Origin of the sequence: Cellulomonas edaphi, from assembly GCF_030362815.1 — a bacterium.
Taxonomy (GTDB): Bacteria; Actinomycetota; Actinomycetes; order Actinomycetales; family Cellulomonadaceae; genus Cellulomonas; species Cellulomonas edaphi.
The window spans coordinates 279651-394993 of sequence record NZ_JAUCGR010000004.1 but is presented as its reverse complement, the minus strand read 5'-3'; the positions used below and the strand labels follow the sequence as shown (position 1 = coordinate 394993).

Below are 115343 nucleotides of genomic sequence, written 5' to 3'. Positions count from 1 at the left end.
GCCGGTCTCCTCCTGGATCTGGTTGATCATCTTGCCCTTGGGCCCGATGACCTCGCCGATCTTGTCGACCGGCACCTTCACCGTGATGACGCGCGGAGCGAAGGGGCTCATCTCGTCCGGGACGTCGATCGCCTCGGCGATGACGTCGAGGATCGCGAGGCGCGCCTCCTTGGCCTGCGTCAGCGCGCCGCCCAGCACCGAGGCGGGGATGCCCTCGAGCTTGGTGTCGAGCTGGATCGCCGTGACGAACTCCCGGGTACCGGCGACCTTGAAGTCCATGTCGCCGAACGCGTCCTCGGCGCCCAGGATGTCGGTGAGCGCGGCGTACCGCGTCTCGCCGTCGACCGTGTCGGACACGAGGCCCATCGCGATGCCCGCGACCGGCGCGCGCAGCGGCACACCGGCGTTGAGCAGCGACAGCGTCGACGCGCAGACCGAGCCCATCGAGGTCGAGCCGTTGGAGCTCAGCGCCTCGGAGACCTGGCGGATGGCGTACGGGAACTCCTCGCGGCTCGGCAGCACGGGCATGAGCGCCCGCTCGGCCAGCGCGCCGTGACCGATCTCGCGGCGCTTGGGCGAGCCCACGCGGCCCGTCTCACCGGTCGAGTACGGCGGGAAGTTGTAGTTGTGCATGTAGCGCTTGCGCGTCTCCGGGGAGAGCGTGTCGAGCTGCTGCTCCATGCGCAGCATGTTCAGCGTGGTGACACCCAGGATCTGGGTCTCGCCGCGCTCGAAGATCGCCGAGCCGTGCACGCGGGGCAGGACCTCGACCTCGGCCGAGAGCGTGCGGATGTCGCGCAGGCCACGGCCGTCGATGCGGAAGCCGTCCGTGAGGATGCGCTGGCGGATGAGCTTCTTCTGCACCGAGCGGTACGCGGCGGAGAGCTCCTTCTCGCGACCCTCGAACTGCGCGGAGAGCTGCTCGACGACCTCGGCCTTGATCTCGTCGAGGCGGTTCTCGCGGGTCTGCTTGTCCGCGATGCTGAGCGCCTCGCCGAGCGGGCCGGTCGAGGCGGCCTCGACGGCGGCGTAGGTGTCGTCCTGGTAGTCCGGGAACGTCGGGAACGCCTGCGTCTCCTTGGCGGCCTTCGACGCCAGCTCCTGCTGGGCCTCGACGAGCACCTTGATGAACGGCTTGGCGGCCTCGAGGCCCTGCGCGACGATCTCCTCGGTGGGCGCGGTGGCGCCCTCCTGGATCAGGTTCCACGACTTCTCGGGAGCCTCGGCCTCGATCATCGCGATCGCCACGTCGTCACCGACCACGCGACCGGCGACGACCATGTCGAACGTCGCGCGCTCACGCTCGGAGTAGCGCGGGAAGGCGACCCACTGGCCGTCGATCAGCGCGATGCGGACACCGGCGACCGGGCCGGAGAACGGCAGGCCGGACAGCTGCGTCGAGATCGACGCGGCGTTGATGGCGAGCACGTCGTACGCGTCGTCCGGGTGGATGGCCAGCACCGTGACGACGACCTGCACCTCGTTGCGCAGACCCTTGACGAACAGGGGGCGCAGCGGGCGGTCGACGAGCCGGCAGGCGAGGATCGCCTCGGTCGAGGGGCGACCCTCACGGCGGAAGAACGAGCCGGGGATCTTGCCCGCGGCGTACTGCCGCTCCTCGACGTCGATCGTCAGCGGGAAGAAGTCGAAGTGGTCCTTCGGGTGCTTGCCGGCCGTGGTGGCCGACAGCAGCATGGTGTCGCCGTCCAGGTAGGCGGCGGCGGAGCCGGCGGCCTGCTTGGCGAGGCGGCCCGTCTCGAAGCGGATGGTGCGGGTGCCGAAGCGACCGTTGTCGATGACGGCCTCGGCGAACTGGATCTCGGGACCCTCCACGGGTGCCCTCCTTGTTCTCGAAGGCGCCGGCCGGCCTCGACGGTCTTCGACCGTGGTCTCCGGAACCACGGTTCCGGAAGCCACTACCGAGGACCAGACGAGCGGGCCGACGCGGTGGATCGTGCTGGTACTGCTGTACTGCGGGAACTACGGGAACATCAGACCAGCCCGGACCCTCCGACGGGTCCGGGCTGGTCCGGTGGTTCAGCGGCGCAGGCCGAGGCGCTCGATCAGCGCCCGGTAGCGGTTGATGTCGACCTTCTGCAGGTAGCCCAGGAGGCGACGACGACGACCGACGAGCAGCAGCAGACCGCGGCGGCTGTGGTGGTCGTGCTTGTGCTCCTTGAGGTGCTCGGTCAGGTCCTTGATGCGCTGCGTGAGCACCGCGATCTGGACCTCGGGGGAACCGGTGTCGCCCTCGTGCGTGGCGTACTCGGTCATGATGGTCGCCTTGATGGCGTTGTCGAGGGGCACGGCTCTCCTGTGTGACTCGTTGCGCGGTGCTCCGGGGCTTGTCCACCCGGGCTCTCTCTGTCCGCGGCCGTTCAGACGGCAGCGTCAAGGGTACCAGGGATCGCCCTGGGCCCGGACATCGGCCGCCGGGTCGGCGCCCCGCGGCGACCGCCACCCAGTCTCCCATCGCGGCGAGCGCGACGCGGCGTGAGGGCATGAACGCGTGGAAGAACGCCCACCGCGTCAGCCAGGCCACCCACCCGGTCAGCTGCATGCCCCACAGCTCCGCCGCGCCCCGGCCGATCCCGAGGCTCGCCGCCTGGCCCAGACCGGGGAAGCGGAAGGGGCGCGGGCGCCGCCCCGCGACCGCGCGCGCGACGTTGCGCCCCGCACGCGTGCCCGCCTTGATGGCCCACAGCGCGTTGGGCGGGCACGTTCCCGAGCCGTTCGGGTGCGGCACGGCCGCGACGTCGCCGCCGGCCCACACGCCCGGCGCGGTGGTCCGCAGGTACCGGTCCGTGCGCACCCGGCCGTCCGGCTCGCGTTCCGCGTCGAGCCCCGGGAGCGGGACCACCACCTGGCCGACCGCCGAGACCACGGTGGCCGCATCGACCGACGTGCCGTCGTCGAGCACCACGCCCGTGGCGTCGACGTGCGAGACCCGGCGCCCGCAGACGACCCGGACCCCCGCGCTCCTGGCCTGGTCGAGCGCGTAGTCCGCGACACGGTCGAACCGCGGTCGCAGCACCTCGAGCACCGCGGGGCCCGCGTGCACCAGCGTCACGGTCGCACCGGGAGCGGTGGCGCCCGCGTCGCGACGGAGCCTGTGCGCCATCGCGGCGGCGGCCTCGATGCCGGCCAGTCCCCCGCCGACCACCACGGCCGGCCCGCACCCGGCACCCAGCCGCTCTGTCAGGGCGTCGAGGCCCCCGTCGTCCTTGAGCGACCAGCCGTGCTCGGCCAGGCCGGGCACTCGCTCCCGTGCGTCGCGCGAACCGGTGGCGACCAGGAGGTGGTCGAACGGCAGCAGGCGCACCCCCTCGTCGGTGAGGACCGTCACGGTCCGCTCGGTCAGGTCGACGTGCGACGCGCTGCCGTGCACCAGCCAGCTGGGCGGTACCAGCTCCGTGAGCGCGGTCCTGGCCCGCTCACCGCGGACCTGTCCCGCGAGCACCTCCCCCGTCCAGCCGTGGAACGCGTGGGCCGTGCTCGCGGAGACCACGGTGACGCGCACCGAACCCCGTCGCAGCCGCCCGCGCAGCGAGCCCGCGAGCGCACGGGCGGCCCACACCGCGGTGTAGCCGCCCCCCAGGACGACGACCTCGACCGGACGCCCAGCACCCGGGCGCTGTCCACGCTCGACGATCACGTCAGCCCAGCCAGGTCCAGCTCGGGCGACGGCCGTCCGAACGACAGCGGCGCGGCGAGCCCGAAGCCGAGGTGGCCGAAGCGGTCCGCGGCCCGCTGCATGCGGCGCGCGTGCTCGAGCGTGGCGTCGCCGACCGCGGGCGTCGTGCACCCGTCGAAGGCCATGAGCATCGTCTCGCACAGGCACGCGTAGGCGTACCCGGGCGGGAGCCCGATGTCGGCTCGCACGTCCAGGCCGCTCACGTCGGCCAGACCACCGTCCACGACCGTGACGTCCGGCCGCTGGGTCACGAGCGCGGGGTCGGTGTTCCGCGGCTGCGTGTCGTCGAGCACCACCGCTCCCGGCTTGAGGTGCTCGGCCCGCAGCAACGCGTCCGTGGAGGAGGTCAGGACGACGACGAGGTCCGCGTCGCGCACGGCCTCGATCTCGCAGGCCTCGTGCACGACCACGTCCGGGCGTGCGGAGCGGGCTCCGGCGGCGAGCTCCGCGAGGCGGTGCCGGCGGCGGGCGACGAGCGTCAGGGCGCCGAGGTCGAGGTCCGGGTCGCCGGCGAGCATGCGCACCACGCACGAGCCCACGCTCCCGGTCGCACCCAGCACCGCGACGTGCGGGCGGTCCATGCCCGCGACGAGCCTCCGGACCGCACGCGCGGTGAGCTGGGCGGTGAACGCGTTGCCGTTGGTGACCGTCATCCCCGGGCGCCCGCGCAGCAGCCGTCCTCCCCCGGTCACCGGCGCGGTGAGGGCACCCAGCCCGACCACCTCGGCGCCGAGGTTCTGGGCGAAGTCGACCGTCTTCTCGATCCGACCGAGCACCCAGCGGCGGTCCTCGGTCAGCATCTGCCGCGCGCCCACCGGCACGACGACGATCCAGCCGGCGACGTCCGGTTCGTCGGGCCGCGTCACCGTGCCCAGCGCCAGCGGCGGGACGGGCAGGTGCCGCATGCCCCACTCGAGCGCGCGGGAGGGCACGGCGGCGAGCGGCGACCAGACCCGGGCGAGGTCCTGCGAGACGTCGGCCCGCGGGTGGACGAGGAACGCGAACTTCGGCACGGCGGGTCTCCTGGTGGCTCACTGCTGCGGCGGGACGATGCCGCTCAGGAGAGGGCCGACCAGGTGGGTGATACGCGGGAGGCCGACTTCACCCGCCGGTGGGCGCGGCTCCCGTCGCCGGCGCGAGCACCTCGCGCACGCGCTCGACGTCGGCGTGCATCTGCGTGACCAGCGCCTCGATGCCGTCGAAGCGCAGCGTCGGCCGCAGCCGCTCGACCAGCTCGAGCAGCACCTCCTCGCCGTACAGGTCGAGGTCCGTGCGGTCCAGCACGTACGCCTCGACGCGCCGCTGGACGCCGTCGAACGTCGGGTTGGTGCCGATCGAGACGGCAGCCGGCAGCACCGTCCCGTCGGCCCGGCGCAGCCAGCCGGCGTAGACGCCGTCAGCCGGCACCATGCCCGCGGCGTCCTGGCCGAGGTTCGCGGTGGGGAAGCCGAGCTCGCGGCCCCGGGCGTCGCCGTGCACCACCTCGCCGCGCAGCCGGTGCGGGCGGCCGAGCACGCGGGCGGCCTGGACGACGTCTCCGGCCTCGAGCAGCTCGCGCACCCAGGTGGACGACCAGCGGCGCCGCAGCGGGTCGGCGGCGTGGTCCTCCGCGCTGCCCGGGTCGGCCGTCTGCGTCGGCGTGACGTCCTCGATCACCTCGACCGAGAAGCCGTACCGCTCGCCCAGCTCGACCATCGTGCCGAGGTCGCCGGAGTTCTCCCAGCCGAACCGCACGTCGCGCCCCACGACGACCACGCGCGCCCCGAGCCCGTCGACGAGGTAGCGGCGGACGAACTCCTCCGGCGACTGCCGCGCGAAGTCGAGCGAGTACGGCAGCAGCAGGATCGCGTCGAGTCCCGTCGCCTCGAGCAGCTCGAGCCGGTCGACGTCGCCCGTCAGCAAGGGCGGAGCCGTCTCGGGCTGGTGCACGAGCAGCGGGTGCGGCGTGAACGTCACGGCGACCGCACTGGCCCCTGCCGACCGCGCGTCGGCGCACATGCGCTGCAGCACGCCCACGTGGCCACGGTGCACGCCGTCGAAGTTGCCGATCGTGACCACCGAGGGGCCGAAGCCGTCGGGAACGTCGGCGAGATCACGCCACAGGTGCACGCCTGCTCCTTGTTCGCTGCTGGCCGGCCGGTCCGGTCCACGGGCCCGCCGAGGACGGGCCCGACGCGCAAGCCTGCCACCTGAGGACCCATGGGACGCAACCGGCAGCCCGCGGGCGCCGTCGCGTGCCGACCAGCAGCGCGCGGCGACGGCTCCCGACCGTGCGGCCGGGCGCCGTCGCCGCGCCCGCTCGTCAGCGACGCACCGTGACCCGCGCCACCCGTGAAGCGGCAGATCCCTCGGTGTTGGCCACCACGGCCCGGTACTCCCCCGCGGTGTGGTCCGTGACCCGCACGGGCAGCACGCGCCCGTGCGCGCCGGCCACCTTCGTCCAACCACCGTCGGCGCGCCACCACCACTGCACGGCGGCCGCCGGGTGGGCGTGGAAGCCGACCTTCAGCACGGCCACCGTCCCGCGGCGCGCCGTGACGTCGGACGGCTGCCAGGTGATCACCGGCGGCCCGGTGCGCACGCTCACCGTCGCGGTCTGCGAGGTCGTGCTGCCCGAGGTGTTGGTGAAGACCGCGCGGTATCCCGCCCCGTCCTCGTGACCGGTCACCCGCACCGTGAGGGTGCCCGAGGTCGCACCCCGCACGGCCTTCCAGGTCGACGTCCCCGCCGCGCGGCGCTGCCACTGGACCCGCGGGGCCGGCAGGCCGGAGGCCGCGGCGGTCAGCCGCACCGTGTGCCCCGGCTTCCCCGCCACCGACTGCGGCTGCCTGGTCACCACGGGAGCGACCGCCCGCGCACCGGCGCCCTGGTCGGCGACGAACGACGCCACCCAGGAGAGCGCCGAGTTCCAGTTCACGGTGATCTCGTTGACCGACCACGCCTCGATGCTGTCGACGTAGCACATCTGCGGCGTGCAGGGGTTCGACTCGGGGAAGAGCCCGAGCATCACCGGGTCCCACGTCCCGCGCAGGGAGTTGGGTCCGCCGGCCAGCGAGCCGGGAGGCGGCGGGACGAGCCAGCGGCTGTGCTGGTGGCTCGAGAACTGCGTGCCGTAGCCCGTCACGTAGGAGTTGTTCAGCGCGTTGCGGCCCAGCAGGTAGTCCATCGACTCCAGCACGGCCTGGCTGAACCGCGGGTCCCTGGTCTGGTCGTACGCGGTGGCGAGCACCACCTGGTTGTTCACCACCATGGAGTTCGATCCCCACTCGTACCCGCCCTTGCTGCCGGGATAGGCGGTGCCGAACGGCTGGGCGGACTGCCACGCCAGGTACTTCTCGGCGCCCGCGCGGACGCTCGCCCGAGCCTGCGACCGGAACGCGTTCGGCAGCGTGGACAGGTCGAGGCGGCCGAGCGCCGCGGTGCTGCCCCAGCTGAACCCTCCCTCGGTCCAGATGTCGTCGTCGCGGTGCGGGCTGCGTGCCACGTCGCGCTTGTACGTGGGGGCACCGGTGGTCAGGTACAGCTCGGCGGCCGCCCAGTACTTCTCGTCGGACACGTCGGTGTCGTCGTACGGACCGCCACCGTTGTTCCCCGCGCTCGCCGGCGCGTAGAGGTCCGGCACGCGCTGCGCCGCGGCGTAGGCACGCTTCGCGGCGACGAGCAGGGTGTGCGCGAACGCGGGGTCGTACCTGGCGAACAGGCGCGCGCCCTGGGCGGCCGTCGCGGCGAGGTTCAACGTCGCGGCCGTCGACGGGCGGTGCAGACGGCGCTCCTGCGGGTCGGCCGAGGGCAGCAGCCCGAGCCCGGTCCAGCCGACGTCGTGGATCTTGTGGTGCACCAGACCGTCGAGCGAGCGGTGGTCCGTCGCCGAGACCGTCATGCCCGAGCCCTCCGGCACCTGCATGGCGAGGAAGAACTCGAGCTCCCAGCGCGCCTCGTCGAGCACGTCGGGCACCCCGTTGTGGCTCTCGTCGGCCGGCACGTCCATCGTGCCGTCCTTGAGCGCGCCCTTGGTCGCTCCCCGCACGTGCAGCGAGCGCTCGTAGGTGCTCATGAGCTGCTGCACGGCGATGCCGCCGTTGACCACGTACTTGCCGTGGTCGCCCGCGTCGTACCAGCCACCCACCACGTCGCGCGCGTACCCGGCGGGGCACGTCCACGTGTCGTACGACCAGCTCGCGCCGTCGTCCGCCGCCGTCAGGCAGGCCACGTCGAGGTCGCCCTTGTTCACGGCCCCGTCGGGCCCGCTCACGTGCCCTGCCGGCCGGTCGTAGGTGTCGTCGGGGGTGTCGATCGCGATGCCCGAGCGCACCGGGTAGAAGTAGTTGAGGGCGTCGTAGCGCAGCTGCTGGTAGATGCCCGCGTCGATGGCGAACGGGTCGCTCGTCTCGCCGTCGGCCACGAGGGTGTAGCCCTCGCCCGTCGTGCTCACGTCGCCGAAGTCGATGACCTGGACCGGGAGACCGGACGTCGGGTCGGTGCCCCGGGGGGTCGCCGTGCCGGTGGCGACGACGGTCCCCGCGCCGCTGCGCAGCTCCCAAGCCACCGGATCGGTCGCGTCGGTCACCACGGTGGCCTGCTTCGGGCCGTGCGGCAGGTATCCCACCTGGTTCACCCGCACCCGGCTGCGCGTGTCGGGCGCGTAGGGCGGTGGCGGCGTCGCGGTCTTCTTGAGCGACACGGACGTCACGCAGAACGTGTAGTCGCCCCGCGCGCCCAGCTGGATCGCCACCTGGCCGACGTCGCCCGTGTCCGCGGGGAACGTGAGCGACGACGTGAACCCGAACTCGTACGGCGCGAGCTCGGCCGTCAGCTCGGGGTTCGCGACGTACGCCGTGCGATACGCGCCGCCGTTCTCGCCGACGACGGCCCGGACGGTCGCGCCGTTGCTCGCGCTGGCCGTGAAGGACAGGGCGTAGTTGCCGCCCTCCTCGATCGGCAGGCCGTTGTAGACCAGCCCGTCGTACTGACCTGCCGAGGCGGGCACGGCGACGCAGAACCGGTCGTCGCCGGGCGCCGACGTGACGGCCCACGACGCGGGCAGGGACCAGCCGGCGGGGAGGGTGTCACCGGCGAACGTCGTCTCGCCGATCAGCTCCTGCGAGCCGCTGATGCTGAAGTCGTCGAGGCAGAACGTGTAGTCGCTCGCCTGCGCCCCGAGCTGGAACGAGGTGTTGCCGGTGCCGGCGAACCCCGGCGTCCAGGTGAAGGAGTACGCGGTCGGAGCCGACGTGAGCGCGACGGACGACGAGACGTCGTCGGGGTAGCCGATGCCCGCGCGCAGCGGCACCGAGACGTCGGCCGTCGCATGCGCCGTGAACGAGGCGGTCAGGGGCTGCCCTGCTGCGAAGACGACCCCGTCGTGCTGGGCGGCGACGTCCCAGGGGTTGGTGGTGCCGGCGGGGACGACAACGCAGAACTCGCCGTCCTCGACCGACGACGACGAGTCGCCGCCGTAGCTGTACCAGCCCTGGGGACCGTCCGCGAAGTCGTGGACGGTGTCGATGGGGTTCGCGGTGGCGACCGGCGCCACGAGGAGTGCGAGGGCCGTCAGGCCGGCGGTCGTGACGCCGGCCCAGGTCGCGCGACGGCGACCGGGGAGAAAGGAAACCACGTTGTCTCCTAGGTGGATCTGTGGAAGCGCTCCCACGTCCCGGGACGGTGCAGCGAGAGCGCTCGGTTGTCAGCGAAACGTAACAGCGGACCGGGGCGAAGGGAATGGTTCCGACGAAACTGGCAATACCGGTCAAGTCGGAAGCCGACCGAGCCGCCTTCCCGCGCGCCACGCGACGGGCGGCCGGCGGACCGCCGTGGCTAGGGTGAGCCCATGCGGCACATCGAGTCGTCCGACGGCACGCTGATCGCGGTCGAGGAGGTCGGCGACGGCCCTGTCGTGCTGCTGCTGCCGGGCGCCATGAACGACCGCGGCCGACTTCTCCCCCTCGCGTCCGCCCTGGCCGCACGCGGCCTGCGGGGCGTCGCGGTGGACCGTCGCGCGCGGGGCGAGAGCACGGACGCGACGCCGGGCCTCGCCGGTGCCGTGGAGCGCGAGGTGGCCGACGTGCGCGCGCTCGTGTCGGACCTGGGGCCGGGAGTGACCCTCCTCGGGTACTCCTCGGGCGGCATACTCGCACTCGCCGCCGCGCTGGACGGGGTGCCGGTCGCGCGGCTGGTGGTCCTGGAGGCGCCGGTGGTCGTGCCCGGTGCGCCCGCGCGCGACGCGACCATCGGCACGACCCTCGACGAGCTCGTCTCGTCCGGCGAGCACGGCGCGGCCGTCGAGCTCTACCAGTCGCGCGTGGTCGGTCTCCCGCCGCAGGCGCTGTCGGGGCAGCGCGAGCAGCCGTGGTGGCCCGCGCTCGAGGCGATCGCTCCCAGCCTCGTCTACGACTGGGCGGTCACCGACCGCCACCCCGATCCGACGGCCCTCTCCTCGCTCGACGTGCCGACGCTCGTGCTGCGGGCCGACGAGACGTGGCCCGTGCTGGCGGCGTCCGCCGACGCCCTCGCCGCCGCGATCCCCCGTGCCTCCCTGACGCTGGTGGCCGGGCGCGACCACGCTCCGGACCCCGAGGCCGTGGCCGCCGCGGTCGCCGCGTTCGTCGGATCCGCCGACGGGGACGCCGGGTAGCTGCGCACGAGTCGTGTCGGTGGCCGTGGCTAGCGTGCGAGGCATGCACCTCGAAGCGACCTTCACCGTCACGCAGTTCACGCCCGTGGAGCTCACCGTGGCGGACCCGGTCGCCACGGGGGTGAGCACCGGCGCGGCCACCTTCGGCAAGGCCTTCGCGGGCGACGTGGTGGGCCGCTCGTCCACGCTGTTCACGTCGGCCTTCGACCCAGGGCGAGGCGAGGGCACCTATCTGGCGATCGAGTCCTTCGAGGGAACCGTGGGCGGCCACGCGGGCACGTTCGCCTTCGTGCACGCGGCGTCCACCCGGGGCACCGACCGGTTCGACGACTACTTCGCGCTCGTGCCGGGCAGCGGGACCGCGGGCCTGGCGGGCATCTCCGGGTCCGGTGCGCTCTGGGTCGACGACGACGGCACGCACCGCCTGCGGCTGGACTGCACGCTCGGCGCGGCGTAGCTCAGGCGGGAGCGAACACCAGCGCCGGCTTCGCGTGCGGGCCGTGCGCCTCAACGAGAGCCACCAGTGTGCCGTCCGGCCCGATCGCGGCCGTCGTGCCCCGGACACCGTCCGCGACGATCGCCTGGCCGTACGACAGCGCGCGCGCCTCGGGCTCGGTCAGCTCGCGCACGGGGAACGTGGCCCTCGCGGCGTCCGCCAGCGACAGCACCGCCAGCGGCACGTCGTCCGGCGTGGCGGCGAGCTCGTCGAGCGTGCTCGCGGCCGTCAGGGAGTAGCCACCCACGCGCGTGCGGCGCAGGACCGTGAGGTGCCCGCCGACGCCCAGCGCCTCGCCGAGGTCGCGCGCGATGGCGCGCACGTAGGTGCCCGACGAGCAGACGACCCGCACGTCGACGTCGAGCACCGCCGTGCCGTCGACGGCCGCCGAGCGCACGTCCAGCACGTCGAGCGCCGCGATCGTCACCTCCCGCGCCGCGAGCTCCACCTGCTCGCCGGCTCGCACACGGGCGTACGCGCGCTGCCCGTCCACCTTGATCGCCGAGACCGCCGACGGCACCTGCCGGATGACGCCGGTGAGCGGCAGCGTCGCGACCACGACCGCGTCCCGGGTCACGCGCGACGCGTCGCGCACCGCGACGAGCTCACCCTCGGCGTCCTCGGTGGTCGTCGTGACGCCGAGCCGGATGGTCGCCAGGTACTCCTTGTCCGCACCGACCACGTAGGTGAGCAGGCGCGTGGCGCGGCCGATGCCGATCACCAGGACGCCCGTCGCCATGGGGTCCAGCGTCCCCGCGTGACCCACCTTCTTGGTGCCCGCCAGGCGCCGCATGCGCGCGACGACGTCGTGGCTGGTCCAGCCGTGGGGCTTGTCGACCACCACGAGGCCGTCGGGTGCCGTGGGCCGGCGCGGGTGCTGCGCCGTCTTGCTCGTCGCCGTCATTCGGTGCGACGCTCCTGCACGGACTCGACGACGCAGCGGACCAGCGACTCGATGCCGGGCCCCTCGTCGGTGTGAGCCATGGCGTCGGTGGCCATGAGCACGTTGATGAGCATGCCGAACGCGACGAACCGGCGCCCCTCGTCGGGGTCCGCCCCGCTGCGCTCGGTGAACAGCCGGAACGCCTCCCCCAGGCAGTGCCGCGCCTCCCGGCCCACCTCGGGGTCGGTGCCCGCGATGAAGCCGTGCATCACCAGGCGCAGCAGGTCGCGGTCGGCGAGAAGCTCGACGTACGCGTCCCCCATGAGTGCGCCGGCGTCCGGGCCGGGCGGCACCGAGGACAGCGCCGCGAGGATCTCCGCGGTCGCCTGCCGGTACGCCGCGAGGAACAGGTCGCGCTTCGAGCCGAACAGCCGCACGACGTAGGGCTGCGAGACGCCCGCCGCGCGGGCGACCTCGTCGGTGCTGGCGGCGTAGCCCCCCTCGGCGAACACCCGGCGGGCGGCGGCCAGGATCTGGTCGCGGCGCGCGGCGCCCGTCATGCGGGTGGCGCCGGCGGGCGACGCGGGCGACACGGCCGACGGGCCGGCGGAGGCGCTGAGGCTGGCGATGGCTCCTTCGCCGGGACCGGCCGCACGTGTTTCGGCTGACATGTTGACAAGGTTATCAGCCGATGCCTACGGTCGCACTTGTTAGTAATCACTCAATGCCAACAAGCCGCAGGGAGCACTCTCGTGACCGTCACCTCGCCCGCCCCGCAGGCCTCGAGCCTCGCCCCCGAGCGGCGGACGGCCAGGCCGCGCACGGTCGGCACAGCCGTCGCCCTCGTCGCCGCCTCGGTCCCCATGTTCATGGCCACGCTCGACAACCTCGTGATGACCACCGCCCTGCCGGTGCTCCGGACGGAGCTCAGCGCCTCGCTCGAGCAGCTGCAGTGGATGGTGAACGCCTACACCCTGAGCTTCGCGTCGCTCATGATCGCCGCCTCCACGCTGGGCGACCGGTGGGGACGGCGTCGCGTGTTCGTCGGCGGCATCACGCTCTTCGCGCTCGCCTCGATCGCGTCCGCGCTGGCCACCAGCGCCGAGGCCTTGATCGCCGCGCGCGCGCTCCAGGGCGCGGGCGCCGCCGCGATCATGCCGCTCTCCCTCACGCTGCTGGCCGCGGCGGTTCCGCCCGCGCGCAGGGCGATGGCGATCGGCGTCTGGGGGGCCGTCTCCGGACTGGGTGTCGCGCTCGGCCCCGTGATCGGTGGGGCCGTGGTGCAGGGGATCTCGTGGGAGGCGATCTTCTGGCTCAACGTCCCCGTCGCTGTCGTCGCCGTCCCGCTCGTGCGGTACGCGCTGCCCGAGTCGTACGGGCGCCGCCAGCCCATCGATCTGACCGGGCTCGCGCTGGCCGGGCTCGGCGTGCTGGCCATCGTCTGGTCCGTCATCCGCGGGAACGACGACGGCTGGACCTCCACGCGGGTGCTCGGCGGTCTGGCGCTCGGCGCGGCGCTCGTCGCAGCGTTCCTGGTTCGGGAGTCGCGCACCGACCACCCGCTGGTGCCGCTGCGCCTGTTCCGGGTGCGGTCCTTCTCCGTGGCCAACGCGAGCGCGTTCGCCTTCTCGGTGGGTGTCTTCGGCACGGTCTTCGTGCTCTCGCAGTACCTGCAGGTCGCGCTGGGCTACTCGCCCCTGCAGGCCGGCATCCGCACCCTGCCGTGGACCGCTGCCCCCATGCTCGTCGCACCCGTCGCCGGGATGCTCGCGCCGCGGCTCGGCGTCCGCCCGCTCCTGAGCACCGGCCTGGCGCTGCAAGCGGCCGGCCTGGCGTGGCAGGGACTGGCCGTCGGCTCGGGAGCGAGCTCGTACGGCGAGCTCGTGCCCGGGCTGGCCCTGGCGGGCATCGGCATGGGCCTGACCTTCGCGCCGTCGGCCACTGCGGTCCTGGCGGACATGATGCCCGACGACCAGGGCACGGCCAGCTCGGTCAACGCCACGATCCGCGAGATCGGCGGGGCGGTGGGCGTCGCGGTCCTCGTCGCGGTGTTCACGGCGTCGGGCGGCACGCTGACGCCGACGGGCTACGCGGACGGGCTGGCCCCGGCGGCACTCGTGGGCGCGGCGATCGTGGCCCTCGGCGCGCTGGTCACGCTCGCCATGCCCCGGAGCACGGGCCGCCTCACGGCCTGATCCCGGCGGACCCCCCGCGCCCTGGACACGACGAAGGGACCGGCGCTGCGCCCCTGCTCAGCAGGACGGCGCTGCTCGGTCCCTTCGTCGTGGCCGCGGCGGCGCGGCTCGGTGCCCGGCAGCGGTCAGGCGATGATCACGCGGTGCTCAGGCCTCGTCGGGCTCGTCGGCCTCGTCGGGGTGCCGGTACGGGTCCGCCTCGCCCGCGAACGTCGCCTCGGCGGCCAGCGCGGCCACCTCGCGGTCGCGACGCGCCGCCTCGAGCAGTGCGGCGTCGAGGTGCGCGGCCGTGTCCGGCAGAGCGTCCGGGAAGAACGCCAGCGTGGGCGTCAGCCGGATGCCCGTCTGCTTGCCCACCTCGGAGCGGATCACGCCCTTGGCCGACTCGAGAGCCGCTGCCGTGCCGGCCCGCGCCTCGTCGTCGCCGAGGACGGTGTAGAAGATGTCGGCGTGCTGGAGGTCACCCGTGACCCGCACGTCGGTGACGGTGACGAACCCCAGGCGGGGGTCCTTGATGCGGGTGTCGAGCATCTGCGCGACGACCTGCTGGATGCGCTCGGAGAGCTTGCGGGCGCGGCCCGTGTCAGCCATGGAGAGACCTTTCTTGGTCGGGCACCGCGTGGTCTCGGCACCGGAGGCGTCGGGGTGGACGCCGCAGGGCGGGCGAGGGCGATCCCTCGCCCGCCCTGCGGTCGATCACGCGGAGATCAGGAGCGAGGCTTCTCGCGCAGCTCCCAGGTCTCGATGATGTCCTCAGGCTGCAGGTCGTTGAACGACCCGAGGCCGATACCGCACTCGTAGCCCTCGCGGACCTCGGTCGCGTCGTCCTTGAAGCGCTTGAGCGACTCGATCGTGAGGTTGTCCCCGATGATCTTGCCGCCGCGCAGGACGCGGGCCTTGGTATTGCGACGGATCTCGCCCGAACGGACGATCGAGCCGGCGATGTTGCCGAACTTCGAGGAACGGAAGATCTCGCGGATCTCCGCCGTGCCCAGCTGGGCCTCCTCGTACTCCGGCTTGAGCATGCCCTTGAGAGCCGCCTCGACGTCGTCGATCGCCTGGTAGATGACCGAGTAGAAGCGCACGTCGACGCCCTCGCGGTCCGCCAGTGCCTCGACCCGCTCGGCGTACTTGACGTTGAAGCCGATGATGATGGCCGAGTCGACCGTCGCCAGGTTGACGTCGTTCTGCGTGATGGCACCCACACCGCGGTGGATGACGCGCAGGTCGACCTCCTCGCCCACGTCGATCTTGAGCAGCGCGTCCTCGAGCGCCTCGACGGCACCGGACACGTCGCCCTTGAGGACGAGGTTGAGCGTCTCGACCTTGCCCTGCGCGAGCGCCTGGGTGAAGTCCTCGAGGCTGACACGCTTGCGGCGCTTGGCCAGGAGGGCAGCACGCTCGGCCGCCTCGCGCTTCTCGGCGATCTGCCGCGCGGTGCGCTCCTCGGAGGCCACCAGCAGCGTGTCACCGGCGCTCGGCACCGACGCGAGACCCAGCACCTGGACGGGACGCGACGGACCCGCCTCGGTGAGCGGCTCGCCGTGCTCGTCGAACATGGCGCGCACGCGGCCGTAGGCCGTGCCCGCCACGATCGCGTCACCGACGTGCAGCGTGCCGGACTGGACCAGCACGGTCGCGACGGCACCGCGGCCCTTGTCGAGGTTCGCCTCGATGGCGACACCGCGAGCACCCTTGTCCGGGTTGGCCCGCAGGTCGAGCGCCGCGTCCGCGGTCAGCAGGACGGCCTCGAGCAGCTGGTCGATGCCCATGTTCTGCTTCGCGGAGACGTTGACGAACATGGTGTCGCCGCCGTACTCCTCGGCCACGAGGTTGTACTCGGTGAGCTGCTGGCGGATCTTGTCGGGGTTGGCCCCCTCCTTGTCCACCTTGTTCACCGCGACCACGATCGGCACACCGGCCGCCTGGGCGTGGTTCAGCGCCTCGATGGTCTGGGGCATCACGCCGTCGTCGGCCGCGACCACGAGGATCGCGATGTCCGTGACCTGCGCACCACGCGCACGCATGGCGGTGAACGCCTCGTGACCCGGGGTGTCGATGAAGGTGATCGCGCGCTCGTTGCCCTCGTGCACCTTGGTGACCTGGTAGGCACCGATGTGCTGCGTGATCCCACCGGCCTCGCCGGCGACGACGTCCGTGGACCGGATGGCGTCGAGCAGCTTGGTCTTTCCGTGGTCGACGTGGCCCATGACGGTCACGACCGGCGGACGGGCCTGCAGCTCGTCGTCGCCCTCGGCCTCCAGCTCGGCGTCCAGGTCGATGTCGAAGGCCCCGAGCAGCTCGCGGTCCTCCTCCTCGGCCGAGACCATCTCGATGACGTAGCCCAGCTCCTGGGCGAGCGTGCCGAACGTGTCCTCGTCGAGCGACTGCGTCGCCGTCGCCATCTCACCGAGGTGGAACAGCACCGTGACGAGCGAGGCGGGGTTCGCGTCGATCTTGTCGGCGAAGTCGTTCAGCGACGAGCCCTGGCGCAGCCGGACCACGGTCGAGCCGTTGCCACGGGGCACCTGCACGCCGCCGAGCGACGGCGCCTGCATCTGCTCGAACTCCTGGCGCTTCGCACGCTTCGACTTCCGTCCGCGCACAGGACGACCACCGGCGCGACCGAACGCGCCCTGCGTCGAGCCGCGACCGGCACCGCCGGGACGACCACCGCCGCCACCGGGACGACCGGCGAAGCCGCCGCCACCGGGAGCGCCGCCGGGCGCACCGCCACCGCCACCGGGACGACCGGCGAAGCCGCCACGCGCGCCGCCGGCACCGCCGCCGCGGCCACCGGCCGCGGGACGCTCACCGGGACGCCCGACACCACTGGTGGTGCGGCCCGGCATCATGCCGGGGCTGGGGCGCGGGCCGCCGGGGCGGGGGCCACCGGGACGGGGACCGCCGGGGCGCTCGCCCGCCTGCGCGGCGGGGGCAGCCGTCTCGGGCGCGTTGCGACGCTCGCCCGGGCGGGGCATGCCCTGCGACGGGGCGAACGGGTTGTTGCCCGGACGCGGACCGCCACCGGTGCGGCCGGCGCCGGGGCGCTCGCCCTGGCGGGGCATGCCCTGCGACGGGGCGAACGGGTTGTTGCCCGGACGCGCAGCGGCGGGGCGGGGAGCTCCGGGGCGCGCAGCGGTCGGCGCCGCGGCGGCTGCGGGAGCCGGAGCGGCGGCCGGGGCGGGCGCCGGGGCTGCGGGCCGGGCGGCCGGGGCGGGCGCCGCGGGGGCGGCCGCCGGGGCCGGAGCCGCCGGAGCGGGCGCTGCCGCCGCGGGGGCGGCCGGTGCCGGGGCGGCAGGAGCAGGAGCAGCCGGCGCGGGACGCGCGGCAGCCTTGGGGGCCGGAGCGGGTGCTCCGCTGCCGGCCGGGAACGTGTCGCGCAGCTTGCGCACGACGGGGGGCTCGATCGTCGAGGACGCCGAGCGGACGAACTCACCCATCTCGGTGAGCGTCGTCATGATCTTCTTGCTGTCAACCCCGAGCTCTTTGGCGAGCTCGTAGACGCGGACCTTAGCCACATCTCTCCCTGTCTCGGTCCGCCCGGACAGGGCCGGACCGTCGTTAGTGCGAGGTACTCATCGCTGGTAGCTCATCGGTGCGTGCTCATCGGGTAGCCATCGGCTTCCAGACCCGCTTCCCTTGTCGACGGTCGACGTCGGGCTTCACCCGGCGTCGTTGTGTCCCTGGAGATCGCTCTCGAGCTCTGCGCTGATCGGTGCGGTGTCGAGCGGACCCGCATGACGCAGGGCACGCCCGAACGCACGCCGACGCGTCGCGAGCTCGAGACATCCAGGGTCGGGGTGCAGCCACGCACCCCTGCCCGGCATCGAGCGGGCGACGTCCACGACCAGCTGGTCCTGCACGACGACCACCCTCAGCAGGGCGGATCGGGAACCAGGAGCGCGGCACCCCACGCACGTGCGAACGGGACCGCTGCGCGGTCGTTGCTCGCTCGAGGGGAGCCGGGCCTGGTGCCCAGCCTCGGAGAGTCTACCGCGTGGAGTCACTCAGCGTGACCTTCACGCTCCGACCCAGCCCCCGGGACCTCAGCGTCCGAGCGGATGTCGATGCGCCAGCCCGTGAGCTTGGCGGCCAGCCGCGCGTTCTGGCCCTCCTTGCCGATGGCGAGGGAGAGCTGGTAGTCGGGCACGACCACGCGGGCGGCGCGCGCCTCGGGGTCGACCACCGTCACCGACACCACGCGCGCCGGTGACAGCGCGTGCGCGATCATCTCGGCGGGGTCGTCGGAGTGGTCGACGATGTCGATCTTCTCGCCGTGCAGCTCGGCCATGACGGCGCGCACGCGGCCACCCATGGGGCCGATGCACGCGCCCTTCGCGTTCACGCCGGCGACGGTCGACCGCACGGACATCTTGGTGCGGTGACCCGCCTCGCGGGCCATGGCGGTGATCTCGACGGTGCCGTCGGCGACCTCGGGGACCTCCAGGGCGAACAGCTTGCGCACCAGGCCGGGGTGCGAGCGGGACATCGTCACCTGGGGGCCCCGCTGACCGCGCGCCACGTCGAGGACGTAGCCGCGGATGCGCTCGCCGTGCACGTACTCCTCGCCCGGCACCTGCTCGTGCGCCGGCAGCACGGCCTCGACCCCGCCGACGTCGATGAGCACGGTGCGCGGGTCGCGGCCCTGCTGGATGACGCCACCCAGGACCTCGCCCTCCTTGCCGCGGAAGCTGCCGAGCACCTGGTCGTCCTCGGCGTCGCGCAGCCGCTGGACGATGACCTGCCGTGCGGTGGCGGTGGCGATGCGGCCGAAGCCGTCGGGGGTGTCGTCGAACTCGGGCTCCTCGACGCCGGTGGCGACGCCGTCCTCGTCGAACGTCATGGGCTCGCGAGCCCACACCGTGACGTGGCCGGACTTGCGGTCCACCTCCACCCGGGCGCGCTGGTGGGCGTAAGGCGTGCGGTGGTACGCGGACAGCAGCGCCTGCTCGATCGCGGATACCAGCACGTCCAGGCTGATCTCGCGTTCGTGCTCGAGCGACCGCAGTGCCTGCATGTCGATGTCCATGTCAGCTCTCCTGTCCGGCGTCGACGCCGGCCTCGTCGTCCACGGGACCCAGCCCCGTGAGGTCTACCTCGACGCGCGCATCGCGCACGTCGGCCAGTGCGACCGTCCGCGGCTCGCCGACCGTGGGGCGCCGCCCCTTGAGCCCGGGGGTGACCGGCACGACGACGACGACGGCGTCCTCGACGTCGGTCAGCCGGCCCGCGACGACCGACCCGTCGGCCAGGGCGAGGCGCACCGACCTGCCCACGGCGCGCGCGAAGTGGCGGCGCTGCGTGAGCGGGCGTGCGACCCCGCGGCTGCCGACCTCGAGCGTGTAGTGCCCCGCGACGACGTCGGCGGCGTCGAGCGCGTCGGAGACGGCGCGCGTCGCATCGGACACGCGGTCGAGGTCGAGGTCGGCGTCGTCGTCCTCAGGGACGTCGAGCGAGACGACCACCGTCGAGCGGGCTCCCGCCCGGTGGATCTCGACGTCGTCGAGCACCAGACCCTGGGCGGCGACGACGGGTTCGAGAACCTCGCGGATCCGCTCTGCGCCAGCGGCTGCGGCCATGACCGGCCTCCGTTCTGGTCCCGCGGGTCGCTCGACCCTGTGATGTTGTCGGTCCAGCCTAACGAGTCCGCGCGCGCCCGCGGCTGCCTCCCGTCGGCGCGTGGCAGGATCTGCGGCGATGAGCCTGCTCCGGACGAGCCCGTTCCCGCACGACGACCGCCTGCGGCCGCCCGCACGCGCCGTCCGGCACGTGGCGAGGATCACGGCCGCCGCGCTCGCCGTCGCGCTGCTGGGCGCGTGCTCCGTCCGCCTCGAAGGTCCCCCGCAGGTGGAGCCGTCGCCCGGAGCCGTCGAGCAGGTGCGCGCGCGCACCCTGGCCGACGCGGCAGCCCTCGAGGACGCGGCCCGTGCCGCGCTCGCCACCGCGCCCCCTGCCACGGTGGCGGCCGTGCTCGACGACGTCGCGGACTTCTCCGAGCAGCACGCCCTCCAGCTGGGCCCGGCATACGACTCGGGCCTGTCGCCCTCCCCCACGGCCACGCCGGCGCCCGTCGTCGCCGAGCCCGCCGACGTGCTGGCCGAGCTCGCTGACGCCACGCGGACGGCGCTGATCGACGCCGACAGCACCGACGACGCCGACCTCGCGCGGCTCGTCGCCTCGATCGGCACGGCCCGCGAGCAGCTCACCCGCCGGTTGGCACGCGCCACGGGCGTGAGGTCCCCGGCCGTCCAGCCGGTGCGCGCGAGCGAGCCGGTACCCAGCCCTGCCGCGAGCGACCCCGCGCCCGGGCCGGCAGCCGAGGACCTGGCCGCGCTGGTCGTCGCGCACGACCAGGCGGGCTACGCGTACGAGGTGATCGCCGCGAAGCAGCCGGGCGCTGTCCGGGACAAGGCGCGCGCCGCTGCCGCCGCGCACCGGGACCAGGCCCAGCGGTGGGCAGTCGTCGCGGGGACCGCGCAGAGCGCCGACGACCCGCGCCGCGTGGCGTACGACGTGCCGGACGGCCTCGGGTCGACGGCGACGGCGCGCAGGCTCGCGGTCTCGCTCGAGTCCGCGGTCGCCGAGGCCAACGCGACGCTGGTGGGCCGCACCCCCGCGGGCGAGCGCGCGACGTTCGTCGACGGCCTGCGCGCGGCGACGAGCGCCGCCCGGCCCTGGGGCGCGGCACCGGTCGCGTTCCCCGGACTACCCGAGCGGGCCGAGGGCTAGCGAGCGGACCCGCTCAGCGCAGCGAGCCGACCCGCTCAGCGCAGCGAGTCGACCAGCTCGGCGACCCGGTCGGCCGCCTCGGCGACGGCCACCTGCTCGGGGGTGCCGCCCACGCGCGGGCGGACCTCGACGACGCCCTCGGCCAGACCGCGCCCGACGACGACCACGAGCGGCACGCCCAGCAGCTCGGCGTCGGCGAACTTCACTCCGGGCGAGACCTTCGGGCGGTCGTCGTAGAGGACCTCGATGCCCCGCGAGTGGAGCGTCTGGGCGATCGACTCGGCAGCCTCGAACACCGCCTCGTCCTTGCCGGTCGCCACGACGTGCACCTGCGCGGGCGCCACGTGCGCGGGCCAGGCCAGCCCGCGCTCGTCGTGGTTGGCCTCGGCCAGGGCCGCGAGCACACGCGTCACGCCGATGCCGTACGAGCCCATCGTGACGACCTGCGCCTTGCCGTTCTGGTCCAGCACCGTGAGCCCGAGCGCGGCGGCGTACTTGCGTCCCAGGGCGAAGATGTGGCCGATCTCGATGCCGCGCGCGAGCTCGAGCGGTCCCGAGCCGTCCGGGGCCGGGTCACCGGCCCGCACCTCGGCGGCCTCGACCGTGCCGTCGGCCGTGAAGTCGCGGCCCGCCACGAGGTCGAACACGTGCCGGCCGGGCTCGTTGGCGCCGGTGATCCACCGGGTGCCCGGGACCACGCGGGGGTCGAGGAGGTAGCGCACGGAGCCCTCGGGCCCGTTGGGTCCGAGCACCGACGGGCCGATGTACCCGCGCACGAGCTCGGGCCGCGCGGCGAAGTCGGCCTCGCCCGCGGTCTCCACCTCCGCGGGAGCGACGGCGGCCTCGAGCCGCTTCAGGTCGACCTCACGGTCGCCCGGCAGCCCGATCACAAGCAGCTCGCGCTCCCCCGCGGGCGAGACGAGCGTGACCACGACGTTCTTGAGCGTGTCCGCTGCGGTCCACGCGCGGTCCGGACGCGGGAAGCGCTCGTTCGCCAAGGCGACGAGCGAGTCGATCGTGGGCGTGTCGGGCGTGTCCTCGACGTGGGCCTGGGGGGCGTCGTCGTACGGCACGGGGTCGGGGACCACGGTGGTGACGGCCTCGACGTTGGCCGCGTACCCGCCGGCCGAGCGCACGAACGTGTCCTCGCCGATCGCCGTCGGGGTGAGGAACTCCTCCGAGCGCGAGCCGCCCATCGCGCCCGACGTCGCGGCGACGATGACGTACTCGAGCCCGAGGCGGTCGAAGATCCGGCGGTACGCGTCGCGCTGGACCTGGTAGCTCGCGTCGAGACCTGCGTCGTCGACGTCGAACGAGTACGCGTCCTTCATGACGAACTCGCGCCCACGGATGAGGCCCGCGCGCGGGCGTGCCTCGTCGCGGTACTTCGTCTGGATCTGGAACAGCGTCAGCGGCAGGTCCTTGTACGACGAGTACAGGTCCTTGACCAGGAGCGTGAACAGCTCCTCGTGCGTGGGCGCGAGCAGGTAGTCGCCACCCTTGCGGTCCTTGAGCCTGAAGATGTTGGGGCCGTACTCCGTCCACCGCCCCGTCGCCTCGTAGGGCTCCTTGGGCAGCAGCGCCGGGAAGTGGACCTCCTGGGCGCCGGCGGCCTCCATCTCCTCGCGGACCACGGCCTCGACCTTGGCGAGCACCTTGAGTCCCAGCGGGAGCCAGGTGTAGATGCCGGGGGCCGCGCGCCGGATGTACCCCGCACGCACGAGCAGCCGATGGCTGGCGACCTCGGCGTCGACGGGATCCTCGCGCAGCGTACGGACGAACAGCGTGGACAGGCGCAGGAGCATGGGCGAGAGCCTAGTTGTTGCGCGGGCGCCGCCCGAACTGGATGCACCTGTCGGTCCTGTGCGCCACGATGGGGCGGTGCCCGAGCTTCCCGAGGTCGAGGCGCTCGCTGGGTTCCTGCGCGAGCGTGCCGCGGACCACACCGTGACCGCCGTCAGCATCGGCGCGATCAGCGCGCTCAAGACCTTCCGCCCCTCCCCCGACGACCTGGTCGGCGGGACGGTGGTCGACGTGACCCGGCACGGCAAGTGGCTCGACCTCATGGTCGCGACGCCCACCGGGGAGCCGCTGCACCTGATCTGGCACCTGTCGCGCGCCGGCTGGGTCCGCTGGTCGGAGAAGCTCACCACGACGCCGGTCCGGCCCGGCAAGTCCCCGATCGCGCTGCGCCTGCGCCTCGACGACGACTCGGGCTTCGACCTCACCGAGGCGGGCACGCGCAAGAGGCTCGCGGTGCACGTCGTCTTCGAGCCCGAGGAGGTGCCGCAGATCGCCACGCTGGGCGTCGAGCCGCTGTCCGAGGAGTTCACCCAGCAGCGCCTCGCGGAGCTGCTCGCGGCCAAGAACCAGCAGATCAAGGGGCTGCTGCGCGACCAGGGCACCATCGCGGGCATCGGCAACGCCTACTCCGACGAGATCCTGCACGCCGCGCGCATGTCGCCGTTCGCCATGACCAGGTCCTTCGACGAGGCCAAGACGGCGACGTTGTACGCGGCGGTCCGCGACGTGCTCACGGGTGCCGTCGAGGCCGCGGCGGGACGCCCGGCCGCAGAGCTCAAGGACACCAAGCGGCGCAGCATGCGCGTGCACGGCCGCGCGGGCGAGCCGTGCCCCGGCTGGGACGGCACGCCGTGCGGCGACACGGTCCACGAGGTGTCGTTCGCGGACTCTTCGCTCCAGTACTGCCCCACCTGCCAGACCGGCGGCAAGCCGCTGGCCGACCGCCGCATGTCCCGCCTGCTGCGCTGAGCTCGCGGGCGTCGGCAGAAGGCCGTCAGAACAGCACGGTGGCGTACGAGCCGACCTGGCGGAACCCGACGCGGCGGTACGCGGCGATGGCCCGCGCGTTGTAGGAGTTCACGTACAGCGAGATCAGGGGCGCGACGTCGGCGCGCGCCGCCTCGACCACGGCCGCCATGCCCCGCTCCGAGAGCCCGCGCCCGCGGTGCTCGGGCGCCACCCAGACGCCCTGGACCTGCGCGACCCCGCCGGCCACGGCACCGAGCTCTGCCTTGAACATCACGCGCGCACGCGGGTCGTCGGACATCCGCACGAACGAGCGGCCCTGGGTGACCAGGCCGCGCACGCGGGTCTCGTACGGACCTCCCGGACCGCTCGCCGGGGAGTAGCCGACCTCCTCGGTGAACATCCGTACGCACGCGGGCAGCACGTCGACGAGCTCGTCGAGCCGCGAGCGGCGCACGTCGGGGTCGGCGGCGACCAGAGGAGGACCGTCGATCACCATGGACGGCTGGTCGTCGCGCACCTCGCGCGCGCCCGGCCAGGAGGGGCGCAGCCGCCCCCACAGGCCGAGCACCGCGTACGCAGGACCCACCAGCGACGAGCAGCGGCGACCCTGCCGCCGCGCCATCGCAGCGAAGGCCTCGATCGCCCGGTCGGGATCGGCGTCGCTCACCGCGGGAGCCACCGGCACCATGTTGGCGCCCGCCCAGCAGATGCCCTCGAGCCGCCCGTCCTTCTCGTACCCCCACAGCTCGCCGCCCGCGCGGCGGATGCCCACGTCGACGGCGTGCTCGAGCCGCGCGGTCGCCAGCACCGAGCCGACCGGGTCCAGGGCACACACCGCGAGGGCGGATGCGAGGTCCGCGTCGTCGAGAACGCGCCCCCCGGTCCGCTCGTCGAGCGCCGTCGCGCGACGTAGTGCCATGGCCCGATTGTGCACCAGGTCACATCCCTACGTGCGCCGACGCGGCACGATGTCAGCCGACGGTCACGACCGGGGCGCCCTCGCCGGACTCGACGGGGTCCATCTCGTCGGCGAGGCGCATCGCCTCCTCGATCAGCGTCTCGACGATCATCGCCTCGGGGACGGTCTTGATGACCTCGCCGCGGACGAAGATCTGACCCTTGCCGTTGCCCGACGCCACGCCCAGATCCGCCTCGCGCGCCTCTCCGGGGCCGTTGACGACGCAGCCCATGACGGCGACGCGCAGCGGCACCTCCATGCCCTCGAGGCCGGCCGTGACCTTCTCGGCCAGCGTGTAGACGTCCACCTGGGCGCGGCCGCAGGACGGGCACGAGACGATCTCGAGCTTGCGCGGGCGCAGGTTGAGCGACTGGAGGATCTGGATGCCGACCTTGACCTCCTCGACCGGCGGAGCCGAGAGGGAGACGCGGATGGTGTCGCCGATGCCCTTGCTGAGCAGCGCGCCGAAGGCCGTCGCCGACTTGATGGTGCCCTGGAACGCGGGACCGGCCTCGGTGACGCCCAGGTGCAGCGGCCAGTCGCCGCGCTCGGAGAGCAGCTCGTAGGCGCGGACCATGACCACCGGGTCGTTGTGCTTCACGGAGATCTTGAAGTCGTGAAAGTCGTGCTCCTCGAACAGCGAGGCCTCCCACACCGCCGACTCGACGAGCGCCTCGGGCGTCGCCTTGCCGTACTTCGCGAGCAGACGCGGGTCGAGCGACCCCGCGTTGACGCCGATGCGCAGGCTGACGCCGGCGTCCCTGGCGGCCTGGGCGATCGCGCCCACCTGGTCGTCGAACTTGCGGATGTTGCCGGGGTTCACCCGGACGGCCGCGCACCCGGCGTCGATCGCCTTGAACACGTACTTGGGCTGGAAGTGGATGTCCGCGATCACCGGGATCTGCGACTTGCGCGCGATCGCCGGCAGGGCGTCCGCGTCGTCCTCGGTGGGGACGGCCACGCGCACGATGTCGCACCCGGCCGCGGTCAGCGCGGCGATCTGCTGCAGCGTCGCGTTGATGTCGGTCGTCTTCGTCGTGCACATCGACTGCACGCTCACCGGGGCGTCGCCGCCCACCTCGACCTTGCCGACGCGGATCTTGCGGGTGCGGCGACGCGGGGCCAGCACGGGTGCGGGGGCCTCCGGCATGCCGAGGCTGATCGGGATGCTCACGCGCCCATCATCGCACCGCGACGGGCGGTTACCCGCCGGTCGTGGCCGTGCTCACGACATCCCCACGCAACCTCACCCGTGGGCGCGCCCGCTAGCGTGCGTCGATCTCGTCCCGGCGTGCCAGGACCAGCCGGTCGAGCACGTCGTCGGGCACGGGACGGTCCTCTGAGAACCGCACGGTGCCCTTGGCCAGCGAGAACTCGGCGAGCTCGTCGCGGACGGTGTCGAGCGCCGGAGGGCTGAACGGGTAGAGGCCGATGTGACCCTTGGCCGACATCACCGACAGGAGCGGCGAGCCCCGGTAGCGCACCGCCGGCATGCCGTACCCGACGCCGTCCTCGGCCTCCGGCACCAGCGCCCGCGCTCGCGCGTAGACCCGCTCGATCGCCTCGCGCCGGCCCGCGGGCAGGCCCTCCAGGTAGTCGCTGAGCTCCGACATGCCCCGAGCCTAGCGACGCGGGGTGCCAGCGGGTCGCGATCAGATGACGATCGGGTTGAACAGGTCGGCGTAGACGAGCAGGAGGCCGACGGCCCCGAGCACCACGAACACGGCGTAGGCGATGGGCACCAGCTTGGCCGAGTCGGACGGCCCCGGCCGCGCCCGGCCCCGCACGCGAGCGACCTGCCGGTGTGCCCCCTCCCACAGCGCGGCGGCGACGTGACCGCCGTCCAGCGGCGGGAGCGGGATGAGGTTGAAGACGAACAAGGAGATGTTGAGCACCGCGAGGATCGTGAGCAGCGACGACGCCTTGATGCCCTCGGTCACGTCGTCGGCCGAGGCGATCTCGCCCGCAAACCGGCCGATCCCCACCACGCCGACGAGGCTGTTCGCGTCCCGCTCCTCGTTGCTGAAGGTGGTCTGCGCGAGGTCCACCACGCGTCCGGGCAGCGTGCCGACCACCGAGATCGTCTGCCAGGTGGTGTCCGCGACGATGCCCGGCACGGCGAGCGGCGAGCGGCGCTCCATGACCTCGGTGGGCGAGATGCCGAGGAAGCCGACCGCCGCGGTCTTCGGGTTCCCGGCGGCGTCCTTCACCGGCAGGCCGTTCTTGTCGACCACGGGACGCTGGGCGACCACGGGCGTGACCGTGAGCGCCACCCGCGTGCCGTCGCGCTCCACCACGATGGGCGTGGGGTCGTCGCCGGTCGCCCGGATCGCCGTCGTCAGCTGGTTCCACGACGTGATCGCGACGCCGTCGTAGCTGACGACCGTGTCGCCCGGCAGCAGCCCGGCCGCGGCACCCGGCGCGGCGGGGTCGGTCGGGAGGCACTCGCGGTCCGGCGCTGCGTCGGCGGGGATCACGCACTGCGACACGGTCGAGACGGTCGGCGTGTTCGTCGGGGTGCCGAAGCCGACGGCCACGATGCCCAGCAGGACGAACGCGATGACCAGGTTCATCACCGGGCCGCCGAGCATCACCGTCACCTTCTTGGGCGTCGAGAGGTGGTAGAAGGCGCGCGCGTCCTCGCCCGGGTGGATCTCCTCGGCGCTGGCGCGCCGGGCATCACGTGCGAGGCGGCGGTACCACGTGTCGGCGGGCGGGCTGCCGACGGCCTCGTCGGGCGCGTACATCCCCACGAGGCGGACGTACCCACCGAGCGGGATGGCCTTGAGGCCGTACTCGGTCTCGCCCTTGGTCCGCGACCAGAGCGTCGGCCCGAAGCCCACCATGTACTGGCTCACCCGCACGCCGAAGCGCTTGGCGGGGACCATGTGCCCGATCTCGTGCAGCCCGATCGACAGCAGCAGGACCACGACGAAGACGAGCACGCCGGCCAGGTAGGTCATCACTTCTCCATACGACTCGGGGCGCGTCGGCGGTACGCGCCGGGCCATCCTGCCGCCATTGTCTGGGAATCCGCTGGCAGTCGCCCGTGCGGCGCGCCCGGCGCGGTGCGTGCGGGCCGGGCCGCGCCCCACGGACTAGCGTCCCAGGCATGACGTCTGTGTGGTCCGCGCAGCTCGCCGACCGTCGCCCGTGCGATCCGCTCGACGGGGACACCACCGCCGACGTCGTGATCGTGGGGGGCGGCCTCACGGGGCTGTGGACCGCCTACTACCTGCTCGACGCGGACGCCGCGCTCGACGTCCTGGTGGTCGAGGCCGGCGAGGTCGGTGACGGCGTGAGCAGCCGGGGCATCGGCGCGTGCTCCGCCGAGCTGCCCGTGAGCCCGGAGCGGGTCGCGCTCGCCTACGGCCGTGCCGCGGCGCTCGAGCTGCGGGCCGCGATGCGTGACGCGGTGGTCGAGGTGGGCGGCGCCCTCGCGCTCGAGCAGGTGGAGTGCGGTTTCACGTTCGGCGGCGAGCTCCGCGTGGCGCGCGGCGCTGCGCAGGTGGAGCGGATCGGCGAGCTCGTGGCGACGGCACCCGCGTGGGGCGACGAGTGGCAGGCGCTGGACCCGGCCGGCGTCGCGGAGCGCGCCCTGGTGCCCGGGGTCACGGCGGGTGCGTGGACGCCCGACTGCGCCGTCGTCGATCCGGCCCGGCTGGTGCGCGGGCTGCTCGACGTGCTGCTGGCCCGCGGCGCTCGGGTCGCCGAGCGCACCACGGCGCTGCGCGCGTCGCCCCGCGCCGTCGTGACCGACCGCGGCACGGTCCGTGCAGCCCACGTGCTGACCGCCGTGGAGGCGACGGCGCCCGGGCTCGAGACCGGCCGGACGCTCGCGGCGGTCCCGACGCACGGCCTCGCGACCCCGCCCCTGGACGCGGCCACGTGGGCCGAGATCGGGCTCGAGCCCGGTGTGGTGTTGCGCGACGCCGCCCGCCTGCCGGTCTCCGCCCGCCGGACCACCGACGGCAGGCTGGTGCTCACGGGCACGGGCAGCGCCGCGCGGCTCGACCGGGCGCTCGCCTCGCTGTTCCCGGCGGTGACCGGGCCGGTGACCGCGCCGGTGGCCGTGCGGTGGTCGGGCCACCTCGGCGTCGCGCGGGACGGCCTGCCGTCGGTCACGCTCGACGCCGCGACCGGGCGGGGAGACGCGAGCGGCTTCGCGTCCTCAGGCGTCGCGGCGTCGAACCTCGCCGGGCGGACGCTGGCCGACCTGGTGACCGGCGTCGAGTCGCCCCTGACCGACCTGCCCTGGGTGGGTCACCGATCCCCCGACTGGCCCGTGTGGGGCGGGGCGGCGATGAGCGTCGCCCTGCGGGCCGCGGAGCGCGCGGACGACGCCGAGGCGGCCGGGCGCACCAGTCGCGCCGCGCTCGCCGTTCTCGACCGCTTCCCGTTGGACTGAGGAAGTCCCTGCGCCGTCCCGTGCGGCTCAGCGGCGCGCGAGCACCTCGTGGGCGCGGCTCCGGGCCCACACCTCCGCGGCCAGGACGGCCTCGAGCGTAAGGTGCCCGGCGGCGGTGCCGGCGTGCTCGTCGAGCACGCGCTCGACCGTCGACACGATGTCGAGGAAGCCGATGCGTCCGTCGAGGAAGGCGGCCACGCACTCCTCGTTGGCCGCGTTGTAGACGGCCGGGTGGGTGGCGGAGGCGGCGACGGCCGCGCGGGCGAGCCGCACCGCGCCGAAGACCTCCTCGTCGAGCGGTTCGAACGTCCACGAGATGGCCGTGCTCCAGTCGCACCCCGGGGCGGCACCTGCCACCCGGTCGGGCCAGGAGAGCCCGAGCGCGATGGGCAGCCGCATGTCCGGCGGGGACGCCTGCGCGATCGTCGAGCCGTCGACGAACTCGACCATCGAGTGCACCACCGACTGCGGGTGCACCACCACGGTGATGTCGTCGGTGGGCACGTCGAACAGCAGGTGTGCCTCGATCAGCTCGAGGCCCTTGTTCATCAGCGTCGCCGAGTTGATGGTGACCACGGGTCCCATGGACCAGGTGGGGTGCGCCAGCGCCTGCTCCGGGCTGACGGCCTTGACCTCGTCGAGCGTGCGCCCGCGAAAGGGTCCGCCCGAGGCCGTGAGGACGAGCCGGCGCACCTCGGACCGGCTCCCGCCCCGGAGCGACTGCGCGATCGCTGAGTGCTCCGAGTCCACGGGGACGATCTGCTCCGGACGTCGGCGCGCGGCCTGGACCAGCGCGCCGCCCACCACGAGCGACTCCTTGTTGGCCAGGGCGAGCGTGCTGCCCGCGCCGAGCGCCGCGAGCGTGGGCCCCAGCCCCACCGAGCCCGTGACGCCGTTGAGCACGACGTCGGCGCCGCGCCCGGCGAGCTCGGTCGACGCCTGCGGCCCGACGAGCACCTCGACGTCCCGCCCGGCCAGCAGCTCCCGCAGTGGCGCCTCCGCGCGCGGGTCCGCGACAGCGACGACCCCGACGCCCAGGTCGGTCACCTGGCGGGCGAGCAGTGCGACGTCGCCGCCGCCCGCGCTCAGCCCGACCACGTCGAACCGGTCCGGGTTGCGCACGATGACGTCGACGGCCTGCGTGCCGATCGACCCGGTGGACCCGAGGAGAGTGACGGTGCGCCGGTTCATCGGCCCTACTCGACGCCGAGCAGCACCTCGACGGCACGCGCGAAGAACGCGTCGACCGCGGGCTCGCCGTACGCGTGGTGCCCCTTGCGCGCGCGGAACGTCGCGGCCCTGACCTCGCTCGCGGACAGCGGGGCGCCCTTGTCGAAGTACGCCACGAGGCGGTGGCACAGCGCGTCGACGTCGGCCGGCTCGTAGCCCTGCTCACGGCCCTCGGGGGGCGCGAACCGGTCGCCGTCGGGCCGCCCGAGCCGCCCGTACAGGGTGCGGGCCTGCTCACCGAGCTTGGTCAGCCACGCCTGCTGGCCGTGCTGTGCGACGTACTCGGCCCGGGCCCGCGCGACGAAGGCCGCCTCGAGCCGGTCGAGGGCAGCGTCGACGGCCGCCGTGACGTACCCGCCGCGCACCACGTCGAAGGCGACCGCCCGCACGTCCTTGGCGGAGAGGGCGCCCGCGGGGCCCTGCTCGTACATGGCCCGGGCGTGCTCGAAGAAGTCGTCGACCTCGTCGGGGTCGTAGCCGCTGCGCAGCCCCGACGCGGTGCGGAACATCCCGTCGCTCACTCGTCCTCCTCCGCCGCGAGCTGGCCGCAGGCTCCGTCGATCTCGCTACCGCGCGTGTCCCGGATGGTGGTCGGGATGCCGTGCGCCCGCAAGCGTGCCACGAACTCCGCCTCGACACGGGGATCGCTCGCCGTCCACTTCGAGCCCGGCGTCGGGTTGAGCGGGATGGGGTTGCAGTGCACCCAGCCCTTGCCGCGGGCGTTGAGCTTCTCGCCCAGGAGGTCCGCACGCCACGCGTGGTCGTTGATGTCCCGGATCAGGGCGTACTCGATGGACACACGCCGGCCGGTCACCTCGAAGTAGTGGTGCGCGGCGTCGAGCGCCTCGTCCACGTCCCAGCGCGTGTTCACCGGCACGAGCTCGCTGCGCAGCTCGTCGTCCGGTGCGTGCAGCGACAGGGCGAGGGTCACCGGGATGCCCTCGTCGGCGAGCTTGCGCATGGCCGGGACCATGCCGACGGTGGAGACCGTGACGTTGCGTGCCGACATGCCCAGGCCGTCCGGCGCGGGGGCCACCAGGGTGCGCACCGTGGCCATGATCGACTTGTAGTTGGCGAGCGGCTCGCCCATGCCCATGAACACGACGTTCGACAGCCGGGCGGGGCCGCCCGGGATCTCGCCGGCGGCCAGCTCGCGCGCGGCCTCGCGGACCTGCTCGACGATCTCGGCGGTCGACAGGTTGCGCGTCAGGCCCATCTGGCCGGTCGCGCAGAACGAGCACGCGAGCCCGCAGCCGGCCTGGCTCGAGATGCACAGGGTGGTGCGGCTGGCGTAGCGCATCAGCACCGACTCGACCTTGGCGCCGTCGAACAGGTGCCACAGGTACTTCACGGTGGTCCCGCCGTCGGCCGTCATCGTGCGGGCCTTGGTCAGCAGCGGCGGGAACAGCTTCTCGGTCAGCACGTCGCGCGACGCCTTGGGCAGGTCCGTCATGGTCGACGGGTCCGACGAGAGGTGCGTGAAGTAGTGCGTCGCGAGCTGCTTGGCCCGGAAGGCCTTCTCCCCCAGGCCGGTGACGGCGGCCACGCGCTCCTCGGGCGTGAGGTCGACGAAGTGCTGCGGCGGCTTGCCGCGGGGGCCTCGGGACGGGGAGGACAGGTCGAGGCGGACGGGTGTCCCGGTCATGGGCACCCCCTTCTGAGACGTTGTGCGGTGTGAAGCGCGCTCACGCGGGCTGGAGCAGCGCGAAGATGAGGTAGACGGCCGGTGCGGTCAGCACGAGGGAGTCGAGCCGGTCGAGGATGCCCCCGTGCCCCGGCACGAGCGAGCCCATGTCCTTGAGCTCGAGGTCGCGCTTGAGCATGGACTCGCAGAGGTCGCCCAGGGTGGCGGTCACGACGGTGGCGAGCCCGAGGAACACACCCACGAGGGCGTTGCCGTCGAACGCGATCTGCATGCCCACCACGCCGACCACGCACGCCAGCACGACCGAGCCGACCAGGCCCTCCCAGGACTTCTTGGGGCTCACCGAGGGCGCGAGCGGGTGCCGGCCGAACAGCACGCCGACCGTGTACCCGCCGGTGTCGTTCGCGACGCACAGCAGGATGAAGACCAGCACGCGCGCCGGACCGTCGGTCTCGGCGAGCATGAGCATGACGAAGCCGCCGAGGAACGGCAGGTAGGCCGCGGCGAACGTGCCCGCGGTCGCGTCCCGCAGTGCGGGCTCGCCGCTGCCGTCCAGCACGCGCCAGATGACCACGCCGCCGACCGTGAGCATGAACGCGACGAAGAGCGCCTCGGGTCCCGCCGTGTAGGCCGAGACCATGATGCCGACGGCGCCCACCAGCAGGGGCAGCAGCGGCAGGTGGATCCCCCGGCGCGTGAAGGCCTGGGCCAGCTCCCACAGCGCCGCGCACACGACGAGCACGGCGAAGCCGGCGAAGACCTCCTTGTAGATGAACAGGGAGGCGACGACGACGGCGAGGATGCCGAGCCCGACCGCGATCGCGACCGGCAGGTCACGACCCGTGCGGGACGTCCGGGGGGCAGCGAGCTCCGTCATCAGACCTCGAGCAGCTCGCTCTCCTTGGACGCCAGCAGGTGGTCGATGAGCTCCACGTGCTTCTTGGTGAGCGCCTCGAGCTCCTTCTCCGCCCGGCCCACCTCGTCCTCCCCTGCTTCGCCGTCCTTGACGATGCGGTCGAGCTCCTCCTTGGCACGGCGTCGCACGCTGCGCACCGAGATGCGCGCGTCCTCCGCCTTGTTCTTGGCGAGCTTGACGAAGTCCTTGCGGCGGTCCTGGGTCAGGGCCGGGAGCACCACGCGGATCACGTTGCCGTCGTTGGTGGGGTTCACGCCCAGGTCCGACTCGCGCAGCGCCTTCTCGATGCCGGCGCTGGCCGACTTGTCGAAGGGCGAGATGAGGATGGTGCGCGCCTCGGTCACGTTGAAGGACGCGAGCTGCTGCAGCGGCGTCGGGCTGCCGTAGTAGTCGACGAAGATCTTCGAGAACATCGCGGCGTTGGCACGGCCCGTGCGGATGGTCGCGAAGTCGTCCTTGGCGACCTCGACGGCCTTGTCCATCTTCTCCTCGGCCTCGAGGAGGGTGTCGTCGATCACCAGGTGCTCCGTCTCGTTCGTGTCGGTGGTGGTGCGCGTGGGTCCCGCGTTCTCGCGGGTGCGCGGTTCGCGGGCTGCGTCAGCCCGCGGTGACCAGCGTCCCGATCTTCTCACCCTGCAGGGCCCGCGTGACATTGCCCTCGTCCTCGAGTCCGAAGACCCGCATCACGACGTCGTTGTCCCGGCAGAGGGACAGCGCGGTGGCGTCCATCACGGCCAGGTCGCCGACCAGGGCGTCGGTGTAGGTGAGGTGGTCGAGCTTGACCGCGCCCGGGTCCTTGCGCGGGTCCGCGGTGTAGACGCCGTCGACGCCGTTCTTGCCCATGAGCACCTCGTCGCAGTGCGTCTCGAGGGCGCGCTGCACGCTCACGGTGTCGGTCGAGAAGTACGGCATGCCGGCGCCCGCGCCGAAGATCACGACGCGACCCTTCTCGAGGTGCCGGATGGCACGCAGCGGGATGTACGGCTCGGCGACCTGGCCCATGGCGATCGCGGTCTGGACGCGCGTGCTCACCCCGGCCTGCTCCAGGAAGTCCTGCAGCGCGAGGCAGTTCATCACGGTGCCGAGCATGCCCATGTAGTCCGCACGGGCCCGGTCCAGGCCGCTCTGGGACAGCTGGGCGCCGCGGAAGAAGTTGCCCCCGCCGACGACGATCGCGACCTGGACACCGTCGCGGACGGCGACGGCGATCTCCGCGGCCACGCGCCGGACGACGTCGACCGCGAGGCCCACGTCACCGCCGCCGAAGGTCTCGCCGGAGAGCTTGAGCAGCACCCGCCGCGGGGACGTCTCGGTCGTCTGGCCGGTGGGCTGCTCGCTCACGCGTTCCTCCTGGGGTCGTCCTGCGATCGGCTGGGTGGCTGCGCGTCGGACGGCAACCTGCGCCGGTGGCCCCGACCCGTGCGGGCCGGGGCCACCGGATGGTGCTGGGTGTCAGGCTCCCACGCGGAAGCGCACGAAGCCCGTCAGCGAGCCACCCGCCTCGGTGAGCACCTGGCCGACCGTCTTCTTCGGGTCCTTGGCGAACGCCTGGTCGAGCAGCACGTTCTCCTTGAAGAAGCCGTTGAGGCGACCCTCGACGATCTTCGGGAGCGCGGCCTCGGGCTTGCCCTCGTTACGCGCGGTCTCCTCGGCGATCTTGCGCTCGTTCTCGACCGTCTCGGCGGAGACCTCGTCGCGCGTCAGGTACGACGGCGAGTACGCGGCGATGTGGGTCGCGATGTCGCGAGCCACGCCGGCACCGGCCGCGTCGGTCGCCACGAGGACGCCGACCTGCGGGGGCAGGTCCTTGTTGACCTTGTGCAGGTAGACCTCGACGTGCTCGCCGGCCACGCGGGCCAGGCGGCGGACGACGACGCGCTCACCCAGGGTGGCGGCCGTCTCGTCGACGAAGCCCTGCACGGTCGAGCCCTCGTACTCCGCGCTGACGAGCGCGTCCGCGTCGCGGGCGCCCGTCTCGACGGCGGCAGCCAGGACGCGATCGGCGAGAGCGATGAAGTTCGGGCTCTTGGCGACGAAGTCCGTCTCCGAGTTGACCTCGACGAGCACGCCGGACTGGCCCTCGCCGTCCGCGGTCGGGGCGACGTGGGCGGCGACGAGGCCGTCCGAGGCCGCACGGCCCTCGCGCTTGCCCACGCCCTTGAGGCCCTTGACGCGGATGATCTCGAGCGCCTTGTCGGCGTCGCCCTCCGCCTCCTCGAGCGCCTTCTTGACGTCGAGCATGCCTGCGCCGGTCTTCTCGCGCAGCGCCTTGATGTCTGCGAGCGAGTAGTTCGCCATCAGTGGTGTCCGTCCTTCTGAGTCGTGACGTGGGTGGGACCCCTGCGGGTCGGGTGAGTCCGCGGTCGGCGGCGGCCGGTGCTGGCCGCCGCCGACCCGTGGATCACTTGGAGGCGGCGTCGCCCTCGGCGGCAGCCTCGGCCGCGGGGGCCTCGTCGGCGGCGGGCGCCTCGGCGGCCGGAGCCTCCTCGACGACCTCGGCCGGGGCGGCCTCGGTCTCGGCGGGCGCGGCGTCGGCGGCGGCGGCGGGCGCAGCCTCGGCGGCCGGAGCAGCCTCGGTCGCGGCAGCCTCGGTCGCGGCCAGGTCGGCCTCGGCACCGGCCAGGAGCTCGCGCTCCCACTCGGCGAGCGGCTCCGCCTCGGTGGCGGTGCCCTCGGCGGCGGCCGTGCGGCCCGAGTGACGCTTGAGCAGGCCGTCGGCGGCGGCGTCCGCGATCACGCGGGTGAGCAGCTGGACCGCGCGGATCGCGTCGTCGTTGCCCGGGATCGGGTAGTCGACAACGTCGGGGTCGCAGTTGGTGTCGAGGATCGCGACGACGGGGATGCCGAGCTTGCGCGCCTCGTTGACGGCGAGGTGCTCCTTGTTGGTGTCGACGATCCACACGGCCGAGGGGACCTTGGCCATGTCACGGATGCCGCCGAGCGTCTTCGAGAGCTTGTCCTTCTCGCGGCGCAGGACCAGCAGCTCCTTCTTCGTCAGCGGCGAGCTCGCCACGTCGTCGAAGTCGATCTGCTCGAGCTCCTTGAGGCGCTGCAGGCGCTTGTGCACGGTGCCGAAGTTGGTCAGCATGCCGCCGAGCCAGCGCTGGTTCACGTAGGGCATGCCCACGCGGGCGGCCTGCTCGGCCACGGGCTCCTGCGCCTGCTTCTTGGTGCCGACGAACAGGATCGTCCCACCGTGCGCGACGGTCTGGCTGACGAACTCGTAGGCGTTGTCGATGTACGACAGCGACTGCTGCAGGTCGACGATGTAGATGCCGTTGCGCTCGGTGAAGATGAAGCGCTTCATCTTGGGGTTCCAGCGGCGGGTCTGGTGCCCGAAGTGGACACCGCTCTCGAGCAGCTGGCGCATGGTCACGACGGCCATGGCACGTCCTTCCGGCGCGCGCCTTGCGGCACGCGCGACATGGCGACCCCCGCGGGGGGAACGCATTCTCGGTTGTCGGCCCCGACGTGAGTCGGTGCCCCTGGCGTCATGTCGACGGACCGCGCCGGACCCGAGGGCCCGGACCGTTGCGGTGTCGACCCCGGCCCAGGGCCCGACGAGCGGGATGGGACGGGAGGATGACGCGCGAAGTCGACCGGCACGGACCGGTCGCATGCGGAAGTCTAGCCGATCCGCGTGGGTGCCCGGTGCGCCGACCCGCGCGGGTGCCCCGGTGCGCCGACCCGCGCGGGTGCCCGGTGCGCCGACCCGCGCTGGCGCCCGGTGCGCCGACCCGCATGGGTGCCCGGTGCCGATCCGTGTGGGCCACGTTGCGCTCCGCGTGGGTGCACGGTTCGCCGGTCCGCGCGGGTGCCCGGTGCGCCGTGTCCGGGCCCCCACCTCCCGCCGACGCGTCCACAGCCCCCGCACGTCGCCACTCACCGCACCGGTGCGTGCTGTCCGCGACCCGACGCGCCGGCCGCCGCGCACGCTGGCGCCATGGCCCACACCCGCGCACCCTTTCCCCGACGCCGCCTGGCACAGCTCGTCGCCGTCCTCGCCCTGTGCTCCGTCTTCGCCGCACTGCTCGCCCCTGCCGTCGCACGCGCCTCGGCAGATGGCTTCCGGCCGGGGGTGGCGTCGCCGTCGGCCGCGGCCGCCTCGCACGGGTTCACGCTCCCCCTGCCGGGGCGGGCCCACGTGGTGCGGGCGTTCGAGCCGCCTCCCGCGCCCTGGGTGGCGGGCCACCGCGGCGTCGACCTCGCGGCGGTCGTCGGCGCGGACGTGCTCGCTCCGGGCGATGGGGTCGTCACGTTCGCGGGTCGGGTCGCCGGTCGGCCCCTCGTCTCGATCGCGCACCCGGGCGGGCTGCGCTCGAGCGTCGAGCCGGTGGCCCCGGACGTGGCTGCGGGCGACCGGGTCAGGGTCGGCGAGGCCATCGGCTCGCTGGCGCCTCGGGCATGGCACTGCGTAGCAGCGTGCCTGCACTGGGGCGTGCGGTCCGGGCGCGGCTCTCCGCCCCGCTACGTCGACCCGATGGCACTCCTGGGACGCGCCGGACCGATCGTGCTGCTCCCCGGGCCCGTGCCGAGGGGATGACCCCGGCACCCGGCGACACGGGGCGCCGGGCGCTGCGGTCAGACGCCGGCTGCGGTCAGACGCCCGCGCAGCCGCAGCATCGCGGCCGTGTGCATCTGGGAGACGCGGGACTCGGTCACACCGAGCACGCGCCCGATCTCGGCGAGCGTCATGCCCTCGTAGTAGTACATGACCACGACGATCCGCTCGCGCTCACCGAGCTGCTCGATGGCGCGACCCAGCAAGAACGAGGTCTCGGCTGCCTCGACAGTCCCGGCCGGGTCCTGCATGCGGTCGTCGCCGAGCGTGTCGCCGAGGGAGACGCCGCCCACGCGGTCCTCGCCGCCGTTGAGGAGCTCGTCGAGTGCCGCGACGTTGACCGAGGAGAGCTGGGAGTACACGGAGCGCAGCTCGGCCACGGGCACCTGCATGTGCCGGGCGATCTCCAGCTCGGTGGGCGCGCGGTGCAGGGTGCACTCGAGCTCGGTGTAGGCACGGTCGACGGCGCGCGCCTTGGTGCGCACGGAGCGCGGCACCCAGTCCATGGCGCGCAGCTCGTCGATGATGGCGCCGCGGATCCGCGAGCTCGCGTACGACTCGAACTTCACGGCACGGTCGGTCTCGTACTTCTCGATCGCGTCGATGAGGCCGAACATCCCGTACGAGACGAGGTCGCCGTGCTCCACGGTGCTCGGCAGACGCATCCCGACGCGACCGGCCACGGCGGCCACGAGCGGCGCATAGTGCAGGATCAGCCGCTGCCGGGCGTCGGGGCAGCCCTCGCCCTTGAAGGTGCTCCAGAGCAGTGCGACGGCCGCGGCGACCTCGTCGAGGGCGGGCTGGCGCTGGGTCGGGATCTCGGGGGCGACGACGGCCGGCTCCGCGACGACATCGACGACGGCGTCGATGTCGGCGAGCGCTTCCCGCGGCTGGGGCAGCACGCCGGCCGGAGCGGCGTCGGTGCCGACGTGTGCCGACCAGGCAGCGGCGACGTCAGTCAGGGTCGTGGTCATCATTGCTCCGTCGAGGGGGCTCAAGCGCGGGGGTGGGCGAGTGCGTAGGCCGAGCGGAGCCGCTCGGCCGAGATGTGGGTGTAGCGCTGGGTCGTCGCGAGGCTGGCGTGGCCGAGCATCTCCTGCACGCTGCGCAGGTCGGAGCCGCCTTCGAGGAGGTGCGTGGCCGCCGTGTGGCGGAGCCCGTGCGGGGCGAGGTCGTCCACGTCCGCTGCCGCGGACGCGCGGTGGACGACGTCGCGCACCTGGCGGGGGTCCACCCGACCGCCGCGCGCACCGAGGAACAGCGCGTCGGGCGAGTCGGGGCGGGCCAGCGCGGGGCGGCCGGTGTCGAGCCAGCGGAGCAGCGCGTCCCGGGCGGGCACACCGAAGGGCACCACCCGCTCCTTGGCGCCCTTGCCGAGCACGCGCACGGTGCGCTCCGCGAGGTCCAGGTCGCGCAGGTCGGTCGCGCACAGCTCGCCGACGCGGACGCCGGTCGCGTAGAGCAGCTCGAGCAGGGCCCAGTCGCGCAGCTGCAGGGGCTCGGCCCCGGCGGCGCGGTCGCGGGCGGCGTCCAGCATCTGCGAGGCGGCCGTCGAGCGCAGGACGGTGGGCAGCGGCGCCGGCACACGGGCGGTCGCGAGGCGCACCGATGGGTCCGACGCGATGCGGCCGGTCCGCGCCGCCCAGGCAAGGAACGTGCGAGCAGCGGCACCGCGGCGCGCGATCGTGGCCCGACTCCGCTTGGCGGCTGCCTGAGACGCGAGCCATGCACGCAGCATCCCCAGGTCGACCTCGTCCAGGGTCGTCGCACCGTGCCGGACCGAGAAGGCGAGGAGCGCCTCGATGTCGCCGCGATAGGCGCGGTCCGTGTGCGCAGACAGCCCGCGCTGAGCGGACACATACCCGGAGAAGTCGTCGAGAAGCGACACCCGGGAGGGCGTGTTCTCGATGATCTCCGTCACTCGCATGTCCCTACGGTGACCTGAGTGCACGCTTTGAACAAGGACCAGATTCACCTGGCCGGGCTAATCCCGGGTGAATGCCACCGGAATGTCCGATTGTCGGCCCCCAAATGCGCGTGTCGGTGAGTTTTTTCACCCGCTCGGCGGCTCAGTCCGAGGGCTCGATCTGCCCCTCCCCCCCGATCGAGCGCGCCGTTCGCCCGTTCGTGTGGCGCGCGGAGCTTCACACAGGGCCCACCTCGTTGCCCAGAACATCACGGGCCGGCGTGGACGGCCACCGGAAAGGCGAATGTCCGATTCTCCCGATTTTTGAGCCGAGAGGTCGGATGCCCATTGCCGGACACCCGACGCACAGAGCACCCACGCATCCAGAACGCACCCCCCTCGCTCGCCTCAGCTGCCGAGCAGGCGCCACCCCCACACGTCGCGCTCGACCAGCCCACCGAGCTCGAGCAGCCCGAGGGCCGACCGAGCCTCGCCCAGAGTCACCCCCGCGCGGGCAGCGAGTGCTTCGGTTCCGGCGCCTCTCCGGCGCGGGAGTGCCTCGAGCACCCGGGACGCGACCGGATCGAGTCCGTCGCCACGGCGGCGTTCTGCCGCCGGCTCGTCCGCCAGGTCGGTGCCGACCAGTCCGGCAAGGTCCATCACCTCGGCCGCGTCGGTCACGCACACGGCCGAGCCCTCGCGCAGCAGGCGGTGGCATCCCGCCGACGCCATCGAGGTCACGGGGCCCGGGACCGCGCCCACAGGCCGCAGCAGGCGCGCCGCGTGGTGCGCCGTGCTCATGGCCCCCGATCTCCACGCCGCCTCGACGACGACCGTCGCTCCGGCTGCGGCAGCGATGAGCCGGTTGCGCTGCAGGAACCGGCTCTTGGTGGGCAGCCGTCCCGGCGGGACCTCGGCGACCAGCGCGCCTCCCGAACTCACGACGGTCTCGAAGAGCCGCGCGTTCCCCGCCGGGTACGACCGGTCCACTCCCCCCGCAAGCAGCACCACGGTCCCCCCGCCCCGGGCCAGCGCGCCACGGTGCGCCGCGGCGTCGATCCCGTAGGCGCCGCCGGAAACCACGCACGCCCCGGCGTCGACCAGCCCCGCTGCCAGATCCACCGCCACGCGCTCGCCGTACGTCGTCGCCGCACGCGAGCCGACCAGTGCCACGGACCTCCGCAGCAACTCCCCGAGCCCCGCACCCGCGTCCGCGCATCCGCCTTCGCTTCGGTCCGTGCGCCCGCCTGCGTCCCTGCCCCAGCCGCTGCTCGTGCTCTCGCCTGCGCCCCCGGCCCGGCCGCTGGTCGTGCTCCCCCCTGCGCCTCCGCCCGCGCCCCCGCGCACCCACAGCCCGAACGGCGCGGCAGGACCAAGATCGTCCAGACCGCTCGGCCATCCCGGCTCACCCGGCACCAGGAACCGAGCGCCCGCGCTCTCCGCCGCAGCGAGATCCGCCCACGGATCCACCTGGGCCAAGCGGAGAGCCCAGCGCTCGACTGCCCGCTCCACACGCACACCGCCCGGCGGCGGAAGGTCCCCCGGCTGCGCTCCCACCACCGCCGCCCAGGCGGCGCGGAGCCCGTCGCGGACGGCCAACGGGACCAGGCGCAGCGACGCACCGGCTCCCAGCGCCGCGACGAGCGCACCTGCGACGGGGTCACCGGGCTCGGCGAGCGCCGACCACGCGGCGCGCGCGAGGCGCTCGTCGTGCTCGTCGTCGGCCGCCCACCGGGGTGCCGGACCCGATCCGGGTGAGCCGCTCATGCGCCGTGCCCCCGCGTCCGCAGCAGCAGCGCACGACCGAGGTCGGCACGCGTGGGCGCGGCCCGGCCGTCCAGGTCGGCCAAGGTCCACGCCACCCGGATCACGCGATCGGCTCCGCGCAGGCTGAGCGTCCCGCGGTCCAGCGCGCGGTCGAGCTCCCCCAGCAGGGCGGCGTCGGCACCGAGGCGCTCGCGCAGCCAGCCGCCGGGGGCTTCGGCGCTCGTGCGCCACGGCGTGCCGGCGAGCCGCTCGGCCGCCGACGAGCGAGCGGCAGCGACGCGGCGCGCGACCACGGCGGTGGGCTCACCCGCCGCACCTCCCGAACGGGCCGGCCGGAGCTCGACCTGGAGGTCGACCCGGTCCAGCAGCGGGCCGGAGAGCTTGCCGAAGTAGCGTCGGCGCTGCTCGCTGCGGCACGTGCAGTCCAACCCCTTGCCCACCGCCCGCCCGCACGGGCACGGGTTGGCCGCGAGCACCAGCTGGAACCGCGCGGGGTACCGCGCCGTGCCGAGCGCCCGGTGGAGCACGAGCTCGCCGTGCTCGAGGGGCTGTCGCAGGGTCTGCAGCACGGCGGTCGAGAACTCGGGCGCCTCGTCGAGGAACAGGACGCCGCGGTGCGCACGCGAGGCGGCGCCGGGACGCGGCATGCCCGATCCTCCGCCCACCACGCTCGCCGGCGTCGCGGTGTGGTGCGGGTCCTCGAAGGGCGGTCGGCGCAGCAGCCCGCCACCCGGTTCGAACGTGCCGGCCACCGAGTGCACCGCCGTGACCTCGACGGCATCGACCTCCGCGAGGTCCGGCAGCAGCCCCGGCAGACGTGCCGCCAGCATCGTCTTGCCTGTGCCGGGCGGGCCGACCATGAGCACGTGGTGGCCGCCTGCCGCCGCGACCTCCAGGCACTCGCGCGCCTCCTCCTGCCCCACCACGTCAGCGAGGTCAAGGACGTGCTGCGCGGCCGCGGGCTGCGCCCGGTCCAGGGGCACGGGCTCAGGCACCGGCACGTCGAGGTCCGCGCCGTACCGAGCGGCGACCTCGCCCAGCGACGCCGCACCGGCCACGAGGGCACCGGGGACCAGCGCGGCCTCCGCCGCGTTGCCGTGCGGGACCACGACCCGGGGATGACCGGCCGCGACCGCGGCGGCGACCGCGGGCAGCACGCCGCGGACCGGCCGCAGCCGCCCGTCGAGCCCGAGCTCACCGATGTGCACGACGCCTGCCGCCCGGGCCCCGTCCAGCAGCTCGGCACCGGCGAGCGTCGCGACGGCGACAGCCAGGTCGAAGGACGACCCGGTCTTGGGCAGCGTCGCCGGCGAGAGGTTGACGGTGATCCGGCGGTTGGGCCACGCCAGACCGGTCGAGGTCACCGCGGCCCGCACGCGGTCACGGGCCTCGCTGAGCGAGGCGTCGGGGAGGCCCACGAGCGTGAACGCCGGCAGGGAGGCCGCCAGGTGCGCCTCCACCTCGACCACGTGCCCGGTCAGGCCGACCAGCGCGACCGCGAGGGTCCGCCCCAGCGCCACTCAGACCACCCCCACGAGGTGGTCGACCACGGCAGCGCCCCGCGCCGGCAGCAGCACCGCGATGACGTCCACGCGCACCGACGCCACCCGCACGTCGTGGGCCGCGAGCCACTGTGCGGCGAGCCGCCGCACGCGGGCCAGCTTGTGCCGGGTCACCGCCTCCGCTGGCGGACCGTACGCGACCGACCGGCGCGTCTTGACCTCGACCACGACGAGCTCGTCGCCGTCGAGGCCGACCAGGTCCAGCTCGCCGTCCCGGCACCGCCAGTTCCGGTCCAGGACGGTCCAGCCCGCCTCGACGACGTGCCTCGCCGCCACGTCCTCGCCGTACCGCCCCACGGCGTCCTGTGCTCGCATGGCAGCCACCCTGGTGGCCGAGCATGCCTGGGAAGCCGGTTCGGCGGCATGGCTGTGGACGACTCAGCCCACGAGATGGCCTGTGGTCACCTCACGGAGAGCCCGGGCCCCGGCCCCAGCAGATCAGCGCGGGAAGGCCGCACCGCCGCCGAGGTCGAGCTCGGCCTTCGCCAGCTCCTCGACGTTGACGTCCTTGAACGTCACCACCCGCACCGACTTCACGAAGCGGGCCGAGCGGTACACGTCCCAGACCCAGGCGTCGCCGAGCGTGAGCTCGAAGTACACCTCGCCGGCCGCCGACCGCACCTGCAGGTCCACCTGGTTGGCCAGGTAGAAGCGGCGCTCGGTCTCCACCACGTACGAGAAGAGGCCGACGACGTCGCGGTACTCGCGGTACAGCGCGAGCTCCATGTCGGTCTCGTAGTTCTCCAGGTCCTCGGCACTCACGCGCTCATCATCCCCCACCAGCGCCGTCGTCGGGCACACCCGGCAACCGCCACGAGCGGCGGTGCAGCACGCTGGGACCGTGCTCGCCGAGCGCCGCCAGGTGGTCGGGCGAGGCGTACCCCTTGTTCTCGTCCCAGCGGTAGGGCGCGTGCTCGGGCGCGAGGGTGACCATCATCGCGTCGCGCTCGCACTTGGCGAGCACGCTCGCGGCGGCCACGCTCGCGCACGTCCGATCAGCCTTGACCCGCAGGTGCACTCGCGGACGCGCGGGGCCATCGACGACGGGCTCGTCGAACAGGGACGGTTGCGCGGGCGCGCTCAGCCAGTCGTGCGAGCCGTCGAGCAGCACGGCGTCGACCGGCCCGACGAGTGCCGCGACGACCGACAGCGCACGGGTGCCGGCCAGGCGCAGCGCCGCGATGATGCCGATCTCGTCGATCTCCGCGGCGCTCGCGTGCCCGACGGCGCGCGCCACGCCCCAGCGCCCGAGCGCGGGGAGCAGCGCGGTGCGGGCCAGGGGCGTCAACAGCTTGGAGTCCGCGACGCCGCGCGGCGCCGAGCGCGTCGTCGCGTCGATGACGACCACCCCCACGCTGACCGGGCCGGCCAGCGCGCCGCGCCCCACCTCGTCCATCCCAGCCACCAGCCGCGCGCCGTCGCGCAGGAGCAGGCGCTCGTGCCGCAGGTGCGGCCCGGGACGCGTCGTCGGCCGCCTGGCCACGACCACCGGGGTGGTGCCGACGCTCACGACGGGTCCGGCACGTCCGCGAAGGTCGCGCCAGGGTTGCGCAGCAGCTGCCAGTGGTCCGCGGGCCAGACGATGACGAAGGCCTTGCCGACCACGTTCTTCAGCGGCACCGACCCACCGCCCGGCTCGCCCTGGTGGAAGCGCGAGTCCGCGGAGTGCTGCCGGTTGTCGCCCATGACCCACATGCTCTCGGGCGGCACCACGGTGTCGAACGCGGTCTCGCACGGCTGCGCGCCGGGCGCGAGGTAGGGCTCGTCGAGCGGCGCACCGTTGACCGTGAGCTTCTTGCCCGCGCCCGCGCACGTGACGTGGTCGCCCGGTAGGCCGATCAGGCGCTTGACCAGGTGCTCCCCGGCGTCGTCCGGGTAGAGGCCGACGTACGTGAGCGTGTCGCGCACCGCGGTCCCGATGGGCCCGCGCTCGGTCTCCACCGGCGCCGGGAGCCATCCGCCCGGGTCCTTGAACACCACGATGTCGCCGCGGTGCAGGTCGAACGGCCCCGGGCTCAGCTTGCTCACCAGGATCCGGTCGTTCTCGATCAGGGTGTCGTGCATCGAGGCGCTCGGGATGAAGAAGGCCTGGACCAGGAACGTCTTCACGATGAGCGACAGCACGAGGGCGCTGACGAGGATGATCACCGTCTCGCGCAGGAACGAGACGGACGCGCTGCGCTGCTTGCCGCGGCGTCCGGCGGCCGCTGCGTGCCGCGGGACGACGGGCTCGGCGGTGGGGTGCGCGTCGGCGGCGGGGCTGGGCTGCGCGACGTCGTCGGCGGGCTCGATCACCACGCAACTCTCGCATGCCCGGACGGGTCCTGTGCACACCGCCGCGGGCCGAGACGCACGTTCCCCGGTACGCCGACGGGCGGCCACCCGGAGGTGACCGCCCGTCGAGGACGCTGCGTGATCGTCAGGCCTTCTTGGCCGGGATCGAGTCGCGCTTCTCCTTGATCTTGGCCTTCTTGCCGCGGAGCTTGCGCAGGTAGTACAGCTTCGCGCGACGGACGTCACCGCGCGTCACGACCTCGATCGAGTCCAGGCTCGGGGAGTGCACGGGGAACGTGCGCTCGACGCCGACCTGGAAGCTGACCTTGCGGACCGTGAAGGTCTCGCGGACGCCGTCGCCCTGGCGGGCGATGACGACACCCTGGAACGCCTGGATGCGCGAGCGGTTGCCCTCGACGACCTTGACGTTGACCTTGAGCGTGTCGCCGGCGCGGAAGTCCGGGATGTCGGAGCGCAGCGACGCTGCGTCGACCTGGTCGAGCGTGTGCATGGTGTTCACTTCCCCGCCCTGCCACAGGTCAGGAGCGTCATCGTGGGCCGCCGGGCACCCGCGCAGGCGGGCAAGGACCGACGTCCCCATGGTCTGGTTCGGGTGCGTCCGTGAACCGAGTCCCGGGTGGCCGTGATCGTCTCCCCTGTGGCAGAGACGCGGCCGTACGCGCACCAACAGGCGATTCTGCCACAGCGGGCCACGCCGGCGGAAATCAGGACCGCGCCAGGCTCCCGCCCTCGGGCCGCCATCCGAGCTCGGCGAGCGTCGCGAGATCGTGCTTGTCGAGACCCGCGAGATCCAGCGCGGCGATCATGTCCGGGCGCCGCGCCGCGGTGCGCGCCAGCGCCTGGTCCCGCCGCCACCGCTCGATGCGGGCGTGATGGCCCGACAGCAGGACGTCGGGGATCTCGAGGTCCGCCCACGCGGGCGGCTTGGTGTACACCGGGTACTCGAGCAGCCCGGCCGCGCCGTGCGACTCCTCGACGAGCGAGTGCGGGTTGCCCACCACACCAGGCAGCAGCCGGCCCACCGCCTCGACGACGACGAGCGCGGCCACCTCTCCCCCGTTGAGCACGTAGTCGCCGATGGAGAACTCGCTGACGCGGACGCCCGGGCGCGCGCGGTAGTGCTCCGCGACCCGTGCGTCGATCCCCTCGTAGCGGCCGCACGCGATGACCAGGTGCTGCTCGGTGGCCAGCGCCTCTGCGGTGCGCTGCGTGAGCGGCTCGCCGGAGGGCGTCGGGATCAGCAGGTGCGCGCCGTCGTCGAGCACGTCGTCGAGCGCGCGCCCCCACACGTCCGGCCGCATGACCATGCCCGCACCGCCGCCGAACGGGGTGTCGTCCACCGTGCGGTGCCGGTCCGTGGTCCAGTCGCGCAGGTCGTGCACGCGCAGGTCCAGCAGGCCCGACTCGCGCGCCTTGCCGACGAGCGACAGCCCGAGCGGTGCGAGGTAGTCCGGGAAGATCGAGACGACGTCGATGCGCACGTCAGTCCTCGGCCGGGCCGCGCGTCTCGTCCGAGACGACGAGGTTGGCGACGTCCGAGGCGAGCAGGCCGCCCGGGGGGTCGAGCACCACGCGGCCACCGGCGACGTCCACGACCGGGACGATCGCGCGGACGAACGGGACCAGCGTGCGTGCGCCGTCGGTCTCGCGCAGCACCAGCACGTCGTGGGCCGGCAGGTGCTCGAGGCCCACGATCTCGCCCAGGACGCGCCCGTCGACGTGCTCGGCCCGTAGGCCCGCGAGCTCGTGCGGGTACCAGGCGTCCTCGTCGTCGGAGTCGTCGGACTCCTCCGAGTCCGTGACGATGGTGGTGCCCCGCAGCGCCTCGGCCGCGGTGCGGTCCTGCACCTCCGCGAACTGCACGTACCAGCGACCCTGCTGGATCCGCGTGCCGACGATCGTGAGCGGGCCGGCCGACGCGGGCTGCGTGGTCAGCACCGAGCCGACGGCGAGACGCTCGTCGGGCGCGTCGGTGCGCAGGTCGAGCCCGACCTCACCGCGCAGCCCGTGGGCACGGCCGACGACCGCGACGACGAGTTCCATGTTTCCTCCGTGACGTGGGCGAAGGCCCGGCCCCCAGGGTAGGGGACCGGGCCTTCGTGGAGCTGTGCGATGCGTTGCCGAGGCTGGACGCGCCCGGCTCAGCGCCGGTCGACGTCGACCACGTCGACGCGCACGGAGCCGTCGGAGGACAGCGCCCCCACCACCGTGCGCAGCGCCTTGGCGGTCCGGCCGGCGCGCCCGATGACGCGACCGAGGTCGTCCGGGTGGACCCGGACCTCCAGCAGCTCGCCGCGTCGCAGCGACGAGGAGCTCACGCGGACGTCGTCAGGGTGGTCGACGATGCCGCGCACCAGGTGCTCGAGCGCCTCGGCGAGCATCAGGCCTGCTCGTCCTCGGTGGCCTCGGCGGCCGGGGCCTCGGCCGCGGGGGCCTCGGCCTTCTTCTCCGACGCCTTCGCCTTGACCTTCTCGGCGTCGGCGGCGGCGGCCTCGATGGCGGCCTTCGGGTCGGCCTTGTCGGCCTTGGTGCGGAGGGTGCCCTCCTGGCCGGGCAGGTTCTTGAACTTCTGCCAGTCACCGGTGATCTTGAGAAGGACGGCGACCTGCTCGGTCGGCTGCGCGCCGACGCCGAGCCAGTACTGCGCACGCTCGGAGTCGACCTCGATGAACGAGGGCTCCTCGGTGGGGTGGTACTTGCCGATCTCCTCGATCACGCGACCGTCGCGCTTGGTGCGCGAGTCGGCGACGACGATGCGGTAGTACGGCGCGCGGATCTTGCCCAGGCGCTTGAGACGAATCTTGGTGGCCACGGTGTGGTCTTCTCCTGAGGTCTGCTGTGGTTGCGCTGCCGCACGGCCCGTGGGGTTGGGCCAGCCGGTGGCACGAAGGACGCGACGAGGGCAGGTAGAGGGGCTGCCTCCATCGGGTACAGCCGACCATTGTGCCAGACGAGTCGGGCGCCCCCCAACACCGTGACCCGCGCCACGACGGGGCCCGTGGGCCGCTCAGCGCTCAGGGCCGGGCGACGCCTCGCAGGATCACGGACCTCGGCGCTGCCAGCGCCTGGATCTCGACCCGCGGGTCGTCGGCGTAGACCACGACGTCCGCGCTCGCGCCCTCCTCGATGGACGGCACGCCCAGCCACCGCCGCGTGCGCCAGCTGGCCGCGGCGACGACCTCGCGGGCCGGGATGCCCGCGCGGGTCATCTCGAGCGCCTCGGCGGCGATCAGGCCGTGCCGGAGCGTGCCGCCCGCGTCGGTGCCGACGAGCACCGGCACGCCGGCGTCGTGGAGGTCCCGGACGTGCTCGTAGCGCCGCTCCCCCATCGCCCTCATCCGCGCCGCGAACCGCGGGAAGCGAGCGCCCTGGTCGGCGATGGTCGGGAACTGCGCGATCTGCAGGAGGGTCGCGGTCACGGGGATGCCTGCCGCGGCGATCCTGTCGATGTGGTGCGGCGAGGCACCGGTGGCGTGCTCGAGGCAGTCGATGCCGGCGTCGAGCAGGTCGTCGAGCGACTCCGCGGCGAACGTGTGCGCCGTGGCGCGGGCACCCGCCGCGTGCGCCGCGTCGACGGCCTCGCGCAGCACCTCGGCCGGCCACAGGGGCGTCAGGTCGGCGTCCTCGCCGAGCGACCGGTCGATCCAGTCCGCGACGAGCTTGACCCACCCGTCGCCCCGCGCCGCCTCCTCGCGGACCGCCGCGGGCAGCTCCGACGGAGAGGACAGCTCGCGTCCGTAGTGGCGCAGGTACCGCTTGGGCAGCGCCAGGTGGCGGCCGCTGCGGATCAGCCGGGGCAGGTCCTCGCGCGCATGGACCCAGGCCGTGTCCGCCGGCGACCCGGCGTCGCGGACCAGCAGGACCCCCGAGTCCCGGTCCGCCCGGGCCTGAGCCTCCGCGACCTCGTCCGCGACGGGTCCGTCCGCGGCGAGCCCGACGTGGCAGTGCACGTCCACGAGCCCGGGCAGCACGACGCCCTCGAGCGTCGTCGTCGGCAGCGACGGACGCGTGAAGGTCAGCCGCCCGCCGACCACCCACACCTCGCCGACCTCGCGGTCGTCGTCGAGGACCACCGTGCCGCGCAGGTGCAGCGCGGTCATCGGATCAGCGACCCCCGAGGAACTTGTCGAGCCCCGCCGGGAGCTCGAGCGTCGAGGGGTCGACGTCCTTCGGCGCGGCGGCGCCCAGCCCGAAGGCCGAGCCGGCGGGCGCCGCGGGCTTGGTCGCGATGCCGCGCTCCTGCTGAGCCCGCAGCGCCGGGTTGCCCGACTTGCCCTTGATCTTGCGTGCGGGCGCCTGCTTGCCCCGCGACTTCTTCCCGCCCATGCCCGGCAGGTTGCCCATGCCCGGAGGCATGCCCGGCATGCCTCCGCCCTTGGCCATCTGCTTCATCATCTTCTGCGCGCCCTCGAAGCGCTGCAGCAGCTGGTTGATGTCCGTGGGGGTGGTGCCCGAGCCGGCCGCGATGCGCGAGCGACGCGAGCCGTTGATGATCTTGGGGTTCCGGCGCTCGGCGGGCGTCATCGAGCGGATGATCGCCTCGATCCTGTCGACGTCACGCTCGTCGAAGTTGTCCAGCGCCTCGCGCATCTGACCCATGCCCGGGAGCATCCCGAACATCTTCTTCATCGAGCCCATCTTCTTGAGCTGGTTCATCTGCTCGAGGAAGTCCTCGAGCGTGAAGTCCTCGCCCGCGGCGAGCTTGCCCGCCATCTTCTCGGTCTGCTCGGCGTCGAAGTTCTTCTCGGCCTGCTCGATGAGGGTGAGCACGTCGCCCATGTCGAGGATGCGCGACGCCATGCGGTCCGGGTGGAACACCTCGAAGTCGGTGAGCTTCTCACCGGTGCTCGCGTACATGATCGGCCGGCCGGTCACCGAGGCGACCGAGAGGGCCGCGCCACCGCGGGCGTCGCCGTCCAGCTTGGACAGCACGACACCCGTGAAGCCCACGCCGTCGGCGAAGGCCTGCGCGGTCGTCACGGCGTCCTGGCCGATCATCGCGTCGATGACGAACAGGATCTCGTCGGGGCTCACCGCGTCGCGGATGTCCGACGCCTGCTGCATGAGGTCGGCGTCGACGCCCAGGCGTCCCGCGGTGTCGACGATGAGGACGTCGTGCTGGCGCTGGTGTGCGGTCTCAAGGCCGGCGCGCGCCACGCCCACCGGGTCCGCGCCGAACGGCAGCACGTCGTCGGAGCCCTGGTTGCCGGGGTGCGGCGCGAACACGGGCACGCCGGCACGCTCGCCGACCACCTGGAGCTGGGTCACCGCGTTGGGACGCTGCAGGTCGGCGGCCACGAGCAGCGGCGTGTGCCCCTGCGACTTCAGGTGCAGCGCGAGCTTGCCCGCGAGGGTCGTCTTGCCGGCACCCTGGAGACCCGCCAGGAGGATGACCGTCGGCGGGTTCTTCGCCATGTTCAGCGTGCGCGTGTCGCCGCCGAGGATCGCGACGAGCTCCTCGTTGACGATCTTGACGATCTGCTGCGCCGGGTTCAGCGCGGCCGAGACCTCGGCCGACAGCGCGCGCTCGCGCACGGCCCCCGTGAACGAGCGGACCACGGGGACGGCGACGTCCGCGTCCAGCAGGGCGCGGCGGATCTCGCGCACGGTGGCGTCGATGTCCGCCTCGGACAGCCGCCCCTTGGTGCGCAGGTTCTTGAAGGTCGACGTCAGTCGGTCGGACAGGGTGGCGAACACCTGGCGGTCCTCACGGATCGATGGGTCAGGGACGGTCCAGGGTACCCGCCAGGACGCGCTGGGCTCGTGCCACGAGGTCGTCGAGGAGCGTGGCACGCCACGCGCTCCATGCCGCCGGGCCGGCCGCGACGGCGTCCGCCTCGCTGAGCACGCGCAGCGCGGCGAGCAGGTCGGCGCGGTGGTCCACGGCCGCGAGCAGCCGCTCCACGGTCTGCGGGTCGTCGGGGTCGGCCGTGGTGGCCAGGTCGACGAGCGTGAGGTGCTCGCGCACCAACCGCGTGACGTCGGCCGCCACCTGCGCGCCGAACCCCATCCGCGTCACGATCGGGCCGGCCAGGCGCGCGCCCTCGACGCTGTGGTCCCCCGCGCCGGCCCGCTTGCCGATGTCGTGCAGCAGCGCGGCGAGCAGCAGGGTGTCCCCCAGCTCGAGCTCGCGCCGCTGCGACGCGGCGTTGGCCACGGTCTCCACGAGGTGGCGGTCCACCGTGTGCCGGTGCACGGGCGAGCGCTGCGGGCGGTTGCGCACGCCCGCCCACTCGGGGATCCAGGTGGTGACCACGCCCGCGAGGTCGAGCGCCTCCCAGATGGGCGTCTGCGCGTGCCCCGAAGCGAGCAGCTGCAACAGGTAGGCGCGCGCCGCCTTGGGCCACGGCTCGGGCAGCGGGGGCGTCGCGGTCAGGTTCGCGACCGAGACGGGCGACAGCACCAGCCCGGTGCGGGCCGCGGTCGCCGCGGCTCGCAGGGCGAGCAGCGGGTCGTCGGCCGGCTTCGCGTCGACCGCCAGCACGATCTCGCCGTCGTGCTCGACCAGACCCTCCGCGATGGCCCGCAGCCTCGGCGGCGTCCGCCGGCCCCGGACGAACACGGGGCCGCGTGCGGGACGCTGCAGCGCCTGGCGCGCGTTGCGCGCCGTGGTGTCGAGCGCGTAGGAGATGACGCGCCCCGCCTCGGCGATGGATGCCAGCAGGTCGTCGCGGTCGTCGAAGCCGACGAGCGCCGCGACCTCGTCCTGGTCGGCGAGCAGCAGGCGGTTGGTGTGCCGCCGGGTGATGACCTGCACCGTGTCGCGGACGTCGAGCAGGTGCGCGTAGGCGCGGTCGACCGCGCCGTGCGGCCGGTCCGTGAGCCAGGACGCCGTGAGCGCCGAGAGCACCACGGCGTCGCGGATCCCGCCGCGCGCCTCCTTGAGCTCCGGCTCGATGAGGTACGCGAGCTCGCCGTGGCGCTCCGCCCGCTCGCGCGTGGAGGCGATCAGCTCGGGCAGCCGGCGGCGGGCCGCGGCCCGCCAGTCCTCCAGCAGCGCCGACTTGGCCCGGGAGACCACCACGGCGTCGCCCGCGACCGGCTGCAGGTCGAGCAGCCCCACCGCGGCCGGCAGGTCCTTGGAGGCGACCTGCCGGCACTGGGCGAGCGAGCGGACGGAGTGGTCGAGATCGAGGCCGGCGTCCCAGATGGGGTACCAGAGCCGCTGCGCCAGTGCCGCGAGCTCCTCGGCGCTGCGCGAGCGGCCCTCGTGCACCAGCAGCAGGTCCAGGTCGCTCACCGGGCTCGCGTCGCCGCGCCCGATGCTCCCGACGGCGCCGAGCGCGACGCCGCCGACGTCGTGCCCGTCCGTCGCCTCCTCCCAGAGCTCGGCGAGCCTCTGGTTGACGAGCGCGACCACCGCCGCGCGGCGGGCGACGCCGTCCGTGTCTGGGCCGGTGAGTCCGGCGGCCAGGTCGAGCCTCTCGACGCGCAGGTCCCGCACCCCACGTGCGGGGTGCGGGACCTGCGTCGGCTCGTTCCCGGCCGCGCCCCCCACGGGCGGCCGTTCGAAGGTCATCCGATCAGAGCGCGTCGTCGCCGTGCTCGCCGGTGCGGACGCGGACCACGTCCTCGACCGGCACGACCCAGACCTTGCCGTCACCGATCTTGCCGGTCTGCGCGGCCTTGACCAGCACCTCGGTCACGCTCGCCACGTCCTCGTCGCCGACGAGCACGTCGATCTTGACCTTGGGCACCAGGTCGACCGTGTACTCGGCGCCGCGGTAGACCTCGGTGTGGCCGCGCTGCCGGCCGTAGCCGCTCGCCTCGCTCACCGTCAGGCCACGCACACCGGCCGCCTCGAGCGCCGACTTCACATCGTCCAGCCGGTGCGGCTGGATGACCGCGGTCACGAGCTTCGTCATCACTTCACCTCCGTCACGACGCGGGAGCCAGCGCCCAGCGTCTCGTACGCGGACTCGGCGTGCACGGCAAGGTCGATGCCGCCGACCTCCACCTCCTCCGTCACCCGGATGCCGATGGTCTTCTTCAGGATGTAGCCGATCACGAACGTGGCCGTGAAGCTGAACAGGATGGCGCACGCGGCGACGATGGCCTGCGTCAGCAGCTGGTCGATGCCGCCGCCGTAGAACAGGCCCTCCTTGGCCCCGTCCGGGAACCAGGCGCTGTTGCTGTCCGTCGCGAAGAAGCCGATCAGCAGCGTGCCGACCAGACCACCGACGAGGTGGACGCCGACCACGTCGAGCGAGTCGTCGTAGCCGAACCGGTACTTCAGGCCCACCGCCAGGGCGCACACGGCACCGGCGACCAGGCCGATCGCGATGGCGCCGTACGAGTCCACCGCGGCGGCCGCGGGGGTGATGGCGACGAGACCGGCGACGACGCCCGAGGCCGCCCCCAGCGACGTGGCGTGCCCGTCGCGGAGCTTCTCCGTGCCGAGCCAGGCGAGCATCGCGACACAGGTCGCCACCGTGGTGTTGAGCCACGCACGACCCGCCACGCCGTCGGCGGCGAACTCGGAGCCCGCGTTGAAGCCGAACCAGCCGAACCACAGGAGCGCGGCGCCCAGCATGACGAACGGAAGGTTGTGGGGACGCATGGGCTCCTTGCCGAAGCCCTTGCGGATGCCGAGCAGCAGCGCCAGCACCAGGCCGGCCGTACCGGCGTTGATGTGCACGACCGTGCCGCCGGCGAAGTCGATCGGCGTCGAGATGGACTCCGTGATCCCGGAGCCACCCAGGTTGCCGCCACCCCAGACCATGTGGGCCATGGGCACGTAGACGACCGTGACCCAGATGCCGCCGAAGACCAGCCACGCGCTGAACTTCATGCGGTCGGCGACCGCACCCGAGATGAGGGCGACCGTGATCACCGCGAACGTGAGCTGGAAGCCCGCGCCGACGAGGAAGGGAACACCCGCCGCGGCCATCAGGCTCTCGCCGTCCGTGGCGCCCTGCAGCCCGAAGAACTGCGTCGGGTCGGCGAAGAACCCGCCGATGTCGTCGGTCCCGAACGCGGCCGAGTAGCCGTAGAGCACCCAGATGAGACCCACGAGGCCCATCGCCCCGAAGCTCATCATCATCATGTTCAGCACGCTCTTGCCGCGCACCATGCCGCCGTAGAAGAACGCCAGCCCAGGCGTCATCAGGAGCACGAGCGACGCGGCGAGCAGCATGAACGCCGTGTTCCCGCTGTCTAGTGTGAAGTCCATCGAGAGTGCCTCTCCCCTCGCCAGCCCGGGGTGGCTGGTCCGGACTCACAGTCGAGGAAGGGCGTTTCGATTGGTCGCGGGGCGCGTTACGGGCAGGTGACAAGCGTCACGTGCGCGTAAACGTTCGGTTTCGCGGTCAGCCCTCCAGGAGCCCGTCCACGAAGGTCTCGGCGTCGAACGGTGCCAGGTCGTCGGGGCCCTCGCCCAGGCCGACAAGCTTGACCGGCACGCCGAGCTCGCGCTGCACCGCGACGACGATGCCGCCCTTCGCGGTTCCGTCCAGCTTGGTCAGCACGATGCCGGTCACGCCGGCCACCTCGCCGAACACGCGAGCCTGGTTGAGCCCGTTCTGGCCGGTCGTCGCGTCGAGGACCAGCAGGACCTCGGCCAACGGCGCCTCGCGCGTGATGACGCGCGTGATCTTGCCGAGCTCGTCCATGAGACCCGCCTTGTTCTGCAGGCGGCCGGCCGTGTCCACGAGCACCACGTCGACGCCCGAGGCCTTGCCCGTGCGGACGGCGTCGAACGCCACCGCCGCCGGGTCGGCGCCGTCCCGGTCCGAGCGCACGGTGGGCACTCCCACGCGCGAGCCCCACGTCTCGAGCTGGTCCGCGGCCGCGGCGCGGAACGTGTCCGCCGCGCCCAGGACGACGGACCGGTCCTCGGCGACGAGCACGCGCGCCAGCTTGCCGACCGTCGTCGTCTTGCCCGTGCCGTTGACGCCCACGACGAGCACGACGGCGGGCGTCGGCGCGCCCGCGGCGTCCGCTCCGGGCGCGAGGTTGAGGGACCGGTCGAGGGTCGGGTCGACGAGCGCGACCAGCTGCTCGCGCAGCACGGCCCGCACGGCGCCGGGCTCGCGCAGGCCCTCGACGCGCACGCGGGTGCGCAGCGCCTCGATGAGGTCGCCCGTCGGACCCGCGCCGACGTCGGCCAGCAGCAGCGTCTCCTCGAGCTCGTCCCAGTCGTCCTCCGTCAGGTGGTCGCGGGACAGGACCGCGAGCAGGCGGGCACCCAGCGGGGACCCCGAGCGCGCGAGCCGCCCGCGCAGCCGGGTGAAGCGCCCCGCGACGGGCGCCGGGACGTCGAGCTGGACGTCGAGGTCCGCCTCCGCGACGTCCTCCGGCACGGCGAGACCCGGCTCGCCCGCGCCGGGCGCCAGCAGGTCGGGTGCCGTGCCGACGGAGGGTGAGACGGGCGGAGCCGACGACGAGGCCTCCTGCTCCGGCGCGGTCAGGACGTCCGTGCCACCCGTCGACGGGGTGTCGTCACGGTCCTCGCGGCGCCGGCGCACGAGGACCGTGCTGGCGGCGACGAGGAGCGCGGCCGGGATGCCGGCGGCGATCAGATAGGTCCAGGTGTCCGAGTTCACCGGCACAGTCTGACGGTCGGCGGCGACTGCTGGCGACCTGACACCCGGCCCTCGCCGGCGGGTGCCTCAGCGGGGCTCAGCCCCGGTTCACCCCGGGCAGGACGCTGACGGCCCGGTCGCGGGCCCGCTGCAGTCCCTCGCCCAGCTCCTCGACGTTCAGGTACGCGTCGCCCTCGTCGGCGGTCACGGCCAGGAACTCGGCGAGCTTGAGGTCGACGGGCTCACCCTCGACGACCGCGGGGTCCGTCCCTCGGGCCGCCCACCCTGCGCGGAAGCTCCGCCACGGCGAACCGTGCTCGGACCCGCCGCTCATCGCGCTCGCGACGAGCAGGACGAGGCCCGCGACGACCAGGGCGACCAGGATTCCGATGATGACGACCACGCGTCCAGTCTGGGTCTCGACGTCGCTGGCTGCGAACCGCCCGGCCGGACCGCGACCAACCCGGCACACAATCTCCACACGGCGGCTGGCCAGAGTTCAGACGGCGGCGTCCTCGCGCATCCGTTGGCTGATCACGGTGGTCACGCCGTCGCCGCGCATCGTGACGCCGTACAGCGCGTCGGCGATCTCCATCGTGCGCTTCTGGTGCGTCACGACGATGAGCTGCGAGTCCTCCTGCAGCTCGCGGAAGATCTCGAGCAGACGGCCCAGGTTGGCGTCGTCGAGCGCGGCCTCGACCTCGTCCATGACGTAGAACGGGCTGGGCCGAGCCTTGAAGATCGCGACGAGCATGGCGACCGCGGTGAGCGACCGCTCGCCGCCGGACAGCAGGGATAGCCGCTTCACCTTCTTCCCCGCCGGCCGGGCCTCGACGTCGATGCCCGTCGTCAGCATGTTGTCCGGGTCGGTCAGGACCAGGCGGCCCTCGCCGCCGGGGAACAGGCGCGGGAACACGACGTCGAACGCCGCGGCCGTGTCGCGGTAGGCGTCGGCGAACACCTGCTCCACGCGCTCGTCGATCTCCTTGACGATGACGAGCAGGTCGGCGCGCGACTTCTTGAGGTCGGCGAGCTGGTCGGTGAGGAACTTGTGCCGCTCCTCGAGCGCCGCGAACTCCTCGAGCGCGAGGGGGTTGACGCGCCCGAGCAGGGACAGCGCCCGTTCCGCGGCGCGCAGCCGCTTCTCCTGCTGCTCGCGCACGTACGGCACGGTCGTGGGTGCCTCGGGGTCCGGGTCGGTGCCGGGCGCGACGACGACCGGGACGTCCCGGTGCGGGCCGTACTCGTCGAGCAGCACGGCCGGATCGAGCCCGAGCTCCTCGATGGAGCGGTTCTGCAGCGCCTCGACCCGCAGCCGCTGCTGCGTGCGCGCGACCTCGTCGCGGTGCGCGGTGTCCGTGAGGCGCGCGAGCTCGGCCGCACGCTGCTCGACGTCGGCCCTCGTCGCGGCGATGAGCCGGTCGCGCTCGCCGCGTGCCGCCTCGGCCGCGTCGCGCTCGTCGGACGCCCGGCGGAGCGAGACGTCGAGAGCGGCCAGCGCGCGGTCGGCGCCCGTGCGCACAGCCTGCGCGACCACCACCTGGCGCGCCCGGGCGCGCTCGCGCTCGGCGGCCTTCTCCCGAGCCGCGCGCTCGGCCCGCGCGGCACGCTCGAGAGACTCGGCCCGGCCCGCGAGCGCGCGGGCGCGCTCCTCGACGGTCCGCAACGTCAGCCGGGCCTCCGTCTCGCGGGTGCGCGCCCCCGTGGCGAGCTCGGCGAGCCGGTCGCGGCGCTCGCTGCCCTGCAGGATCGCGGCCTCGCTCTCGGCCGGCTCGACCTCGGCGGCGGCGAGGCGCTCGGTCAGCTCGGCGAGGTCCGCGGTGTCCTGCTCGAGCGTCCGCGAGGCGACCTCGAGGGACGCCTCGACCCGCTCGGCCTCGGCCCGTGCCGCGCGCGCGGTCGAGCCGAGGTGACCCAGCTGCTCCGCGACGGCGGCGAGCGCCGCGTCCGACTCGTTGAGCCGGTCGAGCGTGGCCTCGTGCGCCTCCGCGGCCGCCTCCTGGGCGGCCGTCGCGGTCGCGAGCTCGAACCGGAGTCGCTCGGCGGTTGCCGTCGCCTGCGCGGCGCCCGTGCGTGCCTGGTCGAGCGCCGCCTGCAGGTGCAGCGCGCTCGGGGCCGTCGCGGAGCCGCCCGACGCGTGGTGGCGCGAGAGCACGTCACCTGTGCGCGTCGCGATCGTGAGGTCCGGGTGCGCGGCCAGCGTCGCGCGCGCCTGGGCGAGGTCGTCGACGACCAGCACCCCGGCGAGCAGCTCGGCGACCGCACCGCGGACGTGCTCGGGGGCCTGCACCAGGTCCACGGCCCACTGCGCGCCCTCGACGGGCTCTCGCGCCTCGGTGCTCGCGGCTCCCCCGCCGACGAGGAGCGCCACGCGCCCCGCGTCCTCGGTGCGCAGGTAGCGGATCGCGTCGACCGCCGCCTCGACCGACTCGACCGCGACCGCGTCGGCAAGCGCACCGAGCGCGGCCACCACGGCCTCCTCGTCGCGCGGGTCCACGGCCAGCAGCGCCGCGACCGTGCCGATCGTCCCGGACACGCCGTCGGCGGCGAGCAGCGCACCCACGCCGTCCTTGCGGGTCAGGCTCAGCTCGAGCGTCTCGGCCCGGGACTCGAGCGCGGTCCGCTCACGCTCGGCGGCGCCCAACCGCTCGGTGAGGTCGGCCACCTGGACGTTCGCCGCCTCGAGGGCCTCCACCGCGGCCTCGTGCTCGGCGTCGAGCCCCTCCTCGCCCTCCTCGACACCGGCCACCTGCGACTCGAGCGCCGCGAACTGCGTCGTGGCCTCCGCTCCGCGGGCCTGGGCAGCGGCGAGCGACTCGCGCAGGCGCCCCAGCTCGGCCTGCGTCGCCTCGACGCGGCTCCGCCTCGCGGCCACCTGACCGGCCAGGCGCGCGACGCCCTCCCGACGGTCCGCGGCACCGCGCAGCGACGTCGCGAGCTCCTTCTCCGCCGCGGCGGCCTCCTGCTCGGCCTGCTGCCGCGCCGTCACGGCCCCCTCGAGGCCCGCGCGCGCGAGCTCGACCTCGGCGGCGAGCTCCGCCTCGGCCACGCGGACGCGCTCGGCCTGCGCCGCGAGGTCGTCCGGGTCCGAACCCCCGGTGCGCTCGGGAGCGGCCACGCCCAGCAGCCGGACGCGGTCGGCCGCGAGCGACGACGTGCCGCGCAGCCGCTCGCGCAGGGACGACAGCCGGTACCAGACCTCGCTCGCCTCGCTGAGCGCCGGTGCGGCCTCGGCAGCCTCGCGCTCGAGGGTGGCCAGCCGTGCGCGCGTCTGGCTCAGCACCTGCTCCACCTGCGCGCGCTGCGCGGCGAGGGCCGTCTCGTCGGCGATCTCCTGGTCGAGCTGCGCGGACAGCTGGGCCAGGTCGTCTGCCAGGAGGCGCGCGCGCGCGTCGCGCAGGTCGGTCTGGACGACCGCGGCCTTGCGGGCCACCTCCGCCTGGCGTCCGAGGGGGCCGAGCTGGCGGCGGATCTCGCCGGTCAGGTCGCCCAGTCGCGTGAGGTTGGCCTGCATCGCGTCGAGCTTGCGGAGCGCCTTCTCCTTGCGCTTGCGGTGCTTGAGGACGCCCGCGGCCTCCTCGATGAACCCGCGACGCTCCTCCGGGGTCGCGCGCAGGACGGCGTCGAGCTGGCCCTGACCCACAATGACGTGCATCTCGCGCCCGAGCCCCGAGTCGGACAGCAGGTCCTGGATGTCGAGGAGGCGGCACCCCTGGCCGTTGATCGCGTACTCGGAGCCGCCGTTGCGGAACAGCGTCCGCGAGATGGTGACCTCGGTGTACTCGATGGGCAGCGCGCCGTCCGCGTTGTCGATGGTCAGCGACACCTCGGCGCGGCCGAGGGGCGGGCGGCCGGACGTGCCGGCGAAGATGACGTCCTCCATCTTGCCGCCGCGCAGCGACTTGGCGCCCTGCTCCCCCATGACCCAGGCCAGCGCGTCGACGACGTTGGACTTGCCCGAGCCGTTGGGCCCGACGACGCAGGTGACACCCGGCTCGAAGCTCAGCGTCGTCGCGGACGCGAACGACTTGAACCCGCGCAGGGTCAGGGTCTTGAGGTGCACGGGGGGCAGCCTAGGCGGAGCACGGCCCGCTACGCCGCAAGCGGCATGCTCACAGGGCCGGGAACCACAGCCCGATCTCCCGCGCCGCGGACTCCGGCGAGTCGGAGCCGTGCACCAGGTTCTGGATGACCTTGAGGCCCCAGTCACGCCCCAGGTCGCCCCGGATGGTGCCGGGCGCCGCCACGGTCGGGTCCGTGGCGCCCGCGAGCGACCGGAAGCCCTCGATGACGCGGTGGCCCTCGGCGACGACCGCGAGCACGGGACCCGAGCGCATGAACTCGACCAGCGGCGCCAGGAACGGCTTGCCCGCGTGCTCGGCGTAGTGCTCGGCGAGCAGCTCGTCCGAGGCCTGGCGGAGCTCGACCGTGACGAGCGTGTAGCCCTTCGCCTCGATGCGGCGCAGCACCTCGCCGGCCAGCCCGCGGCGTACGCCGTCGGGCTTGACGAGGACGAGGGTGCGCTGCTGGGCGGGTGCGTCGGAGGTCATGCGCGAAACCCTAGTGCGTCAGGGACCGACCTCACCCGGGTGGGCGGCGTCGTAGGCCGCGCGCTCGGCGTCGATGCGCCCGCCGAGGCGCAGCGAGACGGCCCACAACGTGATGAACACGGCGGCGACCACGAGGGCCATGCCGCGGGCGACCGACGGGAGCACCAGCGCGGCGGCCACCACCCAGACCTGCACCACCCAGCCGGCGGCGTAGCCGCCCCGGCGGCCGACCATGCCGGAGATCAGCAGGAGGACCAGAGTCAGGCCCCCGCCGACCCCCCAGATCCAGGCCGGGTCCGCGATGCGCAGCCCGTAGGCCACGAGCGTCGCGAAGAACACGCAGAAGGCCTCGAGGATGAGCATCGTCTGGGCGAACTGCGGCTTGGCCGGTCGCTTGCGCCGGATCCGGGGGGTCTCGGGTGCTGCAGTCACCGTTCCAGGGTACCGGCGGGCACGTCGTCGCCCGCCGCGCGCTGGGTCGGGATGACCTCGTCGGCCGTCGGGCTGAGCTCGTCGACGACGACCTCCTCGGCGCCCGCGGCCCCGCTGCCGTCCGCCGCGAGCGCCTCGCCGCGGGCCACCATGCCGGCCACGCCCGAGAGCTTGACCTCACGCAGGAAGAGCGCGAGCACGAAGCCCACGAGGATCAGCGGCACGAAGTACCAGAACGACGGCGCCAGGGTGCCCGCGAACGCGTCGATGACGCCGGACTTGTAGGGCTCGGGCAGCGTGTGCACGAGCTCGGGGGTCAGGCTCCTGCTCGGGTCGGCCGCGCCGCCGGGGGCGTCCGCGAACACGTCCTGGAGCTTGCTGCTCAGCGCCGCGGTGAAGATGGTGCTGAACACGGCCGTGCCGACCGCGGCGCCGATCTCGCGGAAGAAGTTGTTCGCCGACGTCGCGGTGCCCAGCTCGTGCGGGTCCACGCTGTTCTGGACCGCGAGCACGATGGTCTGCATGACCAGGCCCATGCCCGCGCCGAGCACGAAGATCATGGCGCCGAAGAGCCACATCGACATGTCGCCCGTGATGCGCGTGAGCCACATGAGGCCGCCGGCCGTGATGGCCAGGCCCACCACGGGGTAGGCCTTGTAGCGCCCGGTCTTGGTGATGGCGATGCCCGAGCCGATGGCGGTGAGCATGACGCCGACCATCATCGGCAGCATGAGGAAGCCGGACTCGGTCACACCGGCGCCCGTCGACATCTGCAGGAACGTGGGCAGGAACGCCAGCGCGGCGAACATGCCCATGCCGAGGATGAAGCCGATCACCGTGGCGATGGTGAAGGTCGGGTTGCGGAACAGGCGCAGCGGCAGCAGCGGCTCGCTGGCGCGCAGCTCGACGACGATGAACAGCGCGATCGCGACGATCGTGCCCGCGACGAGCGCGAGCAGGCCCGGGTCGCCCCAGTCGTAGCCGGCGCTGCCGGACCACGAGATCCAGCTCGTGGCCAGCACCAGGCCGGACGTGCCGATCACCATGAAGACGATGCCGGCGACGTCGAGCTTCTTGCCCGAGCGGTGGCTGGGCAGCTTGAGCGTGAACCAGGCGGTGGCGAACGCGGCGACGCCGATCGGGATGTTGATCCAGAAGCACCAGCGCCAGTCGGCGTGCTGCGTGAAGAGCCCGCCCAGCAGCGGGCCGATGACGGCCGCGATGCCGAACAGCGCGCCCATGGGGCCCATGTACTTGCCACGGTCCTTGGCGGGCACGATGTCCGCGATGATCGCCTGCGACAGGATCATCAGGCCACCGCCGCCGAGGCCCTGCACGCCGCGCCAGAACACGAGCTCGCCGAACGACTGCGCGAAGCCGGCGCCCGCCGAGGCGAGCGTGAACAGCCCGATGGCGACCAGGAACGGCCAGCGCCGGCCCCACAGGTCGCCGAACTTGCCGTACAGCGGCATCACGATCGCGATCGCCAGGATGTAGGCGGTCACCACCCAGCCCTGGTGGGCGACGCCGTCGAGCTCGCCGACGATCGTCGGCATCGCGGTGCCGACGATGGACTGGTCGAGCGAGGACAGGAACATGCTCGCCATGAGCGCGCCGAAGATCAGCCAGACGGTGCGGGGGGTGAGGACGACGAGCGGCTTGTCGCTCGTCGTCTCGGGTGCTGCGGTGGTCATGCGGAAGCCTCGTTCTGTTCGGGTGGTGCAGGTTCGTGGGAGATGACGTTCGTGGTGGATCAGGGCGTGGTGGTCACTCGGCGACGAGCGCCCGGAGCTCGGCGACCACGTGGGCCAGGTGGTCGGCCCCCTCGCCGGCGCCGCCCGCCGCGTCCCAGCGCAGGAAGGTCGCGTGCGTGAGGAACATTGCGAGCGAGGCGACGACCTCCGGGTCGCGGTCGGGGTCCGCCCCGAGCCGCTCGCGGACGAGCGCGACGACCTGGCCCTTGTGCTGCTCGAACCACGCGATGTGGCGCGCCAGCAGCCGCGGTTCACGAGCCGCGAGCTCGAACGCGCGCGTGAACCTGTCGCGGCCCACGGGCGGCTCGCCCAGCACGGCGCCGATCAGGACCTGCAGGTCCGCCAGCAGGTGACCGCTGGGCCCGCCCGCCGCGAAGGTGCGCGCGGCGTCCGACTCGACGGGCCACGGCACGTGGCCGAGCACCGCGTCGTCCTTGGTCTCGAAGTAGTTGAAGAAGGTGCGCGTGGAGACGCCGGCCTCCGCGCAGATCGCCTCGACGGTCACGGCATCGAGGCCGTGCGCGTCCACGAGCCGGTGCGTGGCGTCGATCAGCAGCTCCCGTCGCGCGCGCTTCTTGCGCTCGCGCAGTCCGCCGTCGCCGACGGGTGCGAGCGCGTCGGCCAGGCGCTGCAGGTCCGACGCACCGGGGGGCGCGGCAGCCGTCTTGTCGGAGATCACCGCGAAACTTTACATCGACTGCAAGATTGCACACACTGCAATTGCAGTGGCTTCCCTCACAGCGTCAGATCTCGCCGAAGCCCCGCTCGACCTCCGTGGTGAACACGCGCACCGCCTCGGCCGCCTGCGGCCCCTCGCCCTCGATGCGCAGTTCGGTGCCCTGGGTCGCTCCCAGCTTCATGAGCGCCAGGACGCTCGCCGCGCTCACGCCGTTCACGGTGACCTTCGCGTCGTACGCGGCCAGCATGCGCGCGATCACGGCGGCGGGTCGGGCGTGCAGCCCCATCGGGTTCAGCAACGTGCGGGTCTCGCGGACGACGCCGTCGTCGGCGGGCGGCTCGGCGGGGGCGTCGCCGGGCGCGCCGGCGCCCGGCTCGGCCTCGCCGTCGCCGTCGGGGCCGGCGTACATGCGGCCCGCACCCTCGGCCGCCGCGAGCACGGAGTCGAGGCCGGCGCCGCCGTGGGCGGTCACCGCGGCGGCGACGGCACCCTCGACGAACGGTGCGTCGGCGAGCCGCACGCGCGCGGCGAGCTCCTCGTCGGCCAGGTCCAGCACCGACTCCGCCGTGAGCACGGCCGAGCCGAGGTCCATGACCACCACGGCGCTGCGGCCGTCCGCGGTGGCCGTCGCGAAGGCGCGCTCGATGCCGTCGAAGTCGGTGCCCAGCTGGCCGTCCGGCAGCCCGCCCACCGGCAGGAGCAGCACGCCGGGCGCCATCTGCCCGGCGAGCTCGGCGGCGCCGGCGGCGAGGTCGCGGGAGTGCGACACGAGCACGAGAGCGACCCGTGCGACGTCGCGCGACGAGGTCGACCCGGCCTCCGCGCTCACGCGCCGGCCGCCGCGGCGGCCTCGGCCAGCAGCAGCTGGGTCGAGCGCGCCCCCGGGTCCAGGTGGCCGACCGAGCGCTCCCCCAGGTAGCTCGCGCGGCCCTTGGTCGCCGCGATCGGGATCGTCGACTCGGCACCGCGCGCCGCCGCCTGCGCCGCGGCCGCGAGGACGTCCGCGGGCGATCCCCCGCCGTCGGCCGCCGCGACGGCGGCCTCGGCGGCTGGCGACCACGCGTCCACCATCGTCTTCTCGCCCGTGGTCGCCTTGCCGCGCGCGACGATGCCGTCGAGCGCGGCCTCGATCAGTGCCACGACACCCGCCGAGTCCAGCTCGGCGGCCGCCGTCGCCTTGGCGGCCCGCAGGTAGGCGGTGCCGTACAGCGGGCCGGCCGCGCCACCGACGGTCGACATGAGCGTCGTCGCGACGAGCTTGAGCACGTCACCGATCTGCGCCGGCTGCTCCTCGAGCGCGTCGAGCTTGGTGACGACGGCGCGGAAGCCGCGGTCCAGGTTCTCGCCATGGTCCCCGTCGCCGATCTGCCGATCGAGCTCCACGAGCTCGTCCCGGTGCTCGGCCACGGTCTGCGCGCTGCGGCGCACCCACTCGATCGCCCACGCCACGTCAACGCTCATCCACGCACTCCCTCGGCCAGTCCCCAGGCGCTCGTCGCCACGTCACCATCGCAGGGCGGCGGTGTGCACGGGAGCGTCCCACAGCTGGGTCAGCTCGTCGTCCAGCCGGAGCACGGTCACCGACGCTCCCTGCATCTCGAGCGACGTCACGTAGTTCCCCACCAGGGAGCGGGTCACCTGCACGCCACGCGCCTCGAGGAGCGCGCGCGCCCGACGATAGACGACGTAGAGCTCCGAGGCGGGAGTGCCGCCCATGCCGTTGACGAACAGCAGCACCTGCTCGCCCCCGGCGAGGCCCAGGTCATCGGCGACGGGGGTCAGCAGCATCTCCGTGATCTCGTCCGCGCTCGCGAGCGGGATCCGGCGACGACCGGGCTCGCCGTGGATGCCGATGCCGATCTCGATCTCGTCCTCGGGCAGGTCGAAGGATGGCTTGCCCGCGTGCGGCACGGTGCATGCGGTGAGAGCGACGCCCATGCTGCGGACGCTCGCGTTGACCCGCTCGGCGATGGCGACCACGGCGTCGAGGTCGTCGCCGCGCTCGGCTGCCGCGCCGGCGATCTTCTCGACGCACACCGTCCCGGCCACGCCGCGGCGGCCCGCCGTGTACAGCGAGTCCTCCACCGCGACGTCGTCGTTGGTGACGACCGTGCGCACGGTCACGCCCTCCGCGTCGGCGAGCTCGGCGGCCGTCTCGAAGTTGAGCACGTCGCCCGTGTAGTTCTTGACGATCGCGAGCACGCCCTTGCCACCGTCGGCGGCCTGCAGCGCGGGCGCGATCTGGTCCGGCGTCGGCGAGGTGAACACCGCACCCGGGACGGCCGCGTCCAGCATGCCGACCCCCACGAACCCCCCGTGCAGCGGCTCGTGCCCGCTTCCGCCTCCGGAGACGAGCCCCACCTTGCCGTTCACGGCCCCGCCGGCACGGGTCACGTAGGCGGGATCCGCGTGCACCTCGACGAGGTCGGCGTGCGCGGCGGCGAATCCCTCCAGGGACTCGGCGACGACGGTGCGCGGGTCGTTGATGAGCTTCTTCACGTCGACCATCCCTTCGGCGGGCATCCTCGCCCGGCCACGGTGCGTCTCGGACTTCCCCCGCTCACACCTTCACACTCCGGCCCCGAGCCGTCCAGTGCGAACGTGCGCGCGGTGCGCACATCCGTGCACGGCGCGGGTGGGCGGACCGGTCAGCCGCGACCGAGCAGGATCCGGGCCTCGGCGACGAGCAGGACCGAGCCCGTGACCAGCACCGCCGCGCCGCGCTCGACGTCGCGCTCCGCGAGCCCCGCAGCCAGGTCCACGGCCTCGTCGAGCCGCTCGACCACGTGCACGCGGTCCTCGCCGAACACGTCGACCGCGATCTCTCCCAGGGCGTCAGGCTCGAGCGCGCGCGGGTTGTTCACGGCCGTGACCACGATCTCGTCGAGCACGGGCTCGAGGACCGAGAGCATGCCCTCGGGATCCTTGTCGGCCATGACGCCGAAGACGCCGACGACGCGCTGGAACGCGAACGCCTCGTCGAGGGAGGACACGAGCGCCTCCACCCCGGCCGGGTTGTGCGCGGCGTCGACGACGACCGTCGGGCTCGTGCGCACGATCTCGAGCCGTCCGGGCGAGTCGACGTCGGCGAACCCCGCCTCCACGATGCCCGGCTCGAGCGCGCCTCCACCGGCGATCAGCGCCTCCACGGCCGCGAGCGCGAGCAGCGCGTTGTGCGCCTGGAACTCGCCGTGCAGCGGCAGGAAGATCTCCGTGTAGGTGCCGCCCGTGCCACGCAGCGTGAGCAGCTGCCCGCCCACCGCGACGCTGCGCTCCACGACGGCGATCTCGGCGTCCTCGCGGACCACGCGCGCCCCGTGCTCGGCGGCGGCGGCCAGCACGACGCCCTCGACGTCCTCGGCCTGGCGCGCGAGCACCAGGGTGGCGCCGTCCTTGACGATGCCCGACTTCTCCGACGCGATCTCGACCAGCGTGTCGCCCAGGTACCGCTCGTGGTCCATGGCGACGGGCGTGATGACGGCGACGTCACCGTCGGCGACGTTGGTGGAGTCCCAGCGTCCGCCCAGGCCCACCTCGATGACCGCGACGTCGACGGGCGCGTCGGCGAACGCCGCGAAGGCCATGACGGTGAACACCTCGAAGAACGAGAGCCGCGGCCCTCCGCGCTCGGCCGAGCGCTGGTCGACGAGGTGCACGTACGGCGCGACGTCCTGCCACACCTCGACGAACCGCTCGTCCGAGATCGGCTCGCCGTCGATCGCGATGCGCTCGGTGACGCGGCTCAGGTGGGGGCTCGTGAACCGGCCCGTGCGCAGCCCGTGCTCCCTCACGAGGCGCTCGACCATCCGTCCCGTGGACGTCTTGCCGTTGGTGCCCGTCACGTGCACCACGCGGTAGGCCTTCTGCGGGTCGCCCAGCAGCTCGCAGACCTCGCGCACGCGCTCCAGGGTGGGGTCGATGTCGTGCTCCGGAGCACGCGCGAGGATCCCCGCGTACACCTCGTCGGCCGCGGTGCGCGCGGCGCGCTGGGCCTCGCGGCGGTTGTGGTCGGCGCCCTTGGTGCTCATGCCTCGTACCCTCCGGCCTCGACGGCCTCGACGTCCACGGCCAGCTCGGGCGTCGGCGACACGTCGATCGTCACGCTCACGGCCAGAGTCTCGCGGGCGATGAACTCCTGGTGCTCCTCCACGGCCGGCACGTGCTCGCGCGGGACGTCGAGCGACAGCACGATGCGGTCACCGACCTGCAGGCCGGCGGCCTTCCGGGCGTCCTGCACGGCGCGCACGACGTCGCGGGCGTAGCCCTCGGCCAGGAGCGCGTCGTCGAGCGCGAGGTCGAGCACGACGAACCCGCCGCCCGGCAGCACCGCGGCGGTGCTCGTCTCGTGGGCACCGCCGGCCACCACGGTCGTCAGCTCGTACTCCGTAGGCTCGAGCGCGACGTCGCCGTCGGGCGTCGTGACGACCACCGTCGCACCGTCCACGCGCCACGCGCCCGAGCGCGACGCCTGGATCACGGGCTGGACGCCGCGGCCCAGGCGCGGACCGGCGGCGCGCGCGTTGACCGCGAGCCGCTGCGTGATGCCGAACCGCTCGGCGGCACCCGCGTCCGCCGTCTCCAGCGCGACGGCCTTGACGTTGAGCTCGGCCGCGAGCAGGTCGGCGTAGGGCGCGAGGGCCGACGCGTCGTCGACGGCGACCGTGAGCGTGCGCAGCGGCTGCCGGACCCGCACCGCGTGCGCCTTGCGCAGACCCAGCGCCGTGGACGTCACGGCGCGGACCTGGTCCATGGCGCGCACGAGTGCGTCGTCGGCGGCGAGCACGCCGTCGGCGGTGGGCCAGTCGGTGAGGTGCACGCTGCGCTCGCCCGTCAGGCCGCGCCACACCTCCTCGGTGACCAGCGGGGCCAAAGGCGCCATGACCCGGGTCAGGGTCTCGAGCGCGGTGTACAGCGTGTCGAACGCGTCGTCGTCCTCGCCCCAGAACCGGTCGCGCTGGGTGCGCACGTACCAGTTGGTCAGCACGTCGAGGTGCTCGCGAACGGCCTCGCACGCGGCCGCGATGTCGTACGCGTCCATGTGCGCCGTGACCTCGGTGACCAGCGCGCCCGTGCGGGCCAGCACGTACCGGTCCATCGGCGCGAGGCCGGCGACCCGCTCGGGGGTCACGGCCGTGGCGCGGTACCCCGCGCCCCCGGCTGCGGCGCCCGCGTACAGCGTGAAGAAGTAGTAGGTGGACCACAGCGGCAGCAGCACCTGCCGCACGCCGTCGCGGATGCCCTCCTCGGTGACCACCAGGTTGCCGCCGCGCAGGATGGGGCTCGACATGAGCGACCAGCGCACGGCGTCCGAGCCGTACTTGTCCCACATGATCACCGGGTCGGGGAAGTTGCGCAGCGACTTGCTGGCCTTGCGCCCGTCGTCGCCCAGCACGATGCCGTGGCACATGACGTTCTTGAACGCCGGCCGGTCGAAGATCGCCGTCGACAGCACGTGCAGGGTGTAGAACCAGCCGCGCGTCTGGCCGATGTACTCGACGATGAAGTCGCCCGGGAAGTGGTGGTCGAACCAGTCGGCGTTCTCGAACGGGTAGTGCACCTGGGCGAACGGCATCGCGCCCGAGTCGAACCACACGTCGAAGACGTCCGGGATCCGGCGCATGGTGCTCGCGCCGGTCGGGTCGTCGGGGTTGGGCCGGGTGAGGTCGTCGATGAACGGGCGGTGCAGGTCGGGCTCGCCCGCGTCGTTGAGGGGCAGGCGGCCGAAGTCGGCCTCGAGCTCGGCGAAGCTCCCGTACACGTCGATGCGCGGGTGGCTCGGGTCGTCCGACACCCACACGGGGATGGGCGTGCCCCAGTAGCGGTTGCGGCTGATCGACCAGTCGCGTGCGCCGGCCAGCCACTTGCCGAACTGGCCGTCCTTGATGTGCTCCGGCGTCCAGGTGATCTCCTGGTTCAGCTCGACCATGCGGTCGCGGAACTGCGTCACGCGGACGAACCAGCTGGACACCGCCTTGTAGACGAGCGGGTTCCGGCAGCGCCAGCAGTGCGGGTAGGAGTGCTCGTACGTCTCGTGCCGCACGACGACACTGCGACGGCCCTCCTCGACGCGCGCGAGCGGGCCGGTGGCGGCCTTGAGGTCGGCGATGATCGGCTTGTTCGCCTCGAACACCTGCTGGCCCACGTAGTCGGGCACCTCGGTGGTGAAGCGCGCCTGGGAGTCGACCGGCACGACGGGCGTGATGCCGGCCGCCTCGCACACCGCCATGTCGTCCTCGCCGAAGGCGGGCGCGAGGTGCACGATGCCGGATCCGTCCTCGGTGGTCACGAAGTCCGCGACCAGCACCTGGTGGGCGTTCGGGTGCGCCGTGAAGTAGTCGAAGGGCGGGGTGTAGCGCCGACCTGCCAGGTCGGCGCCGCGGACCGTCGCGACGACGGTCGCCTCGCCGAGCTCGCGGGCGTACGCGGCCAGGCGGGGCGCGGCGAGCAGCACGCGCTCGCCGGGGTGGGCCTGCGCGAACGGCGAGTCGGGGGCGGGCTCGACGGTGACGTACTCGATGTCGGGGCCGACGGCGACGGCGAGGTTGCTCGGCAGGGTCCACGGCGTGGTGGTCCAGATGAGCGCGAGCTCGCCCGACTCGAGGCGCAGGCCGACCGTGAGCGCCGGGTCCTGCCGCGAGGCGTACACGTCGTCGTCCATGCGCAGCTCGTGGTTGGACAGCGGCGTCTCGTCGACCCAGCAGTACGGCAGCACGCGGTAGCCCTCGTACGCCAGGCCCTTGTCGTAGAGCTGCTTGAAGGCCCAGATCGCCGACTCCATGAAGGTGGGGTCGAGCGTCTTGTAGTCGTGGTCGAAGTCCACCCAGCGCGCCTGGCGCGTCACGTACTCGCGCCACTCGCCGGTGTACTTCAGCACCGAGTCGCGGCACGCCTGGTTGAACGTGGCGATGCCGAGCTCGTCGATCTGCGACTTCTCGGTGATGCCGAGGATGCGCTGCGCCTCGAGCTCGGCAGGCAGCCCGTGCGTGTCCCACCCGAAGCGGCGCTCGACCCGGTGGCCGCGCATCGTCTGGTAGCGCGGCACCACGTCCTTGGCGTACCCGGTGAGCAGGTGACCGTAGTGCGGCAGCCCGTTGGCGAACGGGGGGCCGTCGTAGAAGACGTACTCGTTCGAGCCGTCCGCGCCCGCGTCGCGCTGGTCGATCGACGCCTGGAAGGTGCCGTCGGCGTACCAGTGCGCCAGCACGTCGCGCTCGAGCGCGGGCAGGTCCGGCGAGGCGGGGACGGGGGCGTCGGTGCGGTGCAGCGGGTAGTTCGGGGCCACCGTGCGGTCTCCTGTGGTCGTTCGCGTGCGGCTGCGAGGACGATCGCCCGGAACGGACCGGGACCACCGCGGTACCACCTCGCTTGCCGGCGTCCGCTGCGCAGGTGCGCTGGGCGTCGACCACTCGTGCGGGCTGTGACGGGCCTACCCGTCCGGTTCTACTGGGACCGCTCGCGCGACCTGTTCTTCCGGAGGCTCACCGGTGATGGCCGGGTCGAAGCCTGTCCGGCAAGCGTAGCCGACGTTGCGCGACGTCGTCCCGGGCACTCCCACGGCCCTGGAGGGGGAGCCTCCTGCGCCACACTGGGGAGGTGACCGCTCCCCTGCTGCTCCTGGACCTCGACGGCACGCTCACCGACTCCTACCCGGGTATCGCGTCGTCGGTCGTGCATGCGTTCACCGCCGCGGGGCTGACGGTGCCGACGCCGGCCGAGCTCCGCTCGTTCGTCGGCCCGCCGCTGCACGACGCGCTCGTCGCGCGCGGCTTCTCGCCCACCCAGAGCGGTGAGCTCGTCGCCCACTACCGGACCGCCTACGGGGCGGGCGGGATGTTCGAGAACTCGGTGTTCCCGGGCGTGCTCGACGCCCTGCGCGCGCTGCGGCAGGCGGGCGCGGCCCTGCTCGTGGCGACCTCGAAGCCCGAGGTCTACGCGGTGCCGATCTGCGAGCACCTGGGCATCGCCCCGCTCGTGGACGGCATCTTCGGGGCCTCCCTCGAGGCGAGCACGGCGACCAAGGCGGCCGTCGTGGCACGCGCGCTGACCGGGCGGGACGACACCGAGGCGCGCCTCATGGTGGGCGACCGGTCGCACGACGTGCACGGCGCCCGCGCCAACGGCGTGGACTGCGTCGGGGTCGCGTGGGGGTATGCGGAACCGGGTGAGCTCGAGGACGCGGGCGCGGTCGAGGTGGTGGCCACCCCCGCGGACCTGGTCGCGTCCGCCACGCGACGGCTGGGCCTCGCCTGAGCTGTCCGCGCCTGAGCGGTCGGTGCTCGGGGCCGGGCGTCAGGTGCGCGGCCGGACGGGCTCCTCGTCGGACCACGGGAACGTGATCCACCGGTCGGTAGCTCGCCACGTGTAGTCGGGGGCGACCACCGACGTGGGCTTGGTGTAGAGCACGGCGGTGCGGACCTCGTCGCAGTGCTCCGACATGAGCCGGCGGACCAGCGCCAACGTCTCGCCCGTGTCGGCGACGTCGTCGACCACCAGCGCACGCAGCCCGTGCATCGCGTCGGTGTCCAGCAGCGGCGGCAGCACCACCGGGTCCGCCAGCCGCTGGTCGATGCCGGTGTAGAACTCGACGTTGAGCGTGCCCACGGCCTTGGTGCCGAGCGCGTAGGCCAGCGCACCGCCCAGCGGCAGACCCCCGCGCGCGATCGCGACGACGACGTCGGGAACGTAGCCCGAGTCGGCGACGGTCTGCGCCAGCTCCCGCACCGCCCGGCCGAAGTCCGGGTAGGTCAGCACCTCGCGGGTGCGCGGAACGGTCTGGCCGGCAGCGGCCTCGGTCGTCGTCACCCTCGCAGGCTACGGGCGCGATGTTGCCGGTGGATGACACCCCTGCTGAGCGCGGTGCGCGGGTGCTGCGCGCGCGGCTTGACCTTGACGCAGCGTCAAGTTCTACCGTGGCAGGCATGGAGGCATCGATCCAGGAGATCGCCCGCCTGACGGGCACCACGAGCCGGACGCTGCGCCACTACGACGCGATCGGGCTCCTGGCCCCCAGCCGGGTCGGGGACAACGGGTACCGCTGGTACGACGAGGCGGCGCTCGTGCGGCTGCAGCGCATCCTGCTGCTCCGCGACCTGGGCCTCGGGCTCGCCGAGATCGGGCTCGCGCTCGACCAGGAGAGCGACGACACGGCGGCGCTACGCAGGCACCTAGCCGGCCTCGCCACCGAGAAGCAGCGCCTCGACCGGCAGATCGCCGCCGTCGAGCGCACCATCAGCAGCAGAGAGCAGGGAGGCACGATCATGGCCGAGTCGATGTTCGACGGCTTCGACCACACACGTCACGAGGACGAGGTGATCGCCCGCTGGGGCCGCACCGCCTACGACACGTCCGATGCCTGGTGGCGCGGCATGAGCGCCGACGAGCGCACCCGGTGGAAGGCCCAGACGGCGGCGCTCGCGCAGGAGTGGGCGGACGCGGCGGGAGCCGGCCACGACCCGGCGAGCGACTTCGCCCAGGACCTCGCCAAGCGGCACGTCGCCTGGCTCGGGTCGGTGCCCGGGACGCCGGGACACGGCTCGGAGCCGGTGGCCGCGTACGTGAGCGGGCTGGCCGACATGTACGTGACGGACCCGCGGTTCTCCGCGAGCTACGGCGGCGAGCAGGGTGCGCGGTTCGTGCGCGACGCGCTGCACCTGTACGCCGCGCGGCACCTGTAGGACCGCAGCACCTGTAGGACCGCAGCGGGCTCAGGCCGTCGTGCGGCGCGAGGTCTTGGTGTTGCTCGCCTGGGCGCGGGGCCGGACCACCAGCAGGTCGACGTTCACGTGCGCGGGCCGGGTCAGCGTCCACGCCACCGCGTCGGCGATGTCGTCGGCGACCAGCGGCTCGTACCCGGCGTAGACCGCCGCCGCTCGCTCGGCGTCGCCGTCGAACCTGACCAGCGAGAACTCCTCGGTCGCCACGGCGCCGGGGGCGATCTGGATGACACGGACGGGCTCGTCGACGATCTCCCAGCGCAGCGTCGTGGCGAGCATCCGTTCGGCGTGCTTCGCGCCGGTGTAGCCCGCGCCGCCCTCGTACGCCCCGTCGGCCGCGGTCGACGTGATCACGACGACGTCACCGCCGCCCCGGGCCCGCAGCAGCGGGAGCACCGCCTGCGTGACCCGCAACGTGCCCAGCACGTTGATGTCGTACATCGAGCGCCACTGCTCGACGTCGGACGTGGCGACCGGGTCCAGGCCGAACGCTCCGCCCGCGTTGTTGACGAGGGCGTCCAGGCCGCCGGTCGCCTCCACGTACGACGCGAGGGCCGCCACGTCGTCGGCCTGCGTGATGTCGGCGGCGAACACCTCGGCGCCGGTCTCCTGAGCCAGCGCGGCGAGCCGGTCGGCGCGACGAGCGGTCGCGACGACGTCCCACCCGTCGGCGCGCAGGCGGCGGACGGTCGCGGCACCGATGCCGGACGAGGCGCCCGTGACGAGGGCGCGGCGGGTGGACGTTGCGTCGGTGGTCATGAGGACAACCGTAGGCCGCACGCGGCTTTCGAGGGCGACCACCCGGGCGGACGCACTAACCTGGGACCAGGACCCCGGCCGGACGTGGCCGGGGATCACCGCCCGGAGCTTGGGCGGTCTCCGGGGCGCGACGTGCGCCCGAGCCCGTGATCACGCGGTACTCGCCGCGCCACCAGTCCCCGGAGCCGCACCGTGCCCTGTCCCCCTGTGTCCACCTCCGCCCGTCGACGGGCGCGCTCCGGCGCCGTCCTCGTCGCGCTGGGCCTCGCCCTGGCCGCGTGCTCGTCCGCCGCCGACGGGGCCGATCCGGGCGCGCCCACCAGCGGCTCGCCGTCGTCGGACGGACCCGCGACATTCGCGCCCGTGAGCCTGGACAACTGCGGGACGGACGTCACCGTGACGTCACCGCCCGAGCGCGTGGTGACCATCAAGTCGTCCACCACCGAGATGATGCTGGCCCTCGGCCTGGCCGACCGCCTGGTCGGGACCGCGTTCGCGGACGGCCCCGTGCCCGAGCAGTGGGCCGCCGCCGCGGCCGACGTGCCCGTGCTCTCGCCGCAGGTCCCCGGTCAGGAGGCCCTGCTCGCGCTCGACCCCGACTTCGTCTACGGCGGCTGGGAGTCGAACTTCTCCGCGGACGGTGCGGGTGAGCGCGCCGCCCTCGGGAAGCTGGGGATCGGCACGTACGTGTCACCGGCGGCGTGCAAGGAGCCCGACTACATGCCCGACCCGCTGACGTTCGACGACGTGTTCGCCGAGGTGCACGAGGTGGGTTCGCTGTTCGGCGTCCAGGACCGCGCGGACGCCGTCGTCGGCGACATGCGCTCGACGCTGGAGTCGGCCACCCCGCCCGCCGCGCCGACGACTGCCCTGTGGTACTCGTCGGGGACGGACGCGCCCTACGTCGGGGCGGGCATCGGCTCGCCGCAGATGATCATGGACGCGGCCGGCCTCACCAACATCTTCGCGGACGTGCACGACACGTGGACCTCCGCCGGCTGGGAGAAGATCGTCGCCGCCGACCCGAGCGTGATCGTGCTCGTCGACGCGTCGTGGAACACCGCGGCGGACAAGATCGCGCTGCTGGAGTCCAACGCCGCGACGCGTGAGCTCACGGCCGTGCGGGAGAAGCGATACCTGACGCTCCCCTTCGCGGCCACCGAGGCGGGGGTGCGCAACGCCGACGCGGTGGTGTCGCTCGACGAGCAGCTGGCGGCGCTCGACCGGTGACCAGTACCGCTCCGGCCGGCAGCCTGCGCCTCGCGGGCCCCTCCGCACCGCGACGCCGCGTGCCGCTCGCGCCGCTCGTGGTCGCGGGCGTCGCCGTGCTCGTCGCGACCGTGCTGGTGGCGGTCACCATCGGCCCGGCAGGGCTGGGCGTCCAGGAGGTGGCGCGCAGCATCGCGGGCCACCTCGGGCTCGACGTCACGCCGGTCCCCCGGCTGCACGACGCCATCGTGTGGGACCTGCGCCTGCCGCGCGTGCTGACCGCCGCGGCCGTCGGGGCCGGGCTCGCGCTGTCCGGAGCCGTGATGCAGTCGCTCACGCGCAACCCGCTCGCCGACCCGTACCTTTTGGGGCTCTCGTCGGGAGCGTCGCTGGGTGCGGTCGCGGTGCTCGTCGTCGGCGTCTCCCTGCTGCTCCCCGTCGCGGCGTTCGCCGGCGCGCTGCTCGCCCTCGTCGCCACGTTCTCCCTCGCGCGCGCGGGCGGGACCCTGACGCCGAGCCGGACCGTGCTCGCCGGGCTTGCCGTGTCGCAGCTGTGCGCGGCCGGGACGTCGCTGGTCATCTTCTGGACCGCGACGGGCGACTCCTACCGGGAGATCCTGTCGTGGCTGCTGGGCTCGCTGGCGGGTGCGACGTGGCAGTCGGTCGCGATCGCCGGCGTCGCGGTGGTGGTCGTCGGCGCCGTGGTGCTCGCGCAGGCGGTCCGGCTCGACGCCTTCGCGTTCGGCGACACGGCGGCGGCGGCGCTGGGCATCGACGTTAACCGCACGCGCTGGTCGCTCATGACCCTCGTCGCCGTGCTCACGGGCGCCATGGTCGCGGTCAGCGGCGCGATCGGCTTCGTCGGCCTGGTGCTGCCGCACGCGGTCGCCTCGCTGACCGGTCCCGGGCACCGTCGCCTGCTGCCCGTCGCGGCGCTGGCCGGCGCCGTGTTCCTGGTGTGGGCGGACACCGTGGCGCGGACCGTCTTCGACCCGCGCGAGCTGCCCGTCGGGATCGTGACGGCCCTGGTCGGCGTCCCGGTGTTCGCGGTGCTGCTGCGCCGGCGCGAGGGGGCGGCATGGACCTGATCATCGACGGCGCCGGCACCCGCCTCGGTGGCCGCTGGGTGGTGGACGGCGTCGACGCGACGCCTCCGGCCGGTCATCTGACGGGGCTGCTCGGGCCGAATGGCGCCGGGAAGACGACCCTGCTGCGGCTGATCGCCGGCCTGCTCACGCCGGAGTCGGGCGCGGTCCTCGTCGACGACATCCCGGTGCACACCCTGCCCCGGCGCGACCGCGCGCGCCGGATCGCGCTCGTCGAGCAGGAGTCGTCCAGCGCGGTCCCGCTCACGGTGCGCGAGGTGGTCGCGCTGGGGCGCGTCCCCTTCCGCTCGCTGTGGGGCACCGACGACGACGAGGGCGCCGTCGACCGGGCGCTGGACGCCGCCCATGCCGGCTCCCTGGCCGACCGGGCCTGGTCCACCCTCTCGGGCGGTGAGCGCCAGCGCGTGCACATCGCCCGGGCGCTCGCGCAGCAGCCGCGCCTGCTGCTGCTCGACGAGCCCACCAACCATCTCGACGTGAGCGCACAGCTGTCGCTGCTGGCGTTCGTCCGTGACCTGCGGATCACGAGCGTCGCCGCTCTGCACGACCTCAACCTCGCCGCGGCGTTCTGCGAGCACGTGCTCGTGCTCTCGGGCGGGCGGCTCGTCGCCGCGGGGCATCCCGCCGACGTGCTCGTCCCGGCGCTGATCCGCGAGGTGTATGGCGTCGAGGCCGACGTGCTCACCCACCCGCGGACCGGGCGGCCCGTGATCGCGTTCCACGAGCCGACCAGCGGTGCACCGTCGGCCGTCCACCGCACGGCCGACTCCGCTCCGGCGCACCCGCGACCGTGACCGTGACCGACTGCACCTGCTCCCCGCGCCGCCACCACCACTACCAGGAGGACCCTCGATGAAGATCACCGTGCTCTCGGGCGGGGTCGGCGGCGCACGCTTCACGCGCGGGCTGCTCGCCCACCTGGCCGGCGACGCGGACGCACAGGTCACCGTCGTGGCCAACACCGGCGACGACATGTGGCTGCACGGCGTGCGTGTGTGCCCCGACCTGGACACCCTCATGTACACCCTCGGCGGTGCCGTGCACGAGGAGCAGGGCTGGGGCCGGCGCGACGAGTCCCGGCGCACGTCCGACGATCTGGCGGCCTACGGGCTGGGCTGGGACTGGTTCACGCTCGGTGACCTGGACCTGGCCACGCACCTGGCGCGCACCGAGCTGCTGCGCGCGGGCCTGCCGCTGTCCGAGGTCACGCGACGCCTGTGCGAGCGGTGGCAGCCGGGGGTGCGGCTGCTGCCTGCCACCGACCAGGAGGTCGAGACGCACGTGCAGACGGCGGACGGGCTCATCCACTTCGAGGAGTGGTGGGTGCGACACCGTGCAGGGCTGCCCGCGACCGGCTTCGTGCAGGTGGGGCTCGAGGGGGCCACGGCCGCACCCGGCGTCGTGGCGGCGCTGCGCGACGCCGACGCGGTCGTGCTGCCGCCGTCCAACCCGGTGGTCTCGATCGGCACCATCCTGGCGATCCCGGGGGTGCGCGAGGCCCTCCGCTCCGCCCGCGGACCCGTGGTGGGTGTGAGCCCCATCGTCGGCGGCGCACCCGTGCGGGGCATGGCCGACGCGTGCCTCGAGGCGATCGGGGTCGAGGCGAGCGCTCTGGCCGTGGCGGACCTCTACGGCCGTCGATCCTCCGAAGGGATCCTGGACGCCTGGCTCGTCGACGACGCGGATGCCGATGCCGTCGGACCCCTCAGCGCGGCTGGCTGGACCGTGGCGTCGACGGACACGCTGATGGTGGACGTGCCGGCCGCCGCACGCATCGCCGCCTCCGCGCTTGCGCTGGTCGGGCTGGGCGCGGGGAACTGAGAAGGAGCAAGCTTGGCCGGCACCTGCCGCTCGGGCGCGCGGCTAACCCCGCGGGTCACCGACAGGGGTCGGACGACTGGTCAACGGCGCGAGTTATCGGCAGGTAGCGCGATCGGCTAGAACGGCGGGTCGCCGTCGTCGCGCGGGGGCGGCCGACGGTGGCGCCTTTGCGCGTAGAGCTCGGGAGCCGCGACCACCTGGATGGGTGACCGCGCGTAGGTGATGCCCAACGGGCTCGTCCACACGGTGTTGCCGGTTGCCGGGTCGCGGCGGACGTTCCAGACCTTGGCGGTCTTCGCCTGGTGGTGCCTCTTGCACAGGGCATGGAGGTTGTCCGCGCACGTCTGCCCGGCTCCAGGCCTACCGGCGTCGTAGGGAACGATGTGGTCGATCTCGGTGCGCATCGCCGGCTGACGGCAGCCGGGATAGGTGCAGGTGACGTCACGCGCGAGCACCGTGCGGGTGAGGTCGGCACCGGGTCGGTAGGTGGTGCGTCCCACCGCGACGAAGGCGCCCGTCACGGCGTCCGTCAGGATGCGTCGCCACGTCGCGTCCTGCGCGAGCTCGCGAGCCACGGACGCCGGGATGGGGCCGTAACCAGCGAGCTCGGCAGGCTGGTCGTCGAGCCCCATCAGCGTGGTCGCGGCAGCGGTCACGTTGATCAGCGCTCGCGAGCCGTGCCGCCGAGGCACCCGAACACCGCCGGGCGTCCGTTCGTCGTCGATGATCGCCCCGAAGATGTCGGTGAAGGCATCCGCGCGGCGCTGGTCGACCGTGCGCGTGTCGCAGGCGTCGTCGGTGGCACCCGCGAGGGCGTCGATCACGGTGTAGGCGCTGATCGCCGCCGCGGCCGGGATGAACGCGATGAGGCGCGCCATGGAGTCGTTGGCCCACTGGAGCTCGACGCCGCGGTCCGCCCTCGCCGCCGCGGCACGCTTCTCTGCCATGGTCGGATCGACGAGGAGGACCTGTCGGCGAACGTGGCGCACCAGCTGCGGCGCGGTGAGTCCGCGCGCAGCCTCCGTCGCCTCCGCGATCAGCCGTGCTCGCGCCTGCCCCGCTCCGAGCGGCAGGCTGCCCTCCAGGATCACGTCCACCTTGCGTGCATCGATGGACCCGGCCAGGAGCGCGTCGGCGAGCACCGGGTGTGCCTGCATCCCGAGCGCGCGTCCGGCAAGGACGTCGACGGCATGCTTCGTCGTCGTCATGGCGCAGGCGAGCTCGTCGCTCACGAACTCGCGCATGGGCGTCTTGCGAGCCATGACCTCGGCGATCGCACGGCCCTGGTGCGCCGCGGCCATCGCGGACACCTGGTGCCAGCCCGCCACGACCTCGACCAGCTCCGCCGCCGACAGGTCCGCGAGCTCCAGCGACGAGAGCAGGCTCACGACCTGCGCGATCGACGCCTGGACCGGAAACGTCGGGACACCGTCCGTTGGCGAGAGGACGCCATCCGCCTCGGTGGCCACGTCGTCCGTTGCGTGGAGCGCGCTGCGCGGTCCGGAGGACACGGGGGTCGCGGCAATGGGCGCAGCGCTGCGGCGAGATGCCACATACCCACCTGGCCGCATCGTTCCCCCCGGGTCGCCTTGTTCGAACAAGTGTACGACCTAGGGCTGACACGCGACCGCGCCAATTCACAGGGGCGGCCACCCACCGACCCGCGTCGAACCGGAACGCGAACCGGCCCTCAGCCCAGCAGCCGTGCCAGCAGCGCCGCCGTGCGCCGCCCGACCCTCGTGGCCTCCAACGCCTCCAGGTCCGCAGGCAGGTCCACGTCCCGCCGCACGCTCGACGCAAGAGGGACGTCGAGCCGCACGTGCCCCGCGGCGGCGTGCGCAGCAGCCGACCCGGTGCCGAAGTGGGGCACGGGGTCCACGGCGCCGAGAGCGGTCAGGAGCGTGGTCCCGGTCCCCTCGGCGTCCGCCACGAAGCCGCGTGGCACCGTCGCGGCAAGCGCCAGGGCGGCATCGAGGTCGGCGGGCTGCAGCGCGGGAAGGTCGCCGAGGAGGGCGGCGACCGCGACGCCGGGTGCCGCGGCCCGTGCCGCCGCGACGCCGGCGAGCACCGCGGCGTCCAGCGGCGGCCGAGAGGTGCGCGCAGGCTCGGGAACCACCCCGAACGACGACCCGCTCAGGGCCGGGTCGGCGGTCACGACGAGCACGCGCCGGACGTGCGAGGCCGCGAGCGCCGCATCGACCGTGTCGAGCGCCATCGCCCGCACGAGCGCCGCGCGCACGCGCTCGTCGAGCACGCCGGCGAGCCTCGACTTGCCCTCCGTCGCCACCTTCACCGGCACCACGACGACCCAGGGCACCGCACGCTCGATCGACGTCACGCGACGATTCTTCCCCAGCGCCCACCCTCCGGCGGACGACGGCGTGGCAGCATGCAGGCATGGGCTTCGGAATCGCCAACGACGCGGCGGCAGACCAGGTTCTCGACGAGCACCCCTTCGCCCCGCTCGTCGGGATGCTCCTCGACCAGCAGTACGGCATGGAGCACGCGTTCCGCGGGCCGTGGAAGGTGCTGACCCGGTTCGGCAGCCTCGACCCGACCGCGATCGCCGAGGCGGACCCCGTCGAGTTCACGGCCCTGTGCAGCACGCCCCCGGCCATCCACCGCTACCCCGCGGCCATGGCGGCGCGGCTGCAGGAGCTCGCGCGGATCATCCGCGACGAGTACGACGGCGACCCGACCCGGCTGTGGACGGAGGCGAGTTCGGGCAAGGACCTGCTCAAGCGCCTCACGGCGTTGCCGGGCTTCGGCAAGCAGAAGTCGCAGATCTTCGTCGCGCTGCTCGCCAAGCAGCTGGGCGTCCGCCCCGAGGGCTGGGAGGCGGTGGCGGGCGACTACGCGCTCGAGGGCTACCGCTCGGTCGCCGACGTGGTCGACGAGGCGTCGCTGCTCAAGGTGCGCGAGTTCAAGCAGGCGAAGAAGGCGGCCGCGCGAGCCTGAGCCGCGCGCCTGACACGCCTGCCCCGCACGGGCTGGGACCATCGTGCCCATGATCGTGGTGACGACGAACGACCTGCCCGGCTACCGCATCCAGGCCGTCCTCGGCGAGGTCATGGGCATCACGGTGCGCTCGACCAACATCGGCTCGGGCTTCACCGCGGGCCTGCGCGCGATCGGCGGCGGCGAGATCCCCGAGTACACCAAGATCGTCACCCAGAGCCGCCAGGACGTGATGCACCGCATGGTGACGGACGCGCAGAACCGCGGTGCGAACGCCATCATCGCGATGCGGTTCGACACCGGCGCGATCGGCCAGTTCTCCGAGGTGTGCGCCTACGGCACGGCCGTCATCGCCGAGCCGATCCCGGCCGGCCAGGCCGGAGCGACGGGGCAGTCCGCTCAGGTGGCGGCCCAGGCCGGCCCGCCCGAGCCCGGGGCCTGACCGCTCACGCGCGCGGCCACGCGCCCTTCGCCCTGAGCACGCGCTCGGCCGCCGTGCGCACCTTCGCGGCGAACGCGGGATCCGTGCGCGCCCGGTCGACGACCGCGGCCACCATCTCGTGCGCCACCGTCGGGTCCTTCGACACCAGGACCAGGTCCACACCGGCGTCGAGCGCCCGCACCGCGCGCTCCCCCGGCGGCCAGGCGGCGACCTGCTTTGCGCCCGACAGGTCGTCGGTCACGACGAGGCCCTCGTAGCCCAGGTCGCCGCGCAGCATGCCGGTCACCACGGTCGACGAGAAAGCCGCGGGGTTGTCGGGGTCGATGCGGCTGTAGATGGCGGTCGAGACCATGACGGACAGCGGCTTCGCGGCGATCCCGGTCGCGAACACGTCCACGGACGCGTCGTCGCGCGTCGTCACCGTGTCGGTGACCCCCGCGGCGTCGTCGGTGTTCTGGGTGACACGTCCCAGCCCCGGGAAATGCTTGAGCGAGACGCCCACCCCGGCCGACGAGAGGCCCGCGCTGAACGCGTCGGCGTGCGACGTCACCGACGACGACGTGAAGCCGTAGGAGCGGTCGAGCGCACCCACGGGCGGGTTCGCGGCGGGGTCACCGTCCACGAGGTCCATGACGGGAGCGAGGTCGAGGTTCACCCCGACCGCCGCGAGCTCCTGGCCCCAGCCGGCGGCCTTGGCGCGCAGGTCCGCCGGGCTGAGCTGCGCCTGGTCGACCGCCGAGGGGATGGTCGAGAACCCGGGCCCGCGCAGCACCTGGACCTCGCCTCCTTCCTGGTCGGTGGCCACGAGCAGCGGGACCGACCGCGTGCTCGCGGGCCCGACGAGCGCGGTGAACGAGTCGACGAGCGCGCGCACCGGTACCGCCCCCTCGGTCGTCCGGCCCTGCAGGAAGAGGTTGCCCACGTGGTCCTCGATCACGGCGTCGCGGCTCATCTGACGCGGGTCGCTCACGCTCACGCCGACCATGAACACCTGGCCGACCTGCTGCTCGAGCGTCCACCCGTCCCACGCACCCGAGGACGACGGCGTCGGCGTCGGGCTCGGGCTCGAGGCGGACGACGGGCTCGCGGCCGTGCGCGTCGGGGACGACGACGCAGCGGGCGCGGACGGCTGCGACGGCCGCGCGACCCACACCGCGAGCGCGGCGGCGCCGAGCGTCACGACCAACCCGAGCGTGACCCACGGCGCGCGCGACGAGCTCACGCCTTGTCCTCCAAGGCGTCCTTCCAGCCCTGCGCGTACGCCTCGGCGCTGCCCTGCGCGAACATGTCCTCCGGCCCCAGCCGCACGAGCGCGGCCGCACCCGGTCCGTCCTCCTCGGTCACCCGGTGCGCCAGCCCGCGGACGACTGCGAGCGGCCGGCCGTCGGCCTTGCCCTTGACCAGCTCCGCGGCGGCGGCCACCTCGTCGGCGACCGCGGCCACGGTCATGACCAGCGGTCGGCCGAACGAGTCCACCTGCCCGCGCAGGTCGTCCAGCACGACGACGCCCGCGGCCCCGATCGCGATGTCCGTGACCCCCTGCCGCCAGGGCCGCCCGGCCGTGTCGGAGACGATGACTCCGATGCGTACCCCGAACTCCGCGGACAGCCCCGCCCGCAGCGCCCGCGCGCTCGCGTCGGGATCGACGGGCAGCAGCAGCACGGTGCCGACAGGCGTGTTGGAGGCGTCCACCCCGGCGGCCGCCATGACCAGCCCGAGCCGGTTCTCCACGATCCGGGTGATCCCGCCCGCGTGCTCGCGCGTCGCGACGACGCGCACGGTCTCGTCGGTGATCGCCTGCTCGCGGTCGTCCGCGTCGACGGAGCGCCCCTCCGCCTTGGAGACGACCTTGCTGGTCAGCACCACGATGTCGCCGTCGCGCAGCCCATGGGCGTCCGAGCGCAGCAGCCCGGAGAGCAGCGCGACCAGGTCGTCGCCCGCCGTGACCTCGCCGAGACCGGACGGCGCCCAGACCTCGAAGCTCATCGCACCAGCTTGGGGAGCACCTGGGAGCCGAAGACCTCGATCCACTCCCGCTGGTTGCGGCCCACGTCGTGCAGGTAGATGCGGTCGAAGCCCAGGTCGACGTAGCGCTGCAGGTCGGCGCGGTGCACGTCCGGGTCGGAGGAGATGATCATGCGGCCCTCGAAGTCCTCGGGGCGCACCAGCTTGGCCATCTGCTCGAAGTCGAACGGCGTGCGGATGTCGCCCTTGGGGAACTTCATGCCCCCGTTGGGCCACTGCTGCATCGCGTTGGCCAGGGCCTCCTCGTCCGTGGGTGCCCAGGACAGGTGCACCTGCAGCGCGCGCGGCATCGTCGAGGGGTCCTTGCCCGCCTCGCGCGCGCCCTCGTCGAACTTGCCGAACAGGCCGCTGATCTTCTCCAGCGGCGCACCGACCGTGATGAGCCCGTCGGCGTGCCGCCCGGCCCGCTTGGCGGTCACGGGCCCGGCGGTCGCGACCAGGATCTCGGGCGCCTCCTCCGGCATGGTCCACAGCCGCGTGGACTCGAGCTTGTAGAACTGCCCCGCGTGCTTGACGTCCTTGCCCGCGAGCGACGCGGAGAACAGCTTCTTGATGATCTCGATGGCCTCGAACATGCGGTTGATGCGCTCGGGCGCCTCGGGCCAGTACTGCGCGGTGATGTGCTCGTTGAGCGCCTCGCCGGAGCCCAGCCCCAGCCAGTGCCGGCCGGGATACATCGCGGCGAGGGTCGCGGAGGCCTGCGCCACCATCGCCGGGTGCCAGCGGAACGTGGGCGCGGTGACGCCCGGCCCGATGTCCCCGACGGTCCGCTCCCCGAGCGCCGTCAGCACGTTCCAGACGAACGACGCCTCGCCCTGCGCCGGCACCCACGGCTGGTAGTGGTCGGCCGCCATGACGCCCGAGAAGCCGTGCTGCTCCGCGAGCACCGCGAGCTCCACCGCCTCCATCGGGGGGAACTGCTCCAGCGCTGCCGCATAGCCGACCGTCAGGCCGGCCGCCGTCACTCCAGACACTCCACACATCCCTCGTCGATCGTCGGGCCGCCGCGTCTGGCCGCCTCCAGCGACCCTAACGCCGGTGTCGCCGCGCCGTGTTCCGTGCGCGCCCGGTCGCGAGACCGGTGCGCACGCGGGGTCGGCCGTCTGGGAGGATGTCTGACCATGACCGACCTGAACTCCACGAGCCCCGCCCCCTCCCCTGCAGCCGGCACGGGGCAGGTACCGGACAAGGTCTCGCTGGACGGGGTCGAGGAGCGCTGGGACGCGGCCTGGGCGGCGCAGGACCTGTACGCGTTCGACCGCTCCAAGACGCGCGAGCAGGTCTACTCCATCGACACCCCGCCGCCCACGGTGAGCGGCTCGCTGCACGTCGGCCACGTGTTCTCCTACACGCACACCGACGTCGTCGCGCGCTACCGCCGCATGCAGGGCGCCGAGGTCTTCTACCCCATGGGCTGGGACGACAACGGCCTGCCCACCGAGCGCCGGGTGCAGAACTACTTCGGCGTCCGCTGCGACACCTCGCTGCCCTACGACCCCGACTTCACGCCCCCGTTCGAGGGTGGCGACAACAAGAGCAGCAAGGCGGGCGACCAGCAGCCCATCAGCCGCCGCAACTTCATCGAGCTGTGCGAGCGGCTCACGGTCGACGACGAGCGCCAGTTCGAGCAGCTGTGGCGCCGGCTCGGCCTGTCCGTCGACTGGTCGCTCACGTACCAGACCATCTCGGCCGATGCGCGCGCCGTCGCCCAGCAGGCGTTCCTGCGCAACCTCGCCCGCGGCGAGGCCTACCAGGCTGAGGCGCCCGGGCTCTGGGACGTGACGTTCCAGACGGCCGTGGCGCAGGCCGAGCTCGAGGCACGCGACTACCCGGGTGCGTACCACCGGGTGGCGTTCCACGGCGCCGACGGACCCGTGCACATCGAGACGACGCGTCCCGAGCTGCTCCCCGCGTGCGTCGCCCTCATCGCGCACCCCGACGACGAGCGCTACCAGCACCTGTTCGGCACCACGGTGACCTCTCCGCTGTTCGGCGTCGAGGTCCCGGTGCTCGCGCACCCCGGCGCAGAGCAGGACAAGGGCGCGGGCATCGCGATGTGCTGCACGTTCGGTGACCTCACCGACGTGCAGTGGTGGCGCGAGCTGCAGCTGCCCACGCGCTCGGTCATCGGCCGCAACGGCCGCCTCCTCTCGGAGGTCCCCGAGTGGCTGACCACCGAGAGCGGGCGCGCGCTGTACGCCGAGCTCGGGGGCAAGACCACCTTCTCGGCGCGCGAGCTCGTGGTCGCCGGGCTGCGGGAGTCGGGCGACCTCGACGGCGAGCCGGTCAGCACCCAGCGCAAGGCCAACTTCTACGAGAAGGGCGACAAGCCCCTCGAGATCGTCACGAGCCGCCAGTGGTACATCCGCAACGGCGGGCGGGACGAGGAGCTGCGCGAGGAGCTGCTCGCACGCGGCACGGAGCTCGACTTCCACCCCGAGTTCATGGCGGTCCGGTACGAGAACTGGGTGGGCGGCCTCAACGGCGACTGGCTCATCAGCCGCCAGCGGTTCTTCGGCGTGCCGTTCCCGGTCTGGTACCCGCTCGACGCCGACGGCGAGCCCGACCACGCGCACCCGATCATCGCGTCCGAGGACCAGCTGCCCGTCGACCCGTCGTCCGACGTCCCCGTCGGCTACACCGCGGACCAGCGCGGCGTGCCCGGAGGCTTCGTCGCCGACCCCGACGTGATGGACACGTGGGCGACCTCCTCGCTCACGCCGCAGATCGCGGGCGGCTGGCGCACGGACCCCGACCTGTTCGAGCGCGTGTTCCCCATGAACCTGCGTCCGCAGGGTCAGGACATCATCCGCACGTGGCTCTTCTCGACCGTGGTGCGCGCCCACCTCGAGCACGGCGTGCTGCCCTGGTCCGACGCGGCCATCAGCGGCTGGATCCTGGACCCGGACCGCAAGAAGATGAGCAAGTCCAAGGGCAACGTCGTCACGCCGATGGGCCTGCTGGAGGAGCACGGCTCGGACGCGGTCCGCTACTGGGCCGCCTCGGCGCGGCTGGGCACCGACGCGGCCTTCGAGATCGGGCAGATGAAGATCGGCCGCCGGCTCGCGATCAAGATCCTCAACGCGAGCAAGTTCGCGCTGTCGTTCGGCACGGTCGAGCTGGACCCCGCCCTGGTCACGGTACCGCTCGACCGCGCGATGCTCGCGGGACTGGCGGACGTCGTCGACCGCGCGACGACCGCGCTCGAGGGCTACGACCACACGCGCGCGCTCGAGCTCTCGGAGACGTTCTTCTGGACGTTCTGCGACGACTACCTCGAGCTGGTCAAGGACCGCGCCTACGGCGAGGGCGCGGGCGCCGACTCCGCGCGTGCGGCGCTCGGCATCGCGCTCGACACGCTGCTGCGGCTCTTCGCACCCGTGCTGCCGTTCGCCACCGAGGAGGTCTGGTCGTGGTGGCGTGAGGGCTCGGTCCACCGCGCGCCGTGGCCGGTCTCGGCCCCGCTGCGCACCGCCGCCGCGGACGCCCACCCGTCCGTGGTCGCCGCCGCCGGTGCGGCCCTCGCCGCGCTCCGGAAGGTGAAGTCCGAGGCCAAGGTCTCCATGCGCACCGAGATCCTCGGCGTCACGCTCGACGTCCCCGCGGCGTTGCGCGCGAACGTCGAGCTCGCGCTGGACGACGTCCGGGCCGCCGGGCGCGCGACCGGCTCGCTCGACCTGGCCGAGTCCGACGGCGACGTGCTCGTCGCGCGGGACGCCACGCTGGGTGAGCCCGTCGCACGAGGCTGAGGCACGGCGTAGCGTCGCGTCCATGACGCTCGCGCCCACCCTTGCCCTGCACGACGGCCTCGCGCTCCCCGCGGTCGGCTTCGGTACCTATCCCCTGCGGGGCGAGACGGGCCTGGAGTCGATCCGGGGAGCCATCGAGGACGGCTACCGCCTCGTCGACAGCGCGTACAACTACGAGAACGAGGGCACGGTGGGCGCCGCGGTGCGCGCGTCGGGCGTGCCCCGCGACGAGCTGGTGCTGACCTCCAAGCTGCCCGGCCGGTACCACCGGCACGACGCGGCGGTCACGGCGGTGCACGAGTCGCTCTACCGCGCCGGCCTGGACCACTGGGACCTCTACCTCATCCACTGGCCCAACCCGGTCCAGGGCCACTACGTGGAGGCGTTCGCGACGCTGCTCGAGCTGCGCGACCGGGGCCTGATCCGCTCCGTCGGCGTGTCGAACTTCCTTCCCGAGCACCTCGAGGCGCTGCGCGAGCAGACCGGCGAGCTGCCCTCGCTCAACCAGGTGGAGCTGCACCCCCGGTTCGCCCAGGCGGGTCAGCTCGCGGCCGACGCCGGGCTCGGCGTGGTGACCGAGTCCTGGTCGCCCCTCGGCCGCGGCAGCACGGTCCTCGACGAGCCCGTCGTGACCGCGATCGCCGACGAGCTGGGCCGGACCCCCGCGCAGGTGGTGCTGCGCTGGCACGTGCAGCTCGGCGCCGTGCCCCTGCCCAAGTCGGCGAACCCGCAGCGCCGCCGCGAGAACCTGGCCCTCTTCGACTTCGAGCTGACGGCGGAGCAGATGGCGTCCATCGGCACGCTGGACCGGCCCGACGGCCGCATCCACGACCAGGACCCGGCGGTGTACGAGGAGTTCTGATCCACGCGACGGTGGCCCGCTAGGGTCGTCGCATGCGTGAGTTCAGCTCGCCGACGACGGCCACGACCGACCCTCGCGACAGCATCCCGGGGCTGCTCGCCGCGCGCCTGGCGCGAGACCCCGACGGCACCTTCGCGGAGGTGCGCGAGGGCGACGCCTGGACCGCGGTGACGGTCGCCGAGTTCTCGGCGCGGGTCAACGCCGTGGCCAAGGGCCTCGTGGCGCGCGGCATCGAGCCCGGCGACCGGGTGGGGATCATGTCGCGCACCCGGTACGAGTGGACCGTGCTCGACTTCGCGATCTGGGCTGCCGGGGCCGTCGGGGTCCCGGTCTACGAGACCGACTCGGCCGAGCAGGTGCGCTGGATCTGCTCGGACACGGGCACGCGGCTCATGGTCGTCGAGACCGCGGCCCACGCGCACGTCGTCGGGCAGGTGCGCGGAGACCTCCCGGGCCTGGTCGACGTGCTGGTGATCGACGACGGTGCGGTCGACGCCCTCGCGGCGGCGGGCACCGGGGTCGACGACCAGGAGATCGTCCGGCGGAGCGCGCTGGCCGGCATGGACGACCTCGCGACCGTGATCTACACGTCGGGCACCACCGGGCGCCCCAAGGGCGTCGAGCTCACGCACGGGAACTTCGTCTCGCTCTCGCTGGCCGCCGTCGACGGGCTGGGCGACGTGTGCGCCGTCCCGGGCGCGCGGACGCTCATGTTCATGCCGCTCGCCCACGTGTTCGCGCGGTTCCTGCAGGTGCTCTGCGTGCCCTCGGGCGCCGTGCTGGGCCACGCGCCCGACGCGCGGCACCTCGTCCGCGACCTGGGCGGCTTCCAGCCCACGTTCCTGCTCGCGGTCCCCCGCGTGTTCGAGAAGGTCTACAACTCCGCCGAGCAGACGGCGGGCTCGGGGGTCAAGCTCCGCATCTTCCGCTGGGCGGCCAAGGTGGCGATCACCTACTCCCGCACGCTCGACGAGCCGTCCGGGCCCAGCGCGGCCCTGCGCACGCAGCACCGCCTCGCCGGACGGCTCGTCTACGACAAGCTGCGCCATGCGCTCGGCGGCCGGTGCGACTGGGCCGTCTCGGGCGGCGCACCCCTCGGCGAGCGGCTCGGGCACTTCTACCGGGGCATCGGCGTGCGGGTGCTCGAGGGCTACGGCCTGACCGAGACCACGGCGCCGACGAGCGTGAACCGGCCCGGACTCACCAAGGTCGGCACGGTCGGCCCCGCGTTCCCGGGCACGTCGCTGCGGGTCGACGACGACGGGCAGATCTGGATCTCCGGGCCGCACGTGTTCCGCGGCTACCGGCACAACCCGGAGGAGACGGCGGAGGCGCTCGTCGACGGCTGGTTCCGCACGGGCGACGTCGGCACGCTGGACGACGACGGCTACCTCACGATCACCGGCCGCACCAAGGAGCTCATCGTCACGGCCGGCGGCAAGAACGTCGCGCCGGCCGCGCTGGAGGACCGGCTGCGCGGCCACCCGATCGTCAGCCAGGTGGTGGTCGTCGGGGACCAGCGGCCGTTCATCGGCGCGCTCGTGACGCTCGACGACGAGATGCTGCCGGGGTGGCTCGCCAACCACGGGCTGCCCGCGATGGACGTGCGCACCGCGGGCAAGGACCCCCGCGTGCTCGAGGCGCTGGACCGCGCCGTGGAGCGGGCGAACGAGGCGGTCTCGCGCGCGGAGTCGATCCGCAAGATCCGCGTGCTGGCGACCGACTTCACCGAGGCGAACGGCTACCTCACGCCGTCGCTCAAGGTGAAGCGGTCACTGGTGCTGCGGGACTTCGCGCCCGAGATCGACGCCCTCTACGTGGACACGCGCGGCGACTGACCCCGCGTCACAGCACCGTCCGCAGCCGGGCCTGGTCGGCCGACTGGCTGGGCACCGCCTCGCTGGGCGTCGAGTCGTCGGACCACCGCAGCAGCGCGCCCACGCCGTCGACCAGGTCGAGAGGTGAGTCCTCGGCGAACGTCACGCCGGCCTCCTGACCGAGCGCGGCGCGCACGAGCGCGATGTCCGCGGTGTAGCGGGAGCCATCGTCCACCCCGATCGCCGCGAGGTCCTCCTCGCTCGTGGCGAGCTCGAGAGGGCCGGGACCGACGAACAGCTCGCGCGCCGCGAGCGCCGACAGCGCGCCCACGTCCAGCACGAGCTCCGAGACCTGGCCGCGCGCGAGCACCGCGACGACGTCGTCGAGCGAGGTCACCGTGTTCTCGCCGCGACCCTGCGCGGTCGCGAACCGGTCCAGCACGCCAGCTCGCCGGGCACGCCGGAAGTCCTCGGCCGCGGCCGCCACCTTCGCCTCGAAGGCCGCCTCGTTGACCCCGTCACCGCGCCCACCACCGGCGACCTCCACCAGCGCGCCCCGGGCCTCCTGCCCGAGCGCGTCGCGGACGAACCCCACCGCGCGCGTGTCGCCGGTGAGCAGCACGAGGTCGGGCGATTTCTCTCGGACCGCGCGGTCGACGGCCGCCGCGACGGCCTCGGCGTTGCGCTGCCAGGAGTCCTCGGCGCGCGTCTGGCTCCGCCGGTCCAGGCCGCCCTCGCGCGTCTTGTGCACGTCGTCGTGGCCGCCCTCGACGGTCTCGGACTCGCGTGCGCCCTCGGCGGCGGCGCCGAGCGAGCGCCACACCAGGTCGGCGCCCGTGCGGTCGGCCACCACGAGCAGCGCCGAGACGGCCTCGTCGGCCGACCGGATGGCCGGCAGCAGCGCGGGGAGCGGGCCGTGCACCGCCGTGGACTGGGCGGGCGGCTCGGACAGCAGGCGATCGACCCGGACCCCCTCGGCGTCGGCCACGATCACCCGGCCGTGCGGGCCCCGGGCACCCGTCGGCACGGCGAGCAGGTCCCCGATCTCGTCGAGCACCCCCGCGGGCGCGCCGTCGCGCTCCAGGGACCGCCGCAGAGACCTCCACCGGTCCGCCGTCTCGGCCTCTCCGGCCACCTCCGCCCGGGTCGCGTCGATGAAGACTGTGGTGAACGGCGACGGGCGTCCGAGCAACGGCTTGAGCCAGTGCAGGTCCATGGGCAGCACCTCCGGGAGCAGGCGGCACCGGCCACGACAGGCCTGTACGGTCCCCGTCGCCCAGCCGGAACTGACGTTCCCCACCTTGCTGGACTTGGGCCCCCGGCGCCACCCCTACGGGTGACAACCTGCAGCGACGCGTTCACCCGGACGCGACCCTCCGGGGCGAGGCGCGCGTCAGGCGTCGCGCGACGCCTGCGCGATCTCCTCGTGGTGGCGGATGACCTCGCTCACGATGAACGCGAGGAACTTCTCCGCGAACACGGGGTCGAGGTCGGCCTGGTGGGCCAGGTCCCGCAGCCGCGCCACCTGCTCGGCCTCGCGGCCGGGGTCCGACGGGGGCAGGCCCTGGGCTGCCTTGAGGTGGCCGACCTGCTGGGTCGCCTTGAACCGTTCCGCGAGCAGGTACACCAGGGCGGCGTCGATGTTGTCGATGCTGCCGCGAAGGCGCGCGAGATCGGCGGGGATCGGGGCAGGCAGGTCGCTCACGGGGCCGATCCTAGGCGGGGCGAGCGGGGGTCAGGCGCTCTTCTCGCGAGGCGGTCGCTTCTCGCGCGGGATGTCCCGCGGGACGAGCGTGGGGTTGACGTTCTCGAGCACCACGGCGCGCGTGATGAGCACCCGCGCGACGTCGTCGCGGCTGGGCACCTCGAACATAACCTGCTGCAGCACCTCTTCGAGGATCGCGCGCAGGCCGCGCGCACCAGTCCCCCGCAGGAGTGCCTGGTCCGCGATCGCGGCGACCGCCTCGTCGTCGAACTCGAGCTCGACGCCGTCGATCTGGAACATCCGCTGGTACTGCTTCACGAGCGCGTTGCGCGGCTCCGTGAGGATCCGCACGAGCGCGTCCTGGTCCAGCCGGTTCACGGCGGCGACGACGGGCAGGCGGCCGATGAACTCGGGGATCAGGCCGTACTTCTGCAGGTCCTCGGGACGCACCTCCGAGAACAGGTCGCCCTCGTCGTGCGCCTCCACGAGGGGGGCGCCGAAGCCGACGACCCGCTTGCGCGCACGCGCGGCGATGATGTCGTCGAGGCCCGCGAACGCACCGGCCACGATGAACAGCACGTTGGTGGTGTCGATCTGGATGAACTCCTGGTGCGGGTGCTTGCGACCGCCCTGCGGGGGGACCGAGGCGGTGGTGCCCTCGATGATCTTCAGCAGCGCCTGCTGCACGCCCTCGCCGGAGACGTCGCGCGTGATCGAGGGGTTCTCGCTCTTGCGCGCGATCTTGTCGATCTCGTCGATGTAGATGATCCCCGACTCGGCCTTCTTGACGTCGTAGTCGGCGGCCTGGATGAGCTTGAGCAGGATGTTCTCGACGTCCTCACCCACGTAGCCCGCCTCGGTGAGGGCCGTGGCGTCCGCGATCGCGAAGGGGACGTTGAGCATCCGCGCCAGGGTCTGCGCGAGGTACGTCTTGCCCGTGCCCGTGGGGCCGACGAGCAGGATGTTCGACTTCGCGATCTCGACGTGGTCCTCGGTGGTGGTGCGGACACCTTCACCGGCCTGGATGCGCTTGTAGTGGTTGTACACCGCGACCGACAGGGCCCGCTTCGCGGACTCCTGGCCGATGATGTAGTTCTCGAGGAACTCGAAGATCTCCTTCGGCTTCGGCAGGTCCACCAGACCCACCTCGGAGGCCTCGGCCAGCTCTTCCTCGATGATCTCGTTGCACAGCTCGATGCACTCGTCGCAGATGTACACGCCCGGGCCCGCGATGAGCTTCTTGACCTGCTTCTGGGACTTGCCGCAGAACGAGCACTTGAGGAGGTCGGCCCCGTCCCCGATTCGCGCCACGTCGTGTCCCTTCCTTCGCATGCTCCGTCCGGGCGGACGGAGCGTCAGCCCCCGACTGCGGGGGCGCTTTCCCCATTGCACACCACGACGGGCGCGATGTCAGCCGTACCCGCTGTCGGGCGTGGCGTGTCTGGCAAAAGTCTCGCGCGTACGGCCGGAGCCTGACCCCGGCCGCACGCTCGAGACCCGCGGATCAGGACTCGATCTGGCTGGGCTCCACCGTGGTGGCGCGCACACCCTTGCGGCTGGCGAGCACCTGGTCGACGATGCCGTACTCGTGCGCCTGCTTGGCGGTGAGGATCTTGTCCCGCTCGATGTCCTTGCGGACCTGGTCGAGATCACGGCCCGTGTGGTGCGCGAGCGTCTCCTCGAGCCACTCCCGCATGCGGATGAGCTCGTTGGCGTGGATCTCGATGTCGGAGGCCTGCGCGTAGCCGCCGCCCTCCATCGCGGGCTGGTGGATCAGCACGCGGGCGTTGGGCAGCGCGAGGCGCTTGCCCGGCGAGCCGGCGGCCAGCAGCACGGCCGCGGCCGAGGCCGCCTGGCCGAGGCAGACCGTCATGATCTCCGGCTTGATGTACTGCATGGTGTCGTAGATGGCCGTCAGGGCCGTGAACGAGCCACCGGGCGAGTTGATGTAGATGGTGATGTCGCGGTCCGGGTCCGTGCCCTCGAGCACGAGGAGCTGGGCCATGACGTCGTCGGCCGAGGCGTCGTCCACCTGCACGCCGAGGAAGACGATGCGGTCCTCGAACAGCTTGGTGTACGGGTCCTGGCGCTTGAAGCCGTACGCGGTCCGCTCCTCGAACTGCGGCAGGACGTAGCGCGACGACGGGCCGGCGGGGGCGAACCCGCCGGGACCGGCGAGCCGGCCCGCGCGGGCGATGAACTGAGACTCGATGCTCACGTGATTCTCCTCAGGCGTCTACGTGGAAGGGGCTCAGGCCGTGCCGCCGCCGCCGGCGACGGACCCGGCGGACTCGACGACGTGGTCGATGAACCCGTACTCGAGCGCCTCCGGCGCGGTGAACCAGCGGTCACGGTCCGAGTCGGCGTGGATCTGCTCCACGTCCTTCCCGGTCTGCTCGGCGATCAGATCGGCCAGCACGTTCTTCATGTGCAGGATCAGCTGCGCATTGATGCGGACGTCGGTGGCCGTGCCGCCGATGCCGCCCGAGGGCTGGTGCATCATCACGCGGGCGTGCGGGGTCGCGTAGCGCTTGCCCTTGGCGCCCGACGAGAGCAGGAACTGGCCCATGGAGGCCGCCATGCCCATGGCCACGGTGGCCACGTCCGGCTGGATGTACTGCATGGTGTCGTAGATCGCCATGCCCGCGGTGATCGAGCCGCCGGGCGAGTTGATGTACAGGAAGATGTCCTTGTCGGGGTCCTCGGCCGCGAGCAGCATCATCTGCGCGCAGATGGCGTTCGCGTTCTCGTCGCGGACCTCGGAGCCGAGCCAGATGATGCGCTCGCGCAGCAGACGGTTGTAGATGCTGTCGTTGAGGCCGAAGCCCGGGGACTCGGTCCGGGCCAACGCCGGCACGTTCTGGTTCACGAAGGCTCCTTCGTCTGGCGGCTGCGTACTGCTCTGTCCTGCGGTACGTCTGTCGTGCGGTGCGCCCGCCCTCGTGACGAGGGCTCGCGCGCTGCAGTGACCCTAACGCGAGCACGGGTCGGCTCAAGTCCCGGTCGGGGCCGTTTTCGCTCTGGGCGCAGGACCCCCGACAGGACGACGAAGGGGCCCTCACCGCGGTCGCGGCGGGGCCCCTTCGGGGTGGTCGTCAGGCCTTGATCTCGTCGGCCGTGTCGGGCGCGTCGGCGACGGCGGAGACGTCGGCAGCGCCGCCCTCGGAGCCGGCCGCCTCGGCCGCCGCCTCGGCGGCGTCCTCCTCGTCGGTGCCGATGAAGTCCGACAGGTCCACGGCCGCGCCGGAGGCGTCGGAGACGCTCACCTGGCGCAGCGCGATGGCGAGCGCCTTGGAGCGCGCGACCTCGGCGACCATGGCGGGGATCTGGCCGCCCTGGTCGAGGCTCTGGATGAAGGTGTTCGGGTCCACGCCGTACTGACGCGACGCGCTCACCAGGTAGTCGACGAGCTCGCCCTGCGAGACCTTGACCTCGAGCTTCTCGGCGAGCGTGTCCAGCAGGATCTGGTTGCGCAGCGCAGTGGTGGCCTGCTCGGTGACCTCGGCACGGTGCACGTCGTCCTCGAGGCGACCCTCGCCCTCGAGGTGGCGGTGCACCTCGGCCTCGACGACACCGCTCGGGACCGGGATCTCGGTCGCGGCGAGCAGCTGCTCGAGCAGCAGGTCACGGGCCTGCACGGCCTGGTTCGACGACTTGATGCGACCGGCCTGCTCGCGCAGGTCCGCCTTGAGCTCGTCGAGGGTGTCGAACTCCGAGGCGAGCTGGGCGAACTCGTCGTCGGCCTCGGGCAGCTGGCGCTCCTTGACCGTGGTCGCGGTGACCGTCACCTGAGCGTCCTCGCCCTCGTGCTCGCCGCCGGCGAGCTTGGTGACGAACGTGGTGGTCTCGCCGCTGGACAGGCTGGTCAGCGCCTCGTCGAGGCCCTCGAGCATGTTGCCCGAGCCGATCTGGTAGCTGACGCCGGAGACGTTGTCGACCTGCTCGTCACCGATCGTGGCGACGAGGTCGATGACGACGAAGTCGCCCTCGGCCGCCGGACGGTCCACGCCCACCAGGGTGCCGAAGCGCTCGCGCAGCGCGTCGAGGCGACCGGCCACGTCCTCGTCGTCGACCTCGAGGCCGTCGACCGTGACGGCGAGCCCGTCGAGCTCGGGCACGGTGATCTCCGGGCGGACCTCGACCTCGGCGCTGAAGTGCAGCTCGCCTTCGTCGCCCGCGACGAGGCCGGGGACCTTCGTGACCTCGACCTCGGGCTGGCCCAGCGGGCGCAGCTTGTTCTCGCGGACGGCCTCGGCGTAGAAGCCGGACAGGCCCTCGTTGACGGCGTGCTCGATGACCGCGGGGCGGCCGATGCGCTGGTCGATGATGCGCGGCGGGACCTTGCCCTTGCGGAAGCCGGGGATGTTCACGTCCTGCGCGATGTGCTCGTAGGCGTGCGCGATGCTCGGCTTGAGCTCGTCGTAGGTCACCTCGACGGTCAGCTTGACCTTGGTCGGGTCCAGGGTCTCGACGGCGCTCTTCACTTCGATGGTCTCCAACTGATCGGGGGCCTGCACCGGCGAGTCCGGCGGCTGGCACGCTGTGAGCCGCGCAGCCGACGAACGGCGCGCAAGCGACCCTCGATGGTACGCCACGGCCGGTGCCGACCGCCAAAACGCCCGGTCTTTCCCTCACCGGTGGCGCTGCGGCGGAACCCACTAAGTTACGCTTCGGTAACTTACGGTTGCGTAGGTTACGGTGGGCGCATGTCGGAGCACCGCAGCCCGTGGCACGCGTCGTACGGACCGGGGGTGCCCACCACGGTCGAGGTTCCCGACGAGGCCGTCGGCGCCTCGCTGGAGCGCGCGGCGGCCCGGTGGCCGGACCGCGTGGCCGTGGACTTCCTCGGCGCGGCGACCACCTACCGCTCGCTGGCGGACCAGGTGGGCCGCGCGGCCCAGGTGCTCCTCGAGCTCGGCGTCGAGCCCGGAGACCGCGTCGCGATCGCGCTGCCCAACTGCACGGCGCACGTCGTCGCGTTCCACGCGGTGCTGCGGGTCGGCGCCGTGGTGGTCGAGCACAACCCCACCTACACCGCCCGCGAGCTCGCCCACCAGCTGGCCGACAGCGGCTCGGTGGTCGCCATCGTGTGGGAGCACACCGCAGCGGCCGTCCTCGCCGTCCAGAGCGAGACCGCCGTGCGCTCGGTGGTGGCCGTCGACCTCAGCGCGGACCTGCCGCGCCGCTCGCGCCTGGCCCTGCGCCTCCCCGTGCCCGCGGCCCGCCGCACCCGGGCCGCCCTGCGCGCGCCCGTCCCCGACGGCACGCCCGAGTGGCACCGCCTGGTGGCGCGCAGCGCGCCGATCGCGCCGGACCACCCGCGACCGTCGTCGGGCGACCTCGCCCTCATCCAGTACACGGGCGGCACGACGGGAACGCCCAAGGGCGCCATGCTCACGCACGCGAACCTCGTGGCCAACGCCGTGCAGGGGCAGGCGTGGACCGGCGCGGAGCCCGGCACCGGGACGATCTACGGCGTGCTGCCGTTCTTCCACGCCTTCGGTCTCACGCTGTGCCTCACCTACGCGAGCCGGATCGGCGCGACGCTCGTCGCGTTCCCCAAGTTCGACCCGGACCAGGTGCTGGCCGCCCAGCGCCGTCGCCCCGGCACGTTCCTGCCCGCCGTGCCGCCCATGCTCGACCGGCTCGCTGCCGCCGCCGAGGCCACGCACGCCGACCTGACCTCGTTCCGGTACGCGATCAGCGGCGCCATGCCGCTGCCGCGCGCGACCGCCGAACGCTGGGAGCGCCTGAGCGACGGCTACGTCGTGGAGGGCTACGGCCTGACCGAGACCTCTCCCGTCGCGCTCGGCAGCCCGCTGTCCCCCGCCCGCCGCCCCGGCGCCCTGGGTCTCCCGTTCCCCAGCACGGACATCCGCATCGTCGACCCCGCCGACGTCGCGCACGACGTCACCGAGGGCGAGCTCCTCATCCGCGGGCCGCAGGTGTTCGCCGGCTACTGGAACCGGCCCGAGGAGACCGCCGAGCAGCTGCTCCCGGGCGGCTGGCTGCGCACCGGCGACATCGTGCGGATGGACGACGACGGCATGGTGGTCCTCGTCGACCGCATCAAGGAGATGATCGTGACCGGCGGCTACAAGGTGTACCCGTCGCAGGTGGAGGAGCAGCTGCGCGCGATGCCGGGCGTGCAGGACGTCGCCGTCATCGGCGTCCCCGCGGGCGACCTGGGCGAGCACGTGGTCGCGGCCGTGACGCTCGACGAGGGTGCGTCCACGGACCTCTCGGCCGTGCGTGCCTGGCTCGAGCCGCGTGTCGCCAGGTACGCGCTCCCCCGCGACCTGGTGGTGCTCTCGGAGCTGCCGCGCTCGCTCATCGGCAAGGTGCTGCGCCGCGCGGTGCGCGAGGAGTACCTCACGACGCACGCCTGATCCACCGGTCGGGATGGCGGGATTCGAACCCACGACCTTCCGCTCCCAAAGCGGACGCGCTACCAACCTGCGCCACATCCCGTGGCACGCACAGCCCGGTCCGTCCCGGCCACGCGCCCACTGTCCTGCTGCACGGGAGCGTATCGCCCCGCGCACCCGCCGCCGATCAGCAGGCCGGGGCCGTCGCGCGTCGTCGCCGCGGGCGGTGGACGGACCGCCCTCTGCCACCCGGTACCCTTGGTGCCGCAGTCGCGGCCGCTCCGGCGCCGGGACCTGTGCGGGCGTAGCTCAATGGTAGAGCCCCAGTCTTCCAAACTGGCTACGCGGGTTCGATTCCCGTCGCCCGCTCCACATACCCCTGCCCGGCGAGGGTGTCCGCCCCCTGCGACCCCGTGCCCCACTGGTCCAGCTGCCGCTGAACGGCCTCGCGCGCGCGGTGCATCTGCTCGGCGACCAGCCGCCGCTCCGCCCACAGCGCCTCGCGCTCGCGCAGCGCCGCCTCGATCCGGGCCAGCTCGGTGTCCTCGACGTCCAGGGCGTAGGCGGCGGAGACGAGCTGCGCGAGGTCCGCGCGGTAGTCGTGACCCCGCGCCACGAAGATGCCGGGCACGGCGCTCAGCGCGTTGGTGACGTCGACGAGGGTCAGGACGAACGAGACCAGCGGGTACCAGTGCGCGAGCTTCGAGACGCCCGGCGGCCGCTGGTCCACGGGCCCGAGCCAGTCCGGCTGCTGGATGGCGAGCGCGGGGCTGAACACCGTGATCGGGTCCTCCGTGTGCGACAGGAGGAAGTAGCGGTGCGCCGCGCGTTGCGTGTCGTCCAGCGCCGCCCACTGCGACCACGACGCGACCTCGACGGCCTCGGCGTCCGGGTCGGTGCCGTGCGGGTCGAGCCGCCACTGCTGCGCCCACGTGCTGCCGGCCGGCGTGCCGACGAAGAGCGCCCGGTCCATGCCGACGCGGTGCAACCCCGGCACACCTTCGTGCAGGAACGCGTCCTGCAGCGTGTGGGCGCCCAGCGATTCTCCGAAGCCCACCAGCCGGGGCCGTGACTCCTCGGGCATGCTGCGCAGCCGCCACGTGAGGGCGTGCAGCAGCGCCCGGTTCTGCTCGCGACCCATCGCGACGCGGTCCAACGACAGGAACGAGGGGCGCAGCGAGTACTGCAGGCCAACCGTGGCGCAGTCGCCGCGGGTGAGGTACTCCAGCGCCTCGATGGCGACGTAGTTGATATATCCCGTGCCGGTGGGCGAGACCAGGCAGATGACGCTGCGCTCGAAGGCGCCGAGGTCCTCGAGCTCGCGCATCGCGAGGTCCACGCGGGCGTCGACCGTGGCAGCGCTGGCGAGCCCGACGAACGCCCGCACCGGCTCCCGCACCGTGCCGGCGTCCGCCTGCGTGACCGCGGCGATCTCGTCGGCTGTCAGGGCCATGTTGACGAACCGGACGCCCTCCCGGGACAGCGTGGACCACTCCACCGCGGACGCCGGTCCGCCGCTGACCGTCGACCCCGTGGGCGGGCTCGTGTAGGCGGCGTCGATCGCCGCGCCGCCCGCCTCGGCGGTCCGCAGCGCGTACTCGACGGCCGCCACGACACCCGCGCCGATCGCGCCCAGGGCGACGGCGTGACCCAGGGCGCCCGCGGACCAGCCCGCGCCCGGGGCGACGCGCCGCACCCGGGCGCCGACGGCCCGCGCGAACCGGCCCTCCAGGGCCGCGAACGACTGCAGCCCGACGTTGACCCCCACCCCGATGAGCAACGACTTCGCCAACGGCGGCAGCGGCGGCGCGACAGCCGTCCCCTGATCGCCGGGGGGCGCGCCCCCCGGCCCACCCATCTTCCCCGTCACGGGGTCGGTCGGGGGCGCGACGCGGGCCGCCTCGTCGGGGTCATCGGAGCGGAACCGCCGGATCTGCCAGGCCGCGAGCGCGGTGCCCACCACGAGCGCGGCGCTCCCCGACGCCTGGCGCAGCACGCGGTGCCGGCCGCCGATCGCGGCGTCGGCCGCGGCCAGCGTGGACACCACGACGCCCGAGAGCCCGACGCGCGCCGTCCGCCGCCCGACGGTCCGCACCAGCGCCCGGCGCAACGGCTCGCCGTGGCGCGGGGTCGCGATGCGCTCGACCGCGGCGCCCGCCGAGGCCAGCGCGAGCCCGACTCCCGCCTGCACCGCGAGCCGGCGGGCCGCCGCGCCCGGCGTGCCGTCGTCGTGGACCAACCGGCGCGCGATGGCCTCGGACGCCGACTGCGACGTGACGACCAGCCCGTACTCCGCCGCGCTGACCAGGCCCGTGGCGGCAGCCTGGTCCGCTCCGTCGCGCGGCAGCAGCCCGGGCATGAACGTCATGCCGGTCGACACGGTCGAGACGAGTGCCGCGGTGCGCTCGGCCGGATCACCTCCGGCGACAGCCCTGCCGACCCTCCGTGCCACCGCCGCTGCGTCCATGTCGCGATCTTGTCGTCAGTCGGTCCGCAAAGCACCCCTTTCGCCGGATTTCGGCGGGTCAACTTGCCGCGGTTCTCACACGCGCTCCGTGAGCACTGTGCGTTCGCGTGGGTCCAACGACCCGGCGGGCGTGCCCGTCACGCGGAGATGCTGGTCGGGCTCCCGACGAAAGGCCGACGATGCGCACCTCTCCTCCTCCCCCGCTGGGACGCGTGGTCGTCGTCGGCGCGGGCATGGTGGCCCACCGGCTGGTCGCAGGCCTGATCGAGCGGGCGCCCGCGGACGGGTGGTCCGTGACCGTGCTGGGCGACGAGCCCTGGGTCCCGTACGACCGCGTGCACCTGTCCGAGCTGCTCACGGCGGGCCGAGACGCCTGCGACCTCGCGCTCGACCCCGCCGTCTGGGACGACCCGCGCGCCACCGTGCGCACGGCTGACCCCGTCGACCACCTGGACCGTGAGGCGCAGACCGTCACGACACGGTCGGGCGCGGTCGTCCCGTACGACCACCTGGTCCTCGCGACCGGCTCGTGGGCGTGGACACCGCGCACTGCGGGGACCGACCTGCCCGGTGTCTTCCGGTACCGCACGCTGGCCGACCTGGAGGACCTGCGCACCTGGGTGAGTTCCCGCTCCACCGCGCTCGGCCGGCCACTGCGCGGGGCGGTGGTGGGCGGTGGCGTGCTCGGGCTCGAAGCGGCGGCCGCACTCCAGGCGCTGGGAACGAGCGCGACGGTCGTCGAGTTCGCGGACCACCTGATGAGCGTGCAGCTGGACGAGGCAGGCGGCGAGGCGCTGCGGGTGCTCGTCGCCGACCTGGGCATCGAGGTGCGCACCACCACGGGGTGCACCGGGCTCGCGGCGGCCGGCGACGGCGCCGTGGCGCGCATGGCGCTGTCGGGCGGTGACGAGATCGACGCCGACGTCGTCGTGTTCTCCACCGGCATCCGCCCGCGCGACCGGCTCGCCCGCGAGTCCGGGCTGGCGATCGGCGAGCGTGGCGGCGTGGTCGTCGGGGCGACCTGCCGGACGTCCGACCCCGCGGTGTGGGCCGTCGGCGAGTGCGCGTCCTACGAGGGCGAGTGCGTCGGGCTCGTCGCGCCGGGAAACGCCATGGCGGACGTCGTCGTCGACCGGCTCCTCGGCGGTCCCCGCCTGTACGTCCCGGCGCCGGAGGGCACCAAGCTCAAGGGCGTCGGGATCGAGGCCGCGGCGTTCGGCGACGTCCTCGCCCTGACGCCCGGCGCCCTCGAGGTCACGTTCAGCGATCCGGTCGCGCGGACCTACCGCAAGCTCGTGGTCAGCGACGACGCGCGCACCTTGCTCGGTGGCGTGTTCGTCGGGGACGCGTCGCTGTACTCGCAGCTGCGACCCATGCTGGGCCGCCCTCTCGGCGCCGACCCGTCGGCGTTCCTGGCGTCCGAGGGCGCTGCGCCCGGCGTGGACCTGCCCGACGACGTCGTCGTGTGCTCGTGCACCAACGTGACCGCCGGCAGCGTCCGCGAGGCGGTCACCGAGCACGGCTGCACCACCGTGGGCGCGGTCAAGGCGTGCACGAAGGCGGGCACGGTGTGCGGCTCGTGCGTCCCCGTGCTCACCAAGCTGGTCAACGCCCAGCTCGAGGCCAGCGGCATCGAGGTGTCGCGTGCCATGTGCGAGCACTTCGCGATGCCCCGCGCGGAGCTGTACGCGCTCGTCCGCGAGGGCGAGCTGCGGACCTTCTCCGCGATCGTCGCGGCGCACGGCACCGGCCGCGGCTGCGCGATCTGCAAGCCGGTCGTCGCGTCCATCCTGTCCTCGCTGCACGCAGGCCACGTGCTCAGCCGGGACCACGCAGGCCTCCAGGACACCAACGACCACGTCATGGCCAACCTCCAGAAGGACGGAACGTACTCGGTGATCCCGCGGGTGCCCGGCGGGGAGATCACCCCCGAACGGCTGGTGGTCCTGGGCCAGGTCGCCGCCGACTTCGGGCTGTACACGCGCATCACCGGCGCCCAGCGCATCGGCATGTTCGGCGCGCGGATCGACCAGCTGCCGGCGATCTGGCAGCGCCTGATCGACGCCGGCTTCGAGTCCGGTCAGGCGTACGGCAAGTCGCTGCGCGCCGTGAAGTCGTGCGTCGGGTCGGCCTGGTGCCGGTTCGGCGTGCGTGACTCCGTCGGCATGGGCATCACGCTGGAGAACCGCTACCGCGGGCTGCGGACGCCGCACAAGTTCAAGGTGGGCGTCTCGGGGTGCGCACGCGAGTGCGCCGAGGCCCGCGGCAAGGACGTCGGGGTCATCGCGACTGCCGGGGGCTGGAACGTGTACGTGGGCGGTAACGGCGGCGCGAACCCCCGGCATGCCGACCTGCTCGCGGAGGACCTCTCCGACGACGAGCTCGTCGCGGTGACCGACCGCTTCCTCGCCTACTACGTGCGGCACGGCGACCGGCTGCAGCGCACCGCGCCCTTCGTGGCCGACCACCCCGGTGGCATCGAGGAGCTGCACGCGATCCTCGTCGACGACTCGCGCGGCATCGCGGCCGAGCTCGAGGCCGAGATCGCGGCGCACGTGGCGGGCTACCGCGACGAGTGGGCCGACGCCCTCGACGACCCCGACAAGCTCACGCGGTTCGCCGCCTACGTCAACGCCCCGACCACGGCCGACCCCGACCTCGCGTACACACCGCAGCGCGGCCAGGTGCGGCCGGCTCTCCCCGGCGAGGTCTCGCACCCGGACCCGCGCATCGCTCGCACGCTCGAGGTGACCCCGTGACCGTTCCCTGCTCGACCGACGTCTGCGCGCTCGGCGCGCTCGTCCCGGAGCGGGGCGCGGCAGCGCTCGTCGACGGCGCCCAGGTGGCGCTGTTCCGGCTCGCGGACGACACGGTGCTGGCGGTGCAGAACAAGGACCCGTTCTCGGGCGCGAACGTCCTCTCGCGAGGCATCGTCGGGTCCGCCGGTGACGCCCCCACCCTCACGTCACCCATGCACAAACAGGTCTGGGACCTGCGCACCGGGTCCTGCCTGGACGACGCGGGCAAGGCACCGCACGCCGACGGCCCCGACCTGCGTACGTGGCGGGTCACCGTCGCGGGGTCCCGGGTGCTGGTCGCTTCGCGCTGACGGTTCGCCGCCACGGGCCGACCGGCCCGACGGGGAACAGTGTCGATCGCGCGCGCCGCGGACGTCATGGGTCCAGCGGGTGCGCGACGCGTGCCCCCGACGAGAGGATCCGACCATGACCACCGCGACGTACCTGGTGCTTCTGCACGGCGACGAGGGCCAGTGGCAGTCCCGCGACGCCGCATCGCTCGCGGCGCTGGACGCCAGCCACCAGGAGTTCGTCGCCGCGTGCGCGCGCGACGGCCACGAGATCCTCGCGGCCCACGAGCTCGACTACGCCCGGACCGCGCGCGTGGTGCGACGCGGCGCCGGCCGGCCCCCGGAGGTCACGGACGGGCCGTTCACCGAGGCCGTCGAGCAGCTGGGGGGTTTCTACCTGGTCCGGACGGCCGACGTCGACGCGCTCGTGGCGCTGGTGGCGGACACGCTCACCGAGGACGCGGAGATCAGGCCGGTCGTCGCCGGCACACAACCCCGCTGACCCCGCTGACCCCGCCGACCCCGCCGACCCCCGCTGGCCCTCACAACCCGGCGCGGATGTGCGCCGTCGCCACCCAGCCGCGGTAGCCGGCGGCGTACACGCGGGTCCAGTTCCCGCTGGTCGCCAGGATCGTCACCTGCCGACCGGCCGAGATGGTCGCCACACGAGGTGCCTTGCTCGCGGCGAGCGTGCGCATCGCCGACGTCTTCGCGAGCGAGTAGGTCCGGTACTGCCGGATGTAGTCGCTCGACACCCACCCGTTGATCGTCGCGCCCTTGACCGTCACGGTCACCGGGATGAAGCGGTTGATCTTGGTGCCCGGCTTGTTCAGCAGGGTGGTGTTCGCCGCGACCGTGGTGAGGATCTGGTGCGTGGTGGACGGGCCAGTGCGGACGTTGAGCCGGTTGGTCGGGTAGTACGTGCAGGACGTCGGGGTGGGCCGCGCGCGGTTGGCGGTGGCGAGCGTGAGCACCGGCAGGTGCGCACGGTTGAGCCACGTCACCGGGTTCACGGACTTGCCCTCGCCGTAGTAGACGTCGCGCCAGACCTCGACGTGCAGGTGCGGGCCCGTCGCCGGGCCGGACGAGCCGACGTCGGCGATGCGCTTGCCCGCCGTGACCGCCTGCCCCACCTTCACGTACTTCGTGGGGTTCCACATGTGTCGGTAGGCGAGGTAGGTGACCTTGCCGTCGATGACGCTGCGCACGACGACGGCGCCGGGCACCGCGCTCCCGCGCGGCCACACCACCGAGGTGACCGTGCCCGCGGCGATCGAGTAGATGCCCGCGCCGCTCGGTGCCGCGAGGTCCAGACCGAAGTGGAACGTCGAGCCGCCCACGACGGGGATGCACCGGGCACCCCAGTAGGACGTGACGGCGTAGGACTTGGCGACGAGCGGGAGGACGACGGTGGTGCCGCCGGCGGTGACGCCCTGCGTGAGCTTGCTGGAGATGGGCTTGGGCGTGGGCGTCGCCGTCGGCGTGGGCGTCGGCTTGGGGGTGGGGGTCGCCGAGGGCGTCGGCTTGGGCGTCGGCGTCGCGGTGGGCGTCGCCGTCGGCTTGGGCGTCGCGGTCGCCGTCGGCTTGGGCGTGGCGGTCGTCGTCGGGCTCGGCGTGGACGTCGCAGCCTGGACCGGAGAGATCGCGAGCGTGGCGAGCAGGATGCCGACGCCGGCTGCCGACCCGATGCGCCGGAGGGCTCGCGTACTGGGTCGGGGGTTCATGGCACTCTCCAAGATCGACGAACGGTGGCGCGAGCGGCGGCGTCGAGGCGTGCCGTCTCACGGTCTTCATCGGTTGCCGGAGGCATGAGCGTGAGCGTTCACCATGACCGAATCACGGCGGGTTGTCGTGGGCGAAGTCGGACCAGTCAGACGCGCGAGCCCGCGTGGTGACGGCCGAGAGGGACGATCATGGGCGTCCCGGAGCGCGGGTCGACGAGCACGTCGCAGCGCAGGTCGAACACGTCGGCGATCACGGCGGCGTCGATGACGTCGCCGGGCCGCCCCTCGACCACGATCTCCCCCGCCTTCATGGCCACCACGTGGTCGGCGTACCGGCACGCGAGGTTGAGGTCGTGCAGCACCATGACGACGGTCGTGCCCCGGGCACGGTTGAGGTCGGTGAGCAGGTCGAGCACCTCGACCTGGAAGTTGAGGTCCAGGAACGTGGTCGGCTCGTCGAGGAGCAGCACGTCGGTCTCCTGGGCCAGTGCCATCGCGATCCACACGCGCTGACGCTGGCCACCGGACAGGTCGCGCAGGTGCCGGTCGACGAGGTCGGCCGTGCCCGTCGCCGCGAGCGCCGAGCCGACCGCGAGGTCGTCCTGCGGGGTCCAGTGCCGGAACCAGCCCTGGTGCGGGTAGCGCCCGCGCGCCACCAGATCGCCCACGGTGATGCCGTCGGGAGCGACCGGCGACTGCGGCAACAGGCCCACCACCCGGGCCACGTCCACGCTGCGCATGCCGTGCACCGGCACGCCGTCCAGCAGCACCTGACCGCCGCGCGGCGCGAGCAGCCGCGCCATGCCGCGCAGCAACGTCGACTTCCCGCTCGCGTTGGCCCCGATGATGGCCGTGACCTTCCTCGGCGGTATCGCGGTGGTCAGGCCCCTGACGATGTCGGGGCCGTCGTAACCGAGGTGCAGGTCGAGGACGTCGAGAGTGTGCTCTGCGGTCATCCGCCGGCTCCGCTCCGGTTGGTGGCGATCAGCAGCCAGACGAGGTACGGCGCGCCGATGAGACCCGTGACGACGCCGGTGGACAGGGTGACGGGCAGCAGGTGCTGGCCCAGGAGGTCCGCGACGAGGACGATGAGCGCGCCGACGCACGCCGACGCGACGATGCCCGAACCCGCCCCCGCGACAAGGCGGGCCGCGAGCGGGCCCGCCATGAGGGCCACGAAGGCGATGGGCCCGGCCGCCGCCGTGGCCAGGGCGACGAGGACCACGGACACGAGCATCAGCAGCCGCCGGTCGCGCTCCACGTGCAGCCCGAGCCCGCGGGCCGTGTCGTCGCCGAGCTCCAGCACCGTCAACCGGCGGCCGAGCAGGCCGGACAGCGGTCCCAGCACGACGACCGCCGCCGCTAGCACCTGGATCTGCGCCGTGCCGGCCATCCCCGACGAGCCGACGAGCCACGCGAACGCGGCCCGGGCATCGGCGACCTCGGCCTTGGAGAGCAGGTAGCTGGTGACCGACCCCATGAGGGCGCCGATCCCGATGCCCACGAGGATGAACCGATAGCCCGAGATGCCCTGCCGCCAGGCGAGCAGGTACACGAGCGCCGACGTGGCCAGCGCGCCCGCGAGGGCTGCACCCGACAGTGCCAGGCCGCCCAGGTTGCCCAGCACCAGACCCGCGACCGCCGCGGCGCTCGCGCCCGACGCGATGCCGAGCACGTCGGGCGAGGCGAGAGGGTTGGCGAGCAGGCGCTGGAACACCGTGCCCGAGATCCCCAGCGCGAGGCCCACCAGCAAGGACGTGAGCGCTCGGGGCAGGCGCAGCTCGCGCACGATGAAGTCCGTCCGGGGGTCCGAGCCCGGCGCGACGACCGAGCGCAGCACGTCGAGCGGCGCGACCCCGGAGCTGCCCACCGACATGGTGAGGACGAACACCGCGACCACGGCCACCGCGAGCACCACGCCGACCACGAGGACGCGGCGCGCGCGTCGCCGCCGGTGCTGCGCGACCTGCTGCGCCACCCGCTGCGCGCCCGGATGCGCGGTGGGTGGGGACGGGTCGAGGACGGCGGTCACAGCTCGACCATCCGGCGGTAGCGCACGAGCGCGACGAACACGGGCGCGCCCAGCAGCCCGATGACGACACCGACGGCGAGCTCGCCGGGCGCCACGACGAGCCGTCCGACGACGTCGCAGGCCAGCAGCAGGAGCGCGCCGAGCACCGCGGAGTACGGGAGCAACCAGCGGTGGTCGGGACCCGTGGCCAGGCGCGCGAGGTGCGGCACCACCAGCCCGAGGAACACGATGGGCCCGCACGCGGCCGTCGCTGCGCCGCACAGCAGCGCGACCGTCGCGAAGAGCACACCCCGACTGAGGGCCACGCGCTGGCCGAGCGCCCGCGCCACGTCCTCGCCGAGCGCAAGGCCGTTGAGCGTTCTGCCCGCGGCGAGCGCGACGACCGTCCCGACGACGAAGAACGGCGCGAGCTGGTGCAGCACGGGCGCGTACCGGCCCGCCAGCGCGCCCACCTGCCACATCCTCATCTGCTCGAGCGCGTCGACGTTCGTCAGGAGCACCGCGGAGGTCACCGACGAGAACGCCGCCGTCACGGCGACGCCCGCGAGCGCCAGCTTCACCGGCGTGGCCCCCTCGCGCCCGAACGACGCGATGCCGTAGACGAGCACAGTGGCGATCCCCGCGCCCGCGAAGGCGAACCACACGAAGGTCGACGCCTGCTGCGCACCCAGCAGGAGGACTGCCAGCACGATCGCCACGGCGGCCCCGGCGTTGATCCCCATGATGCCGGGGTCGGCCAGCGGGTTGCGGGCCACCCCCTGCAGGAGCGCCCCGCTCAGCCCGAGGGCGCCCCCGACGGCGAGCCCGAGCAGCGTCCGGGGCACCCGCATGTCGCGCACCACGGTGTGGTCGGTGCTCGTCGGGTCGAACGCCGCGAACGCGTGCCACAGGGTCGCGGGCGCGACGGCGCGCGACCCGAGCGAGACGCTCGCGACGCACACCACGGCGAGCACGACCACGAGGATCGCGAGCCCGGAGCCACGCCTGCCGGCCAGGCGAGCGCGACCGCGGGAAGCGGTGGCGGGCGCGGTGCCGAGCTGGACGACGGCCATCAGTCCCCGACGGTCTCGTCGGCCTGCTCGACGAACTCCGTGAGCCGCTGCAGCTGTGCCGTGTAGTCCGGGTAGGTGTGCAGCCAGTACGCCGGCCACGTCGTGGTGGCACCGGCGGCAAAGGCCTTGATGCTCGAGGCGATGGGCTGGCGCGCCAGCGTGTCGCGGTTGCCGGGGTAGTTCCGGTCGTCGAAGAGCAGCGCGTCCGGCTGGTACGTGTCGGCGTTCTCGAAGGACAGGGACTCCCAGTAAGGGAAGTCGGCGTCCGGCTTCTGCGGGTCGATGACGCGCAGCCCCCAGCGCTGCAGGTCCAGCAGCTCGGGCGCGTACGTCGGCACCGCGACGGCGTAGGTGTCCTCCCAGGGGCTGATCGCGAGCACGTCGAGATCGGGCTTGGCCGCCGTGGCGCGCTCGAGGTCGCTCACGGCTGCGTCGAAGGCCACGCGCTGCTCCTCGACGACGCTCGCGTCGGCGCCCAGCGACTCCGCGAGCTCCGCATACCCCTCGACCAGCTCGACGATCGAGTCGCCCTGCGACGGCCCGACGACCGTCGCGAGCGTGGCCATCTTCTTGCTCGCCTCCTCGACGCCCCCCTCGAGCCCGGAGTACGCCTTCTCGGCAGGCCACCAGTCGCCCACGATCAGGTCGGGGTCGAGGGTCGCAGCCTTCTCCACGTCGATGTGCCCCCACTCCTCGCTCAGCACCTCGACGCCGTCGAAGTCCACGCCCTGCAAACCCACGTCGCCGTCGATCGGCCCGTCCGCGTACACGGCGATCGGCCGGATGCCGTAGCTCATCAGCGCCTTCGCGGCGTAGGCGTGCGCGATGATCCGCGTCGGGACCTCGTCGGCCGTGTACGTCTTGCCGTCGCCCGAGGTGTACGACCAGCCCGTCGAGGCACTCGGCGTGGCCGTCGGCCCCGCCGCGGACCCGGCGGCGGAGGAGCACGCCCCTACGGCGAGCGCGGAGAGCAGAGCGAGAGCGGCGAACGGGCGGCGCGACATGGGCATCCTTGGTTAGGTGAGACTTACTTAGGCAAGGCACACCTTGGCAAACGACCCGGTCGTCGTCAACCTCGTCCCGCGCGGGTCGCCGACGGTGCTCGACCGCGGGATCCTTTGCGCGGTCCCGTGCGTTACCAGTAGCGTCGGGCTCGATCGCGTCCCGTGCCCACGGGCCGCATCCGACCACACCGGTCCTGGAGGACGAAGCGATGCGCGTGCACACGGCCGCTCCCGCCGCCTCCCCGCGCGCCCTCGTCGCGCCCTGTTGTCGCTGTCGGTAGAGCGCTGGCCGCTCCCGTCCGCGCGGACTCCCTGACGGGGGGCCGGCGCCGGCGCCAGTGCTCGCCCCGTCCCCGCCCCTCGCGAGGACCACGCACCACGCCGCACCCGCCCGGGACCGCGGCGCCAGCCCAGGCAGTCCCCCGCTCGCCGTCGACCTGACGGCGGCTCGACCGAAGAGGAACCATGGCACGCATCTACGACGACGCGACCGCGCTGGTCGGCAACACCCCCCTGGTCCGCATCAACAAGATCACCGACGGCGCGGGCGCGACGGTCGTCGGCAAGCTCGAGTTCTACAACCCCGCCAACTCGGTCAAGGACCGCATCGGCGTCGCGATCATCGACGCCGCCGAGGCGTCGGGTGACCTCAAGCCCGGCGGCACCATCGTCGAGGCGACGTCGGGCAACACCGGCATCGCCCTGGCGTTCGTCGGCGCGGCGCGCGGCTACAAGGTCGTGCTGACCATGCCCGAGACCATGTCGAAGGAGCGGCGCGCACTGCTGCGCGCGTTCGGCGCGGAGCTCATCCTCACGCCGGGTTCCGAGGGCATGAAGGGTGCCGTCAACAAGGCCGACGAGATTGTCGGCGAGCGCCCGGGCGCGATCCTCGCGCGCCAGTTCGCCAACGAGGCCAACCCGGCCATCCACCGCAAGACCACGGCCGAGGAGATCTGGGCCGACACGGACGGCGAGATCGACATCCTCGTGGCGGGCATCGGCACGGGCGGCACCATCACTGGCGTCGGCCAGGTGCTCAAGGAGCGCAAGCCGGGCATCCAGATCGTCGCCGTCGAGCCCGCCGAGTCCCCCATCCTCAACGGCGGCCAGCCCGGTCCGCACAAGATCCAGGGCATCGGCGCCAACTTCGTGCCCGAGATCCTCGACACCAGCGTGTACGACGAGGTCATCGACGTCGACGCGGAGACGGCCGTCGCCTACGCGCGTCGCGCCGCCGCCGAAGAGGGCCTGCTCGTCGGCATCTCGTCGGGCGCCGCCCTCTACGCCGCCAAGCAGCTGGCGGAGCGGCCGGAGAACGCGGGCAAGCTGATCGTCACGATCATCCCGTCGTTCGGCGAGCGGTACCTGTCGACGATCCTCTACGCCGACCTGCTCGACTGATCACCCTCCCGGGCCCGCGCACGCGCGGGCCCGGGAGCGCTCGTCCCCCGCACGCACCACAGAACCGAGATGCCGATGTCCGACCCGCAGCACTTCCTGGCCACGCTCCGGGAGGATCTCGACGCAGCCCGTCGCCGCGACCCCGCGGCGCGCTCGCTCCTCGAGGTCGCCCTGGCGTACCCGGGGGTGCACGCCGTGTGGACGTACCGGCTGGCGCACCGGATGTGGCGCGTGCCGACCCTGCGGCTGCCCGCGCGGCTCTTCTCCCAGTTCGTGCGCGCGCTGACCGGGATCGAGATCCACCCCGGCGCGCGTCTGGGCCGGAGGCTGTTCATCGACCACGGCATGGGCGTGGTCATCGGCGAGACCGCCGAGGTGGGCGACGACGTGGTGCTGTTCCACGGCTCGACGCTCGGCGGCAAGTCCATGCGGCACGGCAAGCGGCACCCGACCGTGGGCGACGGCGTCGTGGTGGGCGCGGGCGCCAAGATCCTCGGCCCGGTCTGGATCGGTGACGGCGCGCAGATCGGCGCCAACGCGGTGGTGATCCACGACGTGCCCCCGGGCGCGATCGCCGTCGGCGTTCCGGCCACGATCCGGCTGCGGCCTGCCGCGGCGCCCTTCGACGCCGAAATCGATGACCCTGCCATCTACATCTAGACCCGGATCGAGGAGCGAGCCCATGGCCGGCAAGCGCCGCGTGAGCCGCCTGGCCGACGAGGGACCGCTCGTGTCGACGGTGGCCGACGTGCTCGACCTCGTGGGCGACGCCTGGTCCGTCGAGGCCGAGGTCATCGCGGTTCCCGTCTCCCGGCTCCACCCCGCGTTCTTCGACCTGAGCAGCGGCTTCGCCGGAGACGTCGCGCAGAAGCTGGTCAACTACCACCTGGTTCTCGCCGTCGTGGGCGACGTCAGCGACCACGCCGCGCGCAGCTCGGCGCTGACCGCGTGGATCGCCGAGTCCAACCGCGGCTCGCACGTGTGGTTCGTGCCCGACGACGGCGCCCTCGACGCCCGGCTCTGAGGTCCTTGTCCCCGTCCGGGAGGCGGCGCGACGGTGCGCAAGTTGTTCTAGTTGACGTGTAACAACTAGGATCGTCGACGTGCTCATCCGGATCGATCCCACGTCTGCCGAGCCGCTCTTCGAGCAGATCGGCGCGCAGGTGCGCGCGCTCGTGTCGCGCGGCGAGCTCGCGGTCGGGACGCGGCTGCCGTCGGCGCGGGACCTGGCCGCGTCGCTCGACGTCAACCTGCACACGGTCCTGCGCGCCTACCAGCAGCTGCGCGACGACGGCGTGATCGAGCTGCGCCGGGGTCGGGGTGCCGTCGTCGTGAGCGCCCCCGATCACACGCGGTTGCACGCTGCGATCGCCGCCGCCGCCGCGGCGGCCCGCGACCTCGACATCCCCCCGGCCACGGCAGTGGCCCTGCTCAAGGAGGCACTGAGTTGACCCGCCGCACGCACGCCCCCCACCGAGTCGCGACGACCCTGCTCACGCTCGTCGTCCCGCTCGTCCTGCTGGGCGCGGCCACGCTCCTCGCTGCCAGCTGGGCCGACGAGCTGCCCGACCCCGTGGCAGTGCACTGGGGTGCGGAGGGACCCGACGGCTTCGGCTCGCTGGCATCGGCGATCCTGCCCGCGGTCGTCGCGGGGGTGGTCATCGCCGTCGGCGCCTGGGCGCTGGCCTTCTTCGCCGGGCACGCCTCCTCCACGCGGCGCATCGCCGCGGGCTCCAGCGTCGGGATGGCCGGCTTCCTCGCGGTGATCGTCCTCGGACCGCTCGAGGCGCAGCGCGGGCTCGCCGACCCGACGACGGCGCCGGGGATCGCGACGCCGCTGGCCGTCGCGATCGTCGCTGGCCTGGCGCTCGGTACGCTGGCCGCGGCGCTGACGCCCGCAGATGCGGACCAGCCGGCGGCGTCCGCCGTCGACCCCTCGGCGCCGCGCCTGGCGCTGGCCGCGACCGAGCGAGCGGTCTGGCGCAGGGACGTGTTCTCGCGGGCCACGCTCACCGTCGGTGTCGCGGTGGTGCTCGTGGTGCTGGGCCTGTCCGTCGTGACGCGCATGTGGGCCCTGGGCCTGGTCGCGGCGGTGCTCGCCGCCCTGCTGCTCTCGATGGTCGCGTTGGACGCGACGGTGGACGAGCGCGGGCTGGTGGCCCGCGGGATCCTGGGCTGGCCGACGGTGCGCGTGCCGCTCGACGAGGTGGTGGCGGCCCGCGTGACGAGCGTCCACCCCCTCAAGGAGTTCGGCGGCTGGGGCTACCGCGTCGGGCGAGGTGGGCGGACCGGGATCGTGCTGCGCACGGGCGAGGCGCTGGAGGTCGAGCGGACGGGCGGCCGCGTCGTGGTGGTGACGGTCGACGACGCCGCGACGGGTGCGGCGCTGCTCAACACCCTCGCCGACCGTGCCCGTGCCGTCTGAAGCTACTCGCGGGTAACAACCGATAGGGTGACCGTCGCGTCACCGCGGACGCGAGGAACGGGAGGTCGTCGTGCGCCTGGGCTACTACATGGGCTACTGGTCGGCGGGCCCGCCCCCGCACGCGCAGGAGACCGTGCTCGCCGCCGAGCAGCTGGGCTTCGACTCCCTGTGGACCGCGGAGGCCTACGGGTCCGACGCGCTGACCCCCTTGGCTTGGTGGGGCTCGCGCACGACGACCATCCGGCTCGGCACCGCCATCGCCCAGCTGTCGGCCCGCACGCCCACGGCCGCGGCGATGGCGGCCCTCACGCTGGACCACCTCTCCGGCGGGCGGTTCGTGCTCGGGCTGGGGGCCTCCGGGCCGCAGGTCGTCGAGGGCTGGTACGGCCAGCCGTACCCCAAGCCGCTGGCCCGCACGCGCGAGTACGTGGCGATCGTGCGCCAGGTGCTGGCCCGCGAGGCGCCGGTGACATTCGACGGCGAGTTCTTCCAGCTGCCGCTGGACGGCGGGACCGGACTGGGAAAGCCCCTGCGCTCGACGGTCCACCCGCTGCGCGCGCGCCTGCCCATCCACCTCGCGGCGGAGGGGCCCAAGAACATCGCGATGTCGGCCGAGATCGCCGACGGCTGGCTGCCCCTGTTCTACTCGCCGCGCATGGACGACGAGTACCGCACCCTGCTCGACTCGGGGTTCGCCGTGCGCCAGGCGGGGCTCAGCGACCCCGCGGAGTTCGAGATCACCGCGGCCGTACCCGTGGTCCTGGGTGAGGACGTCGAGGGCGCGGCCGACACCATCCGCCCGTTCGTGGCCCTGTACGCGGGTGGGATGGGGGCGAAGGGCGCCAACTTCCACCGCAACGTCCTCGACAGGCTCGGCTACGCCGAGGCGTGCGACGAGATCCAGGCGCACTACCTGGCGGGCGACAAGCAACGCGCGGCCGCGGCGGTGCCCACCGAGCTCATCCGCGACATCGCTCTCGTGGGCACGGCGGACGACATCCGCGCCCAGCTGCCGGCCTGGCGCAGCACCGCCGTCACGACGATGCTCGTGCAGGGCGACCCGCGTACCCTGCCAGCGATCGCGGAGCTGCTGGCACAGGACTGAGGGGGCGATGGACGACGACTACGTCGAGGCGGTGCTCGACCTCGTCGAGGCCATCCCGTCCGGCCGGGCGATGACCTACGGCACGATCGCGGAGGTGGTCGCCGACCAGCTCGAGGCGGCGGGCCACCGGCGGCGCGGCGGCCCCCGTCAGGTGGGGCAGGTCCTCGCGCACGCCGGCAGCGGGGTCCCGTGGTGGCGGGTGGTCAACGCCTCCGGCGCGCCACCTGCTCGCCACCTCTCGCGCGCGCTCGAGCACCTGGTCGCCGAGTCGACGCCGCTCAGCGCGGACGGGAGCCGGGTGCGCCTGCGGCAGGCGATCTGGTTCCCGGACGAATTGGAGTAGTCGCCGCGCGGTCCCGACGGCACGATGGCCCGCATGAGCCCACTGCCCGCCGGCTACCGCATCGTGTCCGTCCCGGAGTCGCGCAAGGACGAGTTCGTCGCCGTCGACCACCTCGCCTTCGGGTTCGAGCCGACGCCCGAGACGCTGGCGGAGGTGCCGAACACGCTCGAGTGGGACCGGACGATGGCGGTCGAGCGAGCCGACGGCACGCTCGCTGCCGTGCACTCGTCGTACGCCTTCGAGCTGCCGGTGCCCGGCGCGTCGGTCCCGTGCGCGGGGCTGACCTGGGTGGGCGTCCGGCCCGACGAGCGCCGCCGGGGTCTGCTGAGCGCGATGATCGGCACGCACTTCGAGCGCGCGCTCGGCCGCGGCGAGCCCGTGTCGGCGCTGTTTGCCGCCGAGACCGCCATCTACGGCCGGTTCGGCTACGGCTCGGCCGCGGACGACCTCCGGCTCAAGATCCCGCGCGGTGCCAAGCTCCGCGAGATCGCCGGTTCCGAGGCGCTCACGGTCTCGTTCGAGCCGGTGGACCGCGAACGCCACACGGACCTGGTGTCCGACCTGCACCGTCGAGCCGGAGCCGGGCGCCCGGGCTGGATGCCGCGGAATACGGCGGCGCTGCAGGCCAGGCCCGTCGTGGACCCGCCGGCGTGGCGTGACGGCGGTGAGCCGCTGCGCATCGTGGTCGTCCGGGACCAGGACGGCGACCCGCGCGCGTACGCGCTGCTGCGCCGCAAGGAGACGTGGGTGGACGCGGGTCCGCGCTACCCCGTCAGCGTGCGCGAGTCCGTGGCCGTCGACGCGGCCGCGGCGCACCGGCTGTGGTCGTTCGTGCTGGACCTGGACCTCACCAGCGATGTCTCGACCTGGCTGCTCCCGACCGACGACGCGCTCGTGCACCTGCTGGTGGACGTCCGAGCGGCACTCCCCCGGCTGGCCGACAACGTCTGGGTGCGGCTCCTCGACGTGCCGGCCGCGCTGGCGGGACGCCGCTACCTGGCACCGCTGGACGTGGTGCTCGACGTCACCGACGCGCACCTCCCCGCCAACGCCCGCAGGTGGCGCCTGGTCACGGGTGAGCGCGGCGACGACGGGACGTATGGTGCGCGGGTCGAGCCGACCGACGCCGAGCCGGCGCTGACCGTGCACGTGCGCGAGCTCGGGGCGGCCTACCTCGGCGGGCGGTCGCTCACGGCGATGGTCACCGCGGGGCTCGTCGTCGAGCACGCGGCGGGCGCCGCGCTGCAGGCGGGCGGAGCGTTCGGCTGGCCGGTCGCGCCCGTGTGCAGCTGGGTGTTCTAGCGGGACGCCTCGGTGCTCTCGCGGGACGCCTCGTACCGGGTCAGCAGGTCGATGCGGCGCTGGTGCCGCTCGTCGCCGCTGAACGGCTCCGCGACGAAGGCGTCGACCAGGGCGAGCGCCTCGTCGACCGAGTGCTGACGCGCACCCACGGAGACGACGTTGGCGTCGTTGTGCTGGCGTGCGAGCTGCGCGGTGGACAGGTTCCAGACGAGCGCGGCGCGCACACCGTCCACCTTGTTCGCCGCGATCTGCTCACCGTTGCCGGAGCCGCCGATGA

105 protein-coding genes, 2 tRNA genes and 1 pseudogene (2 of these 108 cut by a window edge) are annotated in these 115343 nt (G+C 73.4%); 31 read left to right on the top strand and 77 right to left on the bottom strand.

Annotated features, from left to right (window positions below; translation table 11 throughout):
- From QRT05_RS15460 to QRT05_RS15435, 6 genes and pseudogenes are all read right to left on the bottom strand, one after another.
- Window positions 1-1833, bottom strand: partial view of a polyribonucleotide nucleotidyltransferase gene (locus tag QRT05_RS15460; protein ID WP_289448233.1) — the 5' portion only. Its footprint begins 399 nt before the window's first position; the window shows 1833 of its 2232 coding nt (coding positions 1-1833); it begins with the start codon at window positions 1831-1833; its stop codon lies off the left edge, out of view.
- A gap of 204 nt (window positions 1834-2037) precedes the next feature.
- Complete coding sequence (gene rpsO / locus QRT05_RS15455; RefSeq protein WP_118766485.1) at window positions 2038-2307, bottom strand: 30S ribosomal protein S15; 270 nt, start codon at window positions 2305-2307, stop codon at window positions 2038-2040.
- A gap of 490 nt (window positions 2308-2797) precedes the next feature.
- Window positions 2798-3577: pseudogene (locus QRT05_RS15565) on the bottom strand (FAD-dependent oxidoreductase); the annotation flags it as partial.
- Between the two features lie 74 nt (window positions 3578-3651).
- Window positions 3652-4707: a semialdehyde dehydrogenase gene (locus tag QRT05_RS15445; RefSeq protein WP_289448231.1), complete on the bottom strand. Its 1056-nt coding sequence runs from the start codon at window positions 4705-4707 to the stop codon at window positions 3652-3654.
- Window positions 4708-4795: 88 nt separating this feature from the next.
- Complete coding sequence (locus QRT05_RS15440) at window positions 4796-5803, bottom strand: bifunctional riboflavin kinase/FAD synthetase (RefSeq protein WP_289448230.1); 1008 nt, start codon at window positions 5801-5803, stop codon at window positions 4796-4798.
- A gap of 193 nt (window positions 5804-5996) precedes the next feature.
- The gene (locus QRT05_RS15435) at window positions 5997-9308 is read right to left on the bottom strand and encodes a glycoside hydrolase family 9 protein (RefSeq protein WP_289448229.1); all 3312 of its coding nucleotides are present in this window, start codon (window positions 9306-9308) and stop codon (window positions 5997-5999) included.
- 213 nt (window positions 9309-9521) lie between these two features.
- On the opposite strand from QRT05_RS15435, the gene QRT05_RS15430 reads away from it, so the two are divergent.
- Window positions 9522-10325, top strand: coding sequence for an alpha/beta fold hydrolase (locus QRT05_RS15430; RefSeq protein WP_289448228.1), 804 nt, complete (start codon window positions 9522-9524; stop codon window positions 10323-10325).
- 43 nt (window positions 10326-10368) lie between these two features.
- Window positions 10369-10782 (top strand): DUF3224 domain-containing protein, encoded by a 414-nt coding sequence (locus tag QRT05_RS15425; protein WP_289448227.1) that lies wholly within the window; start codon window positions 10369-10371, stop codon window positions 10780-10782.
- Window position 10783: 1 nt separating this feature from the next.
- Here the strand turns inward: QRT05_RS15425 and truB are convergent, their stop codons facing one another.
- Window positions 10784-11725 carry a tRNA pseudouridine(55) synthase TruB gene (gene truB / locus QRT05_RS15420; RefSeq protein WP_289448226.1) on the bottom strand — a complete coding sequence of 314 codons (942 nt, stop codon included), beginning with the start codon at window positions 11723-11725 and terminating at the stop codon, window positions 10784-10786.
- The gene (locus QRT05_RS15415) at window positions 11722-12375 is read right to left on the bottom strand and encodes a TetR/AcrR family transcriptional regulator (protein ID WP_289448225.1); all 654 of its coding nucleotides are present in this window, start codon (window positions 12373-12375) and stop codon (window positions 11722-11724) included. Before QRT05_RS15415 ends, truB begins: the two co-directional genes overlap by 4 nt.
- A gap of 81 nt (window positions 12376-12456) precedes the next feature.
- Here QRT05_RS15415 and QRT05_RS15410 point away from each other — a divergent pair, with 81 nt between their 5' ends.
- Window positions 12457-13899 carry an MFS transporter gene (locus QRT05_RS15410; protein WP_289448224.1) on the top strand — a complete coding sequence of 481 codons (1443 nt, stop codon included), beginning with the start codon at window positions 12457-12459 and terminating at the stop codon, window positions 13897-13899.
- Between the two features lie 147 nt (window positions 13900-14046).
- On the opposite strand, the gene rbfA is transcribed toward QRT05_RS15410, so the two are convergent.
- The 5 genes from rbfA to QRT05_RS15385 form a co-directional block, all read right to left on the bottom strand.
- Complete coding sequence (gene rbfA / locus QRT05_RS15405) at window positions 14047-14490, bottom strand: 30S ribosome-binding factor RbfA (RefSeq protein ID WP_289448223.1); 444 nt, start codon at window positions 14488-14490, stop codon at window positions 14047-14049.
- Window positions 14491-14606: 116 nt separating this feature from the next.
- A complete protein-coding gene (gene infB / locus QRT05_RS15400; protein WP_289448222.1) occupies window positions 14607-17420 on the bottom strand; it encodes a translation initiation factor IF-2 in 2814 nt (937 codons plus the stop codon).
- 144 nt (window positions 17421-17564) lie between these two features.
- Window positions 17565-17765: a YlxR family protein gene (locus QRT05_RS15395; RefSeq protein ID WP_407650366.1), complete on the bottom strand. Its 201-nt coding sequence runs from the start codon at window positions 17763-17765 to the stop codon at window positions 17565-17567.
- Window positions 17766-17905: 140 nt separating this feature from the next.
- A complete protein-coding gene (nusA, locus tag QRT05_RS15390; RefSeq protein WP_289448220.1) occupies window positions 17906-18931 on the bottom strand; it encodes a transcription termination factor NusA in 1026 nt (341 codons plus the stop codon).
- A gap of 1 nt (window position 18932) precedes the next feature.
- Window positions 18933-19481 (bottom strand): LSm family protein, encoded by a 549-nt coding sequence (locus QRT05_RS15385; RefSeq protein ID WP_289448219.1) that lies wholly within the window; start codon window positions 19479-19481, stop codon window positions 18933-18935.
- Between the two features lie 118 nt (window positions 19482-19599).
- Here QRT05_RS15385 and QRT05_RS15380 point away from each other — a divergent pair, with 118 nt between their 5' ends.
- Complete coding sequence (locus QRT05_RS15380) at window positions 19600-20631, top strand: DUF4439 domain-containing protein (protein ID WP_289448218.1); 1032 nt, start codon at window positions 19600-19602, stop codon at window positions 20629-20631.
- Between the two features lie 35 nt (window positions 20632-20666).
- Here QRT05_RS15380 and QRT05_RS15375 read toward each other — a convergent pair whose 3' ends face one another.
- Window positions 20667-22436: a proline--tRNA ligase gene (locus QRT05_RS15375; RefSeq protein ID WP_289448217.1), complete on the bottom strand. Its 1770-nt coding sequence runs from the start codon at window positions 22434-22436 to the stop codon at window positions 20667-20669.
- A 76-nt stretch (window positions 22437-22512) separates the two neighbouring features.
- On the opposite strand from QRT05_RS15375, the gene QRT05_RS15370 reads away from it, so the two are divergent.
- A complete protein-coding gene (locus QRT05_RS15370) occupies window positions 22513-23403 on the top strand; it encodes an Fpg/Nei family DNA glycosylase (RefSeq protein ID WP_289448216.1) in 891 nt (296 codons plus the stop codon).
- A 25-nt stretch (window positions 23404-23428) separates the two neighbouring features.
- Here the strand turns inward: QRT05_RS15370 and QRT05_RS15365 are convergent, their stop codons facing one another.
- From QRT05_RS15365 to QRT05_RS15350, 4 genes are all read right to left on the bottom strand, one after another.
- Window positions 23429-24322, bottom strand: a complete 894-nt coding sequence (locus QRT05_RS15365; protein ID WP_289448215.1) for a GNAT family N-acetyltransferase — start codon at window positions 24320-24322, stop codon at window positions 23429-23431.
- A gap of 52 nt (window positions 24323-24374) precedes the next feature.
- Window positions 24375-25511, bottom strand: coding sequence for a flavodoxin-dependent (E)-4-hydroxy-3-methylbut-2-enyl-diphosphate synthase (ispG, locus tag QRT05_RS15360; protein WP_289448256.1), 1137 nt, complete (start codon window positions 25509-25511; stop codon window positions 24375-24377).
- Window positions 25512-25626: 115 nt separating this feature from the next.
- Entirely contained in the window at window positions 25627-25974 is a 348-nt protein-coding gene (locus tag QRT05_RS15355; protein ID WP_289448214.1) for an iron chaperone, read from the bottom strand.
- A gap of 39 nt (window positions 25975-26013) precedes the next feature.
- Window positions 26014-27324, bottom strand: a complete 1311-nt coding sequence (locus tag QRT05_RS15350) for a M50 family metallopeptidase (protein ID WP_289448213.1) — start codon at window positions 27322-27324, stop codon at window positions 26014-26016.
- Window positions 27325-27473: 149 nt separating this feature from the next.
- Here QRT05_RS15350 and QRT05_RS15345 point away from each other — a divergent pair, with 149 nt between their 5' ends.
- Window positions 27474-28769, top strand: a complete 1296-nt coding sequence (locus QRT05_RS15345; RefSeq protein WP_289448212.1) for an NAD(P)/FAD-dependent oxidoreductase — start codon at window positions 27474-27476, stop codon at window positions 28767-28769.
- Between the two features lie 27 nt (window positions 28770-28796).
- Here the strand turns inward: QRT05_RS15345 and dxr are convergent, their stop codons facing one another.
- The 8 genes from dxr to rpsB all read right to left on the bottom strand — a co-directional run bounded on the left by dxr (window position 28797) and on the right by rpsB (window position 35945).
- The gene (gene dxr / locus QRT05_RS15340; RefSeq protein WP_289448211.1) at window positions 28797-29960 is read right to left on the bottom strand and encodes a 1-deoxy-D-xylulose-5-phosphate reductoisomerase; all 1164 of its coding nucleotides are present in this window, start codon (window positions 29958-29960) and stop codon (window positions 28797-28799) included.
- 5 nt (window positions 29961-29965) lie between these two features.
- The gene (locus QRT05_RS15335) at window positions 29966-30520 is read right to left on the bottom strand and encodes a DivIVA domain-containing protein (RefSeq protein WP_289448210.1); all 555 of its coding nucleotides are present in this window, start codon (window positions 30518-30520) and stop codon (window positions 29966-29968) included.
- On the bottom strand, window positions 30517-31644 hold the full coding sequence (rlmN, locus tag QRT05_RS15330; protein ID WP_289448209.1) for a 23S rRNA (adenine(2503)-C(2))-methyltransferase RlmN: 1128 nt from the start codon (window positions 31642-31644) through the stop codon (window positions 30517-30519). Before rlmN ends, QRT05_RS15335 begins: the two co-directional genes overlap by 4 nt.
- Window positions 31645-31684: 40 nt before the next feature.
- Window positions 31685-32521 (bottom strand): phosphatidate cytidylyltransferase, encoded by an 837-nt coding sequence (locus QRT05_RS15325; protein ID WP_289448208.1) that lies wholly within the window; start codon window positions 32519-32521, stop codon window positions 31685-31687.
- Entirely contained in the window at window positions 32521-33078 is a 558-nt protein-coding gene (gene frr / locus QRT05_RS15320; RefSeq protein WP_289448207.1) for a ribosome recycling factor, read from the bottom strand. The genes QRT05_RS15325 and frr overlap by 1 nt, the downstream gene beginning before the upstream one ends.
- Window positions 33079-33157: 79 nt before the next feature.
- Entirely contained in the window at window positions 33158-33901 is a 744-nt protein-coding gene (gene pyrH, locus QRT05_RS15315; protein ID WP_289448206.1) for a UMP kinase, read from the bottom strand.
- A 111-nt stretch (window positions 33902-34012) separates the two neighbouring features.
- Entirely contained in the window at window positions 34013-34858 is an 846-nt protein-coding gene (gene tsf, locus QRT05_RS15310; protein ID WP_289448205.1) for a translation elongation factor Ts, read from the bottom strand.
- 103 nt (window positions 34859-34961) lie between these two features.
- The gene (rpsB, locus tag QRT05_RS15305) at window positions 34962-35945 is read right to left on the bottom strand and encodes a 30S ribosomal protein S2 (protein ID WP_289448204.1); all 984 of its coding nucleotides are present in this window, start codon (window positions 35943-35945) and stop codon (window positions 34962-34964) included.
- Between the two features lie 558 nt (window positions 35946-36503).
- On the opposite strand from rpsB, the gene QRT05_RS15300 reads away from it, so the two are divergent.
- Window positions 36504-37103 (top strand): M23 family metallopeptidase, encoded by a 600-nt coding sequence (locus QRT05_RS15300; protein ID WP_289448203.1) that lies wholly within the window; start codon window positions 36504-36506, stop codon window positions 37101-37103.
- Between the two features lie 38 nt (window positions 37104-37141).
- On the opposite strand, the gene QRT05_RS15295 is transcribed toward QRT05_RS15300, so the two are convergent.
- The 30 genes from QRT05_RS15295 to ileS all read right to left on the bottom strand — a co-directional run bounded on the left by QRT05_RS15295 (window position 37142) and on the right by ileS (window position 69871).
- The gene (locus QRT05_RS15295) at window positions 37142-38095 is read right to left on the bottom strand and encodes a FliA/WhiG family RNA polymerase sigma factor (protein WP_289448202.1); all 954 of its coding nucleotides are present in this window, start codon (window positions 38093-38095) and stop codon (window positions 37142-37144) included.
- A gap of 20 nt (window positions 38096-38115) precedes the next feature.
- Window positions 38116-39048, bottom strand: coding sequence for a tyrosine recombinase XerC (locus tag QRT05_RS15290; RefSeq protein ID WP_289448201.1), 933 nt, complete (start codon window positions 39046-39048; stop codon window positions 38116-38118).
- A gap of 387 nt (window positions 39049-39435) precedes the next feature.
- On the bottom strand, window positions 39436-40794 hold the full coding sequence (locus tag QRT05_RS15285; protein WP_289448200.1) for a DNA-processing protein DprA: 1359 nt from the start codon (window positions 40792-40794) through the stop codon (window positions 39436-39438).
- On the bottom strand, window positions 40791-42314 hold the full coding sequence (locus QRT05_RS15280; protein ID WP_289448199.1) for a YifB family Mg chelatase-like AAA ATPase: 1524 nt from the start codon (window positions 42312-42314) through the stop codon (window positions 40791-40793). Before QRT05_RS15280 ends, QRT05_RS15285 begins: the two co-directional genes overlap by 4 nt.
- The gene (locus QRT05_RS15275; RefSeq protein WP_289448198.1) at window positions 42315-42671 is read right to left on the bottom strand and encodes a YraN family protein; all 357 of its coding nucleotides are present in this window, start codon (window positions 42669-42671) and stop codon (window positions 42315-42317) included.
- A gap of 123 nt (window positions 42672-42794) precedes the next feature.
- On the bottom strand, window positions 42795-43118 hold the full coding sequence (locus tag QRT05_RS15270) for a DUF2469 domain-containing protein (RefSeq protein ID WP_289448197.1): 324 nt from the start codon (window positions 43116-43118) through the stop codon (window positions 42795-42797).
- 7 nt (window positions 43119-43125) lie between these two features.
- Window positions 43126-43866, bottom strand: a complete 741-nt coding sequence (locus QRT05_RS15265; protein ID WP_289448196.1) for a ribonuclease HII — start codon at window positions 43864-43866, stop codon at window positions 43126-43128.
- Window positions 43863-44651 carry a signal peptidase I gene (gene lepB, locus QRT05_RS15260; protein ID WP_326522656.1) on the bottom strand — a complete coding sequence of 263 codons (789 nt, stop codon included), beginning with the start codon at window positions 44649-44651 and terminating at the stop codon, window positions 43863-43865. The genes QRT05_RS15265 and lepB overlap by 4 nt, the downstream gene beginning before the upstream one ends.
- Window positions 44652-44775: 124 nt before the next feature.
- Window positions 44776-45141: a 50S ribosomal protein L19 gene (gene rplS / locus QRT05_RS15255; RefSeq protein WP_289448195.1), complete on the bottom strand. Its 366-nt coding sequence runs from the start codon at window positions 45139-45141 to the stop codon at window positions 44776-44778.
- Between the two features lie 214 nt (window positions 45142-45355).
- Window positions 45356-46132, bottom strand: a complete 777-nt coding sequence (gene trmD / locus QRT05_RS15250) for a tRNA (guanosine(37)-N1)-methyltransferase TrmD (protein WP_289448194.1) — start codon at window positions 46130-46132, stop codon at window positions 45356-45358.
- A 1-nt stretch (window position 46133) separates the two neighbouring features.
- Window positions 46134-46694 (bottom strand): ribosome maturation factor RimM, encoded by a 561-nt coding sequence (gene rimM / locus QRT05_RS15245; RefSeq protein ID WP_289448193.1) that lies wholly within the window; start codon window positions 46692-46694, stop codon window positions 46134-46136.
- A 98-nt stretch (window positions 46695-46792) separates the two neighbouring features.
- Window positions 46793-47032: an RNA-binding protein gene (locus QRT05_RS15240; RefSeq protein ID WP_289448192.1), complete on the bottom strand. Its 240-nt coding sequence runs from the start codon at window positions 47030-47032 to the stop codon at window positions 46793-46795.
- Window positions 47032-47463, bottom strand: coding sequence for a 30S ribosomal protein S16 (gene rpsP, locus QRT05_RS15235; RefSeq protein WP_289448191.1), 432 nt, complete (start codon window positions 47461-47463; stop codon window positions 47032-47034). Before rpsP ends, QRT05_RS15240 begins: the two co-directional genes overlap by 1 nt.
- Window positions 47464-47665: 202 nt before the next feature.
- Entirely contained in the window at window positions 47666-48751 is a 1086-nt protein-coding gene (locus QRT05_RS15230) for an amidohydrolase family protein (protein WP_289448190.1), read from the bottom strand.
- Window positions 48752-48755: 4 nt separating this feature from the next.
- Window positions 48756-50348, bottom strand: a complete 1593-nt coding sequence (gene ffh / locus QRT05_RS15225; protein ID WP_289448189.1) for a signal recognition particle protein — start codon at window positions 50346-50348, stop codon at window positions 48756-48758.
- Between the two features lie 25 nt (window positions 50349-50373).
- Window positions 50374-52170: a [protein-PII] uridylyltransferase gene (locus QRT05_RS15220; protein WP_289448188.1), complete on the bottom strand. Its 1797-nt coding sequence runs from the start codon at window positions 52168-52170 to the stop codon at window positions 50374-50376.
- 4 nt (window positions 52171-52174) lie between these two features.
- On the bottom strand, window positions 52175-52516 hold the full coding sequence (locus QRT05_RS15215; RefSeq protein WP_289448187.1) for a P-II family nitrogen regulator: 342 nt from the start codon (window positions 52514-52516) through the stop codon (window positions 52175-52177).
- Complete coding sequence (locus tag QRT05_RS15210) at window positions 52516-53823, bottom strand: ammonium transporter (RefSeq protein WP_289448186.1); 1308 nt, start codon at window positions 53821-53823, stop codon at window positions 52516-52518. Before QRT05_RS15210 ends, QRT05_RS15215 begins: the two co-directional genes overlap by 1 nt.
- 136 nt (window positions 53824-53959) lie before the next feature.
- Window positions 53960-55195, bottom strand: a complete 1236-nt coding sequence (gene ftsY / locus QRT05_RS15205; protein WP_289448185.1) for a signal recognition particle-docking protein FtsY — start codon at window positions 55193-55195, stop codon at window positions 53960-53962.
- Between the two features lie 76 nt (window positions 55196-55271).
- Window positions 55272-55577: a hypothetical protein gene (locus QRT05_RS15200; protein WP_289448184.1), complete on the bottom strand. Its 306-nt coding sequence runs from the start codon at window positions 55575-55577 to the stop codon at window positions 55272-55274.
- A gap of 96 nt (window positions 55578-55673) precedes the next feature.
- A complete protein-coding gene (smc, locus tag QRT05_RS15195; RefSeq protein ID WP_289448183.1) occupies window positions 55674-59237 on the bottom strand; it encodes a chromosome segregation protein SMC in 3564 nt (1187 codons plus the stop codon).
- Window positions 59238-59286: 49 nt separating this feature from the next.
- Window positions 59287-59724 (bottom strand): nucleoside-diphosphate kinase, encoded by a 438-nt coding sequence (gene ndk, locus QRT05_RS15190; protein WP_289448182.1) that lies wholly within the window; start codon window positions 59722-59724, stop codon window positions 59287-59289.
- 18 nt (window positions 59725-59742) lie between these two features.
- The gene (locus QRT05_RS15185; RefSeq protein ID WP_289448181.1) at window positions 59743-60156 is read right to left on the bottom strand and encodes a DUF4233 domain-containing protein; all 414 of its coding nucleotides are present in this window, start codon (window positions 60154-60156) and stop codon (window positions 59743-59745) included.
- Entirely contained in the window at window positions 60153-61850 is a 1698-nt protein-coding gene (locus QRT05_RS15180) for an MDR family MFS transporter (protein ID WP_289448180.1), read from the bottom strand. Before QRT05_RS15180 ends, QRT05_RS15185 begins: the two co-directional genes overlap by 4 nt.
- Window positions 61851-61923: 73 nt before the next feature.
- A complete protein-coding gene (locus QRT05_RS15175; protein ID WP_289448179.1) occupies window positions 61924-62589 on the bottom strand; it encodes a TetR/AcrR family transcriptional regulator in 666 nt (221 codons plus the stop codon).
- Between the two features lie 64 nt (window positions 62590-62653).
- Window positions 62654-63418, bottom strand: coding sequence for a dihydroxyacetone kinase phosphoryl donor subunit DhaM (dhaM, locus tag QRT05_RS15170; protein WP_289448178.1), 765 nt, complete (start codon window positions 63416-63418; stop codon window positions 62654-62656).
- On the bottom strand, window positions 63415-64050 hold the full coding sequence (gene dhaL, locus QRT05_RS15165; RefSeq protein WP_289448177.1) for a dihydroxyacetone kinase subunit DhaL: 636 nt from the start codon (window positions 64048-64050) through the stop codon (window positions 63415-63417). Before dhaL ends, dhaM begins: the two co-directional genes overlap by 4 nt.
- Window positions 64051-64092: 42 nt before the next feature.
- Window positions 64093-65088, bottom strand: a complete 996-nt coding sequence (gene dhaK / locus QRT05_RS15160; protein WP_289448176.1) for a dihydroxyacetone kinase subunit DhaK — start codon at window positions 65086-65088, stop codon at window positions 64093-64095.
- A 149-nt stretch (window positions 65089-65237) separates the two neighbouring features.
- On the bottom strand, window positions 65238-66617 hold the full coding sequence (locus tag QRT05_RS15155; protein WP_289448175.1) for a bifunctional folylpolyglutamate synthase/dihydrofolate synthase: 1380 nt from the start codon (window positions 66615-66617) through the stop codon (window positions 65238-65240).
- Entirely contained in the window at window positions 66614-69871 is a 3258-nt protein-coding gene (ileS, locus tag QRT05_RS15150; protein ID WP_289448174.1) for an isoleucine--tRNA ligase, read from the bottom strand. Before ileS ends, QRT05_RS15155 begins: the two co-directional genes overlap by 4 nt.
- Before the next feature lie 311 nt (window positions 69872-70182).
- Here ileS and QRT05_RS15145 point away from each other — a divergent pair, with 311 nt between their 5' ends.
- Window positions 70183-70839 (top strand): HAD hydrolase-like protein, encoded by a 657-nt coding sequence (locus QRT05_RS15145; protein WP_289448173.1) that lies wholly within the window; start codon window positions 70183-70185, stop codon window positions 70837-70839.
- Window positions 70840-70878: 39 nt separating this feature from the next.
- Here QRT05_RS15145 and QRT05_RS15140 read toward each other — a convergent pair whose 3' ends face one another.
- Complete coding sequence (locus tag QRT05_RS15140) at window positions 70879-71391, bottom strand: phosphoribosyltransferase (RefSeq protein ID WP_289448172.1); 513 nt, start codon at window positions 71389-71391, stop codon at window positions 70879-70881.
- Window positions 71392-71507: 116 nt separating this feature from the next.
- On the opposite strand from QRT05_RS15140, the gene QRT05_RS15135 reads away from it, so the two are divergent.
- Window positions 71508-72263 (top strand): MerR family transcriptional regulator, encoded by a 756-nt coding sequence (locus tag QRT05_RS15135; protein ID WP_289448171.1) that lies wholly within the window; start codon window positions 71508-71510, stop codon window positions 72261-72263.
- Window positions 72264-72293: 30 nt separating this feature from the next.
- Here QRT05_RS15135 and QRT05_RS15130 read toward each other — a convergent pair whose 3' ends face one another.
- Window positions 72294-73061, bottom strand: coding sequence for an SDR family oxidoreductase (locus tag QRT05_RS15130; RefSeq protein WP_289448170.1), 768 nt, complete (start codon window positions 73059-73061; stop codon window positions 72294-72296).
- Window positions 73062-73268: 207 nt separating this feature from the next.
- Here QRT05_RS15130 and QRT05_RS15125 point away from each other — a divergent pair, with 207 nt between their 5' ends.
- The 4 genes from QRT05_RS15125 to cofD are packed head-to-tail and all read left to right on the top strand — an operon-like array spanning window position 73269 to window position 77197.
- A complete protein-coding gene (locus QRT05_RS15125; RefSeq protein WP_289448169.1) occupies window positions 73269-74291 on the top strand; it encodes a putative F420-0 ABC transporter substrate-binding protein in 1023 nt (340 codons plus the stop codon).
- Window positions 74288-75358: a putative F420-0 ABC transporter permease subunit gene (locus tag QRT05_RS15120; protein ID WP_407650364.1), complete on the top strand. Its 1071-nt coding sequence runs from the start codon at window positions 74288-74290 to the stop codon at window positions 75356-75358. The genes QRT05_RS15125 and QRT05_RS15120 overlap by 4 nt, the downstream gene beginning before the upstream one ends.
- Window positions 75349-76170 carry a putative F420-0 ABC transporter ATP-binding protein gene (locus tag QRT05_RS15115; RefSeq protein WP_289448168.1) on the top strand — a complete coding sequence of 274 codons (822 nt, stop codon included), beginning with the start codon at window positions 75349-75351 and terminating at the stop codon, window positions 76168-76170. Before QRT05_RS15120 ends, QRT05_RS15115 begins: the two co-directional genes overlap by 10 nt.
- Before the next feature lie 58 nt (window positions 76171-76228).
- Window positions 76229-77197, top strand: coding sequence for a 2-phospho-L-lactate transferase (gene cofD / locus QRT05_RS15110; RefSeq protein WP_289448167.1), 969 nt, complete (start codon window positions 76229-76231; stop codon window positions 77195-77197).
- A 116-nt stretch (window positions 77198-77313) separates the two neighbouring features.
- On the opposite strand, the gene QRT05_RS15105 is transcribed toward cofD, so the two are convergent.
- Both QRT05_RS15105 and cofC read right to left on the bottom strand, forming a co-directional pair.
- Entirely contained in the window at window positions 77314-78585 is a 1272-nt protein-coding gene (locus QRT05_RS15105; protein ID WP_289448166.1) for an HNH endonuclease signature motif containing protein, read from the bottom strand.
- 302 nt (window positions 78586-78887) lie between these two features.
- Window positions 78888-79535, bottom strand: coding sequence for a 2-phospho-L-lactate guanylyltransferase (cofC, locus tag QRT05_RS15100; protein ID WP_289448164.1), 648 nt, complete (start codon window positions 79533-79535; stop codon window positions 78888-78890).
- A 59-nt stretch (window positions 79536-79594) separates the two neighbouring features.
- Between cofC and QRT05_RS15095 the strand changes: the two genes are divergently transcribed.
- Complete coding sequence (locus tag QRT05_RS15095) at window positions 79595-80155, top strand: HhH-GPD-type base excision DNA repair protein (protein WP_289448163.1); 561 nt, start codon at window positions 79595-79597, stop codon at window positions 80153-80155.
- A 49-nt stretch (window positions 80156-80204) separates the two neighbouring features.
- The gene (locus tag QRT05_RS15090) at window positions 80205-80597 is read left to right on the top strand and encodes a YbjQ family protein (protein ID WP_289448162.1); all 393 of its coding nucleotides are present in this window, start codon (window positions 80205-80207) and stop codon (window positions 80595-80597) included.
- Window positions 80598-80601: 4 nt separating this feature from the next.
- Here the strand turns inward: QRT05_RS15090 and QRT05_RS15085 are convergent, their stop codons facing one another.
- From QRT05_RS15085 to QRT05_RS15075, 3 genes are read right to left on the bottom strand one after another with little or no spacing between them, the layout of a single operon-like run.
- Entirely contained in the window at window positions 80602-81819 is a 1218-nt protein-coding gene (locus QRT05_RS15085; RefSeq protein ID WP_289448161.1) for a glycoside hydrolase family 3 N-terminal domain-containing protein, read from the bottom strand.
- Window positions 81816-82583 (bottom strand): coenzyme F420-0:L-glutamate ligase, encoded by a 768-nt coding sequence (gene cofE / locus QRT05_RS15080; protein WP_289448160.1) that lies wholly within the window; start codon window positions 82581-82583, stop codon window positions 81816-81818. Before cofE ends, QRT05_RS15085 begins: the two co-directional genes overlap by 4 nt.
- Window positions 82580-83605, bottom strand: coding sequence for a TIGR03557 family F420-dependent LLM class oxidoreductase (locus tag QRT05_RS15075; RefSeq protein WP_289448159.1), 1026 nt, complete (start codon window positions 83603-83605; stop codon window positions 82580-82582). The genes cofE and QRT05_RS15075 overlap by 4 nt, the downstream gene beginning before the upstream one ends.
- A 138-nt stretch (window positions 83606-83743) precedes the next feature.
- Here QRT05_RS15075 and valS point away from each other — a divergent pair, with 138 nt between their 5' ends.
- The 3 genes from valS to QRT05_RS15060 are packed head-to-tail and all read left to right on the top strand — an operon-like array spanning window position 83744 to window position 89071.
- Entirely contained in the window at window positions 83744-86371 is a 2628-nt protein-coding gene (valS, locus tag QRT05_RS15070) for a valine--tRNA ligase (protein WP_289448158.1), read from the top strand.
- Window positions 86372-86393: 22 nt separating this feature from the next.
- Entirely contained in the window at window positions 86394-87233 is an 840-nt protein-coding gene (locus QRT05_RS15065; protein WP_289448157.1) for an aldo/keto reductase, read from the top strand.
- Window positions 87234-87265: 32 nt separating this feature from the next.
- Window positions 87266-89071, top strand: a complete 1806-nt coding sequence (locus QRT05_RS15060; RefSeq protein ID WP_289448156.1) for an AMP-dependent synthetase/ligase — start codon at window positions 87266-87268, stop codon at window positions 89069-89071.
- A 7-nt stretch (window positions 89072-89078) separates the two neighbouring features.
- On the opposite strand, the gene QRT05_RS15055 is transcribed toward QRT05_RS15060, so the two are convergent.
- From QRT05_RS15055 to tig, 6 genes are all read right to left on the bottom strand, one after another.
- Window positions 89079-90266, bottom strand: coding sequence for a baeRF2 domain-containing protein (locus tag QRT05_RS15055; RefSeq protein ID WP_289448155.1), 1188 nt, complete (start codon window positions 90264-90266; stop codon window positions 89079-89081).
- A gap of 177 nt (window positions 90267-90443) precedes the next feature.
- Window positions 90444-90755, bottom strand: coding sequence for a chorismate mutase (locus QRT05_RS15050; protein ID WP_289448154.1), 312 nt, complete (start codon window positions 90753-90755; stop codon window positions 90444-90446).
- Between the two features lie 30 nt (window positions 90756-90785).
- Window positions 90786-92066 carry an ATP-dependent Clp protease ATP-binding subunit ClpX gene (gene clpX / locus QRT05_RS15045; protein ID WP_289448153.1) on the bottom strand — a complete coding sequence of 427 codons (1281 nt, stop codon included), beginning with the start codon at window positions 92064-92066 and terminating at the stop codon, window positions 90786-90788.
- Between the two features lie 193 nt (window positions 92067-92259).
- Window positions 92260-92973 (bottom strand): ATP-dependent Clp protease proteolytic subunit, encoded by a 714-nt coding sequence (locus QRT05_RS15040; protein ID WP_289448152.1) that lies wholly within the window; start codon window positions 92971-92973, stop codon window positions 92260-92262.
- Between the two features lie 33 nt (window positions 92974-93006).
- Window positions 93007-93624: an ATP-dependent Clp protease proteolytic subunit gene (locus QRT05_RS15035; protein ID WP_289448151.1), complete on the bottom strand. Its 618-nt coding sequence runs from the start codon at window positions 93622-93624 to the stop codon at window positions 93007-93009.
- A gap of 226 nt (window positions 93625-93850) precedes the next feature.
- Window positions 93851-95239: a trigger factor gene (gene tig / locus QRT05_RS15030; RefSeq protein WP_289448150.1), complete on the bottom strand. Its 1389-nt coding sequence runs from the start codon at window positions 95237-95239 to the stop codon at window positions 93851-93853.
- Between the two features lie 222 nt (window positions 95240-95461).
- Here tig and QRT05_RS15025 point away from each other — a divergent pair, with 222 nt between their 5' ends.
- A complete protein-coding gene (locus QRT05_RS15025; protein ID WP_289448149.1) occupies window positions 95462-97144 on the top strand; it encodes an AMP-binding protein in 1683 nt (560 codons plus the stop codon).
- Between the two features lie 8 nt (window positions 97145-97152).
- On the opposite strand, the gene QRT05_RS15020 is transcribed toward QRT05_RS15025, so the two are convergent.
- Window positions 97153-97226: transfer RNA gene (locus tag QRT05_RS15020), tRNA-Pro, on the bottom strand.
- 195 nt (window positions 97227-97421) lie between these two features.
- On the opposite strand from QRT05_RS15020, the gene QRT05_RS15015 reads away from it, so the two are divergent.
- Window positions 97422-97495 (top strand) — tRNA-Gly (locus tag QRT05_RS15015).
- Here the strand turns inward: QRT05_RS15015 and QRT05_RS15010 are convergent.
- A complete protein-coding gene (locus QRT05_RS15010) occupies window positions 97464-99590 on the bottom strand; it encodes an alpha/beta-hydrolase family protein (protein ID WP_289448148.1) in 2127 nt (708 codons plus the stop codon). The two genes, QRT05_RS15015 and QRT05_RS15010, sit on opposite strands and share 32 nt — an antisense overlap.
- A 179-nt stretch (window positions 99591-99769) precedes the next feature.
- Between QRT05_RS15010 and nirB the strand changes: the two genes are divergently transcribed.
- From nirB to QRT05_RS14995, 3 genes are all read left to right on the top strand, one after another.
- On the top strand, window positions 99770-102349 hold the full coding sequence (nirB, locus tag QRT05_RS15005; RefSeq protein ID WP_289448147.1) for a nitrite reductase large subunit NirB: 2580 nt from the start codon (window positions 99770-99772) through the stop codon (window positions 102347-102349).
- Window positions 102346-102699, top strand: coding sequence for a nitrite reductase small subunit NirD (gene nirD, locus QRT05_RS15000; protein ID WP_289448146.1), 354 nt, complete (start codon window positions 102346-102348; stop codon window positions 102697-102699). The genes nirB and nirD overlap by 4 nt, the downstream gene beginning before the upstream one ends.
- A gap of 115 nt (window positions 102700-102814) precedes the next feature.
- Window positions 102815-103180 (top strand): YciI family protein, encoded by a 366-nt coding sequence (locus QRT05_RS14995; protein ID WP_289448145.1) that lies wholly within the window; start codon window positions 102815-102817, stop codon window positions 103178-103180.
- Between the two features lie 40 nt (window positions 103181-103220).
- Here QRT05_RS14995 and QRT05_RS14990 read toward each other — a convergent pair whose 3' ends face one another.
- From QRT05_RS14990 to QRT05_RS14970, 5 genes are all read right to left on the bottom strand, one after another.
- Window positions 103221-104402 (bottom strand): peptidoglycan DD-metalloendopeptidase family protein, encoded by a 1182-nt coding sequence (locus tag QRT05_RS14990; RefSeq protein ID WP_289448143.1) that lies wholly within the window; start codon window positions 104400-104402, stop codon window positions 103221-103223.
- A 146-nt stretch (window positions 104403-104548) separates the two neighbouring features.
- Window positions 104549-105358, bottom strand: coding sequence for an ABC transporter ATP-binding protein (locus tag QRT05_RS14985; protein ID WP_289448142.1), 810 nt, complete (start codon window positions 105356-105358; stop codon window positions 104549-104551).
- Window positions 105355-106434: a FecCD family ABC transporter permease gene (locus tag QRT05_RS14980; protein WP_289448141.1), complete on the bottom strand. Its 1080-nt coding sequence runs from the start codon at window positions 106432-106434 to the stop codon at window positions 105355-105357. The genes QRT05_RS14985 and QRT05_RS14980 overlap by 4 nt, the downstream gene beginning before the upstream one ends.
- Window positions 106431-107486, bottom strand: coding sequence for a FecCD family ABC transporter permease (locus QRT05_RS14975; protein WP_289448140.1), 1056 nt, complete (start codon window positions 107484-107486; stop codon window positions 106431-106433). The genes QRT05_RS14980 and QRT05_RS14975 overlap by 4 nt, the downstream gene beginning before the upstream one ends.
- Window positions 107486-108490, bottom strand: a complete 1005-nt coding sequence (locus QRT05_RS14970; RefSeq protein ID WP_289448139.1) for an ABC transporter substrate-binding protein — start codon at window positions 108488-108490, stop codon at window positions 107486-107488. The genes QRT05_RS14975 and QRT05_RS14970 overlap by 1 nt, the downstream gene beginning before the upstream one ends.
- A 465-nt stretch (window positions 108491-108955) precedes the next feature.
- Between QRT05_RS14970 and cysK the strand changes: the two genes are divergently transcribed.
- The 8 genes from cysK (at window position 108956) to QRT05_RS14930 (ending at window position 115066) form a co-directional block, all read left to right on the top strand.
- Entirely contained in the window at window positions 108956-109891 is a 936-nt protein-coding gene (gene cysK / locus QRT05_RS14965; RefSeq protein WP_289448138.1) for a cysteine synthase A, read from the top strand.
- A gap of 75 nt (window positions 109892-109966) precedes the next feature.
- Window positions 109967-110551 (top strand): serine O-acetyltransferase EpsC, encoded by a 585-nt coding sequence (gene epsC / locus QRT05_RS14960; RefSeq protein WP_289448137.1) that lies wholly within the window; start codon window positions 109967-109969, stop codon window positions 110549-110551.
- Window positions 110552-110573: 22 nt separating this feature from the next.
- A complete protein-coding gene (locus tag QRT05_RS14955; RefSeq protein WP_289448136.1) occupies window positions 110574-110915 on the top strand; it encodes a DUF4180 domain-containing protein in 342 nt (113 codons plus the stop codon).
- A 79-nt stretch (window positions 110916-110994) separates the two neighbouring features.
- The gene (locus QRT05_RS14950) at window positions 110995-111342 is read left to right on the top strand and encodes a GntR family transcriptional regulator (protein ID WP_289448135.1); all 348 of its coding nucleotides are present in this window, start codon (window positions 110995-110997) and stop codon (window positions 111340-111342) included.
- Window positions 111339-112316, top strand: coding sequence for a DUF1648 domain-containing protein (locus QRT05_RS14945; protein ID WP_289448134.1), 978 nt, complete (start codon window positions 111339-111341; stop codon window positions 112314-112316). Before QRT05_RS14950 ends, QRT05_RS14945 begins: the two co-directional genes overlap by 4 nt.
- Window positions 112317-112386: 70 nt before the next feature.
- Window positions 112387-113421, top strand: a complete 1035-nt coding sequence (locus QRT05_RS14940) for an LLM class F420-dependent oxidoreductase (protein WP_289448133.1) — start codon at window positions 112387-112389, stop codon at window positions 113419-113421.
- Window positions 113422-113428: 7 nt separating this feature from the next.
- Window positions 113429-113764 carry an MGMT family protein gene (locus QRT05_RS14935; RefSeq protein WP_289448132.1) on the top strand — a complete coding sequence of 112 codons (336 nt, stop codon included), beginning with the start codon at window positions 113429-113431 and terminating at the stop codon, window positions 113762-113764.
- 33 nt (window positions 113765-113797) lie between these two features.
- Entirely contained in the window at window positions 113798-115066 is a 1269-nt protein-coding gene (locus QRT05_RS14930; protein WP_289448131.1) for a GNAT family N-acetyltransferase, read from the top strand.
- On the opposite strand, the gene QRT05_RS14925 is transcribed toward QRT05_RS14930, so the two are convergent.
- Window positions 115063-115343, bottom strand: the 3' portion of a protein-coding gene (locus tag QRT05_RS14925; RefSeq protein WP_289448130.1) for a ribose-5-phosphate isomerase. The gene runs 190 nt beyond the window's last position; only the last 281 of its 471 coding nucleotides appear in the window; its start codon lies off the right edge, out of view; it ends in the stop codon at window positions 115063-115065. The genes QRT05_RS14930 and QRT05_RS14925 overlap by 4 nt on opposite strands.

Bases quoted from the DNA above. Each gene is read 5' to 3' on its own strand.
- QRT05_RS15430 (WP_289448228.1), top strand. From the start codon at position 9,522: ATGCGGCACATCGAGTCGTCCGACGGCACGCTGATCGCGGTCGAGGAG.
- QRT05_RS15425 (WP_289448227.1), top strand. From the start codon at position 10,369: ATGCACCTCGAAGCGACCTTCACCGTCACGCAGTTCACGCCCGTGGAG.
- truB (WP_289448226.1), bottom strand. From the start codon at position 11,725: ATGACGGCGACGAGCAAGACGGCGCAGCACCCGCGCCGGCCCACGGCA.
- QRT05_RS15415 (WP_289448225.1), bottom strand. From the start codon at position 12,375: ATGTCAGCCGAAACACGTGCGGCCGGTCCCGGCGAAGGAGCCATCGCC.
- rbfA (WP_289448223.1), bottom strand. From the start codon at position 14,490: ATGGCTGACACGGGCCGCGCCCGCAAGCTCTCCGAGCGCATCCAGCAG.
- nusA (WP_289448220.1), bottom strand. From the start codon at position 18,931: ATGGACATCGACATGCAGGCACTGCGGTCGCTCGAGCACGAACGCGAG.
- QRT05_RS15385 (WP_289448219.1), bottom strand. From the start codon at position 19,481: ATGGCCGCAGCCGCTGGCGCAGAGCGGATCCGCGAGGTTCTCGAACCC.
- QRT05_RS15380 (WP_289448218.1), top strand. From the start codon at position 19,600: ATGAGCCTGCTCCGGACGAGCCCGTTCCCGCACGACGACCGCCTGCGG.
- QRT05_RS15375 (WP_289448217.1), bottom strand. From the start codon at position 22,436: ATGCTCCTGCGCCTGTCCACGCTGTTCGTCCGTACGCTGCGCGAGGAT.
- QRT05_RS15365 (WP_289448215.1), bottom strand. From the start codon at position 24,322: ATGGCACTACGTCGCGCGACGGCGCTCGACGAGCGGACCGGGGGGCGC.
- ispG (WP_289448256.1), bottom strand. From the start codon at position 25,511: ATGCCGGAGGCCCCCGCACCCGTGCTGGCCCCGCGTCGCCGCACCCGC.
- QRT05_RS15355 (WP_289448214.1), bottom strand. From the start codon at position 25,974: ATGTCGGAGCTCAGCGACTACCTGGAGGGCCTGCCCGCGGGCCGGCGC.
- QRT05_RS15350 (WP_289448213.1), bottom strand. From the start codon at position 27,324: ATGACCTACCTGGCCGGCGTGCTCGTCTTCGTCGTGGTCCTGCTGCTG.
- QRT05_RS15345 (WP_289448212.1), top strand. From the start codon at position 27,474: ATGACGTCTGTGTGGTCCGCGCAGCTCGCCGACCGTCGCCCGTGCGAT.
- dxr (WP_289448211.1), bottom strand. From the start codon at position 29,960: ATGAACCGGCGCACCGTCACTCTCCTCGGGTCCACCGGGTCGATCGGC.
- rlmN (WP_289448209.1), bottom strand. From the start codon at position 31,644: ATGACCGGGACACCCGTCCGCCTCGACCTGTCCTCCCCGTCCCGAGGC.
- QRT05_RS15325 (WP_289448208.1), bottom strand. From the start codon at position 32,521: ATGACGGAGCTCGCTGCCCCCCGGACGTCCCGCACGGGTCGTGACCTG.
- tsf (WP_289448205.1), bottom strand. From the start codon at position 34,858: ATGGCGAACTACTCGCTCGCAGACATCAAGGCGCTGCGCGAGAAGACC.
- rpsB (WP_289448204.1), bottom strand. From the start codon at position 35,945: ATGGCCGTCGTGACCATGCGCCAGCTGCTCGAGAGCGGTGTCCACTTC.
- QRT05_RS15300 (WP_289448203.1), top strand. From the start codon at position 36,504: ATGGCCCACACCCGCGCACCCTTTCCCCGACGCCGCCTGGCACAGCTC.
- QRT05_RS15295 (WP_289448202.1), bottom strand. From the start codon at position 38,095: ATGACCACGACCCTGACTGACGTCGCCGCTGCCTGGTCGGCACACGTC.
- QRT05_RS15290 (WP_289448201.1), bottom strand. From the start codon at position 39,048: ATGCGAGTGACGGAGATCATCGAGAACACGCCCTCCCGGGTGTCGCTT.
- QRT05_RS15285 (WP_289448200.1), bottom strand. From the start codon at position 40,794: ATGAGCGGCTCACCCGGATCGGGTCCGGCACCCCGGTGGGCGGCCGAC.
- QRT05_RS15275 (WP_289448198.1), bottom strand. From the start codon at position 42,671: ATGCGAGCACAGGACGCCGTGGGGCGGTACGGCGAGGACGTGGCGGCG.
- rplS (WP_289448195.1), bottom strand. From the start codon at position 45,141: ATGCACACGCTCGACCAGGTCGACGCAGCGTCGCTGCGCTCCGACATC.
- rimM (WP_289448193.1), bottom strand. From the start codon at position 46,694: ATGGAACTCGTCGTCGCGGTCGTCGGCCGTGCCCACGGGCTGCGCGGT.
- QRT05_RS15240 (WP_289448192.1), bottom strand. From the start codon at position 47,032: ATGCTCGCCGAGGCGCTCGAGCACCTGGTGCGCGGCATCGTCGACCAC.
- QRT05_RS15230 (WP_289448190.1), bottom strand. From the start codon at position 48,751: ATGACCGCGCTGCACCTGCGCGGCACGGTGGTCCTCGACGACGACCGC.
- QRT05_RS15220 (WP_289448188.1), bottom strand. From the start codon at position 52,170: ATGACCTTCGAACGGCCGCCCGTGGGGGGCGCGGCCGGGAACGAGCCG.
- QRT05_RS15215 (WP_289448187.1), bottom strand. From the start codon at position 52,516: ATGACGAAGCTCGTGACCGCGGTCATCCAGCCGCACCGGCTGGACGAT.
- QRT05_RS15210 (WP_289448186.1), bottom strand. From the start codon at position 53,823: ATGGACTTCACACTAGACAGCGGGAACACGGCGTTCATGCTGCTCGCC.
- ndk (WP_289448182.1), bottom strand. From the start codon at position 59,724: ATGACCTCCGACGCACCCGCCCAGCAGCGCACCCTCGTCCTCGTCAAG.
- QRT05_RS15180 (WP_289448180.1), bottom strand. From the start codon at position 61,850: ATGACCACCGCAGCACCCGAGACGACGAGCGACAAGCCGCTCGTCGTC.
- dhaL (WP_289448177.1), bottom strand. From the start codon at position 64,050: ATGAGCGTTGACGTGGCGTGGGCGATCGAGTGGGTGCGCCGCAGCGCG.
- QRT05_RS15155 (WP_289448175.1), bottom strand. From the start codon at position 66,617: ATGAGCACCAAGGGCGCCGACCACAACCGCCGCGAGGCCCAGCGCGCC.
- QRT05_RS15135 (WP_289448171.1), top strand. From the start codon at position 71,508: ATGGAGGCATCGATCCAGGAGATCGCCCGCCTGACGGGCACCACGAGC.
- QRT05_RS15130 (WP_289448170.1), bottom strand. From the start codon at position 73,061: ATGACCACCGACGCAACGTCCACCCGCCGCGCCCTCGTCACGGGCGCC.
- QRT05_RS15115 (WP_289448168.1), top strand. From the start codon at position 75,349: ATGGACCTGATCATCGACGGCGCCGGCACCCGCCTCGGTGGCCGCTGG.
- cofD (WP_289448167.1), top strand. From the start codon at position 76,229: ATGAAGATCACCGTGCTCTCGGGCGGGGTCGGCGGCGCACGCTTCACG.
- QRT05_RS15095 (WP_289448163.1), top strand. From the start codon at position 79,595: ATGGGCTTCGGAATCGCCAACGACGCGGCGGCAGACCAGGTTCTCGAC.
- QRT05_RS15090 (WP_289448162.1), top strand. From the start codon at position 80,205: ATGATCGTGGTGACGACGAACGACCTGCCCGGCTACCGCATCCAGGCC.
- cofE (WP_289448160.1), bottom strand. From the start codon at position 82,583: ATGAGCTTCGAGGTCTGGGCGCCGTCCGGTCTCGGCGAGGTCACGGCG.
- QRT05_RS15075 (WP_289448159.1), bottom strand. From the start codon at position 83,605: ATGTGTGGAGTGTCTGGAGTGACGGCGGCCGGCCTGACGGTCGGCTAT.
- valS (WP_289448158.1), top strand. From the start codon at position 83,744: ATGACCGACCTGAACTCCACGAGCCCCGCCCCCTCCCCTGCAGCCGGC.
- QRT05_RS15065 (WP_289448157.1), top strand. From the start codon at position 86,394: ATGACGCTCGCGCCCACCCTTGCCCTGCACGACGGCCTCGCGCTCCCC.
- QRT05_RS15060 (WP_289448156.1), top strand. From the start codon at position 87,266: ATGCGTGAGTTCAGCTCGCCGACGACGGCCACGACCGACCCTCGCGAC.
- QRT05_RS15055 (WP_289448155.1), bottom strand. From the start codon at position 90,266: ATGGACCTGCACTGGCTCAAGCCGTTGCTCGGACGCCCGTCGCCGTTC.
- QRT05_RS15025 (WP_289448149.1), top strand. From the start codon at position 95,462: ATGTCGGAGCACCGCAGCCCGTGGCACGCGTCGTACGGACCGGGGGTG.
- QRT05_RS15010 (WP_289448148.1), bottom strand. From the start codon at position 99,590: ATGGACGCAGCGGCGGTGGCACGGAGGGTCGGCAGGGCTGTCGCCGGA.
- nirB (WP_289448147.1), top strand. From the start codon at position 99,770: ATGCGCACCTCTCCTCCTCCCCCGCTGGGACGCGTGGTCGTCGTCGGC.
- QRT05_RS14995 (WP_289448145.1), top strand. From the start codon at position 102,815: ATGACCACCGCGACGTACCTGGTGCTTCTGCACGGCGACGAGGGCCAG.
- QRT05_RS14990 (WP_289448143.1), bottom strand. From the start codon at position 104,402: ATGAACCCCCGACCCAGTACGCGAGCCCTCCGGCGCATCGGGTCGGCA.
- QRT05_RS14985 (WP_289448142.1), bottom strand. From the start codon at position 105,358: ATGACCGCAGAGCACACTCTCGACGTCCTCGACCTGCACCTCGGTTAC.
- QRT05_RS14975 (WP_289448140.1), bottom strand. From the start codon at position 107,486: ATGGCCGTCGTCCAGCTCGGCACCGCGCCCGCCACCGCTTCCCGCGGT.
- QRT05_RS14970 (WP_289448139.1), bottom strand. From the start codon at position 108,490: ATGTCGCGCCGCCCGTTCGCCGCTCTCGCTCTGCTCTCCGCGCTCGCC.
- cysK (WP_289448138.1), top strand. From the start codon at position 108,956: ATGGCACGCATCTACGACGACGCGACCGCGCTGGTCGGCAACACCCCC.
- epsC (WP_289448137.1), top strand. From the start codon at position 109,967: ATGTCCGACCCGCAGCACTTCCTGGCCACGCTCCGGGAGGATCTCGAC.
- QRT05_RS14955 (WP_289448136.1), top strand. From the start codon at position 110,574: ATGGCCGGCAAGCGCCGCGTGAGCCGCCTGGCCGACGAGGGACCGCTC.
- QRT05_RS14935 (WP_289448132.1), top strand. From the start codon at position 113,429: ATGGACGACGACTACGTCGAGGCGGTGCTCGACCTCGTCGAGGCCATC.
- QRT05_RS14930 (WP_289448131.1), top strand. From the start codon at position 113,798: ATGAGCCCACTGCCCGCCGGCTACCGCATCGTGTCCGTCCCGGAGTCG.